This window comes from Brevibacterium siliguriense (assembly GCF_900105315.1).
In the GTDB taxonomy this organism is placed as follows: domain Bacteria; phylum Actinomycetota; class Actinomycetes; order Actinomycetales; family Brevibacteriaceae; genus Brevibacterium; species Brevibacterium siliguriense.
The window spans coordinates 1,033,977-1,149,319 of the sequence record NZ_LT629766.1 but is presented as its reverse complement, the minus strand read 5'-3'; the positions used below and the strand labels follow the sequence as shown (position 1 = coordinate 1,149,319).

The 115,343-nt window shown below is 64.8% G+C and carries 94 protein-coding genes, 4 tRNA genes and 3 pseudogenes (1 of these 101 only partly in view); 33 read left to right on the top strand and 68 right to left on the bottom strand.

The annotated features are described in order from the left end of the window. A protein-coding gene (locus tag BLU88_RS04965) for a hypothetical protein (protein ID WP_231939598.1) crosses the window boundary here: on the bottom strand, positions 1-197 show its 5' end (the start). Its footprint begins 391 nt before the window's first position; 197 of the gene's 588 nt are visible here — the first part of the coding sequence; its start codon is at positions 195-197; its stop codon lies beyond the left edge, outside the window. A gap of 175 nt (positions 198-372) precedes the next feature. Here BLU88_RS04965 and BLU88_RS04960 point away from each other — a divergent pair, with 175 nt between their 5' ends. Together BLU88_RS04960 and BLU88_RS04955 are read left to right on the top strand one after the other, a co-directional pair. Continuing rightward, on the top strand, positions 373-1,311 hold the full coding sequence (locus BLU88_RS04960; RefSeq protein ID WP_231939597.1) for a hypothetical protein: 939 nt from the start codon (positions 373-375) through the stop codon (positions 1,309-1,311). 142 nt (positions 1,312-1,453) lie between these two features. Beyond that, positions 1,454-1,526, top strand: a tRNA-Lys gene (locus tag BLU88_RS04955). A 385-nt stretch (positions 1,527-1,911) separates the two neighbouring features. Here the strand turns inward: BLU88_RS04955 and BLU88_RS18995 are convergent. Next, the gene (locus BLU88_RS18995) at positions 1,912-2,892 is read right to left on the bottom strand and encodes a TIGR00730 family Rossman fold protein (protein WP_092010683.1); all 981 of its coding nucleotides are present in this window, start codon (positions 2,890-2,892) and stop codon (positions 1,912-1,914) included. A 422-nt stretch (positions 2,893-3,314) separates the two neighbouring features. On the opposite strand from BLU88_RS18995, the gene BLU88_RS04945 reads away from it, so the two are divergent. After that, positions 3,315-3,794, top strand: a complete 480-nt coding sequence (locus BLU88_RS04945) for an RDD family protein (protein ID WP_092010680.1) — start codon at positions 3,315-3,317, stop codon at positions 3,792-3,794. A 20-nt stretch (positions 3,795-3,814) separates the two neighbouring features. On the opposite strand, the gene BLU88_RS18530 is transcribed toward BLU88_RS04945, so the two are convergent. The 3 genes and pseudogenes from BLU88_RS18530 to BLU88_RS04935 form a co-directional block, all read right to left on the bottom strand. Continuing rightward, complete coding sequence (locus BLU88_RS18530; RefSeq protein WP_231939749.1) at positions 3,815-3,982, bottom strand: hypothetical protein; 168 nt, start codon at positions 3,980-3,982, stop codon at positions 3,815-3,817. A 59-nt stretch (positions 3,983-4,041) separates the two neighbouring features. Continuing rightward, positions 4,042-4,230 (bottom strand): annotated as a pseudogene (locus BLU88_RS18525) (hypothetical protein); the annotation flags it as partial. A gap of 65 nt (positions 4,231-4,295) precedes the next feature. Next, the gene (locus BLU88_RS04935; protein WP_092010677.1) at positions 4,296-4,547 is read right to left on the bottom strand and encodes a PspC domain-containing protein; all 252 of its coding nucleotides are present in this window, start codon (positions 4,545-4,547) and stop codon (positions 4,296-4,298) included. 262 nt (positions 4,548-4,809) lie between these two features. Between BLU88_RS04935 and BLU88_RS18285 the strand changes: the two genes are divergently transcribed. Both BLU88_RS18285 and BLU88_RS04930 read left to right on the top strand, forming a co-directional pair. Then, positions 4,810-4,974 carry a hypothetical protein gene (locus BLU88_RS18285; protein WP_167356866.1) on the top strand — a complete coding sequence of 55 codons (165 nt, stop codon included), beginning with the start codon at positions 4,810-4,812 and terminating at the stop codon, positions 4,972-4,974. A gap of 24 nt (positions 4,975-4,998) precedes the next feature. Next, complete coding sequence (locus BLU88_RS04930; protein WP_092010674.1) at positions 4,999-6,219, top strand: PH domain-containing protein; 1,221 nt, start codon at positions 4,999-5,001, stop codon at positions 6,217-6,219. Positions 6,220-6,222: 3 nt separating this feature from the next. Here BLU88_RS04930 and BLU88_RS04925 read toward each other — a convergent pair whose 3' ends face one another. Further along, on the bottom strand, positions 6,223-7,560 hold the full coding sequence (locus BLU88_RS04925) for an FAD-dependent oxidoreductase (protein ID WP_092010671.1): 1,338 nt from the start codon (positions 7,558-7,560) through the stop codon (positions 6,223-6,225). 76 nt (positions 7,561-7,636) lie between these two features. After that, complete coding sequence (locus tag BLU88_RS04920) at positions 7,637-9,364, bottom strand: hypothetical protein (protein ID WP_197678188.1); 1,728 nt, start codon at positions 9,362-9,364, stop codon at positions 7,637-7,639. A 115-nt stretch (positions 9,365-9,479) separates the two neighbouring features. Here BLU88_RS04920 and BLU88_RS04915 point away from each other — a divergent pair, with 115 nt between their 5' ends. Beyond that, positions 9,480-10,031, top strand: a complete 552-nt coding sequence (locus BLU88_RS04915; protein ID WP_197678187.1) for a GNAT family N-acetyltransferase — start codon at positions 9,480-9,482, stop codon at positions 10,029-10,031. An 80-nt stretch (positions 10,032-10,111) separates the two neighbouring features. Here the strand turns inward: BLU88_RS04915 and BLU88_RS04910 are convergent, their stop codons facing one another. The 5 genes and pseudogenes from BLU88_RS04910 to BLU88_RS04890 form a co-directional block, all read right to left on the bottom strand. Next, positions 10,112-11,173 (bottom strand): BadF/BadG/BcrA/BcrD ATPase family protein, encoded by a 1,062-nt coding sequence (locus BLU88_RS04910; RefSeq protein WP_092010665.1) that lies wholly within the window; start codon positions 11,171-11,173, stop codon positions 10,112-10,114. Further along, a complete protein-coding gene (gene murQ / locus BLU88_RS04905; protein ID WP_092010662.1) occupies positions 11,170-12,144 on the bottom strand; it encodes an N-acetylmuramic acid 6-phosphate etherase in 975 nt (324 codons plus the stop codon). Before murQ ends, BLU88_RS04910 begins: the two co-directional genes overlap by 4 nt. Continuing rightward, entirely contained in the window at positions 12,141-13,655 is a 1,515-nt protein-coding gene (locus tag BLU88_RS04900; RefSeq protein WP_092010659.1) for a sodium:solute symporter, read from the bottom strand. Before BLU88_RS04900 ends, murQ begins: the two co-directional genes overlap by 4 nt. A 27-nt stretch (positions 13,656-13,682) precedes the next feature. Continuing rightward, a pseudogene (locus BLU88_RS04895) lies at positions 13,683-14,860 on the bottom strand (anhydro-N-acetylmuramic acid kinase). Positions 14,861-14,922: 62 nt separating this feature from the next. Continuing rightward, positions 14,923-15,723, bottom strand: a complete 801-nt coding sequence (locus tag BLU88_RS04890) for a GntR family transcriptional regulator (protein ID WP_092010656.1) — start codon at positions 15,721-15,723, stop codon at positions 14,923-14,925. 216 nt (positions 15,724-15,939) lie between these two features. Between BLU88_RS04890 and BLU88_RS04885 the strand changes: the two genes are divergently transcribed. Then, the gene (locus BLU88_RS04885; protein ID WP_092010653.1) at positions 15,940-16,602 is read left to right on the top strand and encodes a 4a-hydroxytetrahydrobiopterin dehydratase; all 663 of its coding nucleotides are present in this window, start codon (positions 15,940-15,942) and stop codon (positions 16,600-16,602) included. A gap of 113 nt (positions 16,603-16,715) precedes the next feature. After that, the gene (gene mgrA, locus BLU88_RS04880; RefSeq protein WP_092010650.1) at positions 16,716-17,756 is read left to right on the top strand and encodes an L-glyceraldehyde 3-phosphate reductase; all 1,041 of its coding nucleotides are present in this window, start codon (positions 16,716-16,718) and stop codon (positions 17,754-17,756) included. A gap of 53 nt (positions 17,757-17,809) precedes the next feature. Here mgrA and BLU88_RS04875 read toward each other — a convergent pair whose 3' ends face one another. From BLU88_RS04875 to BLU88_RS04840, 8 genes are all read right to left on the bottom strand, one after another. After that, positions 17,810-20,266 (bottom strand): phosphotransferase, encoded by a 2,457-nt coding sequence (locus BLU88_RS04875; RefSeq protein ID WP_092010646.1) that lies wholly within the window; start codon positions 20,264-20,266, stop codon positions 17,810-17,812. Then, positions 20,263-22,164, bottom strand: coding sequence for an ABC transporter ATP-binding protein (locus BLU88_RS04870; protein ID WP_092010643.1), 1,902 nt, complete (start codon positions 22,162-22,164; stop codon positions 20,263-20,265). Before BLU88_RS04870 ends, BLU88_RS04875 begins: the two co-directional genes overlap by 4 nt. Then, a complete protein-coding gene (locus tag BLU88_RS04865) occupies positions 22,161-23,447 on the bottom strand; it encodes a glycosyltransferase family 4 protein (RefSeq protein WP_092010640.1) in 1,287 nt (428 codons plus the stop codon). Before BLU88_RS04865 ends, BLU88_RS04870 begins: the two co-directional genes overlap by 4 nt. Next, positions 23,444-24,841 carry a glycosyltransferase family 4 protein gene (locus BLU88_RS04860; RefSeq protein ID WP_092010637.1) on the bottom strand — a complete coding sequence of 466 codons (1,398 nt, stop codon included), beginning with the start codon at positions 24,839-24,841 and terminating at the stop codon, positions 23,444-23,446. The genes BLU88_RS04865 and BLU88_RS04860 overlap by 4 nt, the downstream gene beginning before the upstream one ends. Continuing rightward, a complete protein-coding gene (locus tag BLU88_RS04855) occupies positions 24,831-26,123 on the bottom strand; it encodes a glycosyltransferase family protein (RefSeq protein ID WP_092010634.1) in 1,293 nt (430 codons plus the stop codon). Before BLU88_RS04855 ends, BLU88_RS04860 begins: the two co-directional genes overlap by 11 nt. A 63-nt stretch (positions 26,124-26,186) precedes the next feature. Then, positions 26,187-26,846: a response regulator transcription factor gene (locus BLU88_RS04850; protein WP_092010630.1), complete on the bottom strand. Its 660-nt coding sequence runs from the start codon at positions 26,844-26,846 to the stop codon at positions 26,187-26,189. After that, positions 26,843-28,402, bottom strand: coding sequence for a sensor histidine kinase (locus BLU88_RS04845; protein ID WP_092010627.1), 1,560 nt, complete (start codon positions 28,400-28,402; stop codon positions 26,843-26,845). The genes BLU88_RS04850 and BLU88_RS04845 overlap by 4 nt, the downstream gene beginning before the upstream one ends. Then, positions 28,332-28,754 carry a hypothetical protein gene (locus tag BLU88_RS04840; protein WP_092010624.1) on the bottom strand — a complete coding sequence of 141 codons (423 nt, stop codon included), beginning with the start codon at positions 28,752-28,754 and terminating at the stop codon, positions 28,332-28,334. The genes BLU88_RS04845 and BLU88_RS04840 overlap by 71 nt, the downstream gene beginning before the upstream one ends. A 129-nt stretch (positions 28,755-28,883) precedes the next feature. On the opposite strand from BLU88_RS04840, the gene BLU88_RS04835 reads away from it, so the two are divergent. Next, complete coding sequence (locus BLU88_RS04835; protein WP_092010621.1) at positions 28,884-29,615, top strand: DedA family protein; 732 nt, start codon at positions 28,884-28,886, stop codon at positions 29,613-29,615. Positions 29,616-29,665: 50 nt separating this feature from the next. Here the strand turns inward: BLU88_RS04835 and BLU88_RS04830 are convergent, their stop codons facing one another. Genes BLU88_RS04830 through BLU88_RS04820 form a run of 3 tightly spaced genes read right to left on the bottom strand, consistent with a single transcriptional unit; the run spans position 29,666 to position 31,727 of the window. Further along, the gene (locus tag BLU88_RS04830; protein ID WP_092010618.1) at positions 29,666-30,526 is read right to left on the bottom strand and encodes a shikimate dehydrogenase; all 861 of its coding nucleotides are present in this window, start codon (positions 30,524-30,526) and stop codon (positions 29,666-29,668) included. Next, positions 30,523-30,975 (bottom strand): type II 3-dehydroquinate dehydratase, encoded by a 453-nt coding sequence (aroQ, locus tag BLU88_RS04825; RefSeq protein WP_092010615.1) that lies wholly within the window; start codon positions 30,973-30,975, stop codon positions 30,523-30,525. The genes BLU88_RS04830 and aroQ overlap by 4 nt, the downstream gene beginning before the upstream one ends. A 2-nt stretch (positions 30,976-30,977) precedes the next feature. Beyond that, entirely contained in the window at positions 30,978-31,727 is a 750-nt protein-coding gene (locus BLU88_RS04820; RefSeq protein ID WP_092010612.1) for an IclR family transcriptional regulator, read from the bottom strand. A gap of 241 nt (positions 31,728-31,968) precedes the next feature. Between BLU88_RS04820 and BLU88_RS04815 the strand changes: the two genes are divergently transcribed. After that, entirely contained in the window at positions 31,969-33,294 is a 1,326-nt protein-coding gene (locus tag BLU88_RS04815; RefSeq protein WP_092010609.1) for an MFS transporter, read from the top strand. Continuing rightward, complete coding sequence (locus BLU88_RS04810; RefSeq protein ID WP_092010606.1) at positions 33,291-35,189, top strand: bifunctional sugar phosphate isomerase/epimerase/4-hydroxyphenylpyruvate dioxygenase family protein; 1,899 nt, start codon at positions 33,291-33,293, stop codon at positions 35,187-35,189. Before BLU88_RS04815 ends, BLU88_RS04810 begins: the two co-directional genes overlap by 4 nt. 5 nt (positions 35,190-35,194) lie before the next feature. Here BLU88_RS04810 and BLU88_RS04805 read toward each other — a convergent pair whose 3' ends face one another. Both BLU88_RS04805 and BLU88_RS04800 read right to left on the bottom strand, forming a co-directional pair. Then, a complete protein-coding gene (locus BLU88_RS04805) occupies positions 35,195-35,563 on the bottom strand; it encodes a hypothetical protein (RefSeq protein ID WP_092010604.1) in 369 nt (122 codons plus the stop codon). A gap of 12 nt (positions 35,564-35,575) precedes the next feature. After that, positions 35,576-36,055: a hypothetical protein gene (locus BLU88_RS04800; RefSeq protein WP_092010603.1), complete on the bottom strand. Its 480-nt coding sequence runs from the start codon at positions 36,053-36,055 to the stop codon at positions 35,576-35,578. 259 nt (positions 36,056-36,314) lie between these two features. Between BLU88_RS04800 and BLU88_RS04795 the strand changes: the two genes are divergently transcribed. Further along, positions 36,315-36,632: a transcriptional regulator gene (locus tag BLU88_RS04795; RefSeq protein ID WP_092010600.1), complete on the top strand. Its 318-nt coding sequence runs from the start codon at positions 36,315-36,317 to the stop codon at positions 36,630-36,632. Positions 36,633-36,840: 208 nt separating this feature from the next. Here BLU88_RS04795 and gap read toward each other — a convergent pair whose 3' ends face one another. The 13 genes from gap to BLU88_RS04730 all read right to left on the bottom strand — a co-directional run bounded on the left by gap (position 36,841) and on the right by BLU88_RS04730 (position 51,676). Beyond that, entirely contained in the window at positions 36,841-37,836 is a 996-nt protein-coding gene (gene gap / locus BLU88_RS04790; protein ID WP_092010597.1) for a type I glyceraldehyde-3-phosphate dehydrogenase, read from the bottom strand. A gap of 242 nt (positions 37,837-38,078) precedes the next feature. Beyond that, positions 38,079-39,176 carry a GlxA family transcriptional regulator gene (locus tag BLU88_RS04785; RefSeq protein WP_092010595.1) on the bottom strand — a complete coding sequence of 366 codons (1,098 nt, stop codon included), beginning with the start codon at positions 39,174-39,176 and terminating at the stop codon, positions 38,079-38,081. 45 nt (positions 39,177-39,221) lie between these two features. Continuing rightward, on the bottom strand, positions 39,222-39,590 hold the full coding sequence (locus BLU88_RS04780) for a carboxymuconolactone decarboxylase family protein (protein WP_231939596.1): 369 nt from the start codon (positions 39,588-39,590) through the stop codon (positions 39,222-39,224). 151 nt (positions 39,591-39,741) lie between these two features. Beyond that, complete coding sequence (locus BLU88_RS04775; RefSeq protein WP_092010592.1) at positions 39,742-41,433, bottom strand: serine hydrolase domain-containing protein; 1,692 nt, start codon at positions 41,431-41,433, stop codon at positions 39,742-39,744. A gap of 283 nt (positions 41,434-41,716) precedes the next feature. Continuing rightward, positions 41,717-43,192: an outer membrane protein assembly factor BamB family protein gene (locus BLU88_RS04770; protein WP_231939595.1), complete on the bottom strand. Its 1,476-nt coding sequence runs from the start codon at positions 43,190-43,192 to the stop codon at positions 41,717-41,719. Between the two features lie 194 nt (positions 43,193-43,386). Next, positions 43,387-44,007, bottom strand: a complete 621-nt coding sequence (locus BLU88_RS04765) for a response regulator (protein WP_092010587.1) — start codon at positions 44,005-44,007, stop codon at positions 43,387-43,389. Further along, entirely contained in the window at positions 44,004-45,437 is a 1,434-nt protein-coding gene (locus BLU88_RS04760) for a sensor histidine kinase (RefSeq protein ID WP_231939594.1), read from the bottom strand. Before BLU88_RS04760 ends, BLU88_RS04765 begins: the two co-directional genes overlap by 4 nt. A 122-nt stretch (positions 45,438-45,559) precedes the next feature. After that, positions 45,560-47,707, bottom strand: a complete 2,148-nt coding sequence (locus tag BLU88_RS04755; protein ID WP_092010584.1) for an MMPL family transporter — start codon at positions 47,705-47,707, stop codon at positions 45,560-45,562. 139 nt (positions 47,708-47,846) lie between these two features. After that, positions 47,847-48,413 carry an isochorismatase family protein gene (locus BLU88_RS04750; protein WP_092010581.1) on the bottom strand — a complete coding sequence of 189 codons (567 nt, stop codon included), beginning with the start codon at positions 48,411-48,413 and terminating at the stop codon, positions 47,847-47,849. A gap of 104 nt (positions 48,414-48,517) precedes the next feature. Continuing rightward, positions 48,518-49,318, bottom strand: coding sequence for a siderophore-interacting protein (locus BLU88_RS04745; RefSeq protein WP_092010577.1), 801 nt, complete (start codon positions 49,316-49,318; stop codon positions 48,518-48,520). 75 nt (positions 49,319-49,393) lie between these two features. Beyond that, positions 49,394-49,912, bottom strand: coding sequence for a GrpB family protein (locus BLU88_RS04740; RefSeq protein ID WP_092010574.1), 519 nt, complete (start codon positions 49,910-49,912; stop codon positions 49,394-49,396). Between the two features lie 3 nt (positions 49,913-49,915). After that, positions 49,916-50,404 carry a DoxX family protein gene (locus tag BLU88_RS04735; RefSeq protein ID WP_092010571.1) on the bottom strand — a complete coding sequence of 163 codons (489 nt, stop codon included), beginning with the start codon at positions 50,402-50,404 and terminating at the stop codon, positions 49,916-49,918. Positions 50,405-50,524: 120 nt separating this feature from the next. Then, the gene (locus BLU88_RS04730) at positions 50,525-51,676 is read right to left on the bottom strand and encodes a CPBP family intramembrane glutamic endopeptidase (protein WP_231939593.1); all 1,152 of its coding nucleotides are present in this window, start codon (positions 51,674-51,676) and stop codon (positions 50,525-50,527) included. Between the two features lie 191 nt (positions 51,677-51,867). Here BLU88_RS04730 and BLU88_RS04725 point away from each other — a divergent pair, with 191 nt between their 5' ends. Further along, positions 51,868-53,289 (top strand): APC family permease, encoded by a 1,422-nt coding sequence (locus BLU88_RS04725; RefSeq protein ID WP_231939592.1) that lies wholly within the window; start codon positions 51,868-51,870, stop codon positions 53,287-53,289. 25 nt (positions 53,290-53,314) lie between these two features. On the opposite strand, the gene BLU88_RS04720 is transcribed toward BLU88_RS04725, so the two are convergent. Then, a complete protein-coding gene (locus BLU88_RS04720) occupies positions 53,315-53,992 on the bottom strand; it encodes a GNAT family N-acetyltransferase (protein WP_231939591.1) in 678 nt (225 codons plus the stop codon). 266 nt (positions 53,993-54,258) lie between these two features. Here BLU88_RS04720 and argG point away from each other — a divergent pair, with 266 nt between their 5' ends. Together argG and BLU88_RS04710 are read left to right on the top strand one after the other, a co-directional pair. Next, entirely contained in the window at positions 54,259-55,680 is a 1,422-nt protein-coding gene (gene argG, locus BLU88_RS04715) for an argininosuccinate synthase (protein WP_092010564.1), read from the top strand. A gap of 216 nt (positions 55,681-55,896) precedes the next feature. Beyond that, complete coding sequence (locus tag BLU88_RS04710) at positions 55,897-56,367, top strand: DNA alkylation repair protein (protein ID WP_231939590.1); 471 nt, start codon at positions 55,897-55,899, stop codon at positions 56,365-56,367. Positions 56,368-56,401: 34 nt separating this feature from the next. Here BLU88_RS04710 and BLU88_RS04705 read toward each other — a convergent pair whose 3' ends face one another. Both BLU88_RS04705 and BLU88_RS04700 read right to left on the bottom strand, forming a co-directional pair. Then, positions 56,402-57,157 (bottom strand): hypothetical protein, encoded by a 756-nt coding sequence (locus BLU88_RS04705; RefSeq protein WP_157688971.1) that lies wholly within the window; start codon positions 57,155-57,157, stop codon positions 56,402-56,404. 157 nt (positions 57,158-57,314) lie between these two features. After that, positions 57,315-57,387 (bottom strand) — tRNA-Arg (locus BLU88_RS04700). Positions 57,388-57,760: 373 nt separating this feature from the next. On the opposite strand from BLU88_RS04700, the gene BLU88_RS04695 reads away from it, so the two are divergent. Next, positions 57,761-59,593, top strand: coding sequence for a phosphoenolpyruvate carboxykinase (GTP) (locus tag BLU88_RS04695; protein WP_092010555.1), 1,833 nt, complete (start codon positions 57,761-57,763; stop codon positions 59,591-59,593). 172 nt (positions 59,594-59,765) lie between these two features. Here the strand turns inward: BLU88_RS04695 and BLU88_RS04690 are convergent, their stop codons facing one another. From BLU88_RS04690 to BLU88_RS04670, 5 genes and pseudogenes are all read right to left on the bottom strand, one after another. Next, complete coding sequence (locus BLU88_RS04690) at positions 59,766-60,428, bottom strand: DUF1700 domain-containing protein (RefSeq protein WP_092010552.1); 663 nt, start codon at positions 60,426-60,428, stop codon at positions 59,766-59,768. 43 nt (positions 60,429-60,471) lie between these two features. Continuing rightward, a complete protein-coding gene (locus BLU88_RS04685) occupies positions 60,472-60,705 on the bottom strand; it encodes a hypothetical protein (protein ID WP_092010549.1) in 234 nt (77 codons plus the stop codon). Beyond that, positions 60,702-62,080: pseudogene (locus BLU88_RS04680) on the bottom strand (inorganic phosphate transporter). Before BLU88_RS04680 ends, BLU88_RS04685 begins: the two are co-directional and overlap by 4 nt. Before the next feature lie 320 nt (positions 62,081-62,400). Then, positions 62,401-63,816, bottom strand: a complete 1,416-nt coding sequence (locus BLU88_RS04675) for an aspartate aminotransferase family protein (protein ID WP_092010546.1) — start codon at positions 63,814-63,816, stop codon at positions 62,401-62,403. Positions 63,817-63,896: 80 nt separating this feature from the next. Further along, entirely contained in the window at positions 63,897-65,381 is a 1,485-nt protein-coding gene (locus tag BLU88_RS04670) for a CoA-acylating methylmalonate-semialdehyde dehydrogenase (RefSeq protein WP_092010543.1), read from the bottom strand. 113 nt (positions 65,382-65,494) lie between these two features. On the opposite strand from BLU88_RS04670, the gene BLU88_RS04665 reads away from it, so the two are divergent. Continuing rightward, positions 65,495-67,258 (top strand): PucR family transcriptional regulator, encoded by a 1,764-nt coding sequence (locus BLU88_RS04665; protein WP_092010540.1) that lies wholly within the window; start codon positions 65,495-65,497, stop codon positions 67,256-67,258. Between the two features lie 32 nt (positions 67,259-67,290). Here BLU88_RS04665 and BLU88_RS04660 read toward each other — a convergent pair whose 3' ends face one another. From BLU88_RS04660 to BLU88_RS04645, 4 genes are all read right to left on the bottom strand, one after another. Then, entirely contained in the window at positions 67,291-68,295 is a 1,005-nt protein-coding gene (locus BLU88_RS04660; protein WP_092010538.1) for an Ldh family oxidoreductase, read from the bottom strand. A gap of 114 nt (positions 68,296-68,409) precedes the next feature. After that, complete coding sequence (locus BLU88_RS04655) at positions 68,410-69,501, bottom strand: proline racemase family protein (RefSeq protein ID WP_092010535.1); 1,092 nt, start codon at positions 69,499-69,501, stop codon at positions 68,410-68,412. 108 nt (positions 69,502-69,609) lie between these two features. Next, a complete protein-coding gene (locus BLU88_RS04650) occupies positions 69,610-70,857 on the bottom strand; it encodes an FAD-dependent oxidoreductase (protein ID WP_092010532.1) in 1,248 nt (415 codons plus the stop codon). Between the two features lie 245 nt (positions 70,858-71,102). Next, positions 71,103-71,191 (bottom strand) — tRNA-Ser (locus BLU88_RS04645). 804 nt (positions 71,192-71,995) lie between these two features. Between BLU88_RS04645 and BLU88_RS04640 the strand changes: the two genes are divergently transcribed. Both BLU88_RS04640 and BLU88_RS04635 read left to right on the top strand, forming a co-directional pair. Next, positions 71,996-74,023: an LCP family protein gene (locus BLU88_RS04640; RefSeq protein WP_231939589.1), complete on the top strand. Its 2,028-nt coding sequence runs from the start codon at positions 71,996-71,998 to the stop codon at positions 74,021-74,023. Further along, positions 74,020-76,314 carry an FAD/NAD(P)-binding protein gene (locus tag BLU88_RS04635; RefSeq protein ID WP_092010526.1) on the top strand — a complete coding sequence of 765 codons (2,295 nt, stop codon included), beginning with the start codon at positions 74,020-74,022 and terminating at the stop codon, positions 76,312-76,314. The genes BLU88_RS04640 and BLU88_RS04635 overlap by 4 nt, the downstream gene beginning before the upstream one ends. Positions 76,315-76,556: 242 nt before the next feature. Here BLU88_RS04635 and BLU88_RS04630 read toward each other — a convergent pair whose 3' ends face one another. Both BLU88_RS04630 and BLU88_RS04625 read right to left on the bottom strand, forming a co-directional pair. Continuing rightward, the gene (locus tag BLU88_RS04630; RefSeq protein WP_092010523.1) at positions 76,557-78,947 is read right to left on the bottom strand and encodes a YhgE/Pip domain-containing protein; all 2,391 of its coding nucleotides are present in this window, start codon (positions 78,945-78,947) and stop codon (positions 76,557-76,559) included. Continuing rightward, entirely contained in the window at positions 78,944-81,904 is a 2,961-nt protein-coding gene (locus BLU88_RS04625; RefSeq protein ID WP_092010520.1) for an MMPL family transporter, read from the bottom strand. Before BLU88_RS04625 ends, BLU88_RS04630 begins: the two co-directional genes overlap by 4 nt. 153 nt (positions 81,905-82,057) lie before the next feature. On the opposite strand from BLU88_RS04625, the gene BLU88_RS04620 reads away from it, so the two are divergent. Next, the gene (locus tag BLU88_RS04620) at positions 82,058-82,720 is read left to right on the top strand and encodes a TetR/AcrR family transcriptional regulator (RefSeq protein ID WP_231939588.1); all 663 of its coding nucleotides are present in this window, start codon (positions 82,058-82,060) and stop codon (positions 82,718-82,720) included. A gap of 41 nt (positions 82,721-82,761) precedes the next feature. After that, positions 82,762-83,742, top strand: a complete 981-nt coding sequence (locus BLU88_RS04615; protein ID WP_092010514.1) for a hypothetical protein — start codon at positions 82,762-82,764, stop codon at positions 83,740-83,742. A gap of 28 nt (positions 83,743-83,770) precedes the next feature. On the opposite strand, the gene BLU88_RS04610 is transcribed toward BLU88_RS04615, so the two are convergent. Together BLU88_RS04610 and BLU88_RS04605 are read right to left on the bottom strand one after the other, a co-directional pair. After that, complete coding sequence (locus tag BLU88_RS04610) at positions 83,771-85,000, bottom strand: C45 family autoproteolytic acyltransferase/hydolase (protein ID WP_092010511.1); 1,230 nt, start codon at positions 84,998-85,000, stop codon at positions 83,771-83,773. A gap of 25 nt (positions 85,001-85,025) precedes the next feature. Continuing rightward, positions 85,026-86,108: an MBL fold metallo-hydrolase gene (locus tag BLU88_RS04605; RefSeq protein ID WP_092010508.1), complete on the bottom strand. Its 1,083-nt coding sequence runs from the start codon at positions 86,106-86,108 to the stop codon at positions 85,026-85,028. A 310-nt stretch (positions 86,109-86,418) separates the two neighbouring features. On the opposite strand from BLU88_RS04605, the gene BLU88_RS04600 reads away from it, so the two are divergent. Further along, positions 86,419-87,855, top strand: coding sequence for an APC family permease (locus tag BLU88_RS04600; RefSeq protein ID WP_092010504.1), 1,437 nt, complete (start codon positions 86,419-86,421; stop codon positions 87,853-87,855). Positions 87,856-88,097: 242 nt separating this feature from the next. Here the strand turns inward: BLU88_RS04600 and BLU88_RS04595 are convergent. Beyond that, positions 88,098-88,185 (bottom strand) — tRNA-Ser (locus tag BLU88_RS04595). 122 nt (positions 88,186-88,307) lie between these two features. Further along, positions 88,308-90,812, bottom strand: coding sequence for a maltokinase N-terminal cap-like domain-containing protein (locus BLU88_RS04590; protein ID WP_092010501.1), 2,505 nt, complete (start codon positions 90,810-90,812; stop codon positions 88,308-88,310). Positions 90,813-91,008: 196 nt separating this feature from the next. On the opposite strand from BLU88_RS04590, the gene ilvA reads away from it, so the two are divergent. From ilvA to BLU88_RS04565, 5 genes are all read left to right on the top strand, one after another. Further along, entirely contained in the window at positions 91,009-92,280 is a 1,272-nt protein-coding gene (gene ilvA / locus BLU88_RS04585; RefSeq protein WP_167356865.1) for a threonine ammonia-lyase IlvA, read from the top strand. Positions 92,281-92,347: 67 nt separating this feature from the next. Then, the gene (locus tag BLU88_RS04580) at positions 92,348-93,358 is read left to right on the top strand and encodes an NAD(P)H-quinone oxidoreductase (protein WP_092010496.1); all 1,011 of its coding nucleotides are present in this window, start codon (positions 92,348-92,350) and stop codon (positions 93,356-93,358) included. Next, positions 93,355-93,855, top strand: coding sequence for a proteasome activator (locus BLU88_RS04575; RefSeq protein ID WP_092010493.1), 501 nt, complete (start codon positions 93,355-93,357; stop codon positions 93,853-93,855). The genes BLU88_RS04580 and BLU88_RS04575 overlap by 4 nt, the downstream gene beginning before the upstream one ends. Next, positions 93,852-94,433 carry a hypothetical protein gene (locus BLU88_RS04570; RefSeq protein ID WP_092010490.1) on the top strand — a complete coding sequence of 194 codons (582 nt, stop codon included), beginning with the start codon at positions 93,852-93,854 and terminating at the stop codon, positions 94,431-94,433. The genes BLU88_RS04575 and BLU88_RS04570 overlap by 4 nt, the downstream gene beginning before the upstream one ends. Next, positions 94,430-95,278 (top strand): HAD family hydrolase, encoded by an 849-nt coding sequence (locus BLU88_RS04565; RefSeq protein WP_092010487.1) that lies wholly within the window; start codon positions 94,430-94,432, stop codon positions 95,276-95,278. The genes BLU88_RS04570 and BLU88_RS04565 overlap by 4 nt, the downstream gene beginning before the upstream one ends. Before the next feature lie 62 nt (positions 95,279-95,340). On the opposite strand, the gene BLU88_RS04560 is transcribed toward BLU88_RS04565, so the two are convergent. Both BLU88_RS04560 and serS read right to left on the bottom strand, forming a co-directional pair. Then, positions 95,341-96,201: an HAD family hydrolase gene (locus BLU88_RS04560; RefSeq protein WP_231939587.1), complete on the bottom strand. Its 861-nt coding sequence runs from the start codon at positions 96,199-96,201 to the stop codon at positions 95,341-95,343. Positions 96,202-96,312: 111 nt separating this feature from the next. Beyond that, positions 96,313-97,593: a serine--tRNA ligase gene (gene serS / locus BLU88_RS04555; protein ID WP_092010481.1), complete on the bottom strand. Its 1,281-nt coding sequence runs from the start codon at positions 97,591-97,593 to the stop codon at positions 96,313-96,315. 81 nt (positions 97,594-97,674) lie between these two features. On the opposite strand from serS, the gene BLU88_RS04550 reads away from it, so the two are divergent. The 4 genes from BLU88_RS04550 to BLU88_RS19120 all read left to right on the top strand — a co-directional run bounded on the left by BLU88_RS04550 (position 97,675) and on the right by BLU88_RS19120 (position 102,714). After that, positions 97,675-98,790, top strand: coding sequence for a diacylglycerol/lipid kinase family protein (locus BLU88_RS04550; RefSeq protein ID WP_231939586.1), 1,116 nt, complete (start codon positions 97,675-97,677; stop codon positions 98,788-98,790). A 222-nt stretch (positions 98,791-99,012) separates the two neighbouring features. After that, complete coding sequence (locus tag BLU88_RS18350) at positions 99,013-101,145, top strand: hypothetical protein (RefSeq protein WP_197678186.1); 2,133 nt, start codon at positions 99,013-99,015, stop codon at positions 101,143-101,145. Between the two features lie 241 nt (positions 101,146-101,386). After that, entirely contained in the window at positions 101,387-102,475 is a 1,089-nt protein-coding gene (locus BLU88_RS18520; RefSeq protein WP_231939585.1) for a hypothetical protein, read from the top strand. Next, positions 102,472-102,714 carry an LPXTG cell wall anchor domain-containing protein gene (locus BLU88_RS19120; RefSeq protein WP_407922850.1) on the top strand — a complete coding sequence of 81 codons (243 nt, stop codon included), beginning with the start codon at positions 102,472-102,474 and terminating at the stop codon, positions 102,712-102,714. The genes BLU88_RS18520 and BLU88_RS19120 overlap by 4 nt, the downstream gene beginning before the upstream one ends. A gap of 89 nt (positions 102,715-102,803) precedes the next feature. On the opposite strand, the gene BLU88_RS04535 is transcribed toward BLU88_RS19120, so the two are convergent. From BLU88_RS04535 to BLU88_RS04515, 5 genes are all read right to left on the bottom strand, one after another. Further along, complete coding sequence (locus tag BLU88_RS04535) at positions 102,804-103,244, bottom strand: heat shock protein transcriptional repressor HspR (protein ID WP_092010478.1); 441 nt, start codon at positions 103,242-103,244, stop codon at positions 102,804-102,806. A gap of 14 nt (positions 103,245-103,258) precedes the next feature. After that, the gene (locus BLU88_RS04530; protein ID WP_092010474.1) at positions 103,259-104,275 is read right to left on the bottom strand and encodes a DnaJ C-terminal domain-containing protein; all 1,017 of its coding nucleotides are present in this window, start codon (positions 104,273-104,275) and stop codon (positions 103,259-103,261) included. A gap of 181 nt (positions 104,276-104,456) precedes the next feature. Beyond that, positions 104,457-105,137 (bottom strand): nucleotide exchange factor GrpE, encoded by a 681-nt coding sequence (locus BLU88_RS04525; protein WP_092010471.1) that lies wholly within the window; start codon positions 105,135-105,137, stop codon positions 104,457-104,459. Beyond that, positions 105,137-106,999: a molecular chaperone DnaK gene (dnaK, locus tag BLU88_RS04520; protein ID WP_092010468.1), complete on the bottom strand. Its 1,863-nt coding sequence runs from the start codon at positions 106,997-106,999 to the stop codon at positions 105,137-105,139. Before dnaK ends, BLU88_RS04525 begins: the two co-directional genes overlap by 1 nt. A gap of 467 nt (positions 107,000-107,466) precedes the next feature. Then, positions 107,467-108,039: a TetR/AcrR family transcriptional regulator gene (locus BLU88_RS04515; protein WP_092010465.1), complete on the bottom strand. Its 573-nt coding sequence runs from the start codon at positions 108,037-108,039 to the stop codon at positions 107,467-107,469. Between the two features lie 169 nt (positions 108,040-108,208). On the opposite strand from BLU88_RS04515, the gene BLU88_RS04510 reads away from it, so the two are divergent. Both BLU88_RS04510 and BLU88_RS04505 read left to right on the top strand, forming a co-directional pair. Continuing rightward, on the top strand, positions 108,209-109,063 hold the full coding sequence (locus BLU88_RS04510; protein WP_092010462.1) for an NmrA family NAD(P)-binding protein: 855 nt from the start codon (positions 108,209-108,211) through the stop codon (positions 109,061-109,063). Positions 109,064-109,112: 49 nt separating this feature from the next. Then, the gene (locus tag BLU88_RS04505; protein WP_092010458.1) at positions 109,113-109,742 is read left to right on the top strand and encodes a LysE family translocator; all 630 of its coding nucleotides are present in this window, start codon (positions 109,113-109,115) and stop codon (positions 109,740-109,742) included. A 465-nt stretch (positions 109,743-110,207) separates the two neighbouring features. On the opposite strand, the gene BLU88_RS04495 is transcribed toward BLU88_RS04505, so the two are convergent. The 5 genes from BLU88_RS04495 to BLU88_RS04475 all read right to left on the bottom strand — a co-directional run bounded on the left by BLU88_RS04495 (position 110,208) and on the right by BLU88_RS04475 (position 115,306). After that, positions 110,208-110,576, bottom strand: a complete 369-nt coding sequence (locus BLU88_RS04495) for a DUF1048 domain-containing protein (RefSeq protein ID WP_092010452.1) — start codon at positions 110,574-110,576, stop codon at positions 110,208-110,210. Between the two features lie 2 nt (positions 110,577-110,578). Further along, positions 110,579-110,926 carry a PadR family transcriptional regulator gene (locus tag BLU88_RS04490; RefSeq protein WP_092010449.1) on the bottom strand — a complete coding sequence of 116 codons (348 nt, stop codon included), beginning with the start codon at positions 110,924-110,926 and terminating at the stop codon, positions 110,579-110,581. A 513-nt stretch (positions 110,927-111,439) separates the two neighbouring features. Further along, the gene (locus BLU88_RS04485) at positions 111,440-112,642 is read right to left on the bottom strand and encodes an aminotransferase-like domain-containing protein (RefSeq protein WP_092017167.1); all 1,203 of its coding nucleotides are present in this window, start codon (positions 112,640-112,642) and stop codon (positions 111,440-111,442) included. 196 nt (positions 112,643-112,838) lie between these two features. Then, the gene (locus tag BLU88_RS04480) at positions 112,839-113,858 is read right to left on the bottom strand and encodes an ABC transporter substrate-binding protein (protein WP_231939583.1); all 1,020 of its coding nucleotides are present in this window, start codon (positions 113,856-113,858) and stop codon (positions 112,839-112,841) included. 179 nt (positions 113,859-114,037) lie between these two features. Continuing rightward, a complete protein-coding gene (locus BLU88_RS04475) occupies positions 114,038-115,306 on the bottom strand; it encodes an alpha-hydroxy acid oxidase (protein ID WP_092010446.1) in 1,269 nt (422 codons plus the stop codon). Between the last annotated feature and the right edge of the window lie 37 nt (positions 115,307-115,343).

The following is a 115,343-nucleotide window of genomic DNA, read 5'->3' as shown; positions in this document are numbered from 1 at the left end:
ATGATTTCGAAGCCGATGTCATCGGCGAGTTCGACGAAGCGCCTAGTGGCAGCCTCATCGCGGTTGCCGTGCGCATCGCCGAGCAGCAGTGCCGCGGTGGCGTGCGAGGTCTCCGAGCGGGCGACGGGATCGTCGACGGCACCGACGGAGTCGAGGTCGGCCAGGGGAACGGGACGGTGGAATGCGCGCTGTGACATGGTCAGGGCAGTTTAGTCCCTGCGAGGGCGCGCGGACTAGGACGTGGAGCACATTCGCGCTTTCGCCGCACGGTCAGGTTCTGCTCCCCGGACTCACAACAGACGCTATTAAACTGAGGTCTGATTCGTGACTGCGACCCGCAGCCGCGAGTGACCGAAACGAGGAGGAACTCTCGTGGCAAAATCATCAGTGGCGAAGAAGGGCCTCGACAAGGCTGCGAAGTTGGCAGTCAATGACGACGGCACCCTCAATCCTCGCGCCCAGTCGATGTTGTCGCGTCTGCTGTCCGTGCAGCGACCCGTCGCCCTGGCATACGTGCGCAGTCTGCGCCGGAGGCACCCGGATGCGACCCCCGAAGAGCTCATCAAGATCATTCGCCGGCACTACCTGGCCCTGACCACCTCGGGCGGCGCCGCGGTCGGTGCGACTGCGGCCGTTCCGGGGCTGGGTACGACTGCCGCGCTCGGTGTGGCTGGAGCGGAGACCGCCGGCTTCCTCGAAGGCACTGCCCTGTTCGCGCAGGCGATCGCAGAGATCCACGGACTGCCGGTAGCCGACGCTAAGCGCGCGAACGCCCTGGTGCTCGGCCTCATGCTGGGCAAGGACGGGAAGAACCTCATCCAGAAATTCGGCAAGCAGAACGGGGGCGTGGAGTCGATGTTCGGCAGCTGGGGTGCCACTGTGACCAAGCAGCTGCCCACTCCCCTGGTCGATCTGCTCGTGCGCAAGCTGCGCAAGACCTTCATCCGCAAATTCGCCGCCCGTGCAGGCGGATCGTTCGTCGGCCGTCTGCTGCCCTTCGGCATCGGCGCGGTCATCGGCGCTGTGGTGAACGCGCAGATGGCGCGGAAGGTCGCCGCCGAATCGAAGGAGGCCTTCGGTGCCGCTCCAACGGTCTTCCCCATCGAAACCGAGCCGGAATACGTCGCTCCGAAGAAGGACCGGAAGTTGCTTGCGGGCCTGCGCAATGTCCGTGCTCTGGCCGGGAAGCTGAAGAAAGACAAGGCCATCGAGTCCGAAGTCATCGAGCCCCTTGATCCCGAAGAGCTGGAGTCTCCGGACGGCCTGCCTCGCACCTACACAGGTGAGGATCAGCGCGGACTGGAGAAGTGATCCGCGGGGCCGCGTCGGGAGGGGTTCGAAGGTCTCCCGACGACGGCGGGCGCTGGTTTGAGTAATTCGGGCGCGAACCTCTACTATTGGTTCGTCTCCATCATGCGTCAGCAGGCCTGTGTCCTGCGCTTGTGATGGGGCGGGGCCTCTAGCTCAGTTGGTAGAGCAGCGGACTTTTAATCCGCGGGTCGTGGGTTCGATCCCCACGGGGCCCACCCAGCCTGACCAGGCACGATACCCCGCAACCCCGAAGCTCACAGGTTCGGGGTTGCATCATTTTTGACAGATTTTTGACAAGCAATCCCACTCTCCCCCTCTCACCACAGGTCATCAGGGGTCAACCACGCACCAAGAGTCGAGCATCTGCCGTCATGAAGGCGGACGAATATCGCGCCGTCGCGGCGATCAATGCGCACCGCTTCACCGTCCATCCATTCGGGGCCGTCCTTCTCCCACTCAACGCGAGCGCGGACGGGCACAACGCGCTAACCGCCATAACCCTAGCCGCCAGGAGACCACCGATTCAGCGACAACAACCTCGCAGCCAGCAACAGCTAAAAGTGGCAACATCAGACAACATGCGACAGTCGACGAAATGGTCTAATCTTTGTCGACTGAGCCATCCCACTTCGGAGCTTGCGGACGCCAACGTGCCAACTCCGCGAGAAGGGCATCGGGTTCTTCACTGACGATGAGTGAATCGCGAAACCGCGACGAGATGAAGCCGCTCGCTACCATCTGATCGACCATCGCCAAAAACGGCTGCCAGAAACCGCCTACGTCATATAAGGCGATGGGCTTAGTATGTAGGCCCAATTGCTGCCAGGTCCAAACCTCGAAAAGTTCTTCCAACGTCCCAGCCCCGCCGGGCAGGGCAACGAAGCCATCGGCCAGCTCCGCCATCCGGCTCTTCCGAGCATGCATGTCAGCAACGACGTCGAGCCGCGTAAGACCCGAATGCCCGATCTCACCGTCGACAAGGCTTTGGGGAATCACCCCGTGGACAGTGCCTCCAACAGCCAGCGCAGAGTCAGCTACGACCCCCATCAATCCGACCTCGCCGCCTCCGTACACGATCGAAATTCCGGCGGTTGCGACTTTACGCGCGAAAACTTCTGCAGCTTGTGCGAATTCCGGAGTGTTTCCGAACGCAGAGCCGGTGAAAACTGCCACGGTCCCGAGACGGTGCCGGTTTCTCAGCCTCGGAAAGACTGTTTCGCGCAGAAGCGGAGCGAGATTCGCCGCCTCGGCGGACGGGTGAACCCACTCGATCTGCTCAATTTCCGCCCGCGGTGAATCGACCCTGACCCAAGGGTGCTCGAAAACGGTGGCACGCACATCCTGGCCGGGTTCGTTCGCAGCCGGGGCCGTAAATTCCCCAATCAGGCGAAGGCAGGTAGCGTCCAACTCGACCCCCAGCTCCTCTGCAACTTCACGAACTGCCGCCTGCTCCGAGGACTCGCCAGTTTCTGGCTTCCCGCCTGGGAACATGAGCAACTCGGCGCCCCGCTTCCGTACGGTGAGTATGCGGCCGGCTTCGTCACTGAAGACAACCGCACTGACGAGAATCTGATCGGACATGAGGCTCCTTACCTGGGTACGCGCCTGAGCATTAGAAATCGGAACTCGGGACTACGATAACCAAATAAGTCGAACCGACCCGGGCCTGGATTCGTCGCTGTCACTGATTCGGCCTGAATGTTCGACCCACGGTCCAAGAACTTCAGACCCGCGTCAAGGCTGTCGTCGGACACGCTTCTGACAGCAATATTTCACCTATCTCTTCATCAGCACCGTCTCAAGGTGAAGCTCCTAAAGCGGGCAGGATTCACGCCCAGCTAGGGCGAACGCGTCCACGATCTTTCTTTCCCTGACCGTTCGGGAGGTCAAGAGGTGCTGTGCCGGGTCTGACACAGATTGTTTCCTGACGAACACCCCAAGCAGACGATCAACCGCATAGAGTCGGAGTCATCGACCGGTCAGCGGCGAGGAGGATACGCTCAATGAGTTCGAACTACCGCGCCCAAGCTGGGCTTGCCGTCCACGGCCCCGGTCCTTGGCGCAATCGCGGACCGCTGACACCGGCGCCATCGGTTCGTCGCTGGTGGGCGAGGATCCTCGACGCGGTCTTCGTCCTCCTCTTCTCCGGTCTGGTCATCGGCATTGCGCTGGCCCTGACCACGGTGAACATCATCTCGATCGACGATGCCGCCAAAGTCGCTCTCATCAGCTATCCGCTGATGGCTCTGGTGTTCGGTGCCCTCTACGGCTGTACGCTCTCCCTCGGCCAGGTGCTGTGCGGAGTCGTCACTCTCAAGCACAGCGGCAGGCGAGTCGGGCTCTGGAGGGGCATGACGCGCTATCTGGCGGTCGCGTTCTTCCCGATCACCGTCGTGCTGCTCATCTGGATTCTCTTCGATGCACCGACGATGGACCTGGATCCGATCGACGTCTATTATCGGCGGCCGCCGCAGGCTTGGTAGATCCTGCGCTCTAATTCGCATCACCGCCGACGCGCGATGATGAGTCCGTCCCATCCCTTCTCGCCGACGGTCTGGAGTGCCGTGGCCTCCAGATCGGGGTTCCTAGCGATTGCCGCATTCTGCGATTCGAGTTCGAGTGTGACGACGTGTCCGCCCTCTCCCGCGGCTTGCGCGAGCCAGATGGCCAATAGCCTGCCAGTGTGCCGAATTCGAAGACGCGTTTCGCCCCGGCGATCTTCACCAGGAGCCCGAGGAACGCTCCTTGGTTGGCTGCGACCTCGGCATTGGGCGTTGACGTCGCAGCACCTGACCTACGGGTTGCAATGAGCGCGTCGTCTTCACCGACGAGAGGGTCAGTGAAGTACCTGTCGACTACCTGCCATTCGTCGGCCGCCGGGTAGCGGTTAGCCGGCGGAGAGGATTTGCTTTCGCTCATGCCCTCACACTTGCGCATCGACCGATCGCAGCCTGGGAGTCATTCGAGCGACCGCCGACCCGCTGTCACTCGATTGTGCGACCGCCGAAGACCTGCTGCAGCGGGATCGAATCGTCCTGCCACGGTGTGAGGATCCACGCGACGAGGTAGGCGCCGATTCCGAGCACGGGCAGCAGGAACGAGGCGAGGACGATGAGTCGCATGACCCAGACGTTGATGCCGGTCGTCTGAGAAAGGCCCCCGGCGATACCGCCGAGGATGCGGTCGGGGCCGCGACGGAAACCGATTCTGCGGATGGAGTCGAATAGTGAGTTCATGTCTTCGACTCTACGAATCTGCCCTCACGAAGGCACTGGTGCTGACCGTCGAGACCGATTGAGGAAAACCGGAATCGAGCACCGCCAGGAGCATTTCGGGCCGAATCCCTATACCAGCTCATATCTCAGTCAATGAGACAGCGATCACAATTCCTTGGCGCGTCAGCCGGACTCGAGAGCACCGGGGCAGTTACGCTAGATGAGTTGTGCAACCAAATGTCCGCTTCCGCTGCCTCAGCGACGCGGCACAGAGGAGTCCATTGTGAAGTGGGTTAAGAAAGCCATCCTCACACTCGTCGTCATCTTCGTGGCGTTCTACCTGTTCAGCCGTCCGGAGGATTCCGCCGAGGCGGTCAGGACCGCCTTTGCCGCAGTCGGCACCGGCGTCGGCTCATTGGTCACGTTCTTCACCTCACTCTCCGCATAGCGGATCCGTGCGCAGGCGACAGTGTTGAGTTCGCTGACCGACCCACAGGTCGAGAACCACCTCATCAGCGAAGAAGGTGAGGTCATCGTCGACGAAGTGCGGCGTCACCCGCTTGCCTTCGTCACTCCCACGCTCATCATCCTCCTGGGGCTGGCAGTCGCTGCCCTGTCCTTCGTCATTCCGCCCGAGTTCGCCACGATCCCTTTGGGCATCGGCTGCGTCGTCATGCTCTTCGGCGTCTACCGCGCGCTCTTCGTGCATATGGACCGCTTCGTCATCACTAACATGCGAGTGTTCCGGATTCATGGGATCTTCACACAGCACAAGGCAACGATGCCGATGGCGCGAATCCTCGACATCTCAGTGCACAAACCACTCATGGGTCGGATCTTCCGTTACGGTCACTTCGTCTTCGAATCGGCCGCCCAAGACCAGGGACTGCGCGACATCAGATACGTCGGTCGGCCCGACGAACGGGATCTGACCATCCAGACGGTCATCCAGCGTTCCGGCCTGCGGGCGACCATCAAATCCTTCAATTCCGGGGCCGAGGACGATGATGACGACGACAGCACAGTCGATGACCTCCTGACCGATGAGGACCTCACTGCTCACGACTCTCACGCAGAGAGCGGCGAGTTGAGCGAGCGCGTCTTCGACACCGGCGCCGAATCGACGGTCGACACCGAAGAGTGGAACACGATGGAACTCGACGTCGGCTACCGCGATGCCGCGTCCGAAGAATTCAGAGTCGGTAGTGCGCTGCCTGTCTTCGAGGACTCCATCTCAGCTGCAGCAGGCGAATGGGAGCTGCGCTGGCCGGAACGCAACCGGATGCAGGCCGCCACTGAACTCATGCACGCCCATCGACGCCTCATCACCGATCTCGATGAGAAGCTGCGCCCTCTGGGCCTGACCTACGCAAGGTACGAGATCCTGCTCCTTCTGTTTTTCGAGTCCAGCGGAGCCCTGCCCCTCGTCGAACTCACCGACCGGCTGCAGGTCGAAGCCAGCTCGTCCTTCCACTCGGTGAGGTGGCTTGAGGAGAACTGCCTCATCGAAAGGACCCTGGAACCCGGAGACGACGGAGAGGTCGTCGCCGAGCTCACCCCGAAGGGACGTGCCTTGACCGACCGGGCCAGCCACCTCGTCGCAGATATCCGCTTCGGACTGGGCACGATGTCCACGTCCGAATGCCACCAGCTGACGGCTCTGCTGTCCCGGCAACGCAGAGCCACGGAGTGAGGCTCAGACTTTCGCCGGATTCCGGCGTGCGAAGTCCGGGGCGTGTTCGGCAGTGACACCCATACCCAGAATGTGCGCTGGCATCGCTGTGAGAGCCGGGAAAGTCCTGAGCAGCCACTCCAAGGGTGCGGGCGGATGGATGTCTCCACCGTTGTAGATGACGGGTTCGATCATCCGGTGGATTCCCGATTGCAGAAGTTCGACGACTTTGGTCGTCAGCAGCCGCCGGCGCTGTACACGTCGGAGCTGAGCTTTCGAGACGGCGCCGACGCGCAGCTGTTCCGCCAGCAGTCGAGCAACGGCCGTTCCGTCCTGAACGGCGAGGTTGACGCCGACCCCGCCGAGCGGACTCATCGCGTGCACCGCATCGCCGATGCACAGCAAGCCGTCGATGAACCACCTCGGCGCCTCGTTCCTACGGACGTCGAGCAGCTTCACGTCATCGAGGTTGATCGCGTCGACGTCCTCGGCAAGCGCGGGGAACGTCTCAGCCACAGAGCGGCGAAGCGCCTCGACGCCCTCAGCCCGAAGTCTCGCGTCCGCCCCCTTCGGTATGAGTCGGGCGATCTGCACGTGCCCGTCGCGGGGAATTGCAACGAAGACGCCTGCTCCGTGGGAACGAGGCGCGACGGAGTCAGGCAGCTCGGCCTCGGTGTCGATCCGGAACCACCACACGTCGATCCCGGAGTGGAGTTCGCGGACCGAAAGTCCCGCCTCTTCGCGGGCCCTCGACCACCGCCCGTCGGCAGCGACGACGAGAGGAGCGCGGAATTCGACCACGCCGTCGACTGTGCGATCAGCCGTGTGATCGGCCGCGCGGGCGGCTTGGTGGGCATCCGTGTGGACAGTCTCCTGAGCGCGGACGCCGACCACGCGGTCGCCGTCCCAGATAAGGGAGGTCATCTCGGTGCCCATACGCAGGTCGAATCCCTCTTCGTCGGCCCCCGCCTCGGCGAGAAGGTTGAGGAAGTCCCACTGCGGGGCGATGGTCATGAATGGATGCGGGGTATTCAGACGTGACAGGTCACCGAGGACGAATTCCTCCCCTTGTCTGTCGACGAGACTGATGTTGTTCACCTTGCGATGGGTGATCCGCACGAAACGGTGGTAGAGCCCGAGTTCGTCGAGCAGTCGCAGGGTCGAGGGATGGATGGTGTCGCCGCGGAAGTCGCGGAAGAAGTCCTCGTGCTTCTCGAGCACCACGACCTTCACCCCGCCGCGGGCGAGCAGGAGACCGGCGACGATCCCCGCGGGGCCGCCCCCGCTGATGATGCAGTCGACGTGTTCGACGTCGTGTCCGGTGGCGTGCTTGCTGTCGATGTCAGTTGCGGTGTCGGCCATGACACCCTCCTCGGCTCTCGGCTCGATGGATTCGATGGGCAGCGTTCACGTCCCAGCGTAGTCTGAGGACACCGGGTCAGCTCGACCGTCCGCCGGCCATCTTCTCCGTGACATCGAAGCGTTCCCGGTAGCGGCCGGTGAGCAGGCACCACTGCGAGTACAGCGCGGTCGACGAGTTGAACACGAGCAGCGTGAGCGGATAGAGCAGCCACTGCAGCCACATCGTCAGGCGGCGTTCGCGCGGGACGTGGATCGGTCTGGGCGGCAGAAGTGCGTTGAACACGACGATGGAGACGATGAGACCGATCATGCCGATCTGCTGAATGATGCCCACGGTCATTGGCATGCGCTCCACCAACGAGGTGACCTGCCCAGTCTGCGTGGCCACAACGAAGGGGATCCAGCCGCCGATGGCGATGATGATCGAGATCGACGCGAGGCTGACGTGACCCTCGAGCAGGGAGAAGAACCGGAGCACCCCCGGCCAGAAAGGCGACCGGGCCGTGGGAGCGAAGACCCGCACCCCGACATAGGGAACGTCGGAGGCGCCGTAGGACCAACGGCTGAGCTGTTTGAACTGAGCGACCATCGTGGCCTTGAACGTTCCGGCCTGCACGGCGTCCTGGAAGATCGGGACGTGGATGGGTACGACCCGATAGTCACCGTCGAAATGGAACCAGCTGCGCCAGTACTGGTGGCCGTCCTCGACGATGGTCCGCTTCGACCAGAAGCCCATCCCGACCAGCGCGGTCAGCGGCTGCGCATGGGAGGCGAAGTTGCGCAGCGCGAGCCGCCGGACTGTGGTCGTGAGGTTCCAGAAGCAGTTCGCGCTGGCGACCACTCGCGACGGTGCCGGCACGTCCCAGATGTTCGTGACGTAGAGGCTGATCGGCTGGAATGACAAACGCTCCCGGTCCGGGGCGAGCGCGTATTCGTAGGCGACGCAGTCGAAGTAGGACTCGTGCGGAATGTTGTCACAATCGAGGCTCGTGACGATCACCCTGCGTGGGTCGATGGCCTGGTCACGGACCCATTCGGCCAGGCGGTGACCGGCGTACGTGATGTTCGCGCCTTTGCCGGCGATCTCGTCGGGCAGTCCGGCCGGATGTTCGACGAGGACGAAGGCTCCGAAGCGGTGGCCGTATTCGGCTTCAAGCCGACGCGCGGTCTCGGCCATGGCGGGCCCGCCGCGTTCCTCATGGGCGAAGAAGACGAGGAGCTGTTCGGGCTTCGTCGAGGTGTGCAGCAGGGTGCGGATGGTGTCGGCGATGACCGGGTAGGGTTCGTTGTATGCGGCCACGACGACCGCGTGGAGCAGTGTCGAGGGCCGCATAATCGAGTGCGGGTCGGCGCTGACCTGATCGACCAGTGCGGCGTGGTCGGCGGCGCGGAATCCGCCGCGTGGGTGTGCCAATGATGGGCGGCCGTCCATGGCTCGTTCGAGGTCGGTGAGTCTGGCTGCCCAGTCGACGCGGGCGCTGCGGCGAAAGCGGAGGAATCCGCGGGCGACGTCGACGGCACCGAGCATGGCGCGGACGAACATCAACCCGACGATGGAGAGCACGTAGACGGCGCCGAGCATCGCATCGACGAACGGGAGGATGAACACGAGGCCGACCGCTGTGAAGCTGATCGCCGCCGGCAGAGCTTCGAAGAACCGGTACGCGAGAGTCCGCTGCCCTGTCGGAAGCTCGAGGTCGGTGGATGGAAGTCCGGGATCGGAACTCGCTTTGGGGCCCACAGAGATCCGTGGACGTGCAGAGTGTGTTTCGACGACGGTGGCTGGTTCGCGGTTCGCTCTCACTCTTTCGATCCTGAGTGCCCCGACTGGACAGCGGTTTGTCGGAAGATGCAGGTCAGGTGAACTTTTCGTGCCCGAGTCCGTTCCGATCACCCGCCTCGGCCGGTAGCATCCAGTCATGGCCCACACAGTCCGCCCGCCTGAGCCCGCCGATGCCGCAGCCATGGCCCGCGTCCATGTCGACACCTGGAGTGAGACCTACCGCGGGATCATGCCCAACGAACTCCTCGACGCTCCCGATCTCCTCGACCGCAGGCAGCGTATGTGGACGCAGATCCTCGCCGAGGCGGCCCCATCGAAATTCACCTGCGTCGTCGCCGAATCCGATGGCCGGTTGGTCGGCATCGCCATGTCCGGACCGCCGGAAAGCGGCGAAAACCCGAATGACGATAACGGCCTCGAGCACGAGCCGAGCCGGGCAGCCTGTCCCGAGGATCGGCACCTCTATGTCCTCTACGCCTATCAGTCCATGCACGGCACAGGCGTCGGCCAGGACCTGCTCGACGCCGTCGTCGATCCGACTGCGACGACCGCGCTGTGGGTAGCCGATCCGAATCCCCGTGCCCAGGCGTTCTATTCGAAGAACGGCTTCATCTCCGACGGCACCATCAAGACCGACGAGTACGACGGAGTACGCGAAATGCGGATGGTGCGCCAAGCAGAGGATTGAATTTGCCTCAGTCAACGCGAAGTGCGAAATAGTCGTCGCTGGAGACGACTGTTTCGAGTTTCGCGTTGACCGGCACTCTGTCAGGTCCAGATGACCCTGTCCTGCGCGCTCAGCTTCCCACCGGCACCGAGGCGGCCGAGAGTGAGTGCCCCGACGAGGGGTCCGCCTGCGGGTTCGACGATGGTGGCGTTCGGGTCCAGGTGTCCGGTTTCGGTGCGGAATCCCTCAACGAGATGGTCTCCCGCAGCTGCGAGTCCCCCGGTGAGAGCGATGCGCACGGGTTCATCTGCACTTCGATAGTCTGCAGATGCGGCAGCAGAAGGCGGGGTGCCGTCGGCAGGGGCCGACGTCGACGAAGCGTCGATTCGGTGGGCAGTTCGACTTGCAGCGAGCGCACTGCGCGCGGCCTCCTCACCGGCGCTGCGGAGCAGGTCGGCCGACGCTGCGTCGCCGGCGCGAGCCGCTTCGGCGATGTCGACGGCGAATTCGGCGAGCAGTCCGGCCCGATCGTTGCGGGTATAGAACTGACCCGGCCACGAGGTGGATGGTCCGAAACGTCGAGTGCCCGCTTCGAGCAGCGCACGCCCTCGTTCGTCGAGTCCGTCATGAGTGCGCAGAGCGAGTTCGAGGCCCTGACGGCCGAGCCAGGCTCCTCCCCCGCGATCGCCGAAGAGGTGCCCCCAGCCATCTGCGCGTGACCAATTGTCCGACCATCTGCCCGAAGCGTCCGGCCCCGGGTGAGCGATGGCGATCGCTCCCGTACCGAGCACGGTAATTGCCCCGCCGGTCCCACCGAGAGCGCCGAGGTGGGCGGTGACGGCATCGATGGCCGCGACCGCCGGCACCCCGAGCTCGGCCGAGATCTCCGCCAGGACAACGGAAGGATCTTCGGCGAGGGAGGCGATGCCGGTCGCACCGATGCCGATTCCACTGACTTCGGAGAACCGTTCGTGCCATGTCTCCGCGGCCGAGGTCACGACCTCGCGGACCACGTCGAGGACAGTGCTGCCGTTCGACCCGATCTCGATGCGCGGGCCGATGAGCTGCTCGACGATGCGCGGGACGGAACCCGAATCATCGCTCTCGCCGAGCGCGGCCCGGCTGCCGGTGCCGCCGATGTCGATGCCGAGGATCTGGCTCATGTGCCCACGGTACCCGGGCCGGCGTCGTCCGCCCCGGAGGCCTGACCAGCTTCGGAGTGCGCACGTGTTCCGACGAGTTCGGCGATCGCGGCCCTGACCGATCCGTCATGGGTCTCCAAGGTCGACCCGGCCAGGGCGGGGGCCGCCTCGGTGAAGGAGACGACGATGGCGGTCTTGAGATCGCCGTCGCAGCTCTCGAGCAGAGCCCGCGCGTCGGCATCGCCCAGGTCGGCTGCTTCGCGGAGGATGCGCACGGTGCGTTCGCGCAGCTTCGCGTTCGTCGCGACGACCGAGACCATGAGGTTATCCCAGGTGCGGCCGAGGGCGACCATGAGCGCGGTCGAGAACCCGTTGAGGGTGAGCTTCTGCGCGGTGCCGGCTTTGAGGCGGGTGGATCCGGTGATCACCTCGGGACCGGTGTCGAGCACGATATGGTCATCGGCCTTTTCGGCCAGGGAGGCGTGCGGATTGTTCGAGATGAGCACCGTGTGGGCGCCGTTCGCCCGTGCCGCATCGAGCGCCCCGCCGACGTACGGGGTCGACCCGCTCGCTGCGATGCCGATGGCCACGTCATCGGGTCCGAGCTCCGCACCAGCCGCAGATCCGTCAGCACCGGAGTCCTCGGCGTTCTCGACGGCGTTGACCAACGCCGCCTGACCTCCGGCGATATGTCCGATGACCCGGCCCGGCTCGAGGTTGAACGTCGGCAGCAGTTCGCTCGCGTCGAGGACACCCAACCGCCCCGAGGTGCCCGCACCGAAGTAGTGGACACGGCCGCCTCGGCGCATTCGTTCCGCCGCGATGTCGACGAGTTCGGCCAGCTGCGGCAGGGCGGCGGCGACCGCATCGATGACGGCGCGGTCTTCGGTGTTGAGGACCCGCAGCACCCCGAGGGTGTCGAGGTCATCGAGTCCGGAGCTGGCGGGATTGCGTTGCTCGGTCGGCGACAGGGGACGCTGGAAGGAGGTCATGGACGGGTGCTTCCTTCCGCCTCGGCGGGGGTGGTGGGCTCTTCGACGACCTTCGTCTTGTGGCGCAGGCCGAGCAGGCCGCCGACGATGAAGGTGACGATGATGCCGAGCAGCGGGTACCACTGCCACGCCACCCATACCTCTCCGGTGACGTACTTCTCCATGACGAAGAAGAACGCGTTGACGGCCACGGCGAGGGCGAAGGCGATGTTCGCATCGACGGCCCGGGCCCGTTTGTTGACGATGCCGAAGACGAAGGCACCGAGCAGACCGCCGTAGGTGATTCCGGCGATGCCGAGTGCGAGGATGACGATGTTGCCGGAGTCGGATTCGAAGACCGTAGCGGGCAGGATGAACGCGATGCCCCAGCCGATCGTCGCCCAGCGGCCGACCTTGAATCCCTGCTCGTCGGTCATCGGGGTGCGTTTGAACTTCGCGTACACGTCGTTGACCGTCGATGACGACAGGGCCGACAGCGACGAGGACAGCGTCGACATCGCGGCGGCGAGGATGCCGGCCAGCATCAGTCCGGAGATTCCCGTGGGCAGGCCTTCGATGATGAACAGCGGGAAGATCTCGTCGTCGCGGGTCAGACCGAGGTCTGCCGGCAGCGCGTGATCGTAGTACGCCCACAGCGCCAGTCCGACGAGGAGGAAGATCGCGAACTGAACGACCACGACGAAGCCCGAGGTGATGAGGGCCTTCTGCGCCTCGATCTTCGACCGGCACGACAGCAGCCGCTGAACGATGAGCTGATCGGACCCGTGCGAGGCCATGGCGAACACGGCACCGCCGAGCACCGAGGGAATGAACGAGGTGTCTGCAGAGATCGGATTGCCCTCGAAGACGAAGATATTCGTCTTTCCGGCTTCGACCGCCTCGGCGAACCAGCCACCGCCGATCGATGCGGAGATGATGATGATCGCGAGGATCCCGCCGAGGACGTAGAGGATCATCTGTGCCACGTCGACCCAGACCACGGCCTTGATACCGCCGATGAACGTGTACACGATCGTGACCAGCGAGAGGACGACGATGATGACGAAGTAGTTCGTGTGGATGCCGAGCCCGTCGAGGATGACCTTGAGCGGGATGGCCGCGGCGAGCACGCGGATGCCGTCGGCGAGCAGTCGGGTGAAGAGGAACGTCACGCCGGCCGTGGTCTGCGTCGACTGGCCGAAGCGTTTGCCGAGGTAGGCGTAGGCGGTGATCATCTCACCGTCGTAGTAGCGCGGCAGCATGAAGTAGGCGACGATGACGCGGCCGAGGATGTAGCCGAGTCCCAGCTGCAGGTAGTTGAGGTCGCCGAGGTAGCTCATGACGGGGATGCCGATGACGGTGAGTGCGCTCGTCTCAGTGGCGACGACGGACAGGCAGACGGCCCACCACGGCAGGTCGCGCCCGCCGAGGAAGTAGCCCTTGAGGCTGCTCTGCTTTCCGCTCAGCGCCAGTCCCAGCCACGCCGTCGCGACGAGATAGGCGATGATCACCAGGAGGTCGATGATCTGCATTGGTCTCTCCTTGTTGGGGGTGTCTTGTTAGGGGGTGTGGAGTGTGTCGGGTTCCGTCGGTGAGTTTGCGTCCGTCAGCCTCAGCCGGGTGGGCCGTCGGTGGAGGGGTTCGGGCAGGTGCAGCGGCCCGTCACCGGGAGTGAACCGACCCGCGATACGCGGTCCGGTCGCCCCGGTCAGGCTCGGCGCGGTGCCGTCGAGTCCGTGCCAGCTCAGCCATCCGAGGAGAGACATGAGCAGCGCTTCCTTGCTTCCTTCGGGCAGTCCGAAAGCGTCATCCGTGCTCGTGAGAGTCACGCCCTCGCCCAGTTCCTCGCCGAGGCGGCGCATGAGTTCCGGATTCCTCGTCCCACCTCCCGAGGCGATGACGGTGGTGACTTCGTGAAGTCGGAGCGCCTCGGCGATGGTGCGCGCGGTCAGCGCTGTGACCGTGGCGATCTGATCATGCTCGCCGAGGTGGGGATGGGATTCGAGGAATGAATCGAGATAGGCGGCGTGGAAGAGTTCCTTGCCGGTCGATTTCGGGGCCGGGCGTCCGTAGAAGGGCTCGGTGAGGAGCGCGGTGAGCAGGTCATCGTCGACGGTGCCGGCTGCGGCGAGTGCGCCATCGCGGTCATAGCTCTGCCGGCCGTCGGTGATGCGGCGGGCGAGGATGTCGATGAGGGCGTTGGCCGGGCCGGTGTCGAAGGCGATGGGGTCCTGACCGGGAGTGATGACGGTGATGTTCGCGATTCCGCCGAGGTTGAGCACTGCGGTCGGAGCCTCGACGTCGGAGAGCAAAAGGGAATCGAGCAGCCCGACGAGCGGGGCTCCCTGTCCCCGGCCGCGACGTCGCGGGAGCGGACATCGGAGAGCACTGGAACGCCCAGTCGTTCGGCGATGAAGGCCGGCTGCCCGAGCTGGAGGGTCGAGGTGACCTGTCCGTCGGTGATGTCGTGTCTGACCGTCTGTCCGTGGCTGACGACGAGGTCGGGTGAAAGGTCATGGGCGGTGCAGAGTTCGGACAGAGCTTCGGCACAGAAGCGTCCGAGCCGGGCGTCGATGCTGCTGACCAGGGACAGCGGAATGTCGGCGGGTTCGAGGAGGCGGAGGATGTCGGCGGAGAGTTCGACGTCGAACGGGGTTTCGCGTTCGGCGAGGATCCGCACGGTCAGTGTGGTGGGATCCGCGCCGACGAGGTCGGAGCCGACGGTGGGGTCGGGCATGAATTCGGCGATGACGAGGTCGAGGCCATCGGCGGAGGTTCCGGTCATGAGTCCGGCGATGATCATGGCTGCTCTCCTCCTGTGTGTGCGGGGACTGTGGATGTGGGAGCGGCGTCTGTGGTGGGGTCGGCGTCGGCTGGAACCGTCAGACTGGTGACCGGCGGGGCGGGGATGGTGAGTTCGGTGCGGACCTTGTACCGGTCGCCGCGGTAGACGGAGCGGACGAATTCGAATGGCCGGTCGTCGGCGCCGCGGGAGATGCGCTCGAACAGCAGTGCCGGTGAGAGTTCGTCGACGCCGAGGTGTTGAGCTTCGCCTGCGTCGAGGAGGGTCGGTTCGATCGTCTGCACGCTGTGGTTGAGGCTGATGCCGAAGTTGCGGCGCAGCAGTTCGTAGAAGGACTGGTTCTCGAGGTCGTCGGCGCTCAGCCCCGGGACGAGGGCTGAGGGGACGTGGAGTTCTTCAAGGGCGATCGGTTCGTCATCGGCCAGGCGCAGACGCAGGATCGCAATGACCCGATCACCTTCAGCGATGTGGAGTCTCCGGGCGATATGAGCACCTGCCGGAGCGGTGTCGAAGCTGAGGATATGGGACCCGGGGCGCATTCCGCGGGCGATCATGTCTTCGGTGAAGGAGCTTGCTGCCAGCGGCTGGTCGAGTTTCGGGCCGAGGGCGAACACGCCCGTGCCGTGACGTCTGCGGACCATGCCCTTGGCGACGAGTTCGTCGATGGCTCGGCGCAGGGTCATCCGCGAGATGCCCAGGGTCTCGGCGAGCTGTCGTTCTGGCGGGAACTGCTCACCGGCGGCCATGCCCTCGAGTCGGTCGAGGAGCTGGTCGCGGATCGCATGGAATTTCGTCACACCCCTATTGAGGCACAGGACACATCACGAAATCAAGACCACTGGTCTACTTTGAGCTGCGGCTTCCGGTCGCTCAAAGGTTGGCGCGGATATGTCGTCGCCGACGACGCGATTTCCGCGCTTGCGCTTGATCGACGCACTTGCAGCCCGTGCGATGCCTCATTCGGTGGAGGCAGAGGGGTTCACGCGGGAACAGAAAGTCCTTAGCATGAAGCCATGACTGCATATACCGGACAGAAGCTGCTCGACGCGCTCGACTCCAAGGGACTCGGCGACTGGCAGGGCCTGCCGGACTGCATCGGCGCCCGGTTCCTCACCGGCGACTTCGCAACTGGGCTCGACCTCGTCGCACGCATCGGCGAGCGCGCCGAGGAAGCGGGCCACCATCCCGATGTGACCCTGACGTTCCCGCACGTCGACATCCGACTGACCAGCCACGACACCGGCGCCGTGACCGAACGCGACCTCAACCTCGCTGGGCAGATCAGCCAGCTGGCCGCCTCGGCGGGGGTGGAGGCGGACCCGAGTGTCCCCGCGCTGCTCGAGCTCGGTCTCGACACTGCGAACAAGGAGGCCATCGCCCCGTTCTGGGCGGCGCTCCTGACCGGGGATGCAAGCAACGTCTCCGGACCTGACGTCACAGATCCCGCCGGGCAGATGCCGCTGCTGTGGTTCCAGGACTGCGAAGAGCACGAGGTTCCGCACCAGCGTCTGCACGTCGACGTCTCCGTGCCGGCGGCGGTCGCACCGGAACGGATCAAGGCCGCGGTGGATGCCGGAGGCACGATCGTCGACGAGTCCCAGGCGCCGTCGTTCACCGTCCTTTCCGATGCCGACGGCAATCGTGCATGCGTGTGCACGCTGGCCGGACGATCCTGACTTCGCCGCCGGCGGTCATCAGGACGCTGCCGGATAGAACAGCGGCGGCTCTCTGGCTGCGTCCACGCATACTAGGCTGAGAGCACAGACATTCGTGCAACCCAGGAGGACGCGTGTACCAAGCCGCCGAGAACCGCTACGATTCGATGACCTTCCGCCCGGTCGGCCGGTCCGGACTCGTCCTTCCCGCCCTGTCGCTGGGACTGTGGCACAACTTCGGCGACGACGTCGCTTTCCAGAACCAACGCGACATCGTCCGTCGGGCCTTCGACATGGGCATCGCGCACTTCGACCTGGCGAACAACTACGGTCCGCCTCCGGGCTCGGCGGAGACGAACTTCGGCCGACTGCTGCGCGAAGACCTCCACCCCTACCGCGATGAGCTCATCATCTCGACGAAGGCTGGCTGGAACATGCACGGCGGCCCCTATGGTGGTCCCGGCGGCAGCCGCAAATACCTGCTGGCCAGCCTTGATGCGTCCTTGCGCCGGATGGGCCTCGACTATGTCGACATCTTCTACTCCCACCGCCCCGATGCTTCGACGCCTCTCGAGGAGACGATAGGCGCGCTCGACACCGCGGTGCGGTCGGGTCGTGCCCTCTACGCAGGCATCTCCTCATACTCGGCAGCCGATACGGCCCGGGCTTCGCAGATCGCTCGCGACCTGGGCACTCCCCTGCTCATCCACCAGCCGTCGTACTCGATGATCAACCGGTGGATCGAAGATGACGGGCTGCTCGCGACCACGGACGACGAGGGACTCGGCGTCATCTGCTTCTCCCCGCTCGCCCAGGGCCTGCTCACGGACAAGTATCTCGGTGGAGTTCCAGACGATTCGCGGGCCGGAAAGGCGAAGCCGTCGTTCAAGGACGGGTTCCTCAGCGCCGACAACCTCTCCCGGATCCGGTCGCTGAACGACATCGCCGCTGCCCGCGGTCAGTCCCTGGCTCAGATGGCGTTGGCCTGGGCGCTGCGCGATGAGCGAGTGTCGTCGCTGGTCATCGGAGCCAGCCGGGTCGAACAGCTCGAGCACAATGTCGCGGCCCTCGACGCCGCGCCCTTGAGCGATGAAGAGCTGAGGGCGATTGACGAGTTCGCCGTCGATTCCGGCGTCGACATCTGGGGAGACGCCCGCCGCAGCACCGCCGAGTGAGGCGACGACGCGGCCGATAGGACGACTGCGCCAGCCCCGCTGCGCCCATTTCCTCAGTCCCGCAGTGACCGTGCCGTTTCGAGCAGCCACCCGATCCGGTCGTGCCAAGGCGGCCGGAAAGCGTAGACGCAGGCGAGCCGAATGAGGGTGGCCCTTTCATATGCGCTCACCCTGGCCGGGTCGATCCCTGTCACCGAGGCGACCCGGGCGATCTCGTCGATGACCACGGCCGACTCGGCAGGGGTCCACAGTCCCTGCGCGGTGCGCCATCGGGCGTGCGCGCGGAGGTTGCCGAGATCGAGTGCGCGTTCACCCAGGCACGCCGTGTCGACGTCGAGCAGTCCCGGTCCGGCGATCGGGTCCCACATGATCTGCTTGTCGTGCAGATCCCGGTGGATGAGTCCGATCGATTTTTCCCTCGCCGAGGCGGCCCCGTCGTCGAGTTCGGCCGCGATCTCCGCGAGGAGTGCGTCCAGATCCGCCAGCAGGGTCTGCGTCTGGTGCAGTGGCGGCGCCTGGTGCAGCGTCTGTGCCCGCGCGCTGACCGCGGTTTCGAGCAGGGGGCGAGCGCGCTCACGCCAGTTATGGAGAACCTCGACCTCGGCCGCAGCATCATGGATCGGCATCGACGATGAGTACGCCACCGGCGACAGGCGCGCCTCTGCATGAGCCCAGGCGTCGAGGGTTTCGGCCCAGGCACGAGACCAATCCGTGCCGAGTTCGACGGGCTCGTGGAGTTCGATTCCGGGCACCGCGCCGAGCACAACGGTCGAGGAATCGGACCGGAGGACCTGCGGGAGGGCGAAGCCGCGAAGGAACCCGGCCGCCCTGCGCTGACCTGCGAGGATGTCGGAGGCCTTTCCGTCGCGGACACATTTGGCGAAGCTGCCGTCGGCCAGGCGCACGACGGCGCGTCTGCCTGGCCGGTGAGAAACCAGCGTGCCCCCTGATTCGAGCAACCCAGCGAGTCCCGGCAGCTTCTGGTCGCGATCCACGTCGAGGACCCTCACACCGTGTTCGTCGAGGTACCCGACCCGGATTCCGAAGTCTGGAAGCACCGCCTCCCACGCGATACGGCCGTCGCCGGCAGGCCAGGCCCGACGCACGGTCCGATCCTGTCCGTCGATCGTCACTGCATCGGGAATGTGCAGAGCTGGAGCCCTAGCCGTGGCCCGCTTCGTCTCACCGGGCTTCCTCACGGTCTGCGTCGTCGTTAGGTTCCCGTCCAGAGCGGAGCGTGCGAGGTCGACGATCCTCTTGGTCTCGTCTCTCCAGGTCGCCGAGCAGCTGCGCCATGGTCCGAGTGCGGCCACGAGCATCGCCCATGCCGTCCAGGCACCCAGGTCGCCCACCTCGCCGCCCGCGCAACGGTAGCCGTCGAGGAACGACCGTTCGAGTCCATTCAACTCGGGGTCGACTCGGCAGGCAGCGATCCACCGCCCCAGATCCACCCCGACCGGCCCATACCCGGTTCGATCGAGGTCGATGATCCGGCACTCGGAATTCGCCAGAAGCACCTGGTCGGGGCTGAGGTCGCCATGGATCTCCCGCAGTTCCCGGCTCGCCCCGAGGCGTCGGCTCAGTTCGGCAAGCAGTCCAGCGATGTCCGTCTCCCGCTCCGGGAGCAGGCGAACCAGTGACCGGCTGACGGTCTCGAGTTGGGAGATCGGAGAGCCGATCGCACCTCCGTCCTCCCCCGCCGAGGTGGCCGCGCTTTCTGCCGGACCGCCCGCTTCCGTTACCGGTCGGCCCACGTGATCTGCCGGACCGTCGTGGCCTGCCGCAGCGGTTCTGTGCAGTTCGGCGATGATCACGCCGACCTCCTCGGCGATATTCGGATCCGGGCGATTACGCAGGTCACCGGCCCCCCACCAGGGCGAGCGGGTGGCCGTGTCATGCCCTCCGACGAACTCGACCGGCAGGCTCGGCAGCTCCGCCCGCTTCCACCGTTCGGCCGCCTCAGCGAGGTGGACCTGGGATTCGGCGGCGATCCTCACGAGCTCCGGCACCCCGTCGACCGGGGTGTGCTTGAGCAGCAGCCGCCTGGCAGGGTTGTATCCGATGATCTCCAGATCCCCGCCGAGGTGGTCGAGCGTCCGCGCGACTTGCTTGCCGATCCTGGGGTCAGCCAACACGCCGCCGCTGACCAGCACGGCGCCGGTCGCGCCAGCCGCACAGGGGTCGCCAACCGAAAGCGAGTCGGCCGCCTCGTGGACAGTCAGTTCCTGCCCGTGCCGAGCGGCCCGCCGTCGCGCATTGGCGAGCTTGTCCGGACTCGTCATCACCGCAGTGAAACCCCAGTCCTCGAACTCGCCGAGGCGGCCGCGCTCCTCCCGCTGCCACGCGACGATGGCGCTCTGCCCCGGTTTGACACGGATCCGGCGGGGCCGAACCGCGAAGCCGAGACGCCGGGAGAGGCCCTCGGCCGATCGCAGTTCGTCGATATAGGGCAGCAGGGCGAACCGTGTGTCCACACAGTCGCCCACTGGATCGGAGATCGATGCGGTCATGATGAGGCTCCTGCGTAGCGTGGTGAGCTGCCGCCGGTGTGCGGCTCGGTGAGACGTGGCGCCGACTCCACCGCAGCCCACTCCCGTCCTGGCACGCTGCCGGCGTCGTCGGCCTGCGAGCGGATCCAACGGGAGAAGCGTGAGTCCGCGGCCGCGGCCAGTTCGCTCGGTGCCCCGTCCTCGACGATCCGTCCGTCCTCGAGCCACACCACGCGGTCGAGTCCGCGGATCATCGCCACGTCGTGGCTGATGACGATGCTCGTGCGTCCCTGTGTCAGTGCGGACACGGAGTCGGCCACCTCGGCGCGGGTCTGTGGGTCGAGTCCTGTCGTCGCTTCGTCGAAGACGACGACCGGGGCTTCGCGGACGAGGGCCCGGGCGATGGCCAGACGCTGCCGCTGCCCTCCCGAGAGCGTGTCCCCACGGTTGCCGAGCACGGTGTCGTAGCCGTCGGGAAGGGAGCGGATGAACTCATCGGCACGCGCCGCACGGGCGGCGGCGACCACCTCGGCGTCGGTGGCGTCGAGCCGACCGTAGCGGATGTTCTCGCGCACGCTCGCAGCGAAGAGCACGGATTCCTGGAGGAGGACAGACACGTTCTGCCGCAGGGAGGCACGAGTGACATTGTGGGTGTCGTAGCCGTCGAGGTAGATCGTCCCTGAGTCCGACTGAGACAGCCGCAGCAGGTAGCTCATCAGAGTCGATTTTCCTGCCCCCGAGGCACCGAGGATGCCGATCTTCTGGCCCGCCGGAATGAGCAGGTCGAGCTCATCGAACAGGGGGCGCCCATGGCCGTCGGTCGAGGTGACGCGGTTGAAGACGACGTCACCGCAGACCGGACCCATGGTCACGGCGTCGGGGGCATCGGCGATCTCGACGGGTTCGTCGAGGAGGTCGGCGATCCTCTCCCCCGAGGCGGCCGCGCGAGCGATGCGGCCGGTGTACTTGGCCATGTCCCGCAGCGGTTTCATCGCGATCTTGAGGTAGAGGAGGAAGAGGACGAGGTCGCCCGGGGACATCGCCCCACGCAGCACCTGCCACCCGCCGAACGCGAGCACGAGGGCCTGCGAGATGCCGACGAGGACATCGGTGGACCGTTCGAGTCCGGCGGCCAGACGGCGGGCCCTCACCCCGGCTTTGAGGGCGCGTTCGTTGCCGTCGGCGAAGTCGCGGGCCACGATCTTCTCGAGTCCGTAGGCTTGGACGACGCGGATGGCTCCGAGCGCCTCGGCTGCGGATCCGACCAGTCGTCCCTCCCCCTTGCGGGTGGATCGGGAGGCCTTCGTGATCTTCGGGGTCGCCGCTTTCGACAGCAGTCCGTAGATCGCGGCGGTGATGAGCACGATGGCGCTGAGCACCGGGTCGAGGACGACCATGACGACAAGGAGGACGGCGAGGGTGATGACGTTGCCGACCAGGGGCAGACCTGCGGTGACGGCGACCTCCTGCAGCCGTCCGATGTCACCGACGAGTCGCTGCGAGGTGTCTCCGATCGACGCCTTCGAGTGGTAGCGCAGCGACAGGGATTGGACGTGGTCGAACACGCGGGAGCGCAGCTGGGTGGCCACGCGGGCGCCGACGAGGGCGAAGCAGATCGTCGAGGCGTAATTCGCCGCGGCCCGGCCGCCGACGATGACGGCGAGTCCGATTGCCACGACAGCGAGCGTCGTGCCCACTCCGGCTTCGAGCCCGAACGTCGGTGCAATCTGAGCACCGAGGGCAGCGGTCACGGCGTCGACGGCGATCTTGATCGGCCACGGTTCGAGGATGCGGAAGACGACATCGGCCAGCAGTGCGGCCAACCCACCGATGATCAGCCAGGTGTGCCGGCGCAGGTGCGGGCGGATGATCCGCAGGGTCCGCCGCAGCGCCGACGCAGTGAGCTTCTTCGAGCTCATGCTCTCACCGCCGAGGCGGGGCGCCGTCCCGACACGGACGGGCCCTCATCGATGGGTGCGGCACCGGTTTCGACGGCAGCAACGGTTTCACCGGCTGCAGTTTCGACCGCGGTAGTGCCTGTCACCGGCGCGAGGATCTGTTGGCACCGGCGGGTCCAGGAATGGCTGGTCAGAGCCTCTTCCCGAGCTCTCCCACCCATCGTCGCCCGCAGTTCGGCGTCGTCGATGAGTCTCTGCAGAGCGCGGGTGAGGTCCGTGGTGTCGGCCGGATCGGTGAGGATCGCGGCCCCGGTGTCTGCGAGTAAGCCGGGGATCGCGCCGACGCCTGATGCGATGACCGGCAGCCCTGCCGCCAAGTATTCGTAGACTTTGAGAGGTGAGAAGTAGTTCTCACCCGCCGGGTACGGGGCGACCGCGATATCGAACTCGCGCAGCGCCTCTGGCACGGCTTCCGGCGCCAGCGCTCCGTGGAAGCGTACGTGCCGTCCCAGCCCGAGCCTGCGCACTTGGTTCTCGAGCGCCTCGGCTTCGGGACCGTGGCCGACGATGTCGACGCGGAAGTCCCCGACCAGTCCGGCGCAGGCGGCGATGAGCCGATCCGTGCCGTGCCAGGGTTTGAGCGTGCCGACGAACCCGATCCGCACCGGGCCGTGCTGCTGAGAGGTTCCATCGCCGAGGTAGCCGGCGCCGTTGCGTGGAGTGATGCGTTGTGTGTTCACTCCGTTCGGGACGACGCTGACATCGTCAAGGCCGGGATAGTCGGTGCGCACCCAGTCGGCGACGAGTTCGCTCACGCAGACGATGCGTGCGGCTCCGGCGAAACCGGCAGCGGTGGCGCGGGCCGCATGTTCGGCATGGACGAGTCCGCGGTGGGTCCGCTGTTCCTCGAGCAGAGGCGCATTGACCTCCATGATCAGGGGCACGTCGAGGCGCTGACTGATCCGTGCGCCGGCGGTGGAGAACAGAGAATAGCGTTCGTAGACGAGGTCGAATCCCTGCCCCGAGGCAGCCACCGTGTCCGTGACCAAGTCGGCGAGCAAATCGGACAGGCGCAGCAGGGCGATCTCACGCTGGGAGCGGTCGAGACCGCGCGGCACCTCGAGTCGGGTGACGTCGATATCGGCGAGGTCGGTGGGCACATCGTCATCGGTACGGGTGCAGAAGATGCTGACCTCGTGGCCGAGTGCGCGGAAGGTGCGCACGACTTCCTGGACATGGACGCTGGCACCCTTGGTGCCGAAGACTCCGATGCCGGGGTCGAGGAGGACATAGGCGATTCTCATGACACTGACTCCATCTCACGGACCGTCGGGACTGTGTTCGCTGCGTCGGTCTCCATGGCCTCGGTGTGAGGTTCGACGGCTCCGGAGGCGGCGGATGCGCCTGCCGAACCGCCCGCGGCACCGGCCCGGTTGGCAGCGCGGTCGGCGGCCGCCTCCGCGAGACGTCCGAGCTGCTCGGCTTGGACGGTCGAATCGTGCAGTCGGCTCACGCGGTCACGGGCGGCATCGGTGACGGCGCGGATTCCGGCGGGATCCGTACGGAATGCGACGACCACCTCGGCGATGGTGGAGGCGATGTTCGCCACATCGGTGCCGTCGACGAGCCATCCGGTGCAGCCGTGGTCGATGACCTCGGGCACCGCGGTGACGGTGCCGGCGATGCAGGGAATGCCGGTGGCCATGCCCTCCAGCAGCACGGTGGGCAGGCCGTCGGCGTTGCCGTCGGAGCCGATGACGAACGGGGCGACGAGGATGTCGTGGTCGGTGAGCATGTCACGGACCTCGGCCTGGGTCAGCGCTCCGTGGAAGGTGACGAGGTCGTCGAGTCCGAGCCTGCGGGACTGCGCGCGCAGCTGTTCCTCCAGGGGGCCGGTGCCCACGAGATCGAGGTGGCAGCTCGTTCCCTCGCCGCGGAGGCGGGCGAGCGCGTCGAGGAGGTGGGTGAATCCCTTCTTCTCGACGAGTCGGCCGACGGCCAGCAGTGAGGGAGCCTCACCCATTGCTCCCTGCCGGAGCCGGTAGGGGAAGCGATCGAGTTCGAGGCCGTTGCGCACGACGACGACCCGGTCGGCCAGCTCGGGTCCGAGCACGGTCGTCAGGTAGCGGCGGTTGAATTCGCTGATTGCGATCACGTGGTCCGCATCAGCGGTCTTGCGGGCCAGGTCGGTGAGCACGACATCTTCGTGGAAGATGTCCTTCGCATGCGTGGTGAAGGAATACGGGATCCCCGTCAGCGCCGAGGCGGCCCGGGCCACAGTCGTCGCCACCGACGCGAAGTGTGCGTGCAGGTGCGTCACATCGTGGTCGAGCGCCAGACGGGCGAGGGTGAGGGCTTGGATCGCATCATCGTGGCCCAGGTCCACGAGGTCGCCGAGGTGGTCCGGCACTGCCGCAGCCATGCGCGGTTCCGCTGCGACCTCGGCGAAGGTCTGCCAGAAGCTGCGGGCGCTCGAGGGCCGGTCGATGTGGATGACCTCGGCGCGGACACGGGCGAGTTCGGGGTGGAAGCGGGCGTCCGTGCTCGGGCGCAGGGAGAAGATCACGAGGTCCTCTCCGGCGGCTTCGCGTGCGAGGATCTCGGAGACGATGAAGGTCTCGGAGAACCGCGGGTACATCTTGAGCACATAGGCGCGGCGACCGGCAGATCGGCGTGCCGGGGTGGTGTCAGACAGCATGGCGGGTCTCCTCGAGTGTGGTGGGGAAACTAGTGGTCGTTCCGGCGGCCGGTTCGGAGGCGAGGTCGGCGACCGTCGAGTGCCGTTCGGTGTAGGTGTCAGCGATGAGTTCGGCGGCCAGGCGTGGCACGGTGGCCAGTCCCGTGAGGTCGATATGGGAACGATCGGTGAGACGTCCGACACTGTCGACGAACCATTCGCTGAGCACATCGGCGTCGAGGCGCTCGATCGTGTGGGCATCGACGGCGCCGGCCGCGGCGAGGGCGAATGCCCGCCTGGGCTGCTCGGCCCGGTGCCCCTTGCGGGGGACGACGAGTGCGGGGGTGTCAGTGGCCATCAGCTCGGCCAGAGTGTTGTACCCGCCCATGCATACGACCGCCTCGGCGGCGGCGACGAGTCCGGGAATGTCGTCGCAGTGGCGGATGACGGTGGTGGCCGCACCGGCACGCGCACGCAGTCGATCGAACTCCTCGGTGTCCATCTGGGGACCGGTGACGATGAGGTGGCGGTGGCCGTCGGGCGGTTCGGATTCCACGGCGATCGAGGCGAGGCTGCCGCCGTCGGATCCCCCGCCGAGGCAGGTGAGGACGAAACGCTCGGACTCGAATCCTGCCGATTCTCCCCCTGCCGCCTGAACGCCGGCTGGTGGGATCCCGCCGTCGTCGGGGCGGTTGTGTGACAGGTAGCCGGTGGCGACGGCTTTGGCCGCCAGCGTCGAGGGCACTTCGCCGGTGGCCCGGGGATCGTAGACATCCGGGTCACCGTAGATCCAGACTTCGTCGAAGGAATCGGCCACGCGTGCGGGCCCTCCGACCTTCTCCCATTCGGCATCGATGACGGACGGGGTATCGAGGACTTCGCGCAGGCCGAGGACCGTGCGGCAGCCGTGATCGCGGACCTGGTCGATCGCCTCGGCGAGTTCGCCGCCGATGCCGAAGGGATGTCGGTCGACGATGAAGAGCTCGGGTCGCTGCTGGTCGAGGATCGCCGAGATCGCCGCCGCGCGCAGTCCCCGCAGACCCTGCATCGAGGAGGCGAGCGCCCGTGGCACATAGCCGCCGGGGCCGGGAGTGACTCCGGGCAGGATCACCCAGTCCCAGCCATCCGGCAGGTCGAATCGCGTGGCCTCAGGACTGCTGGCGATGAGCAGACCGGAGACCTCTCGGCCGGTCAGTGCCGGCAGGTCCCGGGCCAGCGCAAATGCCAGAGCCCGATTGCGGCGGATGTGGCCCAGTCCCAGCGAGTCGTGGGAGAACAGTGCGACTCTCAATCGTCTTCTCATACATCTCAGCTTGTCGGCTGTGATTAAGATGCGATTAAGACGCGGATGAGAAAGATCTTAGGTTCAGTCCACTCGGTATCCGAAGCCGCGCACGGTGGTGACGAAATCGGAGCCGAGCTTCTTGCGCAGGTATCCGATGTAGACGTCGACGACGTTCGAGCCGGGGTCGAAGTCGAATCCCCACACATGAGAGAGCAGCTGCTCTCGTGAGAGGACGTTGCCGCGGTTGCGCAGCAGGATCTCGGCCAAGGACAGTTCCCGAGCCGAGAGTTCGACGAGTCGGTCGTTGACCCACACCTGCCGTTTGAGCAGGTCGATGCGCACCTCATTGCGGATGAGCTCCGTGACGGCCTGTTCCTGTGGGCTCTCCTTGAGCCGAAGGCGGACCCGAGCCAGCAGCTCCGCGAACCGGAAAGGTTTGATCATGTAGTCGACCGCACCGGACTCGAGCGCGTAGATCGTGTCGTCCGGGTTGTCACGGGCGGTGAGCACGAGCACTGGGAGTTCCGGTCGCCGTTCACGCAGCTGACTCAGCACGGAGAAGCCGTCGAGTCCGGGCAGACCGATGTCGAGGATGACGAGCGCGAAGTCTCCCGTCAAAGCAAGGTCCCGCCCGGTGAGGCCGTCGGCGGCGGTCTGCGGACTGAACCCGGCGGCGGTCAGCCCCTTCGAGATGAAGGCGGAGATCCGCTGTTCGTCCTCGATCACGAGAATGCTCTTCACTTCTGTCCTTTCGGCAGGATCATGCGGAACTGTGCACCGACGGTGGTCCGGTCGAGGGCGACCGCACCTCCGTGCGCCTCGGCGATGGCGGAGATGATCGACAGCCCCAGCCCGAATCCGGCCCCGTCCGTCGACCCGCGGCAGAATCGGTCGAAGATGTCCTCGGCGATTTCGTCGGGCACCCCTTCACCGTCGTCGCGGACCCAGATGTGGACGGATTCGGCGTCATCCCGGGCGCCGAACACGATCGCCTGACCGTCCTCGGTGTGCTCGACGGCATTAGCCGCCAGCTGCAGGAGCGCCTGCGTCAGTCGCTGCCGGTCCCCGCGGAAGCTCAGCGATTCAGGGACATCGAGGCCCCATTCCCGGTCCCCCAGCCCCTTGGCCTTCGCCAGGGAGTCGGACACGACCCCGCTGAGGTCCACCTCCGCGAAGCGCACGAAGTCGGGGCGTCGGGCGCGGGCAAGCAGGAGCAGCTCTTCGACGAGGCGGCCCATCCGGTCCGTCTCGTCGAGCAGCATCGTCCGAGTCTCCTCGACATCGTCGACGTCTTCTGCGTTCATCGTCTCGAGATGACCGCCGAGGATGGTCAAGGGGGTGCGCAGCTCATGCCCGACGTCATCGAGGAACCGCCGCTGCGCTTCGAACGCCGCTTCGAGACGGTCGAGCATGTCATTGAAGGTGTGCCCGAGTTCGGCGATGTCGTCGTGGCCCTTCGTCTCCAGTCGACTGCTGAGATCGCCGCCGGAGATCGACTGCGCGGTTCGTCTCAGCTCGGTCACAGGTGACAGCAGCCGTCGCGCGAGGAGTGAGGAGAGGCCCGCGATGAGCAGAGTGGCGGCGAGTGCGACGACGACGTAGATCTGCATGATCTGCACGAGGTCGGCATGGCTGGCCGAGGCGTTGTGGACGACGACGAATGCTCCGACTCCGTTCGTCGCGGTCACTCCGCCCGCTACCTCGGTGACGCCCTTCGTCCGGGGCGTCGAATCGGTAGGCGCGGCCTGGGTGTCCGTGTTCGTGCTCGCTCCCGCCTCGGCGCCGGTGATGGGCAGGACGAAGCCTTCGTACTCGACGCCACCGACGGTCAGGCTGATCTCCCCGCCTTTCTCGGCCGCCCCCGCCACGGCCTTTTCGAATGCGCTCGAGCCGCCGAGGAGACCCTTCGGTTCCCCCTGGTAGAGCACCCTGCCGTCGGTGAGGAAGGCGAAGAGCGTCTCGTCCTCATCCGGCCTGTTCTGGCCGAGGAAATTGCTGAGGATCTCATCGACGGAGGTGAATGGTCTGCCCGTCTGCGGATCGATCCCGTTCTCGGAGAACGTCCGCATCTCGTCGACTTCCTGGGACATCGAGGCGGTGGTCCGGCTGGAGACGTTGTTCGACTCCACGGTGTAGAGGATGAGTCCGACGATGGAGAGCGTGAGCACGGACAGTGCGGCGACGGCGATGGTCAGCCGATTCTGAACGGTCAGCCCGACTCGCCGTTCAGTCGTCATCATCGTCCCCGTCATCCCCGTCATCATCGCCGTCGTCGTCGCCGTCGTCGTCGCCGTCATCATCGTCGTCCCCATCGTCGTCGGCGGCAGGGACTTCGCGAGGCGGATTGGGCACGGGTTCGTAGGAGTGCTCGATCTCCTGCGGGTCCTTCGAGTCCGCACCTCCGGAGTCTCTGCCCCCTGATGTGCTGCCGTCGGATGCACTGCCGCTGGAGTCTGCCTCGGCAGAACTGTCGGTATCAGGGTCGGCCGTCTGCGACGGCGATGTCGTCGGTTCGGGGGTGACTTCCACCGGACTGAGGTCCGGCTGTTCCGGTTGGGTGGTGTTGCGGACGATGAGCACGGTCAGCAGGGCGAGCATGATGACGAGACCGGCCACAACCCAGCCGAGGATCTTCGATCGTCCACCCATACCGACCACACTGCCCAAGGCCTGCGGCAAAGTCGAGCCGGAAGCGATGAGAGTCTTCTTAAGTCGGGCGTTCGGGCGCCTGTGGTACCGTAAGCGCCGACCGCCCCGACGACCCGCAGGAGCCCACCGATGAGCGATGATCGCGCGGACCGCGACGCGGCAGAGCCCAAGGAGAACCCGTGGGTGGCCCTCAAACCCTGGCAGGGCAAGGCCCAAGGCCTCGACAAGCTGCTCCTGTTCATCATCATCGGCGTCCCTCTCATCTACCTCGCCCTCATGCCGCTGCGACCGTGGATGCTCGTCAATGCCCCGGTCGTCCAAGAATTCATCAACGGCGCGAAGACCTCGATCGTCGCTGCCGCCGCCTATGCCCGAGTCGGTGAGATCCCGCTGTGGCTGGTCATCGTCGCCGGCTTCATCGGCATGGCCAAACTCGATTGGGCGTTCTGGCTGGCCGGGCGCCGCTGGGGCGACGGTGTGCTGCGGCTCTTCGCGCAGAACGAACGTCAGCTCAAACGCATCAACCAACTGAAGAAGATCCCGAACTGGGCGCTGTTCCTCATGACGCTGATCTCGCGCTGCCCGGGCGTCCCCGGCACGCTCGTCTACCTCGTCGCCGGGTGGACGCGGATGCGACTGTCGCTCTTCCTCGTCGCCGACCTCCTCGGCTGCCTCACCTTCACCCTCATCTGGACCTTCCTGGGCTATCAGCTCGGCGAGGCCGCCGTCGACATCCTCGAGGTCATCGACAAGTACGCCCTGTGGTTGACTCTGGCCCTGATCGTCGGCATCTTCGCCATCAGCTTCTTCAAGGAATACCGCAAGCAGAAGAAAGCCGCAGGCGACACCGCCGAGGACTGAGCATTCACGCCCGACCGATGACCGGCTCGGATCCCGTCAGGCGCTTCGGGTCAGTCGCCGAAGGACAGGAACGTCTCGCGCATGCGCTGCGGGTCGGCCTTCTGTCCGCTGAAGAGTTCGAACGCGTCGATGGCCTGATTGACCGCCATTCCTGATCCGTCGAGCGTGCGGCATCCCTTGGCCCGGGCTTCTGCGAGCAGCTGTGTTTCGAGCGGGAAGTACACGACCTCGGCCACCCAGGTGTCCGGTCCGAATACCGAGGTCTCGACCGGTGTTCCCGGATACGCCTTCATCCCCACCGGGGTGGCGTTGACGATCCCCTGCGCCGAGGCGGCCGCCCCTTCCAGCTCATCGAGCCCGATCGCTCGCGCTCGAGTTCCGGTCGACGCCGCTTCACCGATGTCCGCGGCAAGTCCTTCGGCACGCTGGACATCGGTGTCGGCGATGATGAGGTCTCCGACACCGAGTTCGGCGAGGGCGAACCCGACCGCGCGGCCGGCTCCGCCCGCACCGATCTGCACGACCGCCTCGGTGGCGGCGCCGTCCAGTCCGGCAAGGAACCCGGCGGCGAAGCCGGTGACATCCGTGTTGTGTCCCGTCGTCCGCCCGGTGCTGTCGATGACGACGGTGTTGACCGAATTGATGCGCGCGGCCACGGGATCGACCTCATCGAGGAGGCCGATGACCTGCTGCTTGAACGGGTGGGTGATGTTGAGTCCGTCGAAGCCGAGCCGGACCGCTCCGGTGAGCAGCTCCTCGAGCCCCACCTCGGCGAGGTGAGGTTCGGCGATGTCGATGGTGCGGTAGATGGTGGGGATGGAGTGCGCAGCACCTTCGTTCTCGTGCATCCGCGGGGTGCGGGAGGCGGAGATGCCGTCGCCGATGAGGCCGAGGAGGAGGGATGAGGTCATAGTCTCGCTTTCGCGTTGTTGAGGTGGTCGATGAGGATCTCGACCGCGTGGACGTAGCCTCTTGCACCGGCTCCGGCGATGACGGCCGCGGCCACGGGTGAGAGATAGGAGTGGTGGCGCACGGCCTCCCGAGCATGCGGGTTGCTCAGGTGCACCTCGATGATCGGGTGGTCATAGGATTTCAGCGCATCGTGCAGTGCCAGGGAGGTGTGCGTGTACGCTCCGGCGTTGATGATCGCGCCGACCGTGGAGTGTCGGGCGTCGTGGACGGCGTCGATGAGTCCGCCCTCGTGGTTGCTCTGGATGCAGCGGACACCCAGCCCCGCCTCGGCGGCGGCATCGGCGCACAGGGCCTCGATATCAGTCAAGGTGGTGCGGCCGTAGATCTCCGGTTCGCGTTCCCCGAGGAGGTTGAGGTTGGGTCCGTTGAGGACAAGGATCTCGGGCATTGTCACCTCGGGAATCGGGCGGCGATCAAGGCCGCAGTCTCGTTCAGCCGGGGGACGAATTCGATGAGCTCGTCGAGGCTGCGGCGGAAGACCGGTGCAGCGAGCGCGAGCGAGGCCAGCAGGGTGCCGTCGAGATCGAAGACGGGCACGGCCAGGGCGTTCATGCCGATGTCGTTCTCTTCGGACTGTCCTGCCCATCCGTCGGTGCGGATCTGTTCGAGACGTGTGCGCATCTGCGCAGGGTCGGTGATCGAGTTCGGGGTGCGAGCGACGAAGTCGAGGGCGCCGATTGTGGTGTCGACGCGCGGATCATAAGCGAGCAGAGCCTGGCCGATCGCCGAGGTGTGCAGCGGTGATTCGTCCCCGGGGTCGGTGGTCGTGCGGAACTGCGGGCCGTCGACGGTGAGCACGGTCAGTGCGGCATTGCCGCGACGGACGGCGAGGATGCTCGATTCGCCGGTGGACTTCGTCAGTTCCTGCAGCAGATCCTTCGTCGCTCCGGACAGTCCCTGCCGGTGCGCGACCTTCTGGGCAAGGCGGAAAACCTCCATCCCGAGGGTGTAGATCTTTGTGCGCGCATCGAAGCCGGCATACCCGGATTCGACGAGCCCGCCGAGGAGGCGATAGGCGGTCGAGAAGGGGTAGCCGGTCGCCTCGGCGGCCTGAGCGGCGCTGATCCCCTCGGGTGATTCGCCGAGGAGTTCGAGCATCTCGAAGGTCTTCGTCACCGAGTTCGAGCCCTTGGGCGGCATGCTTCGCCTCCTTGCGTTGCTGTGGCAGTTCGGTGGTGTTGGGACGTACCTGCGGAACGGGCGTGTACCCGGAAGACGGAATTCCCCTGTTGCACATTGACAGGCTATGTCATCTCAATCACACTGTAAACCACAGTGTAACAACTATTGCCACACTATGGCAATACTGGATCGGTCTGATGAACGCTGGACAGCACTGAGGCCGCCGCCTTGTCCCTGAAAATGAGAAATGCGAGGAAGCATGAGCAACGCGATCGAGGAAGCTCGCCCCACGAAGAAGACACCGCTGCGCGCGGCACTGTCGAGTTGGACGGGCTCCGCGCTGGAGTACTACGACTTCGCGGTCTACGGAACCGCGGCGGCACTGGTGCTCAACACTCTGTTCTTCCCCGAGACCACCGCACCGGGAATCGCTATTCTGCTGGCCATGGGCACCGTCGGTGTCGCCTACGTCGTGCGCCCTCTGGGTGCGCTCATCATGGGGCCGCTCGGTGACCGATTCGGACGCAAGTTCGTCCTCATGCTCACTCTGTTCATGATGGGTGTGTCTACCTTCGCCGTCGGGTGCCTGCCGACCTACGACCAGGTCGGAATTCTGGCTCCGATCCTGCTCGTGCTCTGTCGCATCATCCAGGGCCTGTCGGCTTCGGGCGAACAGGCGAGCGCGATCTCCGTCTCCCTCGAGCATTCTGCCGAGGAGAAGCGGTCATGGACGACGAGCTGGACCCTGCACGGCACGCAGTTCGGCACCCTTTTGGCCACTGCCGTGTTCATCCCCTTCACTGCATTCCTGCCCGACGAGGCACTGTTCAGCTGGGGTTGGCGCGTGCCCTTCTGGCTATCGGCGCTCGTCGTGCTCACCGCCTGGCTCATCCGTCGCGGGCTCGAAGAACCGCCGGCATTCAAGGAAGCACGTGCCGACAAGCCTCCGCTCATGCAGGTCTTCCGGTGGCACAAGGCCGCGGTCGTCCGCGTGGCCGCGTGCGCCATGGTCAACACCGTGAACATGGTCTTCACCGTCTGGTCGCTGTCGTTCGCCACGTCGATCGTCGGCCTCGAACGATCGACCATGCTGCTCGTCTCGGTCGTTGCCAATGGTGTCGCCCTGTTCGCGATCCCGGCGGCCGCCCTGCTCTCCGACCGATTCGGCCGGAAGCCGGTCTTCATCACCGGCGCCGTCGGTGCGGGGCTGATGATGTTCCCGTACCTGGGTGCAGTCTCGGCCGGAAACTGGCCGCTCATCTTCCTCTTCGGTGCCATCATGTCCGGCTGCGCGTATTCGCTGGCCAATTCCGTCTGGCCCTCGTACTACGCCGAGATGTTCCCGACAACGGCACGAGTGACAGGGCTGGCCCTGGGAACTCAGGTCGGATTCGCGGTGTCCGGGGGCCTGGCTCCGGTGCTCGCCTCCGCTGTCGCCGGTGCCGGAGGAGAGAACTGGGTCTCGGTCGCTGCCGTCACCGCGGGCGTCTGCATCATCGTCGGCCTTGTCGCGATGACGGCGAAGGAGACGAGGGGACTGAGCCTGGAAGAGATCGATATCGTCCACGAGGAAAGGTCACGATGAGAACCTCGATTGCCACGGTGTGCCTTTCGGGCACGCTCGAGGAGAAGCTGCAGGCTGCCGCATCGGCAGGGTTCGCTGGGGTAGAGATCTTCGAACAGGATCTCATCGTCTCCCCCAGCTCCCCCGAGTCGATCGCGGCTCTGGCCGCAGAGCTCGGACTGAGTCTTGACCTCTATCAGCCCTTCCGTGACTTCGAAGGTGTCGATGAGGAGCAGTTCGCCGCCAACTCGGCCTGGGCCGAGGCGAAGTTCCAGTTGATGAAGCGAATGGGCATGACCACGATCCTGCTGTGCTCGAACGTGGGCACCGCGACCATCGACGCTGATGAGGTCGTCATCGACCAGCTGCGCCGACTCGGCGATCTTGCCGAGAAGTACGACGTCGACGTCGCCTACGAAGCCCTGGCATGGGGCCGGTTCGTCTCCGAATATGATCGCGCATGGGATCTCGTCAAGGCCGCCGACCATCCGCGCATCGGCACCTGCCTCGACAGCTTCCACATCCTCTCCCGCCGCACGGACCTGTCGCGCATCGCTGAGATTCCAGGTGAGAAGATCTTCTTCCTTCAGCTCGCCGACGCCCCGGCCCTGTCAATGGACGTGCTCAGCTGGTCTCGTCATCACCGCGTATTTCCCGGCGAGGGTGCCTGGGATCTCACGGACTTCCTCACCCGCGTTGCGCGCACCGGTTATGCGGGACCGGTGTCGCTCGAAGTCTTCAATGACTCCTTCCGGCAGGCCGACACTCGTCGTACGGCTGTCGACGGCCTGCGTTCTCTGCGGTGGCTCGAGGCCAATGTGTCCGCCGCTCGGCCGGGAAGCGATCGCGTACGGCTCGACTTGCACCCTCTGCCGCAAGTCTCGGAGCCTCGAGGCATCGACTACGTCGAACTGAGCACCGATGACCTGGGCGCGCTCACCCGGCAGATCCACCAGCTCGGCTTCCGCTTCGTCGGCTTCCATCGCACGAAACCGCACGTGCAGCTGTGGCGGCGCGGCCAAGCTCGCATCGTCGTCACCGAATCCGCCGACCCGACTGTCGAATCCCCTGGTCCGGCTGTCGAATTCGACGGTCCAGCGGCTACCTCCGCAGAATCGGGGACTCTCCTGCGGGGCATCGGCTTCGCGGTCGACGAGGCCGATGCCGCGATGGAACGCGCACTCCTGCTCTCGGCCACCGAGGTCCCCCGCGAACAGGCTCATGATGAAGAGGTGCTGCGCGGAGTCTTCGCTCCCGATGGGTCAGAGGTCTTCTTCGGCAACGGAACGGGTGTGGACCCGCAGTGGACCGACGAGTTCGGCACCGTCCCGGACGACCGGCAGTCGGCGATCGACCACATCAACCTCGCACAGCCCTCACATCACTACGACGAAGCGGTGCTCTTCTACACCTCCCTGCTTGCTCTGACCGCGCTTCCGTCTCAAGACGTACCGAGCCCGTCGGGCCTCGTGCGCTCGCAAGTGATGTCGAGTGCGGATGGGGCCGTGAGGATGCCGCTCAATGTCTCCCCCGATCACAGCACCAACGCGTTGAGCCGAGGTGCCGGCTCATCCGGTGAGACCTATCCGGAGCATGTCGCCATCGCCTGCGATGACATCTTCACGGCGGCAACGACCGCGGTCGCGCGAGGATTGAAGTTCTTGGCAGTGCCGCAGAACTACTATGAGGATCTTGCCGCACGCTTCGATCTCGCACAGGAGCTGCTGGATCGTCTGCGCGAGCACAATATCCTCTATGACCGTGACAATCGAGGCGAGTTCCTCCATTTCTACACGTCGACGATCGGCTCGGTATTCTTCGAGATGGTCGAACGCCGCACCGGCTATCACGGCTTCGGCGCTCCGAACGCACCGGTGCGGTTGGCAGCTCAGCATCGGCGCAATACGGAGAGCTGAACAGGTCAGAACGGCGCAGCGCTCCCGCGTGGATCGACGTGTTCCAAACCAGACCAGTCGTTCGAGCCGAACGACTGCTCTTCGGAGGCAAAGGCCGACCCCCACGACTCATAGTCGACGTCCTCGCCTGCCTCGAACTCGAGACCGTACGGCCAAGGGCACATCTCGCGTCGAGGGTTCGGCCGGAGCCGACGGCGTGAGATCTGCCAGACGATTCGACGGATCTCGTGCTCCTCAACGCCGAGGAAATCAGCGGCAGCGCCGATCAGTTCAAGCACATACCCGTCCGCGGCGAAAGGGTACCAGCCGACAACCTGATTGAAATACTCCCTCACTCGGTAGTCGATGTCGAAGTGCGGGGAGCCGGCGACCATGAGCAGGTTGCGCTACGAGAATCCCGATCTCTGACTGGGAAGTGCCTTCCAAGCTTTTGCCACCACATTGGCTTGAGGCCCAATACACGGTTCTTCTCCGACGGCGGCAAGCAGCTGCTCAACGGTGTCGATGCCGTGATCGGCCATCACTCGAGTGGCGCGGTCGACCACCTCGGCCCTGAGCATGGCGCCCGGCTGCACGTTGACGGGCTTGACGTTGCAGATCACCTCTCGCGCCCACACCTCGGGCCCGCCGGCCTCTGCGATCGAATACCGCAGTGATTTCGCCCCATCGGATTCACCGTGCCGTTCGATATAGCGATCGGTGACGTTGTCGACCGCCGTCGGGTGCGAACCCGTCGAGTAGAGCGCGTCGAGAATGCACAGAGCGAGACTGCCCGGATAGCTGATTGATCGCGGCTCCCCTCGGTCGTCGAGGAACTCTTCACAACTCCACGCCAATTCTCTGATGCTGCTGGTCGTGATCTCCATTGTTCTGACCTTCCGTCATGCATCGCACCCTGCGATGCGGCACCCCTGACTCCACTGTCGGAGGCATGATGAAACACTATCCGGAGGCACTGACATACCTTGATCGGAGAAAAATAGAACGAATAATTCATATGAATTCGCAAGAGGTGCATTTCTTCGGACGGCGTCACGCCACGCACCGTCTCACCAGGGGACACCGCCACCCTCATAAGAGTCCTTCTGCCTTGGCACACCTGACGAGCTCTGGCAAGGTGGAGCCATGAGCACAGAAGAGATCATCATCGACGGCCCCCTGGCACGCGCAACGCGGATCCTCTGCCAGGTCTCGGCCAAGCACGTGGCAGACAAAGCTGAGATCGACAAGTCCGAGCTCAAGGACTACGAAAAGGGGACAGCGGACCTGACCGCTGAGCAGGAGCGTCGACTCATCCTCGCCCTCGAACAGTACGGCGCACGGTTCATTCCCGACGGCAAGGAAGGCGGCTACGGCATCCGCCTGAAGTTCAGCCGCGCAAAGGTCCGCGCCATCGAACGCTGGGAAGACGAAGGCGGCACCCCCGGCGCCGACGACGTCTGAGCTCCTCGCGGAAGACGACTCTGCGCCGAGGTCATTAGGGCGCAGGCAGGCTCAGTGACGACCAGACTCCCGGGGCAGCAAAAGGCTGTGGCCTCGAATCCGCATTGAGCGGATTCGAGGCCACAGTTGCATCCGTTGACCCCGAGGAACCACCTCGGCGCCGAAAATGTCGCCGGCGACGAGCGCCGGGAAACATCAGCGGAGAACGTCAGTTCTTGCCGATGAACTCGAGGTTGTCGACGACACGATTGGAGAAGCCCCACTCGTTGTCATACCAGGCAACGACCTTGACGTGGTTGCCGACGACACGGGTGAGCGCGGAGTCGAAGATGGACGAAGCGGACTGACCGACGATATCGGAGGAGACGACGGGCTCGTCCTCATAGTCGAGGATGCCCTTGAGTTCGCCCTCGGCGGCCTTCTTATAGGCGTCGAGCACCTCGTCGCGGGTGACCTCTCGGGAGACGGTCGTGTTGATCTCGACGATCGAGCCGACCGGGACGGGCACCCGGATGGCGTCACCGCTGAGCTTGCCGTCGAGCTGCGGGAGGACGAGGCCGATGGCCTTAGCCGCACCTGTCGAGGTGGGAATGATGTTCTCGGCGGCGGCACGGGCACGGCGGGGATCCTTGTGCGGGCCGTCCTGGACCATCTGGTCACCGGTATAGGCGTGGACAGTGGTCATGAAGCCCTGCTCGATTCCGGCGAGGTCGTCGAGGACCTTGGCCAACGGGGCCAGGGCGTTCGTCGTGCAGGAGGCGTTGGAGATGACGGTGTGTTCGGGCTTGTACGCCTCGCTGTTCACACCATAGGCGAGGGTGACATCGGCACCCTTCGAGGGAGCAGAGACGAGGACCTTCTTCGCGCCGGCGCTGATGTGGGCGCTGGCCTTTTCGGCCTTGGTGAAACGGCCAGTCGATTCGAGTGCGATGTCGATGTCGAGCTCACCCCAAGGCAGTTTGGCCGGATCCTTCTCGGCGAAGACCTTGATGGCCTTGCCGTCGATGACGATCTCATCATCCGTGGCCTCGACGTCATGGTTGAAGCGCCCGAGGGTGGTGTCGAACCTCAGCAGCCGAGCGAGATCGTCCACGGGGCCCAGATCGTTGATGGCCACGACCTCGAGCTCACTGCCGCGCTCGATCAGCGCACGCAGGGTGCTGCGTCCGATACGACCGAAACCATTGATGGCGATGCGAGTCAATTTCACTCCTTGTACATGTTGAACACCGGATGCGTCTTGATATCTCCATCATGGGCGACTTTCACACGCGGCAACAGTGGCCAGGCAGACAATCTACGCAAGCTTTTCGCCAGTCGTATTGCCAAAGGTCGAAAGTTTCTGGCCACCGCTGTCTTCGTGTGATCCGGGTCCCTGAAATGTGCCGAAAAATGCCCCAGCTCGGCCCGGAAGTGTCAGATCCTCGCGCTGGCGAGCGCCCGCTTTCAGCCCTGGAAAGAGTGACGGTAGTCGTTCGGAGAGGTCGACAGGATGCGCTGGAAGTGCATCCGCAGATTGGCCCCGGTTCCGAGTCCCACCTGGTCGGCGATCTGTTCGATGCCCAGGTCGGAGTTCTCCAAGAGCTCCCGGGCGACATCGACTCGGGCTCTGAGCACCCACTGCATGGGCGTGTAGCCGGTGTCTTCGACGAAGCGGCGGGAGAAGGTGCGCACGGAGACTCCGGCATTGGCGGCGAGATCCCGCAGGGTGATCTTCTCGCCGATGTGCTGAAGCGCCCATTCGCGGGTGTCGGCGAAGTCGTCTCCGAGCGGGTCGGGCACGCTGCGCGGCACGTACTGCGCCTGGCCGGCGCTGCGATAGGCGGCGGCGACGAGCCGCCGGGCGACCTGGTTGGACAGTCCGACGCCGTGATCGCTGCGGATGAGGTGGAGGCACAGATCGATCGCCGAAGCGGCTCCGGCGGAGGTGAGCAGCTGCCCTTCGTCGATGAAGAGGACGTTCTCGTCGACTTTGATCGAGGGGAACCGTCGGGCCAATTCCTTCGCCGTCGACCAGTGCGTGGTGGCGCGTCGCCCGACGAGCAGTCCCGTGCGAGCGAGGACGAAGGTGCCGGTGGAGATGGCAGCGATCCGCGCGCCGCGTTCGAATGCCGAGAGGAGCGCCCCGATGACGGAGGCCGGAGGTTCGTCTGCCACCGCCGAGGTGGCACCCGGCAGGATGATCGTGTCCGCGGTCTCCAGGGCGTGGAGTCCCTGGTCGACGGAATAGTCGAGCCCGTCCGAACCGGTCACCTTTCCTGCGGTGATGCCACAGATCTCGACCTCATAGGGCCAGGCCCCGGCGGGGACTGTCGTCGGCTGCGCCCTGGGGAGGGCGGCAGCCGCCTCACTGCTCGGATTCGGCTGGGAGCGTGGGGCCGCCTCGGCGCGGGTGCGGTCTGTTGCTGCGTTCGACTCCCGGCCGAAGACCTGGACGGGGACGCCGAGATCCATGGCAGACACCCCGTCCAGTGCCAGCACGAGGATGCGGTGCGGGCGGGAACGGGGTGTTCTGCGCGGAAGGGTGCGGGGCTCGTCGCTCATGATCGCCTCTCAGTCTAGGCAATCGGGACTCGGCCCGGGGCGAACTCAGTGCTCGTGGACCCCGGTGAGCTTGAAACCCAGACGGCCGTGGGCATATGCTCCACCGGCACGAAGAGCCGAGGCGGTCCAGGCAGTCTCTGCCAGTTCGGTCTCCGTGGCGCCGGCCTTGACGGCGGCATTCGAATGCGCATCGATGCAGTAGGCACACTGGGTGGTCAAGCCGACGGCGTAGGCGATCAGCTCACGGTACTTCAGCGGGATCTCACGACCTTCGGAAGCGAAGACGGCGTTGTTGAACTCGCCGAAGGCCTTGAGGATGTCGGGAGTGGTCTCTTTGTACGCCTTGTCGTATTTTCCGTCGTTCTCGCGATCGAAGAAGTCGGTCATGGTCATATCTCCTGTGATCGGTGTCATTCCGATCCTCACGCTACCGATCTCGCGTCGCGACCGCACGGGTTTCGTCAGATGATCTCACCCTTTGTCCCTATGGGTGGGTCCGTCGCGATTCTCCGCACAGTTTAGAAGCGGATCCTCCCTCTCGCAGGAGTCCTTGAACCGCGAGGTCTCAATACAGAGTGTTCTGGTCGAGGAGAGGGGCGGACTGCGCTCCCGGCAGCGGTGGTGCCTGAGGCACAGCTGCTGGAGGCGCGGCCTCAGCTGCCGAAGGAACGGGCGCCGCCGGGGTCGGGTCTGCGGGAGCAGCAGCGCTCGGCGCTGCAGGCGCGGCGCCAGGTACGGCGCTCCGGGGAGCCACCTCGGTGGGGGCAGGGCCGGCAGGCGTCTGACCAGCGGTCGGGACCGCTTCGGCGATGGCCTCGAACATGGCCAGGGTGCCGTGCTGGGCCGCGAGGCTCACCGGTTCTGGATCGCTGGAGAGCTTGACGCCGACGGTCTGTGTGGCGCGGTCGATGTAGAGCATCTGTCCGTGGATGCCGATGCCGATGACGACGTTGCGGTCGGCTGAGGGCAGCCAGAACTGGCTGCGGTACATGCCTCCTGGATAGGAGCGACCCGATGGAGATGCGGCGAAGATCTTTGCCGAGTCCTCGGCTCCGGTGAAGATATCGTCGACCCATTCAGCAGAGAGCACTCGTTCGCCGTTTTCGGTGGTGCCGCCGCGGGCGATCATCTCGCCGAAGCGGGCGAGGTCGCGCAGAGTGGCACTGATGGCACCGTCGGCGATCGATCCGCCCCACCGGTCCTGGCAGACCTGGGCGGCGTGGGCGGCGCCGATGCGCGACCACACGTATTCGCTGGCGACGATGGAGAACGGCTGGCCGGTGACCGCCTCGGCGATCCAGGCGAGCACATCGGTTTCGCAGCTGCGGTAGACGAAGGCAGAGCCGTGTTCGCGGTCGCTGGTCAACCCGGTGAGGAAGTTCTTGATCCCCTTCGCCGAGGTGGCCGATCGGGGAGCGAAATCGACCGCTTCGAACAGGGCTCGGATCTCGGAGTCCTCCTCGAGGTACTCCTCGGAGAACTTGATGCCCGAACGCATGTCGAGCAGATCGCGAATGGTGGCTCCCGCGTATCCGCTCTCAGCCAGTGCGGGCACATGTGTGGTGACGAGGTCGGTGGGGCGCAGCAGTCCGGCGTCGGCGAGCGCACCGATGACAGTGGCGACGATGGACTTGCTCACGGAGAAGAGCATGTGCTGACGGGCCGGCTTCATCGGCCAGGCGTATTCCTCGGCCAGCGCCACTCCGCTGCGGGTGACGAGCCAGGCGTCGGTGTGGGTGCCCGCGAGGACGTCGCCGACGGTGGTCCAGCCCTCGTCGGCTGCCGGCCATTTCTCACGGTCGATTCTCAGGTGCCGGAAGTCATTGTCTTCGGTGACGTATTCGCGCACCGGCCCGATGCCGCGCGGGATGCCGCCGGTTGGGAAGATCTCCTGCATCCGGGTGAGTGCGAAGGCGAAGAATTCGGGCCACTTCCACGTGTTGAGGTCGATGCTCTCGAGCACCGCTTCCGAAGGGTCGACGATGGCGTCTTCGCTGGCCGAGGTGAGCTCGCCGACGTGCGGCAGGGTGATGTCCAGCGCCGAGGCAGCTGCGTCGTCCATTCCGAATGGTTCGGATGCGGGGTCCGGAGAGACCGGGGGCTGCTGGGAGTCGACGTCCGGGGCTGGAGTCTGGTCCGCCTCGGCAGCATTGTCCGTGGACGCGGTGATGCCTTTGGTATTGCCGGAAAGTGCACCGATGCGGCGGTTCGGTGGGGTCACCGGGCGGGGCGGAAACCGCTCGTCTTCGCCTGCCATGTCACCTCCACTGTCTTGCTCCGATCGGCCCTGCGCCTGTGCGCGATTGTGCCGATGCGCAGGAAACAGACTACCGGTAGGAGGAGAAACTCCGTAGTCGAAGCGGGCCGAATCGAGCTGCGTCGCACGGTTCACGCGGAATGACTGCACCCCTCACCTGGAGTGACGGTAGTGGTGATTACCTATCAGTTATTCATCTGACCGTCGGATAGGACGTCTGTGCGGCCGGTTCGGGTCCGGTCCTACCGACGCCCACCCCGCCCCACAACGGCGGCCCGGTAATTCATTTGTCGACCACCGCCCACATCGTTGTCGACGTCTCGCCGGCGACGAGTACTGTGCTGAAGCCCGAGGTCAGCTGATCGTACTCGTCGGCCTTGTGCTCATCGACGAGTCGGCCGGTATCCATGTCGTAGAAGCTCGTCTTCTTGTTGTCGGTGAGCACGACGAGTCCGACGTCTGGCAGTACTCCTTGGCCGCCCCACGGAGTGGTCGACCTGTACTTTCCGGTGTTCCAGGCCGTCTTCCCGGTCGCCGCATCGATGGCGACCGCCCCTCCATCTGGACCCGGTGCAAGGACCGCGGTCTTCCCGCTGCTGTCGAATGGAACGGTCGTGGGCGAACCAGTGTAGAGCAGCGTATCGACCGCCATCTCGGGTGCATCAGCGAACCATCCTCTTGGCGACCCATCCGACCCCTGATACTTGACCGCTGAAGCAAACAGCTGCACCTGCAGACATGCAGGTTGACCTTCAGGCGTATAGGTGAAGTCGGTTGAGCACACCGGATCGGTTGTGTGCTCCATCTTCGCGCCGTCGGATTGGTAGTCGGAGTCCAATGTCGGACTGTCGGATTCTTCGAGCCCTGCCGGAACGGTCAGTTCAGCCACTCTGCTGAACGCCTGGCTCATCGGGTCATCCGGGTCCTCGGCTCCGAAGAGGTAGGTCAGCGTAGTCTCATCGCTTGTCGGAAAGACGTCGAAGTGCTCGATTCCGGTGTCGTCGATCGATCGAGCCGCGGTGATGGGAACGGTGACATGATGCCCTGTATCCAACGAGATCCGGGTGACCATGGAGTCCTCGCCGGACTTCCACGACATGACCGCGCTCTTCCTGTCCGGGGCGAGGTGGGTCAGCTTGCCGCCGAAAGTGCGACCGTCATCGTCGATCGACAGCGACGGCCAAGCCTCGGTCCCTGTGGATGGGTCGAGGGCGAACATCACAGCATTGCCGGCCTCGGAGGTGGGCGCGCAGTCTCCGTCCATTCGCATGCCGCTGTATTCGAGCAGAAGCAGATCATCCTCGCGAAGGCGATTGCCGAGACCTGTCGACCGAGAGCCGAACGCCATCTGCTCATGACAGGAATCGTCGGGGCCGGGAATGTCGAATGACCAGGCTTCTTCGCCGTCTTCCCAGGTATATGCGGTGACCGTTCCTGAGTAGTCGTTGACGATCACCAGGTCTCCCGCGGAATAGGCTTCTGAGCCTCCGCCTTCGTCATTGACGTAGGCATCGATACTCCACAGCTCTTTGCCTGCGGAGTCGATCGCCCGCAGCTTCTCTTCGACCCAGTCGGTAACGAGTGCATGCCCGGCATCATCGTCGACGGTCAGTGTGGCGTAGTAGTCGAGTTCGACCGGTTCGGCCAGGGTCGGGGTAGTCGTCGGCGACGGTGTGCCTGCAGGTTCACCACCGTCGTTGCTGCACCCGCTCAGGGTCACCAATCCTGCTGCCACGACCGCCGACCACATCCGCTTCATGTTGCGTCTCTCCTGCTCATACCCCGATTCATAGCTCGATCTTATGCGGCTGTGTTCACATTGGCACTTCGGGTGTGGTGAGCCTAGAACCGCGCACTCGCCGAAAAACGGGCTGCGTGTCGAGAATCGGGGGTGCACATGCGTTTCTCGACGCTCAGCCCGCTTTTCGGCGGAGACTGCGAGAATCGCTGTCTCTACACCAACCCCTGGTCCTCGGCGACGCGGATGGCGCGGGCCCGCGAATCCACCCCGAGCTTCGTGAACACGTTGACGAGGTGGCTCTTCACCGTCGCCTCGGTGACGAAGAGCTCCTGGGCGATCTGCGCGTTCGACGCCCCTGTGGCCAAGAGTCTGACGACGTCACGTTCTCGCCGGGTGAGCTTCGGGCTGGGATTGCGCATCGCGGCGAAGACCTTCGACGAGATCTCCGGGGGCATATAGGTCTCCCCCTTCGCCGCCTTCTCGATCGCTGTCGAGATGTCCCCCGGGTCGATGTCCTTGAGCAGGTACCCCGAGGCCCCGGCGTTGATCGCGGCGATGATCTCCGAATCGAGGTCGAAGGTTGTGAGGATGAGCACCGCCGGCGGGTTCTGCCGTGCCCGCAGTCGCTTCGTCACCTCGATGCCGTCGATCCCCTCCCCCAGCCGCAGGTCGCAGAGGACGACGTCGGGGTCGAGTTCGTCGACGATCGTCAGCGCCTCCTCTCCGCTGCCGGCCTCGCCGATCACGGCGATGTGGTCCGGAGCGTCGATGACGGACTTCAGACCTGCCCGCACGACCGGGTGATCGTCGACGAGGATGACTCGAATGCTCATGCGTCCTCTCCTGGATCGTGTGTCTCACCTGTGTTGTTTTCACCATCGCCGAGGCGGCCCGATCCATCCGTGCCCGCCCAGTCCGAGCGCGTGCCCTCACCCTCGCCGAGGCGGCGGTCCGAATCCGCGCCCGATTCCTCGGCTGTGATTCTGAGGCCCTCACCCCGGGTGTGCAGCTGGGATTGGCTGGGCAGGGTCGCGGAGATGGCGAAGCCGGATCCCTGACTCGATTCGATGACGAGTTCACCACCGAGTTCGCGCATCCTCGAGCCGATGAAGTCGAGACCGAATCCCGAATCGGGGTTCCGCTGCCGATTGTGAGGATCGTCCATTCCGACGCCGTCATCGACGATGTCCATCCTGATCGCCCCGTCGAGGTCCATGAGGCTGACCATCACCCGAGTGGCCTGCGAATGCTGCCGAACGTTGGCCAACGCGGACTGAGCGGTTCGCAGCAGCGCTACTTCAACCTCGGCAGACAGGGTCGGCAGGGTCTCATCGACGTCGAGGCGGCCGCGGATCGAGCTGTCATCCTCGAGGCGGGTGAGCAGGCGTCGGATCGCTGCGGTCAGCGCACCATCCTCGAGCTCGGCCGGAGCGAGTGCGGCGATGATGCGGCGGACGTCGCGGGAGCTCTGCGCGGCGAGGTCCTCGACCTGGGCGAGGACCTGACCGGCGTGATCGTCGGTGGTGCGCTCCGCCTCGGCGTGGGCGATGAGGCGGATCGACGAGATCGACTGCGCGATCGTGTCGTGGATGTCGCGAGAGACGCGGGTCCGCTCCTGGATCTCACCGGCGTGGCGCTGAGTGAGGGCGAGCTCATCCTGGAGGTCGAGCAGATTCTGGTGAGCGAGTTCGAGGGAACGCAGCAGCTCCTCCCGACGGCGGCCCTCACGCAGCAGTTCGATATAGCCGCGAGAGAGCCCGAGGGCGAACACGGCGCCGATGAGGGAGCCGATGATGCTCGGGGTCGGCACCTGCCCATAGTGCGCGAGCGGGGCGACGATGGTCGCGATATAGGTGAGCGCGGTGAAGACGATGGCGATGCGCAGGGAGAAGAGATGGCCGGCGAGCAGCCAGAGGAGGAAAGCGACCCAGATGAATTCGGCGGAGACGAGCAAGGTGCACAGCCAGGCGGCGGCGAGGACGATCATCCACCACTTCGCCAATACCAGTGCGCCGGAGCGAGCTGCACGGACGGCACCGAGTGCGTACCAGGCGAGGAAGACGATGCTTACGGCGATCGCCGCGAGCATCGGGGCCCCGGTGGTCACGGCGCGGATGCAGGAGATGAGCATGAGGACGAGTGCGATGGCGTGCTGACCGACCTCCATCGTGCGTTCCGTCCACTTGCGTGCGCCCACGCTGCCGCCTTCCTGCAGATCCGCCTCGGCGGACAAGCGGCCGAAGCGGTGATCCCGTGCTCTCATGATCTCCTTGCCAACTCAATCACATCCGGAACCTCGGTGGTACGACATATGCGCGGCCCGATGCGAAAACCGGGGAGGCCCGGGCGACGATCCGCGTCGCCGCCCGGGCCCGGTCAACTCACTCAGACCGCGGCGTCCACCGTGTCGCCGGCCGCACCGGCTTCCGCATTGTCGTGGAAGTGCGTGATCGACTTGCTCGGCCACCACATCCTGTCGCCCACGACTCCGAAGATCGAGGGCACGATGACGGTGCGCACGATGATCGTGTCGACGAGCACACCGACTCCGACAATGAGGCCGAGCTGGCCGAGGACCATGAGCGGCAGCATGCCCAGGGCCGCGAACACTCCGGCCAGGACGATGCCGGCGCTCGTGATGACTCCACCAGTGTGGGCGACAGCCTCGACCATGCCCTGGCGTCCGCCGTGCAGGACGGATTCCTTCTTGGCCCGGTGGGCGAGGAAGATCGAGTAGTCGATGCCGAGCGCCACGAGGAAGAGGAACGCGAGGATCGGCACCTGCGCATCGAGGGCGGACTGGCCGAAGATCGTCCGTGACAGGAATGCCCCGAGTCCGATCGCCGCAGCCGAGGACGCCACATTGACGAGCAGCAGAGTGAACGCCGCGACGGGGGCGCGGAGGATTCCGAGCAGGATGATGAAGCTGATCGCCAGGACCATCGGGACGATCGTGAAGAAGTCCGTCTGGTTGCCGTCGCGGGCGTCGAGCTCCGTGGCCGCGGCCCCGCCCACCTGAGCGTCGGCTCCGTCAATGGCATGGACATCGCCGCGGATGTCCTCGACGAGGTCGAGTCCCTTCGCGCTGTCGGGCTCGTACTCGCCGGTGACCATGATCTTCGTGACCGAAGCGCCGTCGATTGTCGTGTCCTCGATCGCCGAGGCGCGCACGACGCCGTTCATATCGCTGACCGAGTCGACGACGTCATCGGCCTGGTCGGTGTCGGCGACGATCCAGATCGGTTGGGATTCACCGGGCGGGAAGTGGTCGGCTAGGACGTCGAGTCCCTGTGCCGACTCGGACTGAACCCGGAACTTCTCGGTCTGATCGAGCCCGATCGAGGATCCGATGAAACCGGTGGCCATGACACCGAGGATGACGATCCCGGCGCCGAGGTGGAACCCCGGTTTGCGCACCACCCGAGTGGCGATGGTCCGCCAGATCGAGGGCTTGGCCGCACTCGCAGGTGCGGTGTCTTCGGCCTTCGGGATGAAGGGCCAGAACATCGTTTTGCCGCAGATCGCGAGCACGGGCGGCAGCGCGAAGAGGACGGCGGCAGCGGAGATGAGCAGGCCGATGGCGGCGGTGATGCCCAGTCCGCGGGTGCCGGGGATGATCGCGAAGACAAGGCTGAGCAGGGACAGGACGACGGTGAGGTTCGACGCGAGAATTGTCGTTGCGGTGTGCGTCCAGGCTTCGGCGAGCGCGAAGCGGTGGTCGGTGAAGCGGCGCAGCTCCTCGCGGTAGCGGGAGATGAACAGCAGTGCGTAGTTCGCGCCGGCGCCGAAGACGAGGACGCTGATGATCCCCGGGTCGAACTGCAGGTCGAACCCGTCTCCGACTGCTGCGGTCACGGTCGAGGCGAGCCCGTCGGCGGTGCCGATGACGATGAGCGGCAGCAGCCACAGGATCGGCGAGCGGTAGGTGATGATGAGCAGCAGGGCGACGATGACGATGGTGACGATGAGCAGCGTGAAGTCCGCGCCGTCGAACGCCGAGGCGATGTCGGCGCCGATCGCAGGGCCACCGGTGACCAGCAGAGACATGCCGTCGCCTGTGAGCGACTGTGCGGTCTGGTCATCGGCGATGGCGGCGCGCAGCCCGTCGACGGTCTCAGCGGTGTCGGAGTTCGTCAGGCCCACAGTGATGGGCACCATGAGCAGCGCGGCCTGATTGTCGTCGCTGAGGATCGGACCGGTGACGGTCTCCGTGGATTCGTCGCCGACGGAATCGCCGAGCGAGCCGCCGAGCTTCTTCAGCTCGGCTTGGACGTCGGTGGAGAGTTCGGATCCGTCCTCGTTCGAAGCTACGACCATGACGGACTGCTTGTCCGCCTCGGGAAACTTGTCGAGGATCTTCTGTGCCTGAGTCGATTCGGAGCCGGACGGAGCGGTTTCGTTGGCTCGGTCTTCCCCTGCCCCGGACAGAAGTCCGAAGAGCAGAGCGACGAGGACGACGATCCCGCCGAGGACGAGCCACGAACCGCGCTTCGATGTCAGCGTGTGTGCGGTTCTCTCCAGTGGTGAGTTCATGACTCCAGTCCATCAATATAAGGACCGGCGCACATCGCCGAAGAGTTCGGACCTGACTTGCAACTTTCGATGGAGAAAACGCGCTCATCCGGGGTGATGCCTGTGGTGATGCACGGTGTGAGGGTGGAGAGTCACCGCCTCACGCCACATCGGCACCCGCGGCTCTGACCTCCGCAAGAGCCGCCGCGCTCGAGTCTTCCCCGACCCCGGCGACGAGGTCGGCGAGGACACGCACCTTGACGCCTACGTTCAGTGCATCGAGGACGGAGGCACGTACGCAATGGTCGGTGGCGATGCCGACGACGTCCACCTCGGTGATGGTGAGATCGGTGAGAAGAGCGCCGAGACGGCTCCCCGATTCGGTGACCCCCTGAAAGGCCGAATAGTCGGGCTTGCCTTGGCCCTTGCGGACCTCGTGGGTGATGGCCGCGGTGTTGAGGAGCGGGTCGAAGGCTGCGCCCTCGGTGTCTGCGACGCAGTGGACGGGCCAGCTGTCGACGAAGTCCGGAGTGTCGCTGAAGTGGCCGCCGTTGTCATTGTCGGCATCGTGCCAGTCGCGGGAGGCGATGACGGCGTCATAGTCACCGGCGTGTGCGGCGAGGTGGGCGCTGATGCCTTCGGCGACAGCGTCGCCGCCGGTCACACCGAGCGCACCGCCTTCGGTGAAATCATTCTGGACATCGACGATGAGGAGTGCCTTGGCCATGTCTCGAGCATAGGCGTTTCTGCTCGGAATTCCAGGGGTGTTCGCCTGCGGACTCAAGGTGTACTGGGCTGGGAAATCTTCGCCTATGGCCCCGTAGGGGTATCTCAGCCCGTGGGCTTGTCCGCGAACCAGTAGAACTGGGAGAACTGCTGCGAGCGCCCCAGCCCCAGATCGCCCTTGGCGAAGCGACGGACCTCTTTGACCATGCTCCTCTCCCCCGCCGCCCAGACGTACAGTCCGGCGCTATCGAGGTCGAGTCCGCGCAGGTGATCGGTCACGGATCGATCCGTGCGAAGCTGCGGGGCCGCCTCGGCGTTCGAACCTTGGTTCATCCAATGCCACGTCGCGTTGGGGTGTTCGGACTGCGGGAGCCCCGGCACCTCGGTCGGGTCGGCGGTGATCGCCACGGTGATCGTGACCTCGGCAGGGACGGCTTCGCACCAGGAATTGATGGCCGGGAGCGCGGTGAGGTCCCCTGCGAGGAGGAGGTGGGCGGTGTCGTCGGGCAGGTCGAGGCGGGCCGGGGTGAGGGCGGCTTCGATCGTGGCACCGGGGCGGACATGGGCTGCCCAGCGGGCGCCGGGGCCGATGTCGTCCGAGTCTACCGGATCGGCGTCTCCGAGATCGCCATGGAGCACGAAGTCGAGACTGAAGGTGCCGGCATCGAGGTCGATGGCCGAGAACGTGTAGCCGCGCTGGCTCAGGTGGCCGTCGCCCTTCTCCGGGTGCGGGAACCACAGTCGGGTCCACAGCGTCGGGAAGACCTCATCGAGCTGGACCAGCAGTTCGGGACCGGAGAAGTGGATCCGACGGTAGTTCGGGGTGAAGTCCTTGACCCCGGTGACGACCACTTCGTGATTCGTGATGCGGAAGAGTCGCATCACGCCGCGCTGCCAGTTGACCATTCGCTCCACCCTCTGCCTGGACTTCTTTGCTTAGCCTACCCTAAGCATGACTCGACGGAGGCGGGAGAGGGTGGATCAGACCCAACCTCGAGCTTCGAAGATGCGGTGGTAGATCTCGCGAACAACGTCCTGCTTGCGGGCGTTGTACCCCAAGACCGTCTCCCCGGCCGCGTTCGATTCCTCGGCCGAAGTGCGCTTCGTCGACTGGTAAGCCTCACGCTCGTCCTCATGCTCCCGCAGCCAATCGCGAAACAGCCGCATCCGCGCCACTTCCGCACACCGGGGACCGAAGACATGGAGATTGCAGCCCAGCTGCCCGGGTTCCGGATCGAGTCGTTTGAGCATCCGGTGTTCGTACCAGGCGGGCTCACGGATGGTGAGAACGAATCCTGCCTCTGCGAAATTGTCGGCCCAGGCGGGATCGTGGTCGACTATCTCTATCGTGGCCGAAGGAGCAGTCGGCCGCACCCAGAGGTTCGGATCCTTGACGTCGTTGAAGGTGACGATGTCAGCAATCGAAGCTGACATCGAATCGGCAGGCACACCGTCCGCAGCCTCCGGCTCGGAGGAACCATCGGCGGACGAGTGCGTCATGCCTCAAGCCTGCTTGAGGGCGCGCTTCTCGGCCTTCTTCGCAGCTTTCTCAGCAGCCTTGGCAGCCGCTTTGTCGATGGCCTTCTGGTTCTCACCGGCTCCGATGAGGAGCAGCAGTCCGCCGAGCGCGGCGAGGTTCTTCGAGAACTGCGTCTGGTGGGCCTTCGCCTCTCCGCCTTCCATCTCCCAGAAGGAGTGACCGGCGAGGGTGGTCGGGATGAGGGACCCGGCGAGAGCGAGTGCCGAGAGCCGCGGCTTGATGCCCAGCAGCAAGGTGGTGCCGGCGAGGATCTGGACGCCGCCGTTGATGCGCACGAGCAGTTCGTTGTCGTCGGGCAGCCCGGGCACATATTCGCGGATAGCGTCCAGAGTCGACTCGGCCATCGCTGCTTTGCCTGCCGGATCAGTGACGGCCGAGTATCCGCCGCTGATGAAGATCGGTGCGGTGAACACACGTCCGGCGGTCTGCAGCAGCGAAGGTCCGAAGGTCATATGAGGCTCCTTAAGAGGATTGGGATTCCGGTTGATCGGGTTTTGAGCCTAGCCGACGCCGGGGCCGAGCCTCAAGATTCGAGGCCGGTCCCGGCACGAAACGCCGGTGACTAAGGCTGCCTACGTCGAACAGACAGTCTGCGCGTGGGCACTCGGCTGCGGAGCATCCTCGGCGAGAGGCTCAGCCTTCTTGATCCCCAACTCGGGCTGCCTGCGGAATTGGCCGGTGGCCATGAGAACTGCGACGACGATTGCCGAGACGATCCATCCGGAGACTCCGAGGAACATGCTGAGTGCCGGATCAGGGTTCGAAGCTCCGGCGTTGACGAACAAGATCATCAGCATGCCGGCAGAGCCATTCAGTCCGGCATGGGCGAAGACCGCTGGCCAGACTGATCCGGTGCGCAGGCGCAGCCAGCCGAAGAGGATGCCGACCATGATGCACCCGCCGACCATGAGCGCGAGTCCCGAGATGTCGGGGCGGTTGAAGTTGTAGCCGAGCAGAATGAGTGGTGCGTGCCATAGTCCCCAGACGACGCCGATGATGAGCAGTGCGGGCCAGGCACCTAAGGGGCGCAGGCTGGTGAGCAGCCATCCGCGCCAGCCGAATTCCTCACCGATGGTGACAATGACGCCGGTCGCAGCACTGATGACCATGACCAGCAGGTAGCCGATGACGGCAAGCCCGATCGGCACTGAGTCCAAGCCGGGGAGCGTGGCCACCTGCGCTCTGAATCCGGACAGCCCACTGAGGTCGAGGCTGAACCAACCGAAGGCAGCGCTGAGGAAGTAGCCCAGAACCACGAGAACCATGATGCCCAAGAAGGCTGCAACGGTCATCCAGATGACTCGGCCGAAAGGACGCAACGGCCAGAACCCGAAGCAGCGGGGAACGCTGGCCAGGGCTTCTCCCCTGGCACGGGCGCGGCGGCGCTGGACGATGGAGGCGACGATGCTCGCGATAAGCGGGGTGAACATCATCAGCGCACCGTAGAGCTGGACGGCGACGACGTCGCTGAGACCTTTGCCGGACAACCACAGCGGCAGGCAGACCAGCCATGCGAGACCGAAAGCGATGACGGCGAAGATGCCGAGCTCGAGCCAGGGGACTCGGGCGGGTACGACGGCGAGCGGGCGGCCTTTCGCGTCGACGTCCTCGACGGAATTCGGGGGCTCAGGTGTTGCCTCAGCGGAAGTTGGGGCTCCGGTAATCGCGGCGGTCGATCCTGTCGCCTCGGCGAATCCAGTCTGATTGTGCGTCTGCGTGTTCACGATTCCTCCTCGTTCCTGCACCGTGTCCACCGATTCAACGGTGGACCGTGCCCGTGATTCCACGCTATGACTCGCGGCCGTTCGGCACCTCCGCCACGAGGATGAAATCGCGGTCAGCCGCGCGGACGAGAAACGGAGATACGATGCCAACAGCACAGAATCAACGACGATTCGAATGAAGGAACATCACCATGTCCGATCATCTCTCTGGCGCCCAAAACCCCTCGGGCGTTCACAACTCCGGCGGCAAACGAGCCGGTGGCCACCTCTCCGATTCCGACCACCTGGCCGTCCTCGGCTACGGCGACTCATTCGAGCGGTCGATGAGCCCCTGGGCGAATTTCGCCCTCGGCTTCACGTACCTCTCACCGCTCGTCGGCGTCTATTCGCTGCTGGCAGTGGCACTCTCGACCGGCGGACCACCGTCGATCTGGTGGATCGTCATCGTCGCTTGCGGTCAGCTGCTCGTGGCCCTCGTCTTCGGCGAGGTCGTCTCCCAGTTCCCCATCGCCGGTGGGATCTACCCGTGGGCCAGGCGCCTGTGGAGCAAGCGGTACGCGTGGATGGCCGCCTGGGTCTACATCTGCGCGCTCATCGTCACGATCACCTCGGTGGCCGAGTTCGGGGCCGGATTCCTCGCGAGCCTATTCGGACTCGAACTCAGCCGCAACACCACGCTCGTCCTCGCGCTCGCGCTGCTCGTGCTGGCGCTGGCGATCAACTTCTCAGGCACGAAGTGGCTGGCCCGCATCGCTCGCATCGGTCTCTTCGCCGAACTCATCAGCGTCATCGGGCTCGGACTCTTCCTGCTCATCTTCGAACGCAAACACAGCTTCTCCATCTTCTTCGACACCATGGGCACCGCCGGTGACGGCAGCTATCTTCCTGTGTTCCTGGGCGCCGCGGTTGCCGGACTCTTCCTCTTCTACGGATTCGAAGCCTGCGGCGACGTGGCCGAGGAAGTGTCGAATCCGGCTCGCGGGATCCCGAAGGCGATGCTCATGACGATCTTCGTCGGAGCTGTCTCGGCCCTGTTCTCCTTCGGCGGGTACGTGCTCGCTGCCCCGAACCTCGAGGAGATCGTCGCCGGTGAAGTCGCCGATCCGATTCCCGCGATCCTCGCCGGCAGCCTCGGCGATGTCGGGGCGAAGATCTTCCTCGTCGTCGCGGTCCTCGCGTTCATCTCCTGCGTACTCAGCCTGCAGGCCGCCGCATCGAGGCTGATCTTCAGCTTTGCCCGCGATGGCATGATGCCCGGTCACAAATGGCTGTCGAAAGTCACCGACGGGACGAAGATCCCGCACAATGCTCTCATCGTCGCCTGCACGGCACCCGCTCTGATCTGCGTGCTCATCTGGTTCAACGACGGCATCCTCGTCGCCGTGACCTCGTTCGCGATCCTCGGAATCTACCTCGCCTTCCAGATGGTCGTCCTCGGGCGCTGCGGCAGAGGGTGCGCGGATGGAAGCCGACGGGCCCGTGGTCGCTGGGCGGCTGGGGCATCATCGTCAACATCGCGGCCCTGGCCTATGGCATCTTCGCGATGGTTCTGCTGTCGCTGCCGGGAGACTCGGGAGCGTTCTTCGCCGACTGGATCGTGCTCATCGGCCTGACCATCGTTCTGGTGGCCGGCTTCATCTACCTGTTCACGGCACGACCAGATCGGAAATCCGACGCCCCCGAAGGTGACGCCATCGCCGTCGCCGAGGCGATCCGCACCCACCGCGCGAAGCAGTAGGTGGCGCGGGGTCGGGCGTGCATCCCTCTGGCGAACGGAGCGAGGGGGACTATGGGCAGCCCTGGCTCAGACCCCGAATTCGGGGCGAAGGCCAGGGCTCCTGCGGGCACCTCGCCGGCCAACGACATCGCCATGAGCGCCTCGTCGGGAACCTCGATGTGCAGGGTGATGCCGAATCCGGAAGCCGGAGTGAACCCGAAGCGCGGGTAGTACTCGGGGTGACCGAGCACGACGGCGAACGCCTCACCGGTGCGGGCCGCCTCGGCGAGGAGCGCCTCGATGACGGCGGTGCCGACACCGGTACGCTGATGCTCGGGCCACACAGAACAGGGCGCGAGGCAGACCCCGGGAACGTCGCCGACGAAGCACCGGGAGAGCATGGCGTGGGCGATGACCTCGCCATCGAGGACGCCGACGAACGACAGACCTCCGATCCCATTGCCGGATGCGCGGAGCGCGTCGACGAGCTCGGCTTCGTCAACCTGGCCGAAGGCAGCCGCGGTCAACGCGTGGATGGCACCGAAGTCACCGGATGTCTCAGGGCGGACGGTGAACTGAGGGGCGGGAGAATTCGTCACCCGCTCACGATAGCAATCGGCAGGACCGCCTCGGCGAGGTTCGGGAAGGTGTACCCGGCGCGACGGGACAGGGTTCCGGGGACGGCGCCCCGGCCCCGGAACCACGGGATCACTGCCTTCCATAGTGGCGAAAAGTCCGCTTTCGCGTGCCGAATCGGACTTTTCGCCACTATCGAAACCATTCCTCACCCACCCCATTCACATAAAAATACACTCCCATGCATAACAATTCGACATTTGGCAAAGACTCACGTTACGCTGGTGTCATGTCGAAAGTACTGTCTTCGCTCCCAGTCGGTGAGCACGTTGGAATCGCCTTCTCCGGCGGACTGGACACCTCCTGCGCGGTCGCGTGGATGCGCCACAAGGGCGCCATCCCGTGCACGTACACGGCCGACATCGGCCAGTACGACGAGCCCGACCTCGAATCGGTGACCGAACGCGCCAAGGAATACGGTGCCGAGATTGCCCGCTTCGTCGACGCCAAGCGCCTGCTTGTCGAGGAGGGCTTCGTCGCCCTGCAGTGCGGTGCGTTCAACGTCCGCTCCGGCGGCAAGACCTACTTCAACACCACACCCCTCGGCCGCGCCGTCACTGGCACGATGCTGGTGCGCGCCATGAAGGACGACGGCGTCGATATCTGGGGCGACGGCTCGACGTACAAGGGCAACGACATCGAGCGGTTCTACCGCTACGGCCTCATGGCCAACCCGAAGCTGCGCATCTACAAGCCGTGGCTCGACTCTGAATTCGTCGATGAGCTCGGCGGCCGGCAGGAGATGAGCGAATGGCTCGTCGAGCACGGCTACCCCTACCGCGATTCGGCCGAGAAGGCGTACTCCACAGATGCGAACATCTGGGGCGCCACCCACGAGGCGAAGACCCTGGAGTTCCTCGACGCCGGACTCGACATCGTCGAGCCGATCATGGGCGTCGCCGCCTGGCGTGACGACGTCGAGGTCAAGTCCGAAGAGGTCTCCGTCCGTTTCGAAGCCGGCCGGCCCGTCGCCATCAACGGCAAAGTCTTCGACGATCCCGTTGCCCTGGTCTTCAAGGCCAACGAGATCGGCGGCCGCCACGGACTCGGTGTGTCCGACCAGATCGAGAACCGCATCATCGAGGCGAAGTCCCGTGGAATCTACGAGGCTCCGGGCATGGCGCTGCTGCACGTGACCTACGAACGCCTGCTCAACGCTATCCACAACGAGGACACCATCGCCCTCTACCACGAAGAGGGTCGCCGCCTCGGCCGCCGGATGTACGAGGGACGCTGGCTCGACCCGCAGTCGCTCATGCTCCGCGAATCCATGCAGCGGTGGGTCGCCTCGGCGATCACCGGCGAGGTCACCCTGCGCCTGCGCCGCGGCGACGACTACACGATCGTCAACACCGAGGGCCCGAACCTGTCCTACCACCCGGAGAAGCTGTCAATGGAGCGCGTGGGCGACTCCGCTTTCGGCCCCGAGGACCGCATCGGCCAGATGACCATGCGCAACCTCGACATCGCCGACTCGCGTGCCCGCCTCGAGCAGTACGCAGCCATGGGCATCGTCTCCGGACCGACCTCGGAGCTCGTCGGCTCCCTTGAGGCCGGAGGCGCCGAGGAAATCGCGAACTCCAACGCCGAAGTCGACGAAGCCAGCGACCTCGCCGGCCTGTCCGCCGCATTCGACGCCGGCACGGACTGAGGCCCCGCCCCGGACACGGGGCTCGGACGGACTGAGGTCAGCCCGAACCGAAGGCCCCCAGACCTTCCGGAGACACTGCGCAGCATGAGACTCGCGGCCTCCGGTTGAGAACAGAGAGCGGCCGACAGGCGCACTCCCCGATCATCGCGATCGACGGAGTCCGGCTGTCGGCCGCTTCGCATTCACTGCGAGCTGCAGTGCCTGTACCCATTGGTGGTGGGGCCATGGAAAGACTCACTCCATGAATTCCGATTCCCGGAATCAGGCCCACACCCTCGCCGAGGCGGTCGGCTCCTCTGGATCGCGCCGACAACGGCAGCCCCCTCGGTCGCCCAGCGGGCGCTGGGCGACCGAGATACTGCCTTTGACCCCGTTCTCGAGCGCTGGGCGAGCGATGCGGAATTCTGGATTCGCCGCTCGGCCCTGTTCGCGCACCTGGTCCCGTTGCGTCAGGGTCGCGGCGACTTCGACCGGTTCTCCAGATTCGCCGATGCGATGCTCGAGGAGAAGGACTTCTCCATCCGCAAGACCATCGTCTGGGTTCTGCGCGACACCTCGCGCACACGCCCCGATCTCGTCTTCGACTTGATCCTCCCCCGGGCTCACCGCGCCTCAAGGGTGACGATCCGCGAGGCCGTCAAGCGGCTCTCACCGAAACAGCGAGAAGCTGTGCTTGCCGCCAGGTGACACACGCCTCGGCCGCGACTGACCCGAGTCACGGCTATCTGACTCCGCCCCTGCCGACCGGCAGGTGGCCGGGCATCTGCCGGTGAGCATCCTCCGGATTGCCCGTCAGCTCGACGATTCCCCGGTCGAGCGCGGCCTGAGCCAGCTGCGGATACCCCGCCGCCGAGGCGGCCCGAGCGATCGCCTCGACCGCCGACTTCGCGGACTGCCGACCGGTCCCGACGAACCAGATCCAGCGGCCGTCGATCGACCGTGGAATCGGGTCGAGCGCCAGCTTGAAACGTCTGCGTCCGCGCCTGGCATCCTCGGCTGAACAGGCGACGAAGTGGACTCCGTTCTTCGTCCACCACGACGCTCGCAGAGTCGACTGCGCGATCTGTCCTTGCAGTCCGACCTCTTTGAGATATCTGTTCGCGCCGGCGACCCCGGCAATGCTGCCGGGCGTGATCTGCTGATAGGCAATGGCGTAGGGACGAATCCCCGGGGCAATGGAGCCGACAAGGATCCCTCGTTCGCAGACGATGAGCCGCTCACCCGAGAGATAGAGAAGGATCAGACCGAACATCACCGCGAAGATGACGCCCGGAGCAACCGCCAGCAGCGGCGTCTCCCCCGGGTTGATGAATGTCAGAGCTGTGAAGATCACCCACCCGAGAACGAACCCCGTCACGGTCTTCGGACCCGGCCGGTCGGCGAACACCTCGATGACCTCACCGAGCTCGTCCCGGTGACGACGGGCTTTCCTCATCTCAACACCCAACAGAGCCCCAACCTTCGGATTAGTAGTCATGTTCAAACCGGTCCTGCCCTACTGCCGGCTGGGCAAGCGGGCCATCCTGTACACACATTTTGACCATTAACCCTATAAGCCATCAGATCGGACTGACTCCAGGCACACGTAAAAGTCCCTCACCGGCAATCCTGCCAGGTGAGGGACTCTTCTTCTGTGCGCCACGAGGGATTCGAACCCCCAACCTTCTGATCCGTAGTCAGATGCTCTATCCGTTGAGCTAGTGGCGCATGTCGCTCGGACTCACGCCCTGCAACTCGAACAACTATACACACCAGTTTCACCGAAGCTCAAATCGCACCCACGTGCGCTTCGCCACATTCGCACGCACGGTCAGAACCGCCTCGGCGAGAGGGGATCAAATCGCAGGTTTCAGCGTCGATCAGCGGCGAAACAAACCGTCAATCATTTGCAACAACACGTCATGCAGTTGTTCCATTCACGTCAACTGCTCTCTGGCTGTGATCCAATGCACATCTTCGAGTGACCGAAACGTGCGTTTTTCGCTTCCGCTCCCATCCTACGGTGGATATGTACCAACCGCTCGACGGACGCCAGCCGCCGCAGACGAAACCCCACACCCGATTGACCAGGAGACCACTCATGACTGTCCTCGACCATGATGTCGTCGCTGACCAGCTGAAGAACGCACCGACCGAGAACAAGTCGGTGCTCTCGTTCGTCAGCCGGATCGCCGCTCTGACCACCCCGGACGACATCGTCTGGATCGATGGTTCCGAAGCACAGAAGAACGAGATCGCTGAGAAGCTCGTCGAAGCCGGCACCATCCAGCGCGTCAACGGCACCAAGGACTCCTACTACGCGGCCTCCGACCCCGAGGACGTCGCCCGCGTCGAGGGCCGGACCTACATCTGCTCCGAAGACGAGAAGGATGCCGGTCCGCTCAACAACTGGGTCGCTCCCGCGGAGATGAAGGAAACCCTCAATCCGCTGTTCGAGGGTGCGATGCACGGACGCACCATGTACGTCATCCCGTTCGTCATGGGCCACGCCGAGGCGGACCAGCCGATGTTCGGCATCGAGGTCACCGATTCAGCCTACGTCGTCCTCTCCATGCTCGTCATGGCTCGCTCGGGCAAGTACGCCCTCGATGCGATCGAGGCGCAGGACGCGAATTTCGTCGAATGCGTCCATTCCGTCGGCGCTCCGCTGGAAGAGGGGCAGGAAGACGTCGCCTGGCCCTGTAACACCACGAAGTACATCACCCACTTCCCCGAAGAGCGTTCCATCTGGTCCTTTGGATCCGGCTACGGCGGCAACGCACTGCTGGGCAAGAAGTGCTACGCGCTGCGCATCGCCTCCGCGATCGCCCGCGATGAGGGCTGGCTGGCCGAGCACATGCTCATCCTCAAGCTGACGAACCCCGAAGGCGTCGTCAAGTATGTCGCTGCCGCGTTCCCGTCGGCCTGCGGCAAGACCAACCTCGCCATGATCGAACCGACCATCCCCGGCTGGAAGGCCGAGACCCTCGGAGACGACATCGCGTGGATGCGCTTCGGCGAGGACGGCCAACTCTACGCCGTCAACCCCGAATTCGGACTCTTCGGAGTCGCCCCGGGCACCGGTTACACGACGAACCCGACCGCAATGCGCGCTATCGAGGCCGGTGGCAACATCTTCACCAACGTCGCCCTGACCGACGACGGCGACGTGTGGTGGGAAGGCAAGACCGACGAGGCACCTGCTCACCTCACCGACTGGAGGGGCAACGACTGGACTCCCGAGTCCGACACCCCCGCAGCTCATCCGAACTCGCGTTTCTGCACTCCGATCGCAAACGTGCCGACCCTGGCTCCCGAGTGGACCAACCCGAACGGTGTGCCGATCTCGGCCATCCTCTTCGGCGGTCGCCGCAAGACTACGATGCCTCTGGTCACCGAGACCAAGGACTGGACGCACGGGGTCTTCATGGGTTCGGTGCTCTCCTCGGAGACCACCGCTGCCGCCACCGGAGCCGTCGGCGTCGTTCGCCGCGATCCCATGGCGATGCGCCCGTTCATCGGCTACAACGTCGGTGACTACCTGCAGCACTGGATCAACATCGGCAACACCGAGGGCGCTCAGCTGCCGAAGATCTTCTACGTCAACTGGTTCCGCCGCGACGACGACAACTCGTTCCTGTGGCCCGGATTCTCCGAGAACTCGCGCGTTCTCAAGTGGGTCTTCGAGCGCGTCACCGGCACCGCCGACGCTCAGGAATCCCCGCTCGGCCTGACCCCGGTCGAAGGCGGCCTGGACACCGAAGGCCTCGACTTCACCGACGAGCAGCTGCGCAAGGCTCTCGCCATCAAGCCCGAAGAGTGGGAGGCCGAACTCGGCCTCATCGAGGAATGGTACGCCGAGCTCGGCGATTCGGTCCCTGCCGAACTCCGCGCCGAGGTCGACAACCTCCGCCAGCGCCTCGGCCTCGCCTGAGTCGTTCGGCTGAGTTGCCGACGGCCTGAGCCGTCCGCTCATCGACAATCCCCCAACCGCCGCCGAGGTGGTTGGGGGATTGTCGTATTTCGTTGACGGTGCGCGTTCGACCGTTGGGGCCCGCCGCTGATCCGTCAGTGCCTCCGTGCTATAGGGCCGAAGCTGCGCAGACTCAGTAATGCGCCGCCTGCGCCCCGTGAACCTCACGGAGAAATACCAACACATCACGCGGCTTCGCTTTGAGCTCCCTTAACACGCGATAGGTGACCATCTCCGGCCTCCGGACGGTGCCGATCAGCGCGTTCTGATGCGCGGTCGCCCCACGGGCAGTGATCGTCACGACCAGGGCGTCCGGAAACGGATATTTCCTCCACTGGAACTCTCCCCCGATGTCGACGACACCTGACCACGGCGTTGCGAACTGCCTGCCCCGTCGGCCAGGCTTCCACCATGAGGACTCCACGCCCCACCTCGACACGACGAACTGTGGTCGTACAAAGGGAAAGACAAAAGTCCACAACAGCGCTCCGATGCCGAACAGCACCAAACCGATGGCGAAGACCACAAGGAAGAAGAAGACCGGCCACCCGCCGAAACCAGGGGACATCGGGTTCCAGGTCGAGGTGGGGGTGACGGTGAATGTGAGGATGATCGCTCCGACGAACAGCCAGCAGATGAGTGCCATCGCGAAAGTCTTGAACAGGTTCGTTCGCAGCACGACGCGCCCTTCGCGCCGCATCGCTGCATGCCATTGGTCGATCCGGCGGCGGTCGGCTTTGTCGATCTCCTTCTGCAGATCGGCGTAATACTGAGGGTTGCGCGGCGGAGTACTCACAAGACGAGTCTAGGCCGAAGCCGCCGACTGCCCATCAGTCGCGTCAGGCGCCGTGTAGGGCCGGGACGATGAGGTAGACGCCGAGCAGAACGACTGCTCCGCAGATTCCGAAGACCGTCCAATAGGCGACCGGCAACGCCGAACCGCCGCGTCCCTCGTCGATACGATCGAGGTGCGTGGCCCGCATGCGCACTGCGAGAGAGAACAGCGTGATGACGATGATGGCCGAGACCCATGTCGCGGCCGCAACGATGGCGAACGAACTCCACTCGATCATTTCGCGTCTCCCTTATCGCTCGCGTCTGCCCGGCCCGCATCGACCCCGGAAGCAGAACCGGTCGGCGATGAACTCGCCTTCGCCGCCTCGGCGGGAACGGCCCCGTTCTTCTTGGCATCACGGTGGGCACGGCGCTTCTCTTTGGCCGCTTGCTTCTCTTCCCACGCCTCGTAGCGGGCTTCCCGCTTCGCCTGGGCACGCTTGCGGTTGCGGTCCTTGCGCAGCTTGCGCTTGCGGCCGCGGATGTTGACGGCTTCGCCGACGGTGTCGAAGTTCGAGATATCGGTCTCCTGGACCCGACGGGAGCTGATGTAGATCCACAGCACCACGATGACGGCGATGACCGTATCGATGACGACTCCGACCGTTCCCAGGTGAGCGATGCCGGCGGCGATCCCGCCGACTATTGCGGCGGCGGGAATCGTCAGCAGCCAACCGGAGGCGATGCGTCCGGCAGTCGACCACTGGACGTCGGCGCCCTTGCGGCCGAGTCCCGAGCCGAGCACCGAACCAGAGGCCACCTGCGTCGTCGACAGTGCGAATCCGAGGTGAGAGGAGGCGAGGATGGCTGCTGCCGTCGAGGTCTCGGCCGACAGTCCCTGCGCGGCCTTGACGGTCGTCAGCTTCGTTCCGAGGGTGTCGATGATGCGCCATCCGCCGACGTAGGTGCCCAATGCGATCGCCAGAGCACACGCGGTGATGACCCAGATGTGCGGGCCGGTTCCGTGCTCCTGCAGGTTCGCGGAGACGAGGACAAGGGTGATGACGCCCATCGTCTTCTGTGCGTCGTTCGTGCCGTGGGCGAGCGCGACCAGCGAGGACGAGAAGATCTGTCCGTACTTGAACGGTGCGCGACGGGCGGTCTTGCCCTCTTCGTTGCGGCGGGTGATCGCATAAGCGATGCGGGTGCAGAGGTAGGCGCTGAAGCCCGCGATGATCGGAGCCGCCAGAGCCGGGATGACGACCTTCGACAGGAACACCCCGTAGTCGACGGAGTTGAGTCCGGCACCGACGATGGCCGCACCGATGAGGCCGCCGAAGAGTGCGTGGGACGACGATGACGGAAGGCCGAAGCGCCACGTCGCCATGTTCCAGATGATGGCGCCGATGAGGCCGGCGAGGATGAAGTCGGGAGTGATCTGCACTCCCCGCTGCCTTCTTTGATGATGCCGCCGGAGATGGTCTTCGCCACCTCGGTGGAGAGGAAGGCGCCGACGAGGTTGAGGATCGCGGCGAGCGTGACCGCAGTCTTCGGTTTGATGGCCCCGGTCGCGATCGGGGTGGCCATGGCATTGGCCGTATCGTGAAAGCCATTGGTGAAGTCGAAGAACAGTGCCAGTGCGATAACGAGCACGACGACGAAGATGATTTCCACTAATCGACCTTGGGTGTAGACACTATTCGGACCGTGGATGATGCAGCTGACGGCCAGCAATCACTATCCCGCAGAAGTCTACCCACAGATTCAACAGCTCTTCACCCGCAATTCGACCCTACTCCACCTGATTCACCTTTTGTTCACTTTTGACGTGCGCAAACGGCCCCGCCCGGCTGAGAGTGCAATTCCTCTCACATTCCGAACGGGGCCCGTCCACAGCAATCACCTCGCTGAGACGGCCGCCCACCTCACGCAGTCATCCGCGGAATCCGCGGAATCACCTCGCCGAGGCGGCGCCACCTTCAATCGTGACGTATCTACGCCGCGACGTACCGGTCCGCGACGTCGAGTGCCCGATCCAGGGCGGCGAGCCCGAATCGCACGTCCTCATCCGGGGTGTTGAGCGGCGGCACGACGTGGATGCGGTTGAAGTTCGCGAACGGCAGCACGCCTTCGGCTTTGAGAGCGGCGATGACCTCGTTCATCTCCGGCGAGCTGCCGCCGTAGCCCGCCAGCGGCTCCTTCGTAGTCCGGTCCTTGACGAGTTCGACCGCCCAGAAGCAGCCGAGACCCCGGACATCCCCGACCGAGGGGTGGCGCTGAGCGATTTCCCGCAGAGCCGGACCGATGATGTCTTCGCCGAGGCGGTCGGCATTGGCGATCATCCCCTCGTCCTCCATCGCAGTGATCGTCGCGACCGCTGCCGCGCAGGCGAGGGGGTGGCCCGAGTAGGTCAGTCCGCCCGGGTAGGCCCGATCGCGGAAGGTCTCGAAGATCGTCTCCGAGATGGCGACTCCGCCGAGCGGGACGTATCCGGAGTTCACGCCTTTGGCGAAGGTGATGAGGTCCGGGGTGACGTCCCAGTGCTCGACGGCGAACCAGCGACCGGTACGACCGAATCCGGCCATCACCTCATCGGCGATGAAGACGATCCCGTATTTCGCGGTCAGTTCGCGCACACCTGCAAGGTAACCGGCCGGCGGGGCATATATGCCTGCTGTGCCCGGCACGGTCTCGAGGATGAGGGCGGCGATGTTGCCGGGCCCTTCGAGCGTGATCATGTCCTCGAGGTGCGCCAGGGCCCGCTGCGTCTCCTCGGCCTCGGTGGTCGAGTTGAAGTACGACCGATACGGGTAGGCGGGCATGAAGTGGACGATGCCCTCAGCTGAGTAGTCGTTGGCGAACCTGCGCGGGTCGCCGGTGACATTGACGGCCAGTTGCGTACCGCCGTGGTAGCTGCGGTAGGCCGAGAGCACTTTCGTCCGACCCGTGTGCAGCCGGGCCATCCGGATCGCGTGCTCGTTGGCATCGGCTCCCCCGTTCGTGAAGAACACGTGATCGAGGTCGCCAGGGGTGCGTTCGGCGATGAGTCGGGCTGCCTCGGAGCGAGCGTCGTTGACGTGCTGCGGCGCGATCGTGCACAGCTTGCCGGCCTGCCCCTGGATGGCGGCGACGACGGCAGGGTGCTGGTGGCCGATATTCGTGTTGACCAGCTGCGACGACAGGTCGAGCAGCTTTCGGCCCTCACCGTCCCAGACGTAGGACCCGGCGGCATCGATGATCGTCATCGGCTGGAACGGCCCCTGTGCCTGCCAGGAGTGGAAGACGTGCGCACGGTCGAGGTCGTGGGCACGTCGCCCGGCCTCGATGAGATCGGGATCGATCCGGTCAGCGCCGGGGCGATCAGCGTCGAGGTGTGATTCGGTGAGCGGGGAATCCGCGGTGGTGGTCATGTCAGGTCTCCTTCGCAGAGGTGGTTCGTCGTTGCGTGAACGTCCGCCCCTGAACGGGACGATTGTCAGTGGTGGTCGGTTCAGTCGTTGGTCGGGAAGCCGAGGTTGAGTCCACCGTGGCTGGGATCGAGCCAGCGTGAGGTGACGACCTTGCCGCGAGTGAAGAAGTGGACGCCCTCGTCGCCGTAGGCGTGGGTGTCGCCGAACAGCGAGTTCTTCCACCCGCCGAAGGAGTAGTAGCCCACGGGCACGGGGATCGGGACGTTGATGCCGACCATGCCGACCTCGACTTCGTTCTCGTATCGGCGGGCCGCTCCTCCGTCGTTGGTGAAGATCGCGGTGCCGTTGCCGTACGGGTTGGCGTTGATGAGGTCGAGGCCTTCGTCGTAGCCGGGGACGCGGACGACGGCGAGGACGGGCCCGAAGATCTCATCGGTGTAGATCGACATGTCCGTGGTGACATTGTCGAAGAGCGTCGGGTTGAGGAAGAACCCGTCGGCCGGAGTGTTCTCCCGACCGTCGAGGACGACCGTGGCGCCGGCTTCGGCGCCGGCATCGATGTAGCCTGCGACCTTGTCGCGATGGGCGGCGGTGACGAGCGGTCCCATATCTGGCTCCGTCGTACCGTCCCCGACGCGCAGCGTCTTGGTCCGTTCGGCGATCTTCGCCACGAGGTCATCGGCGATGGAGTCGACGGCGACGACCACGGAGATGGCCATACAACGCTCACCGGCAGCTCCGTAGCCGGCGTTGACGGCGGCGTCGGCGGCGAGGTCGAGGTCCGCGTCGGGGAGGACGAGCATGTGGTTCTTCGCTCCGCCGAGTGCTTGGACGCGTTTGCCGGTGGCCGTGCCGTTCTCGTAGACGTACTTCGCGATCGGGGTCGACCCGACGAAGGACACCGAGGCGACCTCGGGGCTCTCAAGGATCGTGTCGACGGCTTCCTTGTCGCCGTGGACGACATTGAACACGCCGTCGGGCAGGCCGGCTTCCTGCCACAGCTCTGCGAGCCAGTTCGCGGCCGTCGGGTCCTTCTCCGAGGGCTTGAGAACTACGGTGTTGCCGGTCGCGATGGCGACGGGGAAGAACCACATCGGGACCATGGCCGGGAAGTTGAACGGCGAGATGATCGCGGAGACGCCGATCGGCTGGCGCAGGGAGTGGACGTCGATGTTCGTCGAGGCGTTCTCCGTGTGGCCGCCGCGCAGGTGGCCGGCGATGCCGCACGCGAACTCGACGACCTCCTGACCGCGGGCGACCTCGCCGAGGGCGTCCGAAACGACCTTGCCGTGCTCGGCGGTGATGATCTCGGCCAGTTCCTGCTTCCTGGCGTTGAGCAGTTCGCGGAAGTTGAAGAGCACAGCGGTCCGCTTGGCCAGGGATGTGTCGCGCCAAGCGGGGAACGCGGCGGCGGCAGCGGCGATCGCCGATTCCACCGTCGCCTTCGATCCCAGCGCCACCTGACCGGTGACGACGCCGGTGGCTGGGTTCGTGATATCGCCGAGGCGGGTGTCGGTGTCCGCGGTGACGGACTGTCCGTTGATCCAATGAAAGAGAGTTGCCATGAGGAGTCCTTCTGCGTCGTTGGTACGTCGGTTACGACCATCCTCTGTCCGCTCAGCCGGTCGGGGAAGTGTCAGAATGTCAGAATATGCAGGTCGGGACTTACACTGTGTCAATGGACACTGCGCAGGAGTCGAGCGGAGCAGCACTGAGCATCGCCGGTCTGTTCGAATTCGAGGAGATCAGTGCCGCCGGGCCACTCGTGCTTGCCGGCGAGGCTGATTTCGATCGGATGATCCGCTGGGTCCACATCGCCGACTCCGAGCACGTCGAGCGGTTCCTCGAAGGTGGGGAACTCGTGCTGACCACGGCCACGACATTTCGCCGGTCCCATGAGGCGATGACGGAGTTCCTCGACCAACTCGAGCGCGCGAATGCGGCCGGGACGATCATCGAGCTCGTCGATGAGAACTCGACCCACGATGAGGAAGCGCACGAGGCCGTGCGCGCAGCCGCCTCGGCGAGGGATCTGCCCGTCATCGTCCTCCCCCGCCGAGTCAAGTTCGTCAGAATCACCGAACTCGCCCATCGCAGCCTTCTGGCACAGCAGATCTCGCAGCTCGAACATGCCCGGGAGATCCATGAGACCTACACGCAGCTGAGCCTCGATCGGGCGGGGGCACAGACGATCGTCGACCGCACTGCAGACCTGCTTGGCACAGCGGTGGTTCTTGAGGATGTGTCGCATCGGGTTCTCGCACATTCCGGCCGTGGTTCGCAAGCTCTGGCACAGAAGTGGACGGACCTCGTCAGCGGAGCGAGTACGATGCCCGACGGGTTCGCCCCGGCCCTGTGGCGGCAGACGCCGGTGGGCTTGCGCACCCGCAGATGGGGCCGGCTCGTCGTGCCACTCGCTGCCGAGTCCGTCGCCGATCTCGAGCAGGTCATCGAACGCGCCGGTGAAGCGCTGACGCTGACTCGGATGGCCGATCGCGATGAGCAGGATCTGCTGCTGCAGGCTCAAAGCGGACTGATCCGCGAGATCACGGACTCTGAAGGCATCGACGAGCGTTCGGCACTGGAGCGTGCACGTTCCCTGGGCTTCACTCCTGCTGACAGGGCCGAGTTCACCCCTGTCGTCGTCCGCATCGACCGGGAGTCCGACACCGATCCGACGCGGGTGCAGCTGCAGGAGCGGGGTCTGACGCAGGAGCTCGCCTCTGCCGCCTCGCGACTGAACCTGTGTCTGCTCATGACGAGCCTGCAGTCGGGCGCTTTCGGGTTCGTTCTGGCCCCCGGTCGTGGGAGGACCAGTCGCCCGCAGCGTCGGCGAACTCCACTCGTGGGCGCCGAATCCGATGAGGCGGGCACCACGCGGGCGAATTCGCGTGGCACCGTGGACGCCGATGACCGTCTCAACCGCCTCCTCGCCGAGCTCGAGGGGCTCGCTGCGAGCTGGGTGGTCGGGGTCGGCCGCGGCAGCCCTTCGCTGGTTCGCGCTGTCGCCGGTCTCGAAGCGGCATCCCATGTCGCCGAAGTCGCGTCGACTCTCGATGTGCGTGAGCGTTCGTTCTATCGCTCCTCGGACGTGCGCATTCGCGGGCTGCTGTCTCTGCTGGCCGAGGACTCGCGGCTGCGAGCTTTTGCTGAGGGTGAGTTGGGGCCCCTGCTCGGCGAATCGAGCGGCGACGGCCGACCCAGGGGCGGACTTCCGCGTTCGCCCTCGGATTCCGCAGACGAGGATCTGCTCGATCTTCTCGAGCTCTATCTCTCGCACGGCGGCAACAAGTCTGCGATGGCGCGGGCCGGGCATCTATCCCGGCCAGCACTCTATGCACGGATCACGCGACTGCAGGACCGCCTCGGCGTCTCGCTCGATGACGCGGAGTCGCGCACGGCACTGCACGTGGCGCTGCTGTGGTGGAGGATGTCGGGCTGAGGACCGGGCAGTCTCGGCCGGTCGACAGCATTTCAGTCGAAGAGGGAGCGGATCGTATCGGTGACGGGAATTCCTCGTTCGGCCGCCTCGGCGCGGTTGGCATAGCGGCGATCACCGGGTTGACGGTCCATGCCTGCGCCGCGGAGCATGTCGACGAATTCGCGGACTCGGCTCAGGTAGGCGTCGTTGCCACCGCGCCCGGGGTCGATGACGATGAAGAGCTGGCCGGTGCGGAACGTGTGAGCGCCCTCGGGAGCCTCTGCGTCGATCTCATAGGTGAAGGCACCGCCGGTCAGCCCTGCCGCCAGCGTTTCGATCATGAATGACAGCAGCGCACCCTTGTGCCCGCCGATCGGACGGATGCCGCCGCCGTCGAGGATGGCGTTCGGGTCAGTGCTGTCCGCTCCGGTCGAGTCGACTCCGGTGCCGACCGGAACCTCCCGGCCCTCGGCCCGCAGAAGCTGCAGGTCCCCATGGGACATCGACGACGTGGAGAAGTCGAAGACGACAGGGTCCGCGTCGGCCACGGGTGTGGCGAAGCCGAACGGGTTCGTGCTGAAGACGGGCCGCGTCGCCCCCTCGGGGACGACGGCGAGCTTGCCGCTGGCGATCATCCCCATCGCCACCCGGCCCTCGCGGGCGAGGGCCTCGAGATCGGGCCACAGGGCGCTGAAATGGTGGGTATTGCGCAGGGCGATGACGGCGACGCCGGTGTCATCGAGTGCCCGGCCGATCGCCGGTCGCGCTTCGGCAAGAGCAGGCTGAGCAAAGCCGTTGCAACCATCGATGCGGATATAGGAAGGCCCGACGATGTCGATGCTCGCTTCCGCGGCCCCATCCGCCCAGCCGCGGGTCAGTGAATCGAGGTAGCCGGCCACCCGGAAGACTCCGTGGCTGAGCGTGCCGTCGCGTTCGCAGGTCGCGCAGTTGGTCGCCAGCACTTTCGCAACCGCCGGGGAGGCTCCCGCCGCGGTGAGCTTGGCTTCGATGGCCAGGACGAGATCCTCGAAGGAGATTCGGTCGGTTTCATTCGTCAATGTGCGCTCCTTTTGTGCGGCATGTGCTGCGAATCGTGTCGGCTTCGACCATTGCCCTTACCCAGCAGACTATCGTTCGCTCGGTCGCCTGCCGTGGAGTTCCATATTCTCTCCTCAGTTCTCGCCTGCGGGTTCCGCCACGCTCGCACCGCCGCTCCAGATATCGCCGACGGTGAAGCCGACGGGGAACGGATCATCGGCTTCCAGCACAAGCTGTTGGAATCCCGTGATCCACCCGCGCCCGCTGATCGAAGGGATGACGGCCGGCAGTCCGCCGATCTCGGTCTCCTCCTTCACCACGGCGGTGAAGGTCGTGCCCATCATCGATTCGTGGACGAAGCGCTGCCCGACCGGCAGTTCGCCGCGAGCATGCTTGGCCGCCACTCGACCACTCGTCCCTGTGCCGCAGGGCGAACGGTCGAACGTACCGGTCCACGTGTTCGGATCGTCGAGGTCGACGAGGCCGTTGGGCAGGACGACCGCATTGCGTCCGTCGGCTCCCGCGGTGCGCGCCGGTCCGTGGATCAGAGGCAGACCGATCGAATTGATTTCGGGGATGAGGGGATGGCTCAGCTCGAAGGTCTCGTCAGCCGCCTGCCGCATCACGCTGGCCGCCCTGATGATCTCCTTGGCATTGCCCGGATCAAGCTCCACGCCGAGGTTGTCCGCCGCAGTCTGCACGTAGAACTGACCTCCGAAGACGATGTCGACGGGGATCGTCCCGTACCCCGGCACTGCAAGAGGCAGGTCGAGTCCGTGGACGAAAGCCGGGACATTGTCGAAGGTCACCGATTTCGCTCGGCCCGCCTCCACCTCGGCGCGGACCGTGACGACACCAGCGGCGGTGTCGACGCGCAGTTCGGTGACCGGTTCGCTGACATCGACGGCCCCGGTCTCGATCAGCGCCGTGACGGTGCAGATGAGGTTCGACCCGGACATCGGCTTGAACCCGCCCTGCTCCATGACGATCATTCCGAAATCGCAGCTCGGATCTGTCGCAGGCACGACGATCGGGGAGCACAGGCCGGGATAGCCGCGGGGTTCGTGGAGGATGAGGTTCCGGAAGTCGTCGAGGTGCTCTTCGCAGTAGCGGAGCTTCTCGGCCATCGTCGCACCTCTGACCCGCAGCCCCGAGCCGATGAGCACGCGGCCGGGTTCACCGGCGGCGTGGACATCGACGGCCTGGATGAGCTGCCTGTTCCTCACGTTCCCTCGTCTCTGCTCGGACCTTCAGCCCACGTGTTCGATGCCGGTGACTTTCTGCGTGATCATGGGCCCTTCCTCTTCCGTTCGGCTCCGTGTGGCGGTGGGCATTCAGAATCGATTCGGGGACACACGAGCGAGGAGCTCGTCGGGCAGCGTCGAGCTTCCGTCAGTCATGAGTCCGGCAAGCAGTCGGGCGGATCCCGGTGCCAGCGTCAGACCGAGCATCGAATGTCCGGAGTTGATGTAGGCGTTCTTCACGGAGTCAAGGCGTCCGATGACGGGAAGGCCATCGGGAGTCATGGGGCGCGATCCGGCCCACGGTGCCAGTTCTCCCCGACCGTCACCCCACTCTCGGAATGCTTCCCGAGCCGCCCGGCGGATCGCGTCGACGCGAATCTCGTTGACGTTGTCGTCCGTGCTGCCGAACTCCATCGTGCCTGCCAGTCTGAGCTTGCCGTTCAGCGCAGTGACGGCGACGCGAGCATCTTCAAGGGTCAGCGATGTGCGCAGCTGGACCGGGGCAGGGGAATAGTCGATGCTGTAGCCCTTGCCCGAGTAAATCGGAATGTTCTGGCCCAATTGCTTGGCCAGAGCCCCGGACGGAACGCCAGCGGAGATGACGATGGCATCAGTTGTGATGACCTCGGCATCGGAGGTGACGACGGCGGTCACGGCGTCACCGGAACGGACCAAGCGTCCGACGCTGGTGTTCTCCCGCACGATGACACCGAGAGCGGAGAGTTTCGCGAGAAGGCCGGCCGTCAGGGAGTCGGGTTCGATCTGTCGGTCGTCGGAGAAGAACAGACCGTGACGGATACGATCTCTCAGGGCCGGTTCGGCTTCGCGAACAGCATCGTCGTGGAGGCGCTGCGGGTGGTGGCCGGCGGCTTCGAAGGCCGGCAGGCTCGCGCAGTGCTCATCGAAGCGTTCCCGAGTCTCGAAGGCCAACAGCACACCGCGGTTGTGCATCTCGAAGTCGATGCCTTGGGTCTGGTACTCGTCGAAGAGGTCGTTCGCGTCCTCGCCGAGGCGCAGGTGGAGATCGAGACCGGCTTCGAAGTCACGCGCATTGCAGTGTGCGGCCATCCGAAGCAGAAACCCGAGGTAGCCGGGCGCGATCGACGGTCTGATCGACAGCGGACTGTCGGGTCTGAGCATCCATCGGATCCCCTGAAGCAGCACCCCTGGGGCGGGTACCGGAGTGCTCTCGGAGATGGCGACCTTCGCGGCGTTCCCGTGCGAGGCACCGGCGCCGCAGCCGGCGGCCTCGATGACGGTGACCGTGTGCCCTCGCAGAGCCAGTTCGTAAGCGCTGGTCAGCCCGACCACGCCGCCTCCGATGATGACTGTCTTCATTCGGTTGCCCTCCGTTGGTCCCCGAATCGGCGGTTTCGTCACCTCGCCAGAGCAGAGGTCGCCGAAATTCCAATCAGTCTAGGACAATCCAGTGCAGGACACACATTTTGACCATTAACCCCACCGCGCGACTTGCCGCACTTGATTAGCAGGGTGCCCAAAATGTTCCCAACAGGCACAATCCGGGGATGAGGAAACCCCCGCGTTCCGCTTGTTCTAGCGGTACGCGGGGGTTTCCCGTTCTGCGGAGCCGGTGGGATTTGAACCCACGGTCCCCCTATTGGAGGACTTCACCTTAGCAGGGTGACGCTTTCGGCCGCTCAGCCACGACTCCATCTGCACTGCGGCGATCTGCTCCGGCGAAATACCCCGCCGACAGACCCTCCAGCACTACGGGTACAGCCTAAGGGAAAGGAGCCATCCAGGGCAAAGCGCGGCCGCGGAGAGTGGGCTTCGTCATAATCGAGTCGACCTGTGATGGGCGCGAATCCGGGCCGAACGTCCCCTTTGTTCCGCTCCCCCACACCGGAATTCCAGCATTCATCAATGTGCAGGCGTAAAATCGGCGTGATGTGCTTTGCGGTCTGGTCTCAGATCTTCGCAGGAACGCCGGTCGGAAAACCGAATGCCGCGGTGTGCCCTGCGCCGGAAACGAGAACGGCGAGCGGGCCGTACTGCACGAGAAGACAGTTTTTGAGGAGTAGACAACTTGCCAGAGTTTCCCCCTGACAAGCGCGGACCGCATGGGAGCGACCCCGATTCCCAGACAGCTGGTCGTCGGCTCCGCGCCTCCTCTCGCCCCCGGTTCCGCGGCGACACCGCCGCCAGTGAAAGCGACTCGACACCGCGGTCGAGCTCGCCGCAGCAGAATTCTCGGCAGTCTGAGCCTCGCCGCTCGGACTCCCAGCGTCGCGACTCGCAGCAGCTGCCGACCTCGGCAGTGAACCCTCGCCGGTCCCGTACGAGTTCGGACCAGAGTTCCGGCCGGGACTCCAAGCGATCCACCGATGCCCGATCCGACTATTCGTTCCGCACAAGCTCCCGAGGATCCGACGGTCCATCTGACAGCCGACTCGGCGACAGCCCCCGTGGAGATGGATCTTCGGCCCGGTCTCCGCATGCCCCGCCGCCGCGCCCGGTGGCTCCTCGCACTCGCCGTGAGGCCCGCATGCTGCGCGCTGCTGCCGCCAGCGGAGCCTCCGCGGCCGGAGTGGCCGCGGCAGCGAGCTCGAATACACAGTCCGATCCGGGCACTGACTCACGACGCGCTCCTGCTCACGATGCCCCACGCACATTCGCACGGGACGTATCGGCCGCCTCGGCGAGGGGTTCCCGCGACGATGACCGCGCAGACAGCGACGTCGACACGGATTCCGCTCCGACAACTCGCCGCGACGCCCGCGAACGGCATGCAGCCGAATCCCGCGGTCGGGGCCGGAAGAGGGCATCAGGTGCACGGTCAGCGCGCAGCGCCGCGGCCGCAGCAGCCAGGTCGTCCTCCGAAAGATCATTCGGCGGCGACTCCGCCCACGGCGAGAGGTCGACCGGACCCGGACGGTCCCGCCGTCATTCCTCCCGCCTCGGTGAATCGTTCCCCAGCCTCGTCGGCTGGACCTCGCTGAGCACCCTCCTGCCCGGTGTCGGGCTGCTGCGCACACGCTTCCGGCCCGTCGGACTCATCGTGTTCGGCCTCTTCATCCTCACTCTGCTCGTCGGGCTCGTCTACCTGCTCGTCAAGGGACCGGTGCGCGCGGTCGCCACGGTCGTCGCCAGTCCGTCGCTGCTGAACTTCCTCGCCATCGCCGCCGTACTCGTGGCCGTGATCTGGATCCTCGTGATGGTCGTGTCCCACCTCGGGCTGCGTCGTGGGCACCGTTACCGCCCCTGGCAGAACAAGATGGCCGGTGTCCTCGTCGTCTCGCTGGCGCTCATCATCGGCATCCCGCTGGGCGTCGGGTCTGTCTTCGCCCGCGTGCAGTCCGACACAGTGGCCAGCCTCTTCGGCGACAGCACCGGCAAGGCCCACAGCGCTGAGGAGCTCTGGGCCGACAAGCCCTATATCAATGTCTTCCTCATGGGCCGCGACAACGGCGACGACCGTGAGGGCACCCGCCCGGACACCATGCTCGTGGCCTCCATCGACACGAAGACCGGAAACGCCGCACTCATCTCCGTGCCCCGCAACCTCGCGTTCCCGGTCTTCCCCGAAGGCAGCGAACTCGACAAGGCGTGGCCCGACGGATTCCGTCCCTCCGGCGACTCCTCGCAGGACCTCATCAACGCCGTGTGGCAGTGGGGCGAACAGAACCCCGACCAGATCGGCAACGCGCACGGACTCGAACCGGGAATGTGGGCGACGATGCAAGCAGTCGAGGGCTCTCTGGGCCTCAAACTCGACTATTGGTCCTCGGTCGACATGGCCGGATTCGAAGACGTCGTCGACGCCATCGGCGGAGTCAAGATCGACGTCGAACGCCCGATCCCGATGGGCGGCGGAAAGTCGATGTCGGGTGTGAAGAACGAGATCTACGGTTGGGTCGATCCGGGCCCGCAGACGCTCAAGGGCAAGGACGCACTCTGGTACGTCCGCTCCCGCGAAGGCAGCGACAACTACGACCGCATGTGCCGTCAGCAGCGGATGCTCAAGACCACTCTCGAGCAGATCGACCCGCAGGAGATTGCCACGGCCTACCCGAAGCTCGCGAACTCCGCGACGCGGAACATCGCCACGTCGATCCCGCAGAACGAGATCCCGGCCTTCATCGAACTCGCCATGATGATGCAGAAGGGCGACGTCACCACGGTGCAGATCAACAATGACGTCACCCCGACCTACGACCCCGATTACGATGTGCTCCATAAGTGGATCCTCGGCGAGGTCAAGGGTGCGTCCGACGGTGAGGAGACCCCGAAGCCGACGAACGACGGCAGCAAGTCCCAAGAATCCGAGGACAGCACGGATTCGACCAAAGGCACCGCCACCGATGAACCGACCGATTCCGCGGACGGATCCACGGATGAGGCCGGCGCCGAGGCGGACGCCACCGAAACGGCGACGCCGGGTGAGCCCAACGCCGAAGGCAAGTGCTACCCGAAGGGCTTCAAACCCGGTGACGACTTCCCCGGCTACCCCGGACCCAACGGCGGAACCGGCGAGCAGGGGTGAGTCAGGCTCCACAGACTCCTGCACCCGCGGTCGCGATCATCGGTGTCGGACCGCGGGGTCTCACCGTTCTGGAGAGGCTCGTGGCGCTGGCAGCGAAGCGCTTCGCCGGCGCAGCCGAGACCGCGCTGACCATCCACCTCATCGACCCGTACCCGCCCGGTGCGGGAATCGTGTGGCGCACCGACCAGCCCGAGTCGCTGCTGATGAATACCACCATCGCCGAGCAGACCGTCTTCCCCGACTCCAGCTGCACCTTCCTCGGCTCCGACGAAGCACCGACCGGTCCGTCCATGGCCGAGTGGTTCGTCGCCAACGGCGGCTCCGAACCGCTCCACTCGACTTTCCCCAGCCGCAGCCTCTACGGCCGCTACCTCCGCGATGCCTACCGCCGCATCCGCACGAGTGCACCGGGCTTCATCGAGATCGTCGAACACCCGACGAAGGCCGAATCCGTCATCGACCTGCCCACGATGGACCTCCCCCAACCGTTGCCCGCGGGATCGCGAGCCACGGTTCCCGAGCAGCTCGTGCGCTGCCAGAACGGCACGACGATCGTCGCCAGCGCCGTCGTGCTCGCCGTCGGCCACATCCCCAGCGCCCAGCCGGAGGAGCGCGCTCGTTTGGCCGCGTTCGCCGAACTGGGTGGTGGGCTCTATCTGCCGCAGGACCTGCCCGCGGAAACCCCCGTCACCGAGGTGGCCCCCGGTGAGCGTGTCATCGTCCGTGGCATGGGGCTCAACTACTTCGACCTGCAGACCCTGTTCACTCATGAGCGCGGAGGCCGCTTCGTCCCAGAGCCCGGCGGTCAGCTGCGCTATGTTCCCAGTGGCGACGAACCGCAGCTGGCGTTGGGCTCGCGGCGCGGCATCCCGTACCGCAGCAAACCGATCTGTCACGAGCATCCGCGCCGGGACTGGCCGTTGCGGTTCTTCACGAAGGACAACATCGCGCTGCTCGCCGGCCTCGACGACCTCGACGGGGAACGCAAGGCCGGCGCCCGGTTCAATGATCAGCTGTGGCCGCTCATCCTCGCTGACCTGCGCCTGGCGTACTATCACACACTCTCCCAGGTCCGCCCCGAAGCGTTCACCGATGACCCCGGCCAGCTGCGTGAGGCCATCGGCGAGGCAGTCTCGCGCCACCTGACCCGACGCACTTGGCAGGAGACCCACCCGCAGTCGACGGGCGCGGCCAGTGCTGCCGAGACTCGTGCCGCGGCGACCGTTCGGGCCGGAGACGGTGCCGCCTCGACCGCTCGTGTGGGAGCAACCGCTCGTGTGGGAGCCAGCGCCACGACCACCGAGGACGCCGCCCGCCAAGGCCGCGTCACCCGCGAGGCCTTCGCCTGGTCGGAGATCGAAGAGGCGCTCGTACCCGATCTCGCCGACCGCATGTCCCTGCACACACTGCTCAACCCGCTCGAAGGCGAACTCTTCACCAGCCGTGAACCCGGCGAACCCGGATCCCTGCACGAGTGGATGCTCGACTTACTGCGCACCGACCTGCGCAGCTCCCTGGCCGGTCCGACCGGCAGCCCGGAGAAGGCTCTCTTCACCGTGCTGTGGCAGTCCCGACTGCTGCTCAAGGAGCTCATCGTCGCCGGTCATATCGACCGCGTGAGCATAGACATGGAGATCCTCGGCTGGTTCGAGGGCTTCGTCTCCGGCATCTGCGATGGACCTCCCCCGCAGCGGATCGCCGAACTCATCGCCCTCGCCGAGGCGGGATTCGTGTCCTTCATCGGCCCCGATATGCGTATCGAAGAGAACCCTGATGCTCTCCGCGAGAGTTCAGCGGCGCCCGAAGCTGAAGCAGAGAACGCAAGTTCCGGCATCGCCGCACGCCCGGACGAGGTCGAGAGCCCCACTGCCGAAGCGCAGGGCCCCACAAATGAGGCGCAGGGGCCACGGCCGGAGATCTTCACGGTGACCTCTGCTCAGGCCGCGGGAGCGATCAAGGGCAGCGTCGTCATCGATGCCGCGTCCCCGACGAACTCCGTCTCGCGCGCAGCCGATGTCCTGCTGTATGGGATGCTCGAACGCGGCCAGCTCACCGCGGCCCGCCTGACCTTGGACGACGGCCGGGAGAAATTCCTCAACGGACTCGCCCTCACGTCTCGGCCGTACCGCACGATCGATGTCGAGGGCAACGTCCACCCGCGCCGGTTCGCTCTGTCGATCCAACTGTCGTCGCAGCAGTGGGGGCTGGCGATCGCCGCTAATCCGGGCACGAACGCGGCCACGCTCAACGACTCGCACGCCGCCGCCGAGGCGATCCTCGACCTCCTCTGAGGCTCCGCAGGATCTCGCCGGACGCCAGTCGCCGCTAGCTCTCGGCCCACCCGCGACTCTGCGGACGCTGACGACCCAGTTCCGCCAGCGCCCCACACCGCCCGCGGCAGTTGCCGAACTCCGCGCCGCGCAATGCACGTGGCGAGTTTCGGTGCACCCTTCTCTGTAGTGCACACGGAGGAAAGTGCGCATTTCAGAAAAGGGTGTACCGAAACGCTCTCTGCCGCCGGAATGAAGCGCGACTACGCCATTTCGAGGGCGGCTTCCGGCTTCGTGGTCCGCGCCCGGACGATGGCCAGCAGCGACATCACGACGCCGATGACCGCCCAGGCCAGCAGTCCGCCGTACGCGGCAGCCTGCCCGGTGGTGCCCGCGGCAATCGCAGCGAAACCGTTCATCGACGGGGTCAGCGGCAGGATCGGCGCCACGAAGTCGAAGAACTGCGGCACCGCTCCGATCGTCCGACCCGCCACGGCCAGCACGACGGCAACGACCGAGAGGAACCTGCCCACTCCCCCGAACCACGCCACGAGAGCGAAGTTCAGGATCATGAACACGATCGCTGAGACGAACGTGAGCACCGCGATGTCGAAGCCTTGGACCGCGTCGATGTCCATCACGGTGACCGCGAGGATCGAGAGCACGAGCGCCTGCAGCACGCCGACGACGAGGCCGGGCAGCAGCCCGCGCGCCCACACGGTGAACGAGGACTTCGTCGAGAGCAGCGCCCACGCCGGGATCGGCTTGAGCACCGTGTAGGTGACGAGTCCGCCGATCCACAGGGCGAGCATGATGAGCAGCGCGATCGTCGACCCCGCCAGCACATCCGTGACGCTGTCCATGTCGGGGGATTCGATATTCGCCGAGGCGACCTTGGCCAAGCGGTCACGCTCCGGAGCCGTGTAGGACGGCACTTCGTCCGCTCCGTCCTTGACGCCGTCGGCGAATTTGCTCACGCCCTTCGCATACTTGCCCGTGCCCTCATCGAGCTTGTCCAGGCCGGCTGAGAGTTCGGAGGTGCCGGTCGCGGCCTCGGAGACGCCGTCAGTGTACTTGCCGACGCCGGTGCTGTATTCGCTCAGCCCATCACTGAGCTCACCGGCGCCGTCGGAGAGCTCCGAGGAACCGTCGGCGACCTTCCCGATGCCCTTGGACAGGGCCGGCATTCCGTCGGCGAGCTGCTGGTTGCCGTCGGCGACTCCGGCAGCGCCGTCGCGCAGCCCCTTCGAGGCCTCCAACAGCTTCGGGGCGTTCTTCGAGATGTCCTTCATGCCCTTCATCAGGTCACCGAGGCCGTCCTCGAGTCCCTTGACGAACTTGGTCACACCATCGGAGAGTTCCGAGGCGCCCTTGGCGAGTTCATCGGACCCACCGAGGAGGGACGAGCCGTTCTGCTCCTGTTCGAGACCGTCGACAGCCTGGTTCAGTCCACCTGAAGTGCCGTTGAGCAGCCCCTGCGCATAGGCCTGTTCGATGCCACTGCAGACCTGGTCGGGGGTGCCGGTCGGGCACATCTCGGCCCGTGCCTTCTCCGCCTCGGTGTCGGTCATGATGCCCGCTGCGACGAGTCCGTCGAGGTCCGGCTTCGTCCCGGCCAGCTGATCGGCCTTGTCGGCGCCTTCTTTCATCCCATCTCGGTACTGGTGCAGTCCGTCGGAGAGGCCAGAGGCGCCCTTCGACACGCCTTCGGCGCCCTTCTCGAGCTCCTTGCCGCCCTTCGTGATGTCGTCGAGTCCGCCTTCGCCGGAGTCACCGGATCCGGCGAAGCCCTTGATGATCTCGTCGATGGACTTCGTGTACTCGTCGACACCGTCGGCCAGCTCGCCGGAACCGTCGGCGAGCTTCTGTGTGCTCTCGGGCAGCTTCGAGGTCTTCTTGTCGAGTTCGTTCAGGCCCCCGGACATCTGGGAGGCGCCCTTGGACAGTTCGCCGGCGCCCTTCGACAGCTCCGTGGCTCCGGACTTGAGCTCACCGCCGTTGTCACCGAGCTGCTTCATGCCTTTGGACAGCTCACCGGCGCCCTCAGCCGATTGACCGGTGCCTTCCTTGAGGCCTTCGGCGCCCTTGTCGAGCTCCCCGGCGGCGTCGCCGAGGTCCTTCATCTGCTCGCCCATCTTGTTGAAGCCGAGGTAGATGTTGTCGAGGTAGGTCTCGGTCATCTGCGTGTTGAAGGTCGTCCGCGCCACCTCGGCGACTGATCGGGAGATCTGTGTGTCCAGCGCGGGAGCGGTCCCGGACACGTCGACGTCGAGCTGCGTCTGCGTCGCCGACTTCGCATCGTCGACGGAGGTCACGGCGCGGGAGAAGCCTTCGGGGATCGTCAGCTTCGCAGCGTAGGTGCCGTCTGACAGCCCGTCCTTCGCATCCTCTTCGTCGGTGATCACCCAGTGGATGTTGTTCTCGTCCTCGCCCACCAGACCGCTGGTCAGCTGCCGTCCGATCGGCACGGTCTTGCCGTCGACCTTCGCCCCGTCGTCGTTGTTGACGATAGCCGCTTCGATGGTCTCGAGTCGGTCGCCGCTCTTCCACGTGGCAAGGATGAATCCGGCCGCCACGATGATCGGGATGAGGACCAGTCCGAGGAGGGACAGCCAATTCACCGGCTTCTTCGAATTCGCGCGTTCGAGTCTCACGACTGCACACCTTCCATGTTGGTGCTGTCGACGGCGCGGGTGTGTTCGCCGTCCGCTTCACTGTCGGTTCCGCCTCGCTCATCGGGTAGCGCCTCGTCGAGGTCGAGGTGGAAGTAGTTCGTTTCGGGGCTGAGGAGCCCGGTCACATCCGCGTCGGGCAGGCCGAGGATGACGGCGGTGCCCCCGGCCACAAGGTCGGGCAGGACATCGCGCAGGTCCAGTGCCGGTCCGGACGAGTCCCGTGATCCGGCAGCGAGCTTCTCCGCTCCGTTGATGACGAGCAGATCCGGCGCCGAGGCAGCCATCCGAGAGATATCGCGCAGACTGATCGCCTGATCGGCTTCACCCCGACCGAGGTCGAAGTAGGGAACCTGGCGGCGGACCCGTCCGGCGTGTTCGGGCAAGACGTGATTCCCGATCTTCATTTCTCCGGCGGTGAGTCCGACGCGGCCGGAGACGGCCAGAAGAAGGGCCCGACGGGCGGCTCCGCTGGCGACGAGGATCTGGCCGGGCAGCAGGGAGATGTCGACGCGGGCGAATCCGCGGACCCCGGAGTACACGCCGATTCCGCGCCCGTAGACCCGGTAGTCAGAGTTGGGCTCCGGCCAGTCGCGCAGGGCCACTTCGTGGGCGAGGCCCTCTCCTTCGACGTCGAGGCGCGGCAGGATCCGATCGAGCCACTTCGGCAGCCACCAGGCCTTGTCGCCGAGCAGCTGCATGATCGCCGGCACCAGCGACATGCGCACGAGGAAGGCATCGACGAAGATGCCGGCGGCCAGGGCGAGCGCGATCGATTTGATGATCGGTTCGCCGGCGGGCACGAAGGCCGCGAAGACGGAGAACATGATGATCGCTGCGGCCGAGACGACGCGGGCGGAGGAGGCGAATCCGGCTCTGATGGCGTCCTTGGCCGAGGAGCCGTGGACATAGGCTTCGCGCATGCCTGAGACGAGGAACACCTCGTAGTCCATGGCCAGGCCGAAGAGGATGCCCATGACGATGATCGGCAGGAAGCTGATGACCGGGCCCGTCCCGTCGATGCCCAAGGGGCCGGCGAAGAGTCCGTCGTGGAAGACGAGGACGACCGTGCCGAAGGAGGCGAAGACGGAGAGGAGGAACCCGCCGGTGGCCTTGATCGGCACCGCCACGGAGCGGAAGACCATCATGAGCAGGATGATGGAGAGTCCGACGACGAAGATGCCGAAGGGCACGAGAGCTTTGCCGAGCTGGTCCGAGACGTCGATCTGGATCGCGGTGGCACCGGTGACGGCGGTGTCGAAGTCGAAGTCGTCCTCGATCTCCGTGCTGAGGTCCCGCAGCCGATCCACAGTGTCGAGGGTCGCCGGATCGTCGGAAGCTGTCGTCGGAATGATCTGGAAGAGCCCGACGGTCGCGTCCCGGTTCGGAGTGGCCATGATGACCTTCTCGACGCCGTCGACCTTCTCGATGCGCTTCTCGATCTCCTCGACGTCTCCGAGCGGATCATCGCTGGTCACGATCTGGCTGGTCATGACCAGGGGGCCGTTGTAGCCGGGCCCGAAGTGCTCGTCGATGAGGTCGTAGGTCGCCCGCGCCGGGGTGCCCTGCTCCTGGTCGCCTGCAGTGGGCAGGGACAGTTGGAGTTGGGCAGCGGGGATCGCGAAGAGCGCGAGGCCGCCCACGATGACGACGATCGTCAGCAGCGGGATCTTCGTGACGACTTTGAGCCACCCGGCGAAGAACTTGTTCATGATCGTCGGCGGGTACGGATCGCCGCCCTCGGCGCGCGCCTCATCGGCGATCCTCTCCCGCAGTGCCGGGTCGGTCCCCTCAGTGGGGGTTCCTGTGGAACCGTCGCCTGCCTCGGTGCCGGTCGATGTTCCCTTCGCCGAGGCGGTCGTGCCCGTCGTCTCCCGCTGAGCGGCCGCGGCGTAGGCCTTCCGGTAGCGCTTCGTCGGCTTCGGGGTGATCTTGGACTTCACGAGTCCCAGCAGGGCGGGGACCATCGTCAGGGAGATCATCACGGCCACGGCAACGGAGCCGGAAGCGCCGATGCCCATGATCGTGAGGAAGGGGATTCCGGCCAGGGACAGGCCGAGGAGCGCGATCATCACGGTCATGCCTGCGAAGACGACGGCGGACCCGGCCGTTGCGACGGCACGTCCAGCCGCCTCGATGGGGTCATGGCCTTCGGCGAGGAGGTCGCGGGCGCGGGAGACGATGAAGAGTGCGTAGTCGATGCCCACGGCCAGGCCGAGCATGAGCGCGAGCATGATCGAGGAGGAGTTGATCGTCGCGAATGCGGTGCCGCCGACGATGAGCAGCACGGAGATGCCAACGCCGATGAGCGCAGTGATCAGCGGCATTCCCGCGGCGCGGAAGGAACCGAGGGTGAGCAGGAGGACGATGAAGGCGATGACGACGCCGATGCCTTCGACCCAGGAGATCTCGACACCGGTGATCTGGAAGAGCTCACCGCCGCCTTCGACCTGCGCGCCGGGCAGGGCATCACGCAGCGGGTCGAGGGCCTCGATGAGGTCGTCGCCGGCGTCCTCCCCGACGTCCTGCTGAGTGCCGTCGTATTGGACGGAGATCATCGCCGCCGACTCGTCCTTGCTGATGGCCCCTTCGACGAGGTCGGAATACGGGGAGGTCACCGTGTCGACGTGGGGGAGATCCTCGATCCGCTCGATCTCGTCTTCGATCGCGTCCTTGTACTTCTCGTCCTCGACCGAATCGCCGTCGTCGGCGACGACGATCACCGAGGCGGAGACCCCGGCGGCTTCGGGGAACGTCGCCTTCATCGAGTCGAGAGCGGTCTGCGCCTCCGAACCCGGGAGTGTGAAGTCGTTGTCGAAGTCTTTGGCGAAGGCGGCGACTCCGGCACCGACGAGCGCGAAGATCAGCAGCCACGCGGCGATGAATCGCCACGGGGTCCGATAGGCACGACGGCCCAGAGCGTAGAGGAAAGTTGACACGAAAACCTCGATACAAAAATGTATTGGATACAGTATTGTATTGTTGTGCAATACCCACCCTCCATGCAAATGGATCCCAGGTTGAGCGAGGATTCTCATGAGATGCTCAGCCGCCGGCACCACCTTGGCCATCGCCGACACCACCGCGACGAAATGACGATGAACACAGACGAACTCAGCCCGCGCAGACGCCAGACCCGATCCACCCTCGTTCAGGCCGGCATCTCGGTCTTCGCCGTGCGCGGCATCGACGGCGCCTCGATCGAGGAGATCTGCGAGGCCGGAGGGCTGACCCGCGGGGCGTTCTACTCGAACTTCTCCAGCCGTGACGACCTGGTGCTCGCGATCATCGAGATGCGGACCTCGGAGAACCTCGACCGGCTTGATGCCACGATCCGACGGTGGACCGAGCAGCTGACCGCGACGACCGAGGTCCCGGAGATCAAGACGCTGATGACGACGTTCATCGACGATGTCTTCAATGAGAAGAAGCAGACCGTCGCCGAGACCATCACCGAGCAGGAGATCGAACTCTACTGCCTCCGGGTGCCCCATCTCCACGCCCGCTATGTCGAACTCAACAACTCCCAGTTCGAGCGTCTGGCCGCCTTGGTCACCACGGCCCTCGACATCGTCGGAGCCACGACGAAGCAGCCGATCGACGACTTCCTCACCGTCATCATCTCCGTATTCAACCGGATCGCGCTGTCGGCAGCGGCCGGCAAGGCGATGGATGAGCATGTCGATATCGACCCGGCCCTCATCGTCGAAGTCCTCATGCACCTCATCGACTTCTGCCCCGAACACCAGGACTGAACGGACCCGACGAAGCACTTCGAGGCACTAAGGTTGTGCCCGTGAACGAACTCCAGCGCGAATTCTCCGCTTTCATCAACAACATGGACGTCCGCCTCGGCGCGTTCGTCCTCGCTGACCTCCCCGAAACCTTCGAGACCGAGGACGGGGAGGCCGTGAAGTTCCCGAAGGACTTCGGGCCGAAGTCACTGCCGATGCTCGAACTCTTCGTGCTCTCGAAGTTCCCGAGCACCGAAGAGATCCTCAAACCGGAGCACCGTCGCTTCTTCGAAGGACTCATCCGCTACCTCGGCGAAACCTATCTGCGCGCGATCGGCGGGGTCTGGGACCACGACGAGTCGACGGGCAACGGGATGCCATTCATCCGCCCCGACAACGCCGACGGTCCGGCCGCCGGTGAGCCGATTCCGCTGGTGGGCATCGTGCTGGCCGCTGTCGATCAGCGCAGCGCCGAGGTCTTCACCGCGGTGCTCGAGAAGGCCAGGGAACTCCTCGGCGGGGACGGGCAGCCCAGACGCAAATGTACGGGGCTCTCACTCGGCGTGCTCAACGCCGAGAATTCGAGCGAGGAGGAGGTCGAATTCCTCACCCGCTTCATCGGCACTGTCGAACCGGGCATCGCCGCCTGGACTCAGGAGCAGGCCGATCCGAGCTCGTGGGGCTTCGACCGAGAGAGCCTCGCGCGCCTGGGCAAGCAGGTCGCAGTCCGCTACGACGGCCCCGACGACATGATCGCCGAGGACGAGACTCCCTACACCGCCGGTGCCATGCGCTTCATCGGTGAGACGGTGCGCCGCATCGCCTTCGGCCAGTGGCGCTACGGCGCCGAACTCGAAGCCGACGACCCGCGCAGCAGGCAGCCGTTCATCCGCTTCGTCATCGGCGATCAGAACCTCGACCTCGTGCCGTGGCGCCTCATCCAGGCCGCGCTGGAGAACGACGATGCGATCGCCTCCGCCCTCGACGCTGTCATCGAGATGCGCGAGCAGGAAGCCGCCGAGGCGACCGAGAGTTCCGACTGACTCGACCCCGTGTGGGACCGCCGCCGGTTCAGAGCTGGAAGCGGCGGTTTCCGTGCAGACCGTCGGCCGGTGAGCCGGGAGCGAGGTCGATCTGCCTGCGCGCAGGGTCGATGCGCACGCTCACCAGGGTCGCCGAACGATCTCCGTAGGCGGCACCGGGCGCCGGAGTGCAGCATACGGGAGCCTCTCCCGGGCCCGTCGTCAGCAGCTTCGTGAGATCTCCGACCGTGACCGGCGAGTTCTTCGCGCCGTCGGTCGAGACGGCACCGTCAGTCAAGGCGACGCTGTCGGACTCAGCGGCACCATCAGCCGGAGCCTCTCCGCCGCTCGCCAGCGCACGTTCGGCTTCGAAGCGCACGACCGCCTCGGCGAGGTGACGGTAACGCTCCTGCGAGGTCGAATCGGGGCGCAGCTCGAGTGCACCGTCGAGCAGATCCGGATGTAGGAAGTGGTTCGTGTGGATGAGGAACCCGGACCTCCCCGTCTCTCCGTCGCTCTGACTCGTCGCCCGTGCCCGTCGCTCGCGCTTGAGTGCACCGGCGATCTCGACCTGCACGGCCGCCTCGGCGGTGATGACGGTGATGATCGACGACGATGAGGTCGGGGCCGAGTCGATGATCTCGAGCGCCTCGGCGAGGGTGGCCGCTTCGGCCAGGACCCGGGCGAGGATCATGTGGATGGGCACTCCCCCGGCCTCGTCACCGGCGTGTTTGAGGATGTTGAGCAGCACCCCGACGCCTGCCTCATTGAGACCGATCTTGCCGAGCATTCCGAATTCGGCGATGCCCACATGCCGGTGCTGCCCGGGCACGGCGCCGACATCGTTGAAGTGCCACAGTGTGGAGAAGTCCGCCGCCCAATCCCAGTTCTGCGCGGCCACGGACGCGCCTGAGCTGGTGTGGCTGACGGTCGAGCATTCGGTCGGTGCAGCCGTCGCCTGAGTCATGATCTCGGTACGGGCGATGATCTCCATGAGCTCGGCGACGTCGATGCCGGCGCCGGCGGCCACGGCTTCGGCCTCCTCCGCGCCGGTCGGCCACCATTCTCGGAGTCGCTCAAGACTCGATCCTGCCGCTGACTGCACGGCCGCTTCGGCGATGGACAGGTGCGAGAAGTAACGCCGATACGCGTCCAAGGCAGAGGCGATTCCCGTTCGGAGTTCCTCGCCGCGCAGCCGGCCGCGGGCAACGTGGTCGCTCGCACGGACGGCGAAGGTCGCGGGCCGCACCTCGGCGGCGGGGACGAATTCGGTGCTCATGGTGCCTCCTCCTTCGGCCGGCGGCTCAGTCCTTGCCGACGAGAGAGCCGACGCCGATGTCGATACCGAGATAATGCATGTGCGCGGCGGTTTCGGCAAGGGCGGCGAAGAGATTGAAGTTGTGCAGGCTCTCGAAGCCTCGAGACCAGTGCAGGCCGGCAGCGATCGAGTAGACGCTGTGGTCGTCGGTGGCCTCCATGCGCGCACGGATCTCACCGAGGCGCTCGTGGTGATGTTCGACGAGCTCGACCTTGCGGTCGTGGAGTCCGGTGAAGCGGAATCCGTGGGCCGGCAGCACCGACACGTCCTCGTCGAGCTGGCCGATCTTCTCCAGTGAGCGCAGGTAGTCGCCGAGGCTGTGCGTGATCGCGCCGGAATCGAGGCCGATGTTCGGGGTGATCGTCGGCAGCACGTGGTCGCCGGAGAAGAACAGCTTGTCCTCGTCGCGAACGAATGCCGAGTGTCCGTAGGTGTGTCCGGGCGTCCACATGGCCGTCACCCGACCCTCGTCGAGCGGGAGTTCGGTGCCGTCGTCGAGGACGTGGATGTTCTCGGGCAGCTGGCTCATCGCCTGCTTGTACAGGTCCATCGAGTCGCTCTTCGACCCGCCCTTGCTCGATCCGACCTGGAGGCTTTCGACTTCGGCCCAGCGGTCCTCAGGCACACCGTAGGCACGGGCGATGTTGAGGTTGGGATCGATGCCGGTGCCGAGGTCGACTGCATTGGTGTAGAAGCGTTTGATCGCACGCAGGTCCTCGCCGTGCATCGCGACCCAGGCGTCGGGGTTCTTCGCGAGCAGTGCGGGCACGAGCCCGATGTGGTCGCGGTGATAGTGGGTGATCGCGATTCCGTGGATGTCGGCAACCGTGAAGCCGAGGTCGTTAAGCGCCGAGGTGAGCGCCTGATACTGGTCCTTGCCGTCCCAGCCCGGGTCGATGAGAACGACGCCGGAGCCGTCTGCGATGGCATAGCAGTAGGTGTAGACGAGGGGGTTGTTCGGGATCGGGACCGGAAGGGCCCAGACACCGTCGGCGACCTGTTCGACAGGGGGCAGGACTCGGTCCCTCCATGCCGCTGACTGCTGGGAACTGAGCGTTTCGATCGCCATACTTCTCTCACACCTCTCGTGGGCCACATTGTCCGTTGAGTGCAATCTACTCCGTTTTCCGTCAGATCTGACGGTTCGTTCGATAACTGGGCACGGCTATACCTATGTGAACTACCGATATCGTTGCTGCACTTGGCGTTTTTCATCGGAATTGTCACGGTTTCGCACGAATATTCGGGGCTATCCTCGGCGAGGGTTTCGTTTTCAGTACTTTGACCGTTAAGATCATGACGCACATCACTTCCGGGCCGGTCATCGATGTCGACATCGACGGCTCGGTGGGCGGCAAGACTCATTGGGGAGGATTGATATGGCTGCCTCTGGCTCACTGAAGCGCAACCTCGGACTGTGGTCCATCGTCGGACTCGGGCTCGGCTATATGACGCCGACGGTCGTCTTCGACACATTCGGAATCGTCTCGGAACAGACGAACGGAGCTGTTCCGGCGGCGTACCTCGTTGCCCTCATCGTCATGATCTTCACGGCCTTCAGCTACGGCAAGATGGTCAAGGTCTTCCCTACTGCGGGGTCGGCGTACACCTATACACGGGAGACGATGTCACCGGCGCTCGGCTTCCTCGTCGGGTGGACCTCACTTCTGGACTATCTGCTGCTGCCGATGGTCAACTGCCTCATCATCCGCCTCTATATGGAGTCGATGGTGCCCGACGCCCCGGCGTGGGTGTGGGTCGTCGTCTATACGATCGTCATGACCGGCATCGTGCTGTCGTCGATGCGGGGCACCGCGAACATCAACGGCATCCTCCTCGTCTTCGCGGTCGTTCTCGTCGCCACATTCTGCGCGCTCGCCGTCATGCAGCTCAACGCCGGCGAAGGGGCCGGAGTCGTGTTCAGCCCGGATCCCTTCATCCATGAGGGCGTTCACCTCGGCGCGGTTCTCACCGGTGCGACCGTCGTGTGCTTCTCGTTCATCGGCTTCGACGCCGTGACGATGTACACGAATGAGGCCAAGCATGTCAGCCTCATGCCGAAGGCGATCATGCTCACTGTCCTCGCCGGCGGCCTCATCTTCCTCGTCGCCGGCTACTTCGCACAGCTGCTCTTCCCTGACAACTCGCAGTTCACCATCGTCGACGATCCGCTGCCGGAGATCGGCATGCTCACCGGCGGACATCTGTTCCAACTCTTCTTCGTGGCAGCGGCATTCGCCGCGACCGCCGCCTCGGGGCTGGCCTCGCACGCGTCGGTCTCGCGCATGATGCTCGTCATGGGCCGCAACGGCGTGCTGCCGCGCAGGGCCTTCGGCTACATCAATCCGAAGACGCACACCCCGGTGTTCAACATCGTGCTCGTCGGTGCGGTGTGCCTGCTGGCGATGACGTTCAGTCTCGAGCTCATCTCGGCGCTCATCAACTTCGGTGCGCTCATCGCCTTCACCTTCGTCAACCTCACGGTCATCGCCCACTATGCGTTCCGGACCAGACAGGTGGTGGACTTCAAGTCGACGTTCAATTACGTCATCATGCCCGCCATCGGTGCCGTACTCACCGGCGTCCTGTGGGTGAGTCTGCACGGGACCGCGCTCATCGGCGGCCTCGTGTGGCTGGCCATCGGCATCGCTTACCTGGCCGTGCTGACCCGCGGCTTCAAGCGCTCGGTGCGCAGCTTCGACGACCCCGAGGCCGATGCCGAGATGTCCGAGCCCGAAGTGACCGAGGCTGGCGAAGGCGCTGGGACACACGACGGTTCCGGCGGCCCAGAGCAGGGAGCGCCCGTGCGCGACTGAGGCTGCGCGACTCGGTCTGCGGCAGCGGCGCCGCTCCGACCGTCGTTCAAGCGCTGCACCGCGGAAATTCCGTCGTTCAAGGCCAAGCGCGGTTATCGGTAGTTCTGCCCAACGAAAAGCGCGCTCAGCCTTGAACGAGCGGAAGCAGAGGTTTCGCCGCGCGTGGTGAAACGTCGTAGTGAGCATGTGAAAGCCCCCGAGCACTTCGCTGTTGACGAAGAGCTCGGGGGCTTTCCACGGGGCGGAAGCGGTGGGATTCGAACCCACGGTGCGGGGTTGCCGCACAACGGTTTTCAAGACCGTCTCCTTCGGCCGCTCGGACACGCTTCCCTCGGTTCTTCCATGCCTGTGACAGCGATGGAGCGAACCCGGCCTGCTCCACGCGAGGTCGAGCCACCATAGTTTCTCACAACCGCCGCAACATCTGCCAATTGGCGGTTCAAGAGAGGCGATCAGTCCTTTTTGCGCTTCTTCATCCGGTTCCGCTTACGCTCGGTGCCCAGGAGGTCATCGAACACAGACCCGCCGGCAGGCTTCGAATTGTCCCGGGATTTGTCCGTGGATTCGTCGGGCCGTGTCGGGGAATCGTCGCGACTCCTGTTCGGCCGGTCGGAGACCTGCTCGCCGAATGTTCCGCGGTCGCTGCCGGAGTTCTGCGAACGTTCGCTCCACGTGTGGCCGAGCTTCGGTGCGTCCTTCGGCTTGGCCGGCTGCGATTCGTGCCCGGTGCTGTCGGCGTCCTCCGAGGTGGCCCCGCGCGCCGCAAAGGAGGCCGGGACTCGTCGGACCGGAGCTTCCGGCTCCTCGTCGTCGACGAATTCCTCGTCTTCAGCGGCCGGAGCGGGAGCTGCTTCGGGCACATCGTCCTGGGGCGGGACCACGGTCGAGTCCTCGACATCGTCGATGTCGGAATCCGCGACCGCGTCAACGGTGTTCTCCGCAGTATCGGCGACTTCGACCTCGTCGGCACCGGGGGCACTGGCTTCGGACTCGTTGGTCGCGGAACCATCGGCTTCGGTTTCACCGGCTTCGGATCTGTTGGTTGCCAAGTCCTCGGTGTCTGAACCATCGGTATCTGAGTTCGCGATTGCGGCCGCGACGGCACCAGAGGTTCCGCGAGGTGCCGCAGAGACCGATTCCGAATCGGCGGCGGTCGCCTCGTCGGCAGGTGGAGCCACGGCGAACGAATCGCTCGGCCCGGCATCAGCATCCGAGCCCTCGGCACCAGCAGCACCGGCAGCGTCTCTGGAAGCAGGAGCGTCTTCGGCCGCATCGGACCCAGCATCGACGGAGTCAGCCCAGTTGGGGCGGGTCTCTGGAGCCTCCTCGGCGCGGGACGGCTTGCCCTTGAGCACGAGGGTGAGCGTGGCCAGCGGCACGGACAGCCAGTTCGGACGGTTGCGCAGCTCGGTGACGACCTCGACGAGGAGCCGGTCGACCAGTGCCGCCCGCAGCACCGGATCGCTCAGCCCGATGCTGTCACCGCGAGCACGCGAATACCCGGACAGCAGCGAGTTCTGCACCTGCGAGGCCCACAGATATTCGGGCGAGTCGAAGATCTTGCGAAGCGCCCCCGGATCATTGCCGAAGCCGCTGACGACCAGCGAGCCGTCCTCGGAATCCAATGCGTCGGTGCGCTGCAGACGAGCGAAACCGGCGGCGTAGTCGATGCTGCGCAGCAGGGCCACGAGGTCGAATGCCGCAGGCTTGGGGTCCGAACTCGTCGAGTCCGTGAACTTCACGACCGAATAGCCGTCGGTCGAGGAACTGACCACATGGTCCAACGTCAGCTCGCCGTGGATCTTCTGCAGGGTGCCGATGGTCTCGAGGCTCTGCAGCCGGGCACGGTGGCCGCGCAGCTCCGGCACCAGCGAATCCAGGGCCAGAGGCGCCCGCCCCAGCGCCCAGTCGATGCGCTCGACCCACTTCTGCACCAGCTGCTTCGTCGGTTCGCCGGCACCTTCGACGACACCGAACTCGGCGGCCATATCCGTGTGGAGTTCGCCGATGCGCCGACCCATCTCCGCCGCGTGGGCGTTGTAGGCCCCGATCGAACCGGAGTCGACCGCGCACACCGTGTTCACTGCCTCGCGCCAGGCAGGTTCGGCATCGACATCGACGTGGGAGAGCAGCGCCATCGGCGCTTCCATCTCCTGGACCTCGAACATGTCGTACCAGCGGCCCGAGCCCCAGCCGATGACCTCGGGCACGCTGCGCGATCCCGCCTCGGTGAGCAGGACGGGAATCGTCAGCGATGACGGCATTCCGTTCTCGAGGACGCGGAAGAATGAGAGCTCCATCGGCTCGTATTCGTCGTGGATGACGACAGTCGACTTGTGCTGACCGGAGTCCGAGACCTCGATCGGGCGGATCTCGACGGGCATGACGTCTTCCGCCCCGACGGTGAGGTCACCGATCGATGGCTTCGGCGGGACCGCCTCGGCGGAGGTGTTCGTCGATCCATTCGCCGAGGCGGCATCGCCGTTCGCGGTCACCGGGAACGGCATCGGTGCGCGGTCCCGAGCATCGGTCTTCTCCTGACTGTGGCGCAGAGATTCGGTGGACAGCTGCCCGCCGTCGAAGACCTTGCGCTTGGTGATCGCGTCGGCCATGAGGTTGACGAAGACGGGGTCGGCTGCGCCGTCGTAGACGTAGACGGTGCCGAGTGCGAGGTCGTCGATCCGGCCGATGAGGGCGTGGCGCAGGTGCATGTCCTCGGCACCGCGCAGGGTCAGGGGGATGTTGAGGCGACGCAGGGTGGGGCCGTCGCCGACGGAGATGACGGTCACCAGGCCGGCGAAGCCGCCGAGTTCGTCGGCGGTATAAGTGAACGCGCGGGCCACCGACATGGGGGTGATGTCGGGGTCGGTCCCGAAATCTGCTGCGTGCTTGGGGAACCACGGCTGTCGGGGTATCCAGCTGGCTAACAGTTGTTCGAGCTCACTGCTGATGGCCATGACGTCTCCTAGAAGGGATTACGGGCATCCTCCATCCAATCATGATATGGGGTCTAGACCGTCCAGGGCGCACCCGAAACCTCGAAGTCGGGAGCCGAATCGCTGGGTTCTGGCGGGTGCGAGGTGTCCTCATGTCGATACGAGTTGCCAAATGGCAAGACAAAGGGCGCACAATAGTCTGGTGGTTGAAACAGACATGACACCCCAGAAACTCACACTCGCCGGCGAGGTCGAGGCGGCTGCGCTGCGAATTTCCGATTCCGTCATCCTGTCGCCACTGCAGATCTGCGAGCGGTTGACGACCGCAACCGGTTCGACCGTCTACCTCAAGCGCGAGGACCTGCAGATGGTCAGGTCCTACAAGATCCGCGGAGCCTTCAACTTCATGCTCCAGCTCGATGCCGACGAACGCGCCCGTGGTGTCGTGTGCGCCTCGGCGGGCAACCACGCCCAGGGCTTCGCCCGGGCGTGTAAGGAACTGGGTATCCAGGGCACGATCTTCGTGCCGAAGACGACGCCGAAGCAGAAGATCGAACGCGTCCGCCACTTCGGCGGGGAGCAGGTGACGATCGAGATCGCCGGTTCCACCTACGACGACGCCTCGGCGCTGGCCCACCGGTTCGCCGAACGCAATGAGGCGCTCCTGGTCTCAGCGTTCGACGATATGCGCACGATCGCTGGTCAGGGCACCGTGGCCGCTGAGATCCATGCTCAGCTCGAGACTGATCCCGACTACATCATCGTGCCCGTCGGCGGCGGTGGAGTGCTCGCCGGAGTCGCCGCCTATGCGGCCGAACTGATGCCGAATACGAAGGTCATCGGTGCCGAACCAGCCGGGGCCGCCTCGATGATCGCAGCTCTCAAGGCCGGCCACCCTGTGACCTTGGAGAACATCGACCGCTTCGCCGACGGCACTGCCGTGCGCCGGGCTGGCAACATCACCTACGACGTCATCGCCGAACTCGGCCTCGACATCCGCCCCGTTGCCGAAGGTGCGGTGGCCACCGAGATGCTCGATATGTACCAGGTCGACGGAATCATCGCCGAACCCTCCGGAGCCCTGGCATCGGCCGGGATCGGCGGACCGGACTCGGACAAGCCGATCACAATCGAGCCGGGATCGACCGTCGTGTGCCTGGTCTCCGGCGGCAACAACGACATCTCCCGCTACCCGGAGATCCTCGAGCGCTCCCTGGTCCACGAGGGACTCAAGCACTACTTCATCGTCGACTTCCCGCAGGAGCCCGGTGCCCTGCGCCGATTCCTCAACGAGGTGCTCGGGCCCGAGGACGACATCGCGATGTTCGAGTACGTCAAACGCTCCGACCGGGAGACGGGACCGGCGTTCGTCGGCATTCAGCTTGGCTATGCCGAGGACCTGCCGAACCTGCTCGAGCGGATGGAGGCATCGAATATCGAAGTCGAGCGCGTCCATCAGAACTCGCCGATGTTCCGCCTCTTCGCCTGAGGCGGCGCTGCTCGTGTGAGGGCGGAAGCCCCTGCCCACTCGCGCGCCCAGCTACTAGAGTGGATACATGCGCGCTATCACGATCTCCTCCCCCGGTGACCCCGAGGTTCTCCAGGTCACCGACGTACCTACGCCCGAGCTCGCCGCAGATGAGGTCCTCGTCCGCGTCCATGCCGCCGGGGTCAATCGGGCCGACCTGCTGCAGCGACGCGGATTCTACGATCCCCCACCCGGGGCCACCCTGATTCCCGGCCTCGAGGTCTCCGGCACGATCGAGAAGCTCGGCGCCGAAGTCACGGGCTGGTCCGTCGGCGACCGGGTGGCGGCTCTGCTCTCCGGCGGCGGTTACGCCGAATCCGTACCCGTTCCCGCGGGCCAGCTGCTTCCCGTCCCCGATGACTTCGACCTCACCGAGGCGGCTGCTCTCCCCGAGGTCCTGTCCACCGTCTGGTCGAACATCGTCGGCCGCGGACAGGTGCAGGCCGGCGAATGGCTGCTCGTCCACGGCGGCGGGTCCGGCATCGGTACGGCCGCCATCCAGGTTGCGCGCCACCTCGGCGTGAAGATCGTCGTGACCGTCGGCTCGGATCGGAAAGCCGAATTCTGCCGCAGCCTCGGCGCTGATGCCGTCATCAACTACCGCGAAGAGGACTTCGTCGAACGCGTCCGTGAGATCTGCACCCACGATGACGGGTCGACGGGCGCCGATGTCATCCTCGACATCATCGGCGCGAAGTACCTCGAACGCAATATCAAGGCGCTGGGCACCGACGGCCGCCTCGTCATCATCGGCATGCAGGGCGGGACGAAGACCGAGATCAACCTCGGTTGGCTCATGCAGCCGCGCAAGTCCGTATCCGCCACGACCCTGCGGGCGCGGCCGAAGGAACAGAAGATCGCCATCGTCGCCGAGGTGGCCGAACAGCTGTGGCCGGCCGTGATCTCGGGCGACATCCGCCCCATCATCCACGAAACCATGCCGTTGACCGACGTCGTCCGTGCCCATCAGACGCTCGAAGACGGGTCGAATATCGGCAAGGTTCTGCTCATCGTCGATGAGGAAGGCGCACAGCAATGACCGAGAACTCTGAGCGCAGCGACGGACTGGCTCGAGCCGAGAAGGATCAGGCCGACGTGTCCTCACCGGCGAAGGTGATGCGCATCGGCACCATGGTCAAGCAGCTGCTCGAGGAGGTTCGCGGCACCGAACTCGATGAGAAGGGACGCGAACGGCTCGCCGAGATCCACCGTCGCTCCATCGACGAACTCGAAGACGGCCTGTCGAAGGACCTCATCGATGAGCTCGAACGCCTCGACCTGCCCTTCGACTCAGCCGACGGTCCCCCGACGACCTCGGAGCTGCGGATCGCACAGGCTCAGCTCGTCGGCTGGCTCGAAGGTCTCTTCCATGGAATCCAGACGGCGATCATGGCTCAGCAGGCTATGGCCCAGCAGATGGCTGGTCGCGGTCAGCTGCCTCAGGGAATGGTTCCGCCCGGAATGACACCGGCCGAAGGGCAGCCAGATGAAAAGGAGTCGGACCGCGACGATCGCGGCACCGGCAACTATCTGTGAAGCGCTTCCTCTCCGGCCTGCGCAAAAAGGCGACGAAGACCGCGGTCAAGGACGATGATCGGTTCGGCACCGGCCTATGGCGGCACAATCGTGACCGCTTCATCCGCGCCGTCGACCGGTACTACACCACCGCGGTGGCCCTCCACGAAGCACGAGGCTCCGGTGACAGCGCCGCGTCGGGAGCCGCCTCGGCGACAGTGGACGAAACATCCGACGGTGAGGTCATGGCCGCCTCGGCGACCGATCCGGTCGATGTCATCGTCGACGGCACCCACCGACTCAACGCGCTCGTCGATGTCGTCGACGACCTCACCGCGACCCTCCACACCCGCTTTCCCGTCACCGGTCAGGTGGTTCCCGGGCCCGCGCGGCAGGCCGTCGGCGACACACCGGAGCTGCTGACGAAGGCCTCGTCGAAGGTCGGCGAGGCGGTTCTTGCGGCATCGATGGCACGGTCGGATGGGCCGTTGGGACGGTCGATCGTTGCGTGCGCCGAGGCTGCGGATCGATTCGTCACGGATGCCGAGGAGCTGCTGGGGCGGGCGAAGGAGATCCTCGCTAGGGTAGAGGCATCATGAGACCTCCGATCAGCCCCGATATCCTGCCGCCCGACGACTTCGACCTCGGCCTCGTCGCCAGCGATATCGACGGCACTCTGCTGCTGAACTGGAAACCGATCTCGACGGCCACGATCGATGCGATCCACCGCTGCCAGGGTGCGGGGATCCCTTTCGTCCTCGTCACCGGGCGCCCCATGCGGTGGCTGGCGCCCATCGCCGAGCAGGTTCCCGACCTCGGCCGGGTCGTCTGCCTCAACGGTGCGGTCGTCTACGACATCGCCTCTCAGTCTGTCGTCGATGCGCACACCATCGACGTGCCGACTCTGACGGAGATCACGGCGGCGGTCCGCGTCGATCATCCCGAGGCCCGGTTCGCATACGAGACGCTCAACGGCGGTTTCATCGACCGGGAGTTCGTCACCGGCCGACCGCGTGAGGCCCGCATCATCGACGATGTCTCCGAACTCACCGGCGAAGACGTCGTCAAGGTGCTCGTGCGTCTGGAGACGAGCGATTCGCAGGCGATGCACGACCTCATCGACCCCCTCGTCGACGGCACCTGTCACGCCTCGTTCTCCGAACCGGACAACGGGCTCGTCGAACTCGCACCGCTCGGGATCACGAAGGCGAAGACACTGGAGGACCTGTGCGACCACCTGGGCGTGGCGCAGTCGCAAGTGATGGCGTTCGGCGACATGCCCAATGACATCGAGATGCTGTCCTGGGCCGGCCACGGAGTCGCAATGGGCAATGCACTGGGTTCGGTCAAGGCGATCGCCGCGGCCGTGACCGAGGCCGTCGACGACGATGGCGTCGCCCGCTACCTCGACGCAGTCCTAGACGCCCGCCCCAACTGCCCCTAGTTGCTACCTGACGGCGGCCCAGCAACCTTGCGCGAGGTAGCTGGGCCGCCGTCAGGTAGTAATTAGGGGCGGGTGTTGGTGGTTCCCTCCGCGTCGAGCAGGCGTGGGTCGAGGGTGAAGTAATCGACGAGGGCGGTGGCCAAGCCATCATCGGCGACCGAGTCGGTGACCACGCTCGCGTGCACCTTGAGCTCATCCTTCGACTGACCCATGACGATTCCGTGTTCGACCCATTCGATCATCTCGAGGTCGTTGAGTCCGTCGCCGGCACCCACGGTGTGCGCATGCTCGACTCCGAGCTCCTCCGCCACGATCTCCAGACCGCTGGCCTTCGAGACCCCGTCCGGAGCGATGTCGAGCCAGTTGCTCCACCCCACCGAGTAGCTGACCTCATGGAGTCCGAGCGAGTCCACAGCGGCCGCGAACTCCTCGGCGGTGCCATTGACCTCGCGCATGACGATGCGGGTGGCCCGCTTGGTCAGCAGCGCTTCGAAGTCGACGATGTCGAGAGTGTCCGATTCGGCGAGTTCACCGACCGGGAAGGCTCCGGACGCCCACCGGTGCAGGTCCGGATCCTCGACGAGGAACAGCGCCGTCGGCAGCGCCGCGTGCATCTGCTCGAGCGCATCCTTCGGGTCGAACGACACCACATGGTGCATCTCCCACCCCAACGGCAGCTCCGGGTCGAGGCGGACGACGACGGACCCGTTCGAGCACACGATGAAACCGTGCTTGAGATCGAGCGCGTGGACGACCTCGAGCGCACCCGGCAGGGCACGGCCGGTGGAGATCACGAGATGGTGACCATCCTCGGCGAGCCGATCGAGCACCTGCTTCACCGACTCCGACAGGGATCCGTCGTAGCCGACGATCGTGCCGTCGACATCGAGTGCGATGAGGTGCGGGGTCAATGTGTCTCCCAACGTATTCGTAGATTCTCTTATCGTCGTTCCTACCGGCGCCGAGGCGGCCGAACCCAACCATGTTCCGCTCAGTTCCGCCGAACGGTCAGTGCCCCGCGATCCGACACAGCCTCAGAAGCGCGGGCCTTCCGGCCCCTGGGCGGTCATCCCGCCGAGGTAGGGCCGCAGTGCCTCCGGCACCGTGACCGAGCCGTCCGCCTGCTGATGGTTCTCGAGGATCGGCACCAGCCAACGGGTGTTGGCCATGGTTCCGTTGAGGGTGGCCACAGGGCGGGTCGAACCCTCGCGGCGTTCGCGGATCTGCAGACGCCGGGCCTGGAAGGTCGTGCAGTTCGACGTCGAGGTCAGTTCGCGGTAGGTGCCCTGGGTCGGCACCCAGGCTTCACAGTCGAATTTCCGGGCGGCCGAATCGCCGAGGTCGCCGGCGGCGGTATCGATGACTCGGTAGGGCAGCTCGCACAGTCCGAGCATCTTCTCCTGCAGCGACAGCATCCGCTCATGTTCGGCCTCGGCGCCCTCGACCGGGACGTAGGCGAACATCTCGACCTTCTGGAACTGGTGGACGCGGATGATTCCGCGGGTGTCCTTGCCATAGGAACCGGCCTCACGGCGGTAGCAAGAGGAGATTCCGGCGTAGCGCAGCGGACCGTCGGTCAGGTCGATGATCTCGTCCATGTGGTAACCGGCCAGTGGCACCTCGGAGGTGCCGACGAGGAACAGGTCGTCGGCTTCGAGGCGGTAGACCTCGTCGGCGTGCTCGCCGAGGAAGCCGGTGCCCCGCATGACTTCAGGACGAACGAGGGTCGGGGTGATGGTCGGGCTGAATCCGGCTTCCTCGGCGACGTCACGCGCGAGGTTGAGCAGAGCCATCTCGAGCTTCGCACCGAATCCGGTGAGGTAATGGAAGCGCGATCCGGAGACCTTTGTGCCACGGGCGGTGTCGATGGCCTTGAGCTTCTCGCCGATCTCGAGGTGGTCGAGCGGTTCGAAGCCGTCCGGGGTGAAGTCGCGGGGCTCGCCGACGGTCTTGAGCGTCACGAAGTTCTCTTCGCCGCCCGACGGGATGCCGTCGATGATGAGGTTCGGGACCTTCGATACGAGCTGGTCGAAGGCGAAAGTGGCTTCTTCGGACTCCGCGGACAGCGACTTCACGGCCTCGGACTTCGCCTTGCCTTCAGCGATGAGTGCCGGCTTGTCCTCCTTCGCCGCCTTCGCAATCTGAGAGGAGAAGGACTTCTGATCCGCACGTGCGTCTTCGAAGGCGGTGATGGCCGCACGACGAGCAGAATCGGCGGCGATGACCTCGTCAATGAGCTCGACGGATGCCCCGCGAGCCTCCTGCGATGCCTTGAACAGGGCCGGGTTGTCTCTGAGAAGCGCTAGATCGATCACCCTCTCAGCTTAACGGGCCGGGCCTGTTTTCGATATTCGACCCTCAGCTCGCGTTTGAGTTCCGCACTGTACATTTGGGCCATGATCATCGAGTTGGATCCCCTGATGACCTGGGTCATCATCATCGGCGCACTCGCTGTGCTCGTGGCCGCGTTCCTCATCGGCCGCCGCACCGGCGTTCGTCGCGCCCTCAACACGATGAGACGCTATGCCCACCCGGCGAACCTCTCCGACGAAGTCGTCGATGATTCCGCCCGGTACCGTGCCGCACTCATCGTCAATCCCACGAAGACCGATGTCCACAATCTGTCCTCCACCGCCGAGGCGATCTGCCGTTTCGAGGGATGGAGCCCTCCGCTCGTGCTCGAGACCACCGTCGACGACTCGGGTGAGGGAGCCGCCACCCGCGCCCTCGACGAGGGGGTCGACGTCGTCATCGCCGCCGGCGGTGACGGGACAATCCGCGCGGTCGCCTCGGCGCTGGCGGGAACTTCGACTCCGATGGGGATCGTGCCGCTGGGAACGGGAAACCTGCTCGCACGCAATATCGATCTCGTCCTCGATAAGACGGAGTGGGCGCTGCGGATCGCCCTGTGGGGGCGCAACCGGGAGATCGACGTGGGGAAGGCGAAGACCGCCCCGGACGGCGACACCCATATCTTCACCGTGATGACCGGGCTCGGATTCGATGCCGCGGTCATGGCCGACACCAGCGATGATCTCAAGGCGCGACTCGGATGGCTCGCCTATGTCGAAGCGGGATCGCGGAAGCTCACCGGCAAACCCAGTCATGTAAAGGTCACGTTCGACGACGAATATCGGATCTCGGCGAGGGTGCGCTCGGTCCTCGGCGGCAATTGCGGCCGGCTGCAGGGCGGCATCCAACTGCTGCCGCAGGCGGTCATCGACGACGGCATGCTCGACGTGCTCATCGTCAGCCCGAAGAACCTCGGGCAGTGGGTCGGCGTGCTCGCGTCGATCGCCGGCCGTCGAGCCTCACGCGGGCTGCACACGAATATTCGGAAGTGCCGCAAGGTCGTCGTCGAAGCCGGTGACGACGTTGATATTCAACTCGACGGGGATCCGCTGGGGCAGTCGTCGTACCTCGAGATGGAGGTCGATCCCTCGGCCCTGACCGTCCGAGTGCCGACTGTCGAACAGCGCAAGCAGATCCGCGCCGAGGCGTGGCCGGTCTAGGTCGGAATCGCTGAGTTCGCGCGGCCGGCGCTCCCTCTCGCCGAGGCGGCCGCGACAGTCATTCTTTTACCGACGAGTAGGTCACGAGATGGTTAAAGAAATCCACCCAAGTGTTACCGCTTTTAAACCTGAACAAAACGTACAGAAATAGTTTGGAAAACCCTCAGAACCTAGGATGAGTGCCGTATCACACCCCTCGCCACAGAGATTGAAGGCACTCCAATGAAGAAGATCATCCTCGCGCCGGCAGTCGCGCTCGCTTTCACCGGGCTTGTCGCGAGCCCGGTCGCTGCTGCGGAATCGACGTCTGCCCAGTCGACCTCATCGCAGTCCGCCGAGCAGAAGAAGGCCGAAGCCGAGAAGCTCAAGAAGGAAGAAGCCAAGAAGGCCGCTGCTGAGAAGGCTGAGGCAGAGAAGAAGGCCAAGGCAGAGAAGGCGGCCGCCGAAAAGAAGGCCGAGGAGAAGGCCGAAGCAGCCAAGAAGGCCGCTGACAAGAAGAAGACGGCCGAGGACAAGGCGGACAAGAAGGACGACGCCAAGAAGCCGCCGAAGAAGGTCGATCCGAAGCCTGCCCCTGCCCCCAAGGACGAGGACAAGGACGTCAAGGACGACGACAAGTCTGAGGACAAGGCCAATCCGATCAACGCCTCGGTGCAGGTGACCTCGGGCGAGGTCACGGCCGAAGAACTCGCCGAGGAAGGCGTGACTGTCAAGGTCACCGGCCTCGAGAAGGGCGACAAGGTTTCGGCAAAGTCCGGCCTCACCGGCCCTGCCACGACCGCTCAGGGCTCGACCGCAATATTGAAGCTGCGCTCTGCCAAAGAGGTCACGCAGGAGTCGGTTTCCTTCGCCGTCCAGGTGCAGCGGGACGGCGCCGACAGCAAGAACGTCGCCGGCACCGCCGAGGTCGACCTCCAGGCGGCCATCGACGCTTCGCTTTCCGTCTCCCCGGACGAGATCACCGCTGAGGATCTCGCAGATGAGACCAAGGGCGTCAACGTCACGGTCACCGGTCTTGAAGAAGGCGACACAGTCACTGATTCGCTGACCGAAGAGTCCGAGACCGCCTCAGGCACTACCGTCTCCAAGAAGATCTACTACAAGGGGGACGCAGCAGACCTCGAAGAGGGTCCCGTCGACTTCACCGTCACCATCGAACGTGAGGGCGAAGAATCACAGACCCTTGACGGCGAAATCAACGTCGTCGATGAGGTCGCGGAAATCGACCCGAAGGTCTCGCTCAACACCGACGAGATCTCGCAGAGCGAGTTCGCGAAGAACGGCATCACGGTCACCGGTGAGGGCTTCACCCCCGGCGGCAAGGTCACCGTCGTGGGCGGCACCGCACAGTCACCCTTCGCAACCAAAGAAGTCGAAGCCGACGGCGAGGGCAAAGTCTCCGCAACCCTGAAGTTCGAGGGCGACGACGCACTTCCGGCCGGCGACTACACCGTCTGGGGCGTCGACCAGGCAACCAAGACCAACTCCCCGGCTCAGGGCTTCACCATCACCGAAGACGACGCTGTCGATCCGATCGACGCCTCGCTCACGGTCGATCCCAAGGAGATCACCGCCGAGGATCTCGCCAACAGGGACAAGGGCGTGACCGTCACCGTCTCCGGCGTGAAGAAGGGCGACACGATCACCGACTCGCTCACCGGCAAGAGCGAGACCGCAGAGGCTGACGGAGACTACAAGCTCCACCTCTACTACCGAGGCAACCCGGACAGTCTCGAGGTCGGCAAGGTTCCGTTCACTGTCGCCATCGACCGTGAGGGCACCGAGTCGGAGACCCTCAAAGGCAACATCAACGTTGTCGGCGAAGATGACGGTGACGACGGCGAGACCGAGGCACCCGCCGAGGCGACCTTCAAGGTCTCACCGAAGACGGTTGAGGCAGCGGACTTCGCCAATGAGAAGAAGGGCGTCACCCTCGCCGTCGAGAACTGCGAGCCCGGCGCAGATGTCCACTTCGAGGTCAACCCGAAGGGCATCAACGTCACGGCTTACGAGAACACCGTCAAGGCTGACGACGAAGGCAATGCCTCCGTCAACGTCTTCGGCACCTCGTCGGATGTCTCCGCCTACGTCGGTGCGTACACCGCAACCGCGACCTGCGGCGATGACACCATGAAGGACTCCTTCACAGTCACCGAAGGTGCCAACGGCGGCGGCTCCGGAGGCGGCGACAACGGAAATGCCGGTAACGGTGGAGACGACGGAAGCCAGCTGCCTCGCACCGGAGCCGACCTCGGCGGACTGACGACGGGAGCCCTGCTCCTCCTCGTCGGTGGTGCCGCGATCGCACTGACCGGCCGCAAGAACAAATTCGGTCAGACTCCGACGAGCTTCTGATCCGAGCCAGGCGGACAGCCTGGATCGATTCGGAGGGGCGGCCCAGCACACGCTGAGCCGCCCTTCCTTCTGCTCTGCAGTCCGCGACGAATCGGGCGGTCAGGATGAATGGAGAATGAACTCTGCGACAGGGCCGAAGCCAGCACTGAACAAAACGAACACAACTATGCGTGTGGTGAATGTTGCATTACTGTTACATTCGTAATACTTCACACCCAGCTGTAATTTTCTAAGGAAATACATGAAGAAGCTCGCCCTCGCCCCCGCGGTGGCCATCGCCATCACCGGCCTGGCCGCATCCCCAGTCATCGCTGCCCCCGGCTCGGTCAACTACTCGCACTCTGTCGTCAAGAACTCCGGCGACGCCCAGGAAAGCACTGCGTCTGAATCACCTGAGGCTGATGCGCAGGCTATCGAGGCAAAGGTGACGACCTCCCCCAAGGAAATCACTGCCGAGGATCTCGCCAACAAGGACAAGGGTATCGTCGTCACGATCACCGGCCTTGAAGCCGGAGACAAGATCTCGGATTCGCTCACCGGCGAAGCTGGAACTGCTGAGGGCGATAACTTCGAATACAACATCTACTCCACTCAGCCCGCCGAGGACATCGAAAACGGTACGGTTGATTTCTCCGTCACGATCACTCGCGATGGTGAGCAGCGCACCTACGACGGACTGAGCTTCAACGTTGTCGATGACACCGACGAGCCCGAGGCTCCCGAGGCGGATCCGAAGGTCTCGCTCAACACCGACGAGATCTCGCAGAGCGATTTCGCGAAGAACGGCATCACGGTCACCGGTGAGGGCTTCACCCCCGGCGGCAAGGTCACCGTCGTGGGCGGCACCGCACAGTCACCCTTCGCAACCAAGGAAGTCGAAGCCGACAACGAGGGCAAAGTCTCCGCAACCCTGAAGTTCGAGGGCGACGACGCACTTCCGGCCGGCGACTACACCGTCTGGGGCGTCGACCAGGCGACCAAGACCAACTCCCCGGCTCAGGGCTTCACCATCACCGAAGACAAGACCGAGGACCCCACAACTCCTGCTGAAGAAGCCACGTTGACCGTCTCCCCGAGTCGATCACCCCCGCTGACTTCGTCAAGGAAGACAAGGGTGTCACCCTCGCCGTCGAGAACTGCGAGCCCGGTGAAGACGTCCGCTTCCTCGTTACCCCCAAGGGCGAATCGAGCGTCACCGCCTTCGACAAGACCGTTCAGGCTGACGACGAAGGCAAGGCCAACGTCAACGTCTACGGCACCAGCGCGTCCAATGCCTCGGCCTACGTCGGCGATTACGATGTCACCGTCACCTGCGGCGATGACGAACTGACCGGTGACTTCTCGGTCGAGGAGGATCCGAATGCCGGTGGCGGCGACGGAAACGAAGACGGCAATGGCGGAAACGACGAAGGCGACAACGGTGATGCCGGCAACGGGGGCGACCTGCCTCGCACCGGTACCGAGCTGACCGGCCTCGTCGGCGGCGCCGGCCTCCTCCTCATCGGTGGAGTTGCAGTCGCCATGACCATGCGCCGCAAGAAGGTGGCCCAGGATCCCGCTGAGATCTGATAGCGACCGCCTGAGCTCTGCAGAGCTCGACGCGAACTGAGAAGAGCGCAGACCCGTTCGGGTCTGCGCTCTTCGTTATTGTGTTTATCTCAGCCGCGTCGGTACCGGTTGTACAGCACCAGGGCTCCTGGTTCCGGACGGCCCTGCGGGCGACGTCCGCGCGAGATCGAGACGACGTCCCCGCCCACGGTGCCGGCTGCAAAGACGCGTGCATCGCGTTCCTGCGCCGATCTGCGGGTCCGCACCTCGTCCTCAAGCTCCTCATTGCGGCTCTTGAGCGCATCGACCTGATTCTGCAGGTCGATGATCTTCTTGATCCCGACGAGGTTGACTCCCTCGTCCTGCGACAGCTGCTGGATCAGTCGCAGCTTGGCGATGTCCTTTCCGGAGTAGCGTCGCCCCCGGCCCGCGGTGCGTTCCGGAGTGACGAGACCCAGGCGGTCATACTGCCGCAGCGTCTGCGGGTGCATGCCCGCCAGATCCGCTGCCACCGAGATGACATACACCGCCGCACTCGATGAAATGTGCATTGTGATTCACCACCTCAACTGGCCTTGGCTTTGTCCAGCAAGCCAGCGCGTGGATCCTCACCTTCGGTGGCAGCCTTGAACGATTCGACCGCCTGCTTGGCTTCCCTGGACAAGTTCTTCGGCGACACGATCTCGACTGTCGCCAGCAGATCTCCGGTGCCCTTCTTCGTCTTCACGCCCTTGCCGCGCACACGCAGGGTCCGCCCTGAAGGCGTCCCCGGTGCGACCTTGACCTTGACGGGCATTCCGCCCAGGGTCGGCACCTTGACCTCGGCACCGAGGGTCGCCTCGTCGAAGCTGATCGGCAGATCCATCCGCAGGTTGTCACCGTCGCGGGTGAAGACCGGGTGCGGGCTCACGTGCACGGTGAGGATGACGTCACCGTTCTCGCCGCCGTTGGGGCTGGTCTTGCCCTTGCCGGCCAGGCGGATCTTCTGTCCGTCTTTGACCCCGATCGGGGTGCGCACGGTCAGCGGCTTCCCGCCGGGCATGTTCAGCTTCACCGAGGCGCCGTCGATGGCTTCGGTGAATGACAGCGTCGTGCTCGACTTGATGTCGCCGCCCTTGACCGGGGGCTGGTACCCGCCGTATCCGCCGCCACCGCCGAAGCCTCCGCCGAATCCGCCGAGCAGATCCGCCAGGTCCGGGGGAACGTCGCCCCCGCCGCCGTAGGTCGTGCGGGTCCGAGTCCGTCCGCCGCCTCCGAAGAGGTCGGAGAACACGTCGTCGAATCCGCCGCCGGCAGCACCGCCGGGTCCGCCTGCACCGGCGCTGAACCGAGCACCGCCGCCCATGGCTCGGACCTGATCGTACTGGGCCCGGGATTCCTTGTCGGAGAGCACCTGGTGGGCCTGGCCGATCTCCTTGAACTTCTCTTCGGCCTTCTCATCACCGGGGTTGGCGTCCGGGTGATACTTGCGTGCGAGTTTGCGATAGGCCTTCTTGATCTCGGCATCGGAAGCATCCTTGGAGACGCCGAGGGTTTTGTAGAAGTCCTTGTCGAACCAATCATTCTGAGGTCCGGTATTCACCTGGCACCTCCTTTCCTTCCAAACAATCCAGTCATCACGGTATTCACTTGTCCTCTCACAATCCGCATCGCCGGGGCAAAGCCCCGAAGATCCGGACCGTCGCCGAGGCGGTTCCCCGTCCCCGTACGTCGGTGAACTGACGTACGGGGCGGGCGGCCGCCTCGGCGATCGTGGTCGTAGCTCAGTCCTCCGGCTGCTGGACGCCGACGCGGGCAGCGCGGATGATGCGCTCCCCGATTCGGTAGCCCGGCTGCATGACCAGGAAGAGCGTCGGAGTCTCGACCTCGTCCGAGGGCTGCTGCATGAGCGCCTCGTGGAGGTTCGGATCGAACTCGTCGCCGACCTCTCCGTACTGTTCGACGCCGATCTTGTTCAGTGATTCGACGAGCTTGTTCACGTGGGTCTCGAAAGGCCCGGTGACGTCGCCGTTCTCGCGGGCGAGTTTGACCTCGTCGAGCACGGGGATCAGGGCCTCGACGACCTTGATCGTGCCGCCGAGTGCCGCACGCTCGCGTTCCCGGTCGGCGCGCATCCGATACGCCGCATATTCGGCGTTGATGCGCTTGAGGTCGGCCAGGTAGTCCGCGGCTTCCGAACCCGGTTCGGGCTCGGCTGCCGGCTCGGTGTCCTCAAGACCCGAGGCATCGGCGGGGATGTCCACACCGAGGTCGCTGGCATCGGCCGCGGCCGCACCCTGCTGCTCGGCATTCGGATCCGCGGTCGGCTCCTCGCCGACCCCGGCCGAGGCCGACTGCGCGTCGGCCTCGGGACGGACCTCACCGGTGTTCGGATCAACCCGGCGCTTGTCACTGAAGGTGAAGCCTGGCTCCTCGGACGACTTGTCGTTGCCCTCGGCAGTCATTACTTCTTCTCCTCATCCTCTTCGTCGACAACTTCAGCGTCGACGACATCGTCGTCTGTGCTGGCATCGGCTGCGCCCTCACCGGCAGCTTCGGCGCCTTCGGCACCGCCCTGCTGGCTGTAGATGGCTTCGCCGATCTTCTGCTGGTTCTCAACGAGCTTGTCGTAGGCGCTCTTCACGGCGTCGTCGTCTTCACCCTTGAGTGCTTCCTTGACGGCATCGACATCGCCCTGCATCTCGGTCTTGAGCTCCTCGGGCAACTTGTCAGCGTTGTCAGTGAGCAGCTTCTCGGTCTGGTAGGCGAGGTTCTCCGCATTGTTGCGGACATCGGCTGCCTCACGGCGCTTCTTGTCCTCTTCTGCGTGTTCCTCGGCCTCGCGGACCATGCGGTCGATGTCTTCCTTCGGCAGTGCGGAACCGCCTGTGATCGTCATCGACTGCTCAGTGCCGGTGCCCTTGTCGGTGGCCGACACGTGGACGATGCCGTTGGCGTCGATGTCGAAGGCGACCTCGATCTGCGGCACGCCGCGAGGAGCCGGAGCGATACCGGTCAGCTCGAAGGTGCCGAGGTTCTTGTTGTCGCGAGTGAACTCACGCTCACCCTGGAAGACCTGGATCGACACAGAGGGCTGGTTGTCCTCAGCGGTAGTGAAGGTCTCCGAACGCTTGGTCGGGATCGGGGTGTTGCGCTCGATGAGCTTGGTCATCACGCCGCCCTTGGTCTCGAGTCCGAGCGAGAGCGGGGTGACGTCGATGAGCAGAACGTCCTTGCGCTCACCCACGAGGACACCAGCCTGCACGGCAGCGCCGATGGCGACGACCTCATCGGGGTTGACGCCCTTGTTGGGCTCCTTGCCTCCGGTGAGTTCGGTGACGACGGCGGAGACGCCGGGCATACGGGTCGAACCGCCGACGAGGACGACGTGGTCGATGTCGCTGACGGAGACGCCGGCGTCCTTCATGACTGCGTGGAAAGGAGCCTTGGTGCGCTCGAGGAGGTCCTTGGTCAGGTCCTCGAACTTCGCACGGGTGAGGGTCTCATCCAGGTGGATGGGTCCGTTCTCGCTCATCGACAGGTACTGCAGCGAGATGTTCGTGCTGGTCGCCGAGGACAGTTCCTTCTTGGCCTGCTCAGCGGCTTCCTTGAGGCGCTGCAGAGCGGTGGCGTCCTTGGTCAGGTCCACACCGTAGTTGTTCTTGACCTGCTCGACCAGCCAGTCGACGATGCGCTGATCCCAGTCATCGCCGCCGAGGCGGTTGTCACCGGAGGTCGCACGAACCTGAATGGTGGAGAAGTCATCTTCGTCCTTGCCGACTTCCAGCAGGGAGACGTCGAACGTACCGCCACCGAGGTCGAAGACGAGGATGAGCTCGTCTTCCTTGCCGCGCTCGAGGCCGTAGGCCAGAGCGGCAGCGGTGGGCTCGTTGATGATGCGCGAGACGTTGAGGCCGGCGATCTCACCGGCGTCCTTCGTGGCCTGACGCTCAGCATCGTTGAAGTATGCGGGAACGGTGATCACCGCGTCGGTGACCTTCTCCTGCAGGTATTCTTCGGCGTCGTGCTTGAGCTTCTGGAGGATGCGGGCCGAGACTTCGGGAGCCGTCATCTTCTTGCCGCCGATCTCGGTGGACCAGTCGGTGCCCATGTGGCGCTTGACCGATGCGACGGTGTTCTTGATGTTCGTGACGGCCTGACGCTTAGCGATCTCACCGACGAGCGAGTCGCCGTTCTTGTTGACTGCGACGACGGACGGGGTCGTGCGACCGCCTTCCGCGTTTGCAATGACCTTCGGGTCGCCGCCTTCGAGGACGGTGACGACGGAGTTCGTGGTTCCGAGGTCGATTCCGACTGCACGTGCCATAGTTTTCTCTCCTTATAGATCGTGAGTTCCTGCGACTCGAATGCGTGCGATCGGGCGGCTCCGGTCCTTGAGTCGGAACCACTCAACCGCACACATTGAGCCAACCGGACTCAAGTATTCTCTTCGAGGTTCCGACCGTCAAGTCGGCCTCATCAAAGTTGCGTACACTAGACTCAACTTTGCTGAGGCCGACTTTATTCCAGCGGGAGAGGAATTCTTTTCAGTCGGCCGTTGCAGGTTCTCGGGTTTCGTGCCGGAATCTCACTTTCACGCCGGGACCAGGAAGCCAAAGGTACGCCGGCGAAGACGTTGCTGGACAGGGAATTGATCCACCTCACCGAGGCAGGCTCTTCGGTCGCGACGATTGTGAGAGTGCAGACGGGACCCGCTTTCCAGGGGCATACCCAATCCGGCCGCCCTGGTCGTATGCGCGTCAGCAATTCCGCAGTCGCGCATATGCCACAGGCTCATCGCAGGATCCCATTGAGCACGAACTCGGTGCGGCGGTCATAGTCAGGACGCGATGGGCGGCCGCGATGCTTGAGCACGGCGGCATTGTCGAGAACCAGTTCGTGAAAGTCCTTGGCCGCGAACGATGAACTGAGGACACCTTCTGCACACCCCTCGGCCACCAACTCATCATGAAAACGACTACCCCTATGACAGAGGGCCATCAGCTCACCTGATTCCGGGAACTCCTGAAGCAGCACATCATTGACCGCGGGAATTCGATACTGGATATCCCTGATGGCAGAGATGTACCCCCGGATCCGCACCTTGACACCGGAGGCGGATCGAGCATCGTCGATGATGCCGCGCAGCTCCGAGGCAACGACCGCGTCGATGACAGCATCGATGAGTCCTGCTCTCCCGCCGAATCTGTTGAAGATCGTCGCCCTGCTCACTCCAGCCCTCGAAGCTACCTCATCCAACGACGCCGAAAAACCCTCCTCGCGGAAGACTTCCACGGCAGCCTCCCTAATCCGATCGACATTGCGCCGAGCATCGGTACGAAGCTCAGTCGAGTCTTGTTCGATCACAGCAGCATCCCTTCACTCCAAACAACTTGACACCCATTGTCAACTTCGGCATCATCGTACTCCCAGACAAATTGACAATATCAGTCAACTTATCATCGGTGCTCACCTGAGCGTCCCTTCTTCGACGATGGCCGTTCACTTCGAGCCCTGGCCCATGAAAGGACGCCTCATGATCATCGTCACCGGAGCGACAGGTATCCTCAACGGCGCCGTCGTCGAGCATCTCCTTGAGCGTTTACCCGCGAGCCAGATCGGCGTCAGCGTCCGCGATCCCAGCCGAGCCCGGCGCTTTGCCGAACGGGGCGTCAGTGTGCGACGAGGCAGCTACGACGAGCCCAATGCATTGCGCGAGTCGTTCGAAGGCGCTGACCAGGTACTTCTCGTCTCCTCCAACGACCTCAGTGCCGATGTCGCCGCTCAGCACCGCCGTGCGATCGACGCCGCGGTCGAGGCCGGCGCGCAGCACGTTCTCTACACCAGCCAACATGCGGCATCGGCAGATTCGCCCTACTTGCCACAGACGATCCACGCGATGTCAGAGGACCATCTCGCAGCATCGGGGGTGGCCTGGACTGCTCTGCGGTATGGCTTCTACGGCGATATCGCGGACCTGGTCGGGCCCTGGCATTCAACCGGCGCCGTCGCCCGGCCCGCCGACGGCCCCTTCTTCTGGGTCGACCGCCGGGACGCCGGAGAAGCAGCAGCCGAAATCCTCATCAGAGGTGTCGCGTACAACGGTTCGGTCGATCTGACTCCCGCCTCGCCGATCACGCTCACCGATTTCGCCTCGGCGGCGTCGCAACTGGCCGGACGGCAGATCGAACGCATCACCGTCGGAGACGAAGAGTGGATTGCCGGGGAAGTCGCATCTGGAGTTCCGGAAGCTGCCGCACGTTTCACCCTCACGATGTTCCAGGCAACGCGGATCGGCCACTTCGCTCACTCAGATGCGCAGCTCACCGAACTCCTCGGGCGAGAACCTCTCAGCGTCTCTGAGCAGTTGGCTGACGAGATCGGCAGCTGAGCCGAGCACGCTGAGATGACTCACCGCCGGCATCACACGCAAGAAGACAATGGAACCACAGCATCTGATGAGCTGGGTCCTCGTGGCGGCCATCAGCGCGGCCACCTCCGGCGTTGACCTGATGATCGCACTCCGATCAACGCTCTTCCACGGACGACGCTCAGGGTTCGCTGCCGTCATCGGTATCGAGATCGGGCACGCCATCCGGGCAGGAGCCAGCCTCGTTGGCCTGACTGCGCTGCTGGCCGCCTCAACGGTCGCCTATGACATCGTGAGGATCGCCGGAGCATGTTACCTGGTGTGGTTGGGCTGCACGGCGATCTGGAAGCCCCTTCCACTCAACCGGTCGACGGAAACGGAGACGGCGGCACCGACTCCGCAGAACCCCATCGACGCTGCCCGCAGCGGACTGATCAGCAATATGCTCAACCCCAAAGTCGGAGTCTTCTACATCAGCATCCTCCCCCAGTTCCTTCCCACAGAATCACCCGCCGCGGGCTGGGGCGTATTACTGATGTCCATTGCACTTGCCATCGGAATCTTGTGGCACTCGGCGATAGTACTAGCAGCCACTCGTGCTCGAGGCGTGCTCGCACGCGAACGCGTCAAGATCTGGCTCGATCGCACGAGCACTGCTGTGATGATCGACCTTGGAGTGCGCTTGGCCACTGAGCACTGACGCGCGCGAGCAACCCGCGATCGGGGTAGGCGGATAGAGAATTCGAGAACGCTCGAACAGTAGGCTGATCATGCACGAACATACGCACCACGCGGGTTTGACCTCGGCGCTTCGATGACGAAACGGGCGTGCCGGAACCGTGCCCATCGCAGCACCTCCTCGGTTCCGTGGTCGAATGCCGAACCTGTTTGCTCCAGCACGCCGTCACGCTGTGGGTGAATGTGATTGACGAGCTCAGAGTCTGGAGCAGTGCGGCCCTCGTCGCTGTCCGACCGGGAGACGAGGCCGAGCGATTCCTTGACGGGATTGACCAGCGCGGGGACCTTCGCCGCCAGGGGTGGCTCTGCTCCAGGCGGAGGGCACACATTTGGCGGTCGATTCGATCAGCGCTTTGGCCGTGCTCACTTCGAGCCTCGGATCCATGTCAAAGCTGTCGCCTTCTGACTTGGTTCTGCACCGTGGTGGTCATCGTGATTCCTCCTCGCCCTCGGCGCGTTGGATCGCGTCGGCGAGCCGACGCTGCTCCTTGCCCATCCAGCCAGGAAGCCCATAGTTTGACTTGAACGTGTCGACGAACTCCGCTGGGTCATCGCCGACGACCTCACGGACCGGCGTGCCATCGGCCGCAGCCGCCTCGAACAGATCAGCAAGGTCGTCAGTCATGTCCAACAGGTAGTCACCGTCAGCGGGGCCGGTGACCATCAGGTATCGCTCGATCCCCTCAACAGCCGTACGGTATCCCGGTGGCAGCTGCTGGACCCGCACCTTGTACGCACGCCAGCGCTTCTTGTCCTCAAATGAGCCGATGATCGTCTCGATCCAACGTGCGGCCATGGTTACTCTCCCTTTTCTTGGTGGTTGATTTGGTCGTGGAGCCGGTCGATCCGTTCTGCGAGGAAACTCCAAGTCCTCCAGAACTCCTTGAGAGACTCCTGACCGTCAGCGTTGAGCGAGTAGACTTTGCGCGGCGGGCCCTTCTCCGAGGGAACCTTCTCCACGTCGACCAGACTGCGCTGCTCGATCCGCACCAGCAGGGCATAAACGGTGCCCTCCGCAATGTCGGCGAAGCCCTGCTCGCGCAGCCAACTGGTGATCTCGTATCCATACGCTGACCGGCCGGCCAGGATCGCCAGCACGATGCCCTCCAGCGTGCCCTTGAGCATCTCGGTTGCCTGCCTGCCCATCCGACCACCCTCCTACTCATTATTACTGACTACTGGTACATAGTAAGCCAAGTACCGCTAGATAGCAACACTGACTACAGAACGACTTCGGCCGAAGCGCATGTGGTAAAAATGGTGGGTCGAGGGCCAGACAGGTGGCCCGTTCACACAGCTCGTGTGAAAATAGCGAGGCAGGCTCTTTGTCAGGAGGCGACCCTCCGTGAGCAGTCGCACACTCTCCAAAACGCCAATGACGAATGGATATGGATGTGCAAGCTCGCTCGAAGCGAAGCCCAGCGACGGGACCACTGCCCTGGGCAGCATTGTCGCTGCTCTCGCTGGTGTCTTATCGTGCCCTCCGGTCGACGCAGCCCTCGGGTCCATCTGCGACGGGCGGGGCAAGGGATAGCGCTTTCACTCGGGAGGAAGACTCGTGCTCGTCCTTTCGCGAAGCGCCCTGCAGATTCTCCGCTTCAGAGGTGAAAGACGTGACGACACCCTGATGTCCGGGTGGTCTTCCGGTCCATCGTGCATCTACCGCAGCCCCGTACCCCGTACGCCGATGGGTCTCTGAGCAAGAACCGCTCTCAGCTCCGCTCCCAGACGGCCTATACCGTCGTTGATCTGTTCATCGGTGACACCCGTGAAGTTGATTCGGGCATGGTTATGATGCTGCTCATCGGCGAAGAATGTCGCTCCGGGAACATAAGCGACTTTCGCCTTGGGAAGCGCCGTGTCCGCAGCGAACCGGGCAGAGTCGAATCCCTCAGGAAAGGTCAGCCACGTGAAGAGTCCGCCCTCGGGCCGAGTGAACTGGATGTCGGCAGGGAACTCTCGTCCGATCGCTTCGAGCATGACGTCTCGTTTCTGGCGGTAGGCGAGCCTGAGCCCCGCGACGTGGGCACCGATGTCGAATCGGGTCAGGTAGGAGGCGACTGCCGCCATCGAAAGTGTCCCCGATTGAGTGTCGGCGGCGAGCTTGAGCAGTGCCAGCTTCTCCCGAAGCTCTCCACTCGCAGTCAGCCATCCCAGCCGGAGGCCAGGGGCAAGGATCTTGGAGAAGCTGTTCAGATGGATCACCCTCCCCTGAGTGTCGAGACTGCGCAAGGTCGGCAACCGCGGTCCTTCATAGCGCAGTTCTCGATAGGGCGTGTCCTCAAGGATGATCAGATTGTGCTCGTTCGCTAGTTCGATGAGCCGACGGCGCCGCTCGAGGCTCATCGAGACTCCCGTAGGGTTATGGAAGTCGGGCACTGTGTACAGCAGCTTCGCTCCCGGACCTGCTTTGAGCACTGCAGCGAGGTGGTCGGTGTCCATACCGTGGTCGTCCAGACGCACGGTTGCGTAGGACGGTTCGAACGGCGCGAACGCTATCAGTGCGCCGACGAACGTCGGGTCTTCCACTATGATTGTGTCACCAGGGTCGATGAGAAGCTTCGCTACGAGCTCGATTCCCTGTTGGCCTCCGTTGAGGATGAGGATCTCATCGGCGTCCGCCGGCGTCCCGTCAGCAGACATCCGATCCGCCACCTGCTCCCGCAGACGCACCAATCCATCGGATGCGGTGTACTGCAGGACAGAACCGTGTTCGCGGCACAGAAGTTCGGAATACACAGCACGGAGCTCGTCGAACGGAAACAGCGCCTGGTCAGGGTAGCCACCGCCGAAGGAGATGAGCTCCGAATCGTCTCCGTGCTTGAGCAGATCTCGGATGGCCGAAGGGCGCACACTTGACATTCTCCGGGCGTAGTCGATGTCCATACGATGAGTTCCTCTCCTACTGAACTGAGGTGGCTTCTGGCAACTGTTCACGAGCACGACGCAATCACAGCCCACCAGTTCGAAGCCTAACCCGGCCCGGACTCTGCCGGGCTCAGTTGGGGCCGCGGTCGCCCGATTCGCCGCACCGACGGGGAAACAGCTCGATGACGCCTCACTCGCCGAGGTGGTCCCCCAGATCCTCGAGGATCTGGGCGGCACCGGTGGGCCCGAGGCCGAGGAACCAGACATCGTCGTTGACGCGGATGGCCTTGCCGTCCTTGACTGCGTCGAGTCCCTCCCATTGGCTCGATTCGAGAGCCTTCGTCTCCCCCGTTGCCTCGGGGTCACCGTAGCTGGTGTAGAAGACATAGTCTCCGCCGGCCTGGTCGAGGTTCTCCGGGGAGATCTCGACGGCGAGCTCGTCGACATCCTGAATCTTCGGGCGCTTGAACCCCGCGTCGTGGAGGATGACACCGATCAGGGACTGGTTGGCATACAGTCGCAGCCGATCGGGCATGAAGCGCACGAGAGAAATCGTCGGATCTCCGTCGACGGAGTCTTTGAGCTCTCCGGCTTCGCGAGCGTAGTCCTCGAGTTCGTTCGTCGCTTCGTCTTCCATCCCCATCGCCTCACCGACGAGGCGGAAGTTCTCCTTCCACGGGAACCCGGGACGAATGGAGAAGACGGTCGGAGCGATCGAGTCGAGTTCATCGTAGAGCTTGTCGGCGCGCAGCTGGCTGCCGAGGATGAGGTCGGGCTCGAGCGAGGCGATCTTCTCGAGGTCGAGCTCCTGAATGGTACCGACGGTCTCGACTCCTTCGACCTGGTCCTCGAGGTAGCTCGGGACGGGATTGGCGCCTTCGGTGGTGACCATGCCGACAGGCGTGATGCCCAGAGACAGGACATCATCGAGTTCGCCGGTGTCGAGGACGACGACGCGTTCGGGCTTCTTCTCGATCTCGGTGGTGCCGTTGGCATGAGTGACAGTGCGCGGGAACTCGCCGGGCTCGGCATCGCTGCCGAGCTTCGCAGTCTCCTCATCGGCTGTGCCGAACGACTCGCCGCCTGTGGCGACATCCTTGTTCCCGGTCTCTCCCCCGGACTTCTTGTCCTCGGCTGCGCAGCCGGTGGCCAGGAGGGCGATGGTCATGATTGAGGCCGCGAGCGTTGTCGCGCGGTGCTGAATGCTCATTTTCACAAAGCTGAGCCTACCCTAACTCGCCCCTCTGGCATACGTTCCTGTCACATCGATACGACAGAGGCGCATGGGTCCAGGTTCGAACCTGGACCCATGCGCCTGAGCGATTGCGCGCGTCTGCGCCGACTCGATGACGGTGCATTTCATGACCCGCGGTCAGCCGCCTCGGCGAATCAGCCCTTCGCAGAGCGGGAGCCGATGATCTCCGCGCGCTCGTCGCGGCTGACCTGACGCAGCTGTGTCACGTGCGAGGGATTGAGTTCGGCGACGTCGGCAACCTGGAGCAGGCGCATGGTGCGCTCGACCTGCTCGCCGAGGATCTCGATCGTCCGGTCCACTCCTGCTCGACCGCCGGCCATGAGACCGAAGAGATAGGCGCGGCCGATGAGCGTGAAGTCCGCACCCAGCGCCAGCGAAGCAACGATGTCGGCGCCGTTGCGGATGCCGGTGTCGATGATGATCTCCACTTCCTTGCCGATCTCACGAGCCACCTCGGGCAGCAGCTCGAAGGGAACGGGGGCCCGGTCGAGCTGACGTCCGCCGTGGTTGGACAGGACGATCGAATCGACGCCGAGGTCGGCGAGCTTCTTCGCGTCCTCGAGCGTCTGCACGCCCTTGACGGAGAATTTGCCGGGCCACATGGCGCGGATTTCGGCGAGGTCATCGAAATCGATGGAGGGATCCATCGCCGAGTCGAGCAGCTCACCGACCGTACCGCCGGTCTCCGACAGGGAAGCGAACTCGAGCTTCGGGGTGGTCAGGAAGTCCCACCACCACCAAGGACGCGGGATCGCGTTGAGAATCGTCTGCGGAGTCAGCTGCGGCGGAATCGAGAAGCCGTTGCGCGTATCCCGCAGACGAGCACCGGCCACGGGAGCGTCGACGGTGAAGAACAATGTGTCGAAGCCGGCATTCTTCGCGCGCTCAACGAGCCCATAGGAGATATCGCGCTGCTTCATCACGTAGAGCTGGAACCAATTGCGACCATGCGGATTGGCCTTCTTGACGTCTTCGATAGAGGTCGTGCCCAGCGTCGAGAGGGTGAACGGGATTCCCGCAGCCCCGGCGGCACCTGCACCGGCGGTCTCACCTTCGGTCTGCATCAGCCGGGTGAAGCCGGTGGGGGCAATGCCGAAGGGCATGGCCGAGCTGCCGCCCATGATCTGGGTCGAGGTGTCGACGTTCGTGACGTCTTTGAGGATCGAAGGGTGGAACTCGATATCACGGAAGGACTGAACCGAACGCTCCATCGAGATCTCGCCCTCGGCTGCGCCGTCCGTGTAGTCGAACGCCGCGGCCGGGGTCCGGCGCTTCGCGATCTTCCGCAGGTCCTCGATCGTCAGCGCGTTCTCCAAGCGGCGTTTCTTCGGGTCGAGTTCGAACTTCTTGAACTTCATCAGCTCGAAGATCTCGGACGGCTGAGGAATCTGCCTCTTGACCATGTGTATCGCTCCTTTGTCAGGCGGTGATTGAGAAATG

What these genes read in the sequence shown, in the direction of transcription:
- BLU88_RS04605 (WP_092010508.1), bottom strand. Translation starts at nt 86,108, where the DNA reads ATGGCGATCGAAACGCTCAGTTCCCAGCAGTCAGCGGCATGGAGGGAC.
- BLU88_RS04550 (WP_231939586.1), top strand. Translation starts at nt 97,675, where the DNA reads ATGATCATCGAGTTGGATCCCCTGATGACCTGGGTCATCATCATCGGC.
- BLU88_RS04495 (WP_092010452.1), bottom strand. Translation starts at nt 110,576, where the DNA reads ATGGCCGCACGTTGGATCGAGACGATCATCGGCTCATTTGAGGACAAG.
- BLU88_RS04910 (WP_092010665.1), bottom strand. Translation starts at nt 11,173, where the DNA reads ATGAGCCAGATCCTCGGCATCGACATCGGCGGCACCGGCAGCCGGGCC.
- BLU88_RS04575 (WP_092010493.1), top strand. Translation starts at nt 93,355, where the DNA reads ATGACCGAGAACTCTGAGCGCAGCGACGGACTGGCTCGAGCCGAGAAG.
- BLU88_RS04865 (WP_092010640.1), bottom strand. Translation starts at nt 23,447, where the DNA reads ATGAGAATCGCCTATGTCCTCCTCGACCCCGGCATCGGAGTCTTCGGC.
- BLU88_RS04935 (WP_092010677.1), bottom strand. Translation starts at nt 4,547, where the DNA reads ATGAACTCACTATTCGACTCCATCCGCAGAATCGGTTTCCGTCGCGGC.
- BLU88_RS04840 (WP_092010624.1), bottom strand. Translation starts at nt 28,754, where the DNA reads ATGGGTGGACGATCGAAGATCCTCGGCTGGGTTGTGGCCGGTCTCGTC.
- BLU88_RS04675 (WP_092010546.1), bottom strand. Translation starts at nt 63,816, where the DNA reads ATGACCACCACCGCGGATTCCCCGCTCACCGAATCACACCTCGACGCT.
- BLU88_RS04795 (WP_092010600.1), top strand. Translation starts at nt 36,315, where the DNA reads ATGAGCACAGAAGAGATCATCATCGACGGCCCCCTGGCACGCGCAACG.
- BLU88_RS18995 (WP_092010683.1), bottom strand. Translation starts at nt 2,892, where the DNA reads ATGTCCGATCAGATTCTCGTCAGTGCGGTTGTCTTCAGTGACGAAGCC.
- BLU88_RS04875 (WP_092010646.1), bottom strand. Translation starts at nt 20,266, where the DNA reads ATGACCGCATCGATCTCCGATCCAGTGGGCGACTGTGTGGACACACGG.
- BLU88_RS04900 (WP_092010659.1), bottom strand. Translation starts at nt 13,655, where the DNA reads ATGCAGATCATCGACCTCCTGGTGATCATCGCCTATCTCGTCGCGACG.
- BLU88_RS04780 (WP_231939596.1), bottom strand. Translation starts at nt 39,590, where the DNA reads ATGACACCGATCACAGGAGATATGACCATGACCGACTTCTTCGATCGC.
- BLU88_RS04845 (WP_092010627.1), bottom strand. Translation starts at nt 28,402, where the DNA reads ATGACGGCGACGACGACGGCGACGACGACGGCGATGATGACGGGGATG.
- BLU88_RS04800 (WP_092010603.1), bottom strand. Translation starts at nt 36,055, where the DNA reads ATGGAGATCACGACCAGCAGCATCAGAGAATTGGCGTGGAGTTGTGAA.
- BLU88_RS18520 (WP_231939585.1), top strand. Translation starts at nt 101,387, where the DNA reads ATGAAGAAGCTCGCCCTCGCCCCCGCGGTGGCCATCGCCATCACCGGC.
- BLU88_RS04665 (WP_092010540.1), top strand. Translation starts at nt 65,495, where the DNA reads ATGGACACTGCGCAGGAGTCGAGCGGAGCAGCACTGAGCATCGCCGGT.
- BLU88_RS04820 (WP_092010612.1), bottom strand. Translation starts at nt 31,727, where the DNA reads ATGCCGCCCAAGGGCTCGAACTCGGTGACGAAGACCTTCGAGATGCTC.
- BLU88_RS04685 (WP_092010549.1), bottom strand. Translation starts at nt 60,705, where the DNA reads ATGATCGAGTGGAGTTCGTTCGCCATCGTTGCGGCCGCGACATGGGTC.
- ilvA (WP_167356865.1), top strand. Translation starts at nt 91,009, where the DNA reads ATGACACCCCAGAAACTCACACTCGCCGGCGAGGTCGAGGCGGCTGCG.
- BLU88_RS04610 (WP_092010511.1), bottom strand. Translation starts at nt 85,000, where the DNA reads ATGAGCACCGAATTCGTCCCCGCCGCCGAGGTGCGGCCCGCGACCTTC.
- BLU88_RS04765 (WP_092010587.1), bottom strand. Translation starts at nt 44,007, where the DNA reads ATGAGCATTCGAGTCATCCTCGTCGACGATCACCCGGTCGTGCGGGCA.
- BLU88_RS04725 (WP_231939592.1), top strand. Translation starts at nt 51,868, where the DNA reads ATGTCCGATCATCTCTCTGGCGCCCAAAACCCCTCGGGCGTTCACAAC.
- BLU88_RS04815 (WP_092010609.1), top strand. Translation starts at nt 31,969, where the DNA reads ATGAGCAACGCGATCGAGGAAGCTCGCCCCACGAAGAAGACACCGCTG.
- BLU88_RS04620 (WP_231939588.1), top strand. Translation starts at nt 82,058, where the DNA reads ATGACGATGAACACAGACGAACTCAGCCCGCGCAGACGCCAGACCCGA.
- dnaK (WP_092010468.1), bottom strand. Translation starts at nt 106,999, where the DNA reads ATGGCACGTGCAGTCGGAATCGACCTCGGAACCACGAACTCCGTCGTC.
- BLU88_RS04750 (WP_092010581.1), bottom strand. Translation starts at nt 48,413, where the DNA reads ATGGCCAAGGCACTCCTCATCGTCGATGTCCAGAATGATTTCACCGAA.
- BLU88_RS04915 (WP_197678187.1), top strand. Translation starts at nt 9,480, where the DNA reads ATGGCCCACACAGTCCGCCCGCCTGAGCCCGCCGATGCCGCAGCCATG.
- BLU88_RS04490 (WP_092010449.1), bottom strand. Translation starts at nt 110,926, where the DNA reads ATGGGCAGGCAGGCAACCGAGATGCTCAAGGGCACGCTGGAGGGCATC.
- BLU88_RS04600 (WP_092010504.1), top strand. Translation starts at nt 86,419, where the DNA reads ATGGCTGCCTCTGGCTCACTGAAGCGCAACCTCGGACTGTGGTCCATC.
- BLU88_RS04650 (WP_092010532.1), bottom strand. Translation starts at nt 70,857, where the DNA reads ATGAAGACAGTCATCATCGGAGGCGGCGTGGTCGGGCTGACCAGCGCT.
- argG (WP_092010564.1), top strand. Translation starts at nt 54,259, where the DNA reads ATGTCGAAAGTACTGTCTTCGCTCCCAGTCGGTGAGCACGTTGGAATC.
- BLU88_RS04580 (WP_092010496.1), top strand. Translation starts at nt 92,348, where the DNA reads ATGCGCGCTATCACGATCTCCTCCCCCGGTGACCCCGAGGTTCTCCAG.
- BLU88_RS04535 (WP_092010478.1), bottom strand. Translation starts at nt 103,244, where the DNA reads ATGCACATTTCATCGAGTGCGGCGGTGTATGTCATCTCGGTGGCAGCG.
- BLU88_RS04705 (WP_157688971.1), bottom strand. Translation starts at nt 57,157, where the DNA reads ATGACTACTAATCCGAAGGTTGGGGCTCTGTTGGGTGTTGAGATGAGG.
- BLU88_RS04925 (WP_092010671.1), bottom strand. Translation starts at nt 7,560, where the DNA reads ATGGCCGACACCGCAACTGACATCGACAGCAAGCACGCCACCGGACAC.
- BLU88_RS04855 (WP_092010634.1), bottom strand. Translation starts at nt 26,123, where the DNA reads ATGAGAAGACGATTGAGAGTCGCACTGTTCTCCCACGACTCGCTGGGA.
- BLU88_RS04735 (WP_092010571.1), bottom strand. Translation starts at nt 50,404, where the DNA reads ATGACCTTCGGACCTTCGCTGCTGCAGACCGCCGGACGTGTGTTCACC.
- BLU88_RS04870 (WP_092010643.1), bottom strand. Translation starts at nt 22,164, where the DNA reads ATGAGCTCGAAGAAGCTCACTGCGTCGGCGCTGCGGCGGACCCTGCGG.
- BLU88_RS04480 (WP_231939583.1), bottom strand. Translation starts at nt 113,858, where the DNA reads ATGAGCATTCAGCACCGCGCGACAACGCTCGCGGCCTCAATCATGACC.
- BLU88_RS04770 (WP_231939595.1), bottom strand. Translation starts at nt 43,192, where the DNA reads ATGAAGCGGATGTGGTCGGCGGTCGTGGCAGCAGGATTGGTGACCCTG.
- BLU88_RS04885 (WP_092010653.1), top strand. Translation starts at nt 15,940, where the DNA reads ATGACTGCATATACCGGACAGAAGCTGCTCGACGCGCTCGACTCCAAG.
- BLU88_RS04805 (WP_092010604.1), bottom strand. Translation starts at nt 35,563, where the DNA reads ATGGTCGCCGGCTCCCCGCACTTCGACATCGACTACCGAGTGAGGGAG.
- BLU88_RS04745 (WP_092010577.1), bottom strand. Translation starts at nt 49,318, where the DNA reads ATGGTCAACTGGCAGCGCGGCGTGATGCGACTCTTCCGCATCACGAAT.
- BLU88_RS04860 (WP_092010637.1), bottom strand. Translation starts at nt 24,841, where the DNA reads ATGCTGTCTGACACCACCCCGGCACGCCGATCTGCCGGTCGCCGCGCC.
- BLU88_RS04740 (WP_092010574.1), bottom strand. Translation starts at nt 49,912, where the DNA reads ATGACGCACTCGTCCGCCGATGGTTCCTCCGAGCCGGAGGCTGCGGAC.
- BLU88_RS04755 (WP_092010584.1), bottom strand. Translation starts at nt 47,707, where the DNA reads ATGAACTCACCACTGGAGAGAACCGCACACACGCTGACATCGAAGCGC.
- BLU88_RS04945 (WP_092010680.1), top strand. Translation starts at nt 3,315, where the DNA reads ATGAGTTCGAACTACCGCGCCCAAGCTGGGCTTGCCGTCCACGGCCCC.
- BLU88_RS04785 (WP_092010595.1), bottom strand. Translation starts at nt 39,176, where the DNA reads ATGAGCGACGAGCCCCGCACCCTTCCGCGCAGAACACCCCGTTCCCGC.
- BLU88_RS04760 (WP_231939594.1), bottom strand. Translation starts at nt 45,437, where the DNA reads ATGAGAGCACGGGATCACCGCTTCGGCCGCTTGTCCGCCGAGGCGGAT.
- BLU88_RS04775 (WP_092010592.1), bottom strand. Translation starts at nt 41,433, where the DNA reads ATGGCAGGCGAAGACGAGCGGTTTCCGCCCCGCCCGGTGACCCCACCG.
- BLU88_RS04505 (WP_092010458.1), top strand. Translation starts at nt 109,113, where the DNA reads ATGGAACCACAGCATCTGATGAGCTGGGTCCTCGTGGCGGCCATCAGC.
- BLU88_RS04510 (WP_092010462.1), top strand. Translation starts at nt 108,209, where the DNA reads ATGATCATCGTCACCGGAGCGACAGGTATCCTCAACGGCGCCGTCGTC.
- BLU88_RS04525 (WP_092010471.1), bottom strand. Translation starts at nt 105,137, where the DNA reads ATGACTGCCGAGGGCAACGACAAGTCGTCCGAGGAGCCAGGCTTCACC.
- BLU88_RS18350 (WP_197678186.1), top strand. Translation starts at nt 99,013, where the DNA reads ATGAAGAAGATCATCCTCGCGCCGGCAGTCGCGCTCGCTTTCACCGGG.
- BLU88_RS04475 (WP_092010446.1), bottom strand. Translation starts at nt 115,306, where the DNA reads ATGGTCAAGAGGCAGATTCCTCAGCCGTCCGAGATCTTCGAGCTGATG.
- BLU88_RS04810 (WP_092010606.1), top strand. Translation starts at nt 33,291, where the DNA reads ATGAGAACCTCGATTGCCACGGTGTGCCTTTCGGGCACGCTCGAGGAG.
- BLU88_RS04670 (WP_092010543.1), bottom strand. Translation starts at nt 65,381, where the DNA reads ATGGCAACTCTCTTTCATTGGATCAACGGACAGTCCGTCACCGCGGAC.
- BLU88_RS04695 (WP_092010555.1), top strand. Translation starts at nt 57,761, where the DNA reads ATGACTGTCCTCGACCATGATGTCGTCGCTGACCAGCTGAAGAACGCA.
- aroQ (WP_092010615.1), bottom strand. Translation starts at nt 30,975, where the DNA reads ATGCCCGAGATCCTTGTCCTCAACGGACCCAACCTCAACCTCCTCGGG.
- murQ (WP_092010662.1), bottom strand. Translation starts at nt 12,144, where the DNA reads ATGACCTCCTTCCAGCGTCCCCTGTCGCCGACCGAGCAACGCAATCCC.
- BLU88_RS04830 (WP_092010618.1), bottom strand. Translation starts at nt 30,526, where the DNA reads ATGACCTCATCCCTCCTCCTCGGCCTCATCGGCGACGGCATCTCCGCC.
- BLU88_RS04565 (WP_092010487.1), top strand. Translation starts at nt 94,430, where the DNA reads ATGAGACCTCCGATCAGCCCCGATATCCTGCCGCCCGACGACTTCGAC.
- BLU88_RS04835 (WP_092010621.1), top strand. Translation starts at nt 28,884, where the DNA reads ATGAGCGATGATCGCGCGGACCGCGACGCGGCAGAGCCCAAGGAGAAC.
- BLU88_RS04590 (WP_092010501.1), bottom strand. Translation starts at nt 90,812, where the DNA reads ATGGCCATCAGCAGTGAGCTCGAACAACTGTTAGCCAGCTGGATACCC.
- BLU88_RS04485 (WP_092017167.1), bottom strand. Translation starts at nt 112,642, where the DNA reads ATGTCAAGTGTGCGCCCTTCGGCCATCCGAGATCTGCTCAAGCACGGA.